This window comes from Streptomyces sp. NPDC031100 (assembly GCF_055570785.1).
Window position 1 is genome coordinate 1 of sequence record NZ_JBVIGN010000024.1, and the last position, 90,318, is coordinate 90,318.

General features: G+C 72.5%; 72 protein-coding genes and 6 pseudogenes. 40 read left to right on the forward strand and 38 right to left on the reverse strand.

Annotation, left to right across the window (positions count from 1 at the left end; genetic code table 11):
* Positions 1-225 precede the first annotated feature (225 nt).
* A complete protein-coding gene (locus tag ACZ5DS_RS41030) occupies positions 226-1,503 on the reverse strand; it encodes an ATP-binding protein (RefSeq protein WP_468249226.1) in 1,278 nt (425 codons plus the stop codon).
* 203 nt (positions 1,504-1,706) lie between these two features.
* Between ACZ5DS_RS41030 and ACZ5DS_RS41035 the strand changes: the two genes are divergently transcribed.
* The 6 genes from ACZ5DS_RS41035 (at position 1,707) to ACZ5DS_RS41060 (ending at position 5,593) form a co-directional block, all read left to right on the forward strand.
* Positions 1,707-2,066 carry a zinc ribbon domain-containing protein YjdM gene (locus ACZ5DS_RS41035; protein WP_468249229.1) on the forward strand — a complete coding sequence of 120 codons (360 nt, stop codon included), beginning with the start codon at positions 1,707-1,709 and terminating at the stop codon, positions 2,064-2,066.
* Between the two features lie 163 nt (positions 2,067-2,229).
* On the forward strand, positions 2,230-2,568 hold the full coding sequence (locus tag ACZ5DS_RS41040; protein ID WP_468249232.1) for an ArsR/SmtB family transcription factor: 339 nt from the start codon (positions 2,230-2,232) through the stop codon (positions 2,566-2,568).
* On the forward strand, positions 2,565-4,289 hold the full coding sequence (locus tag ACZ5DS_RS41045) for a SulP family inorganic anion transporter (RefSeq protein ID WP_468249234.1): 1,725 nt from the start codon (positions 2,565-2,567) through the stop codon (positions 4,287-4,289). The genes ACZ5DS_RS41040 and ACZ5DS_RS41045 overlap by 4 nt, the downstream gene beginning before the upstream one ends.
* Positions 4,286-4,729, forward strand: coding sequence for a pyridoxamine 5'-phosphate oxidase family protein (locus tag ACZ5DS_RS41050; RefSeq protein ID WP_468249237.1), 444 nt, complete (start codon positions 4,286-4,288; stop codon positions 4,727-4,729). The genes ACZ5DS_RS41045 and ACZ5DS_RS41050 overlap by 4 nt, the downstream gene beginning before the upstream one ends.
* The gene (locus ACZ5DS_RS41055) at positions 4,729-5,142 is read left to right on the forward strand and encodes an ATP-binding protein (protein WP_468249239.1); all 414 of its coding nucleotides are present in this window, start codon (positions 4,729-4,731) and stop codon (positions 5,140-5,142) included. Before ACZ5DS_RS41050 ends, ACZ5DS_RS41055 begins: the two co-directional genes overlap by 1 nt.
* A 37-nt stretch (positions 5,143-5,179) precedes the next feature.
* Positions 5,180-5,593, forward strand: a complete 414-nt coding sequence (locus ACZ5DS_RS41060) for an anti-sigma factor antagonist (protein WP_468249242.1) — start codon at positions 5,180-5,182, stop codon at positions 5,591-5,593.
* A gap of 139 nt (positions 5,594-5,732) precedes the next feature.
* Here the strand turns inward: ACZ5DS_RS41060 and ACZ5DS_RS41065 are convergent.
* Positions 5,733-6,188 (reverse strand): annotated as a pseudogene (locus ACZ5DS_RS41065) (AAA family ATPase); the annotation flags it as partial.
* A 284-nt stretch (positions 6,189-6,472) separates the two neighbouring features.
* On the opposite strand from ACZ5DS_RS41065, the gene ACZ5DS_RS41070 reads away from it, so the two are divergent.
* On the forward strand, positions 6,473-6,826 hold the full coding sequence (locus ACZ5DS_RS41070) for an ArsR/SmtB family transcription factor (protein ID WP_468249245.1): 354 nt from the start codon (positions 6,473-6,475) through the stop codon (positions 6,824-6,826).
* Positions 6,827-6,891: 65 nt separating this feature from the next.
* Here ACZ5DS_RS41070 and ACZ5DS_RS41075 read toward each other — a convergent pair whose 3' ends face one another.
* Positions 6,892-8,055, reverse strand: coding sequence for an agmatine deiminase family protein (locus ACZ5DS_RS41075; RefSeq protein ID WP_468249247.1), 1,164 nt, complete (start codon positions 8,053-8,055; stop codon positions 6,892-6,894).
* A gap of 217 nt (positions 8,056-8,272) precedes the next feature.
* Positions 8,273-8,884, reverse strand: a complete 612-nt coding sequence (locus ACZ5DS_RS41080; protein ID WP_468249250.1) for a TetR/AcrR family transcriptional regulator — start codon at positions 8,882-8,884, stop codon at positions 8,273-8,275.
* A gap of 171 nt (positions 8,885-9,055) precedes the next feature.
* Here ACZ5DS_RS41080 and ACZ5DS_RS41085 point away from each other — a divergent pair, with 171 nt between their 5' ends.
* The 11 genes and pseudogenes from ACZ5DS_RS41085 to ACZ5DS_RS41135 all read left to right on the forward strand — a co-directional run bounded on the left by ACZ5DS_RS41085 (position 9,056) and on the right by ACZ5DS_RS41135 (position 21,569).
* Entirely contained in the window at positions 9,056-10,615 is a 1,560-nt protein-coding gene (locus ACZ5DS_RS41085) for a serine/threonine-protein kinase (RefSeq protein ID WP_468249252.1), read from the forward strand.
* Positions 10,616-10,696: 81 nt separating this feature from the next.
* Complete coding sequence (locus ACZ5DS_RS41090) at positions 10,697-11,278, forward strand: TetR/AcrR family transcriptional regulator (RefSeq protein WP_468249255.1); 582 nt, start codon at positions 10,697-10,699, stop codon at positions 11,276-11,278.
* A 225-nt stretch (positions 11,279-11,503) separates the two neighbouring features.
* Positions 11,504-12,220 carry an urease subunit gamma gene (gene ureA / locus ACZ5DS_RS41095; RefSeq protein WP_468249257.1) on the forward strand — a complete coding sequence of 239 codons (717 nt, stop codon included), beginning with the start codon at positions 11,504-11,506 and terminating at the stop codon, positions 12,218-12,220.
* Entirely contained in the window at positions 12,217-13,968 is a 1,752-nt protein-coding gene (locus ACZ5DS_RS41100) for an urease subunit alpha (RefSeq protein WP_468249259.1), read from the forward strand. The genes ureA and ACZ5DS_RS41100 overlap by 4 nt, the downstream gene beginning before the upstream one ends.
* Positions 13,969-14,054: 86 nt before the next feature.
* Entirely contained in the window at positions 14,055-15,068 is a 1,014-nt protein-coding gene (locus ACZ5DS_RS41105; RefSeq protein ID WP_468249261.1) for an agmatine deiminase family protein, read from the forward strand.
* 69 nt (positions 15,069-15,137) lie between these two features.
* A complete protein-coding gene (locus ACZ5DS_RS41110) occupies positions 15,138-16,808 on the forward strand; it encodes an ABC transporter substrate-binding protein (protein WP_468249264.1) in 1,671 nt (556 codons plus the stop codon).
* On the forward strand, positions 16,805-17,773 hold the full coding sequence (locus tag ACZ5DS_RS41115; protein ID WP_468249266.1) for an ABC transporter permease: 969 nt from the start codon (positions 16,805-16,807) through the stop codon (positions 17,771-17,773). Before ACZ5DS_RS41110 ends, ACZ5DS_RS41115 begins: the two co-directional genes overlap by 4 nt.
* A complete protein-coding gene (locus ACZ5DS_RS41120; RefSeq protein WP_468249269.1) occupies positions 17,770-18,630 on the forward strand; it encodes an ABC transporter permease in 861 nt (286 codons plus the stop codon). The genes ACZ5DS_RS41115 and ACZ5DS_RS41120 overlap by 4 nt, the downstream gene beginning before the upstream one ends.
* Positions 18,627-19,622 carry an ABC transporter ATP-binding protein gene (locus ACZ5DS_RS41125; RefSeq protein WP_468249271.1) on the forward strand — a complete coding sequence of 332 codons (996 nt, stop codon included), beginning with the start codon at positions 18,627-18,629 and terminating at the stop codon, positions 19,620-19,622. Before ACZ5DS_RS41120 ends, ACZ5DS_RS41125 begins: the two co-directional genes overlap by 4 nt.
* The gene (locus tag ACZ5DS_RS41130; RefSeq protein WP_468249273.1) at positions 19,615-20,457 is read left to right on the forward strand and encodes an ABC transporter ATP-binding protein; all 843 of its coding nucleotides are present in this window, start codon (positions 19,615-19,617) and stop codon (positions 20,455-20,457) included. Before ACZ5DS_RS41125 ends, ACZ5DS_RS41130 begins: the two co-directional genes overlap by 8 nt.
* 153 nt (positions 20,458-20,610) lie before the next feature.
* A pseudogene (locus tag ACZ5DS_RS41135) lies at positions 20,611-21,569 on the forward strand (agmatine deiminase family protein).
* A gap of 241 nt (positions 21,570-21,810) precedes the next feature.
* On the opposite strand, the gene ACZ5DS_RS41140 reads toward ACZ5DS_RS41135, so the two are convergent.
* The 7 genes from ACZ5DS_RS41140 to xylB all read right to left on the reverse strand — a co-directional run bounded on the left by ACZ5DS_RS41140 (position 21,811) and on the right by xylB (position 30,299).
* A complete protein-coding gene (locus tag ACZ5DS_RS41140; protein WP_468249276.1) occupies positions 21,811-22,380 on the reverse strand; it encodes a GNAT family N-acetyltransferase in 570 nt (189 codons plus the stop codon).
* An 84-nt stretch (positions 22,381-22,464) separates the two neighbouring features.
* The gene (gene exaC / locus ACZ5DS_RS41145) at positions 22,465-23,988 is read right to left on the reverse strand and encodes an acetaldehyde dehydrogenase ExaC (RefSeq protein WP_468249278.1); all 1,524 of its coding nucleotides are present in this window, start codon (positions 23,986-23,988) and stop codon (positions 22,465-22,467) included.
* A gap of 56 nt (positions 23,989-24,044) precedes the next feature.
* Positions 24,045-25,352: a GAF domain-containing protein gene (locus tag ACZ5DS_RS41150; RefSeq protein WP_468249279.1), complete on the reverse strand. Its 1,308-nt coding sequence runs from the start codon at positions 25,350-25,352 to the stop codon at positions 24,045-24,047.
* A gap of 79 nt (positions 25,353-25,431) precedes the next feature.
* Positions 25,432-26,028: an N-acetylmuramoyl-L-alanine amidase gene (locus tag ACZ5DS_RS41155; RefSeq protein WP_468249382.1), complete on the reverse strand. Its 597-nt coding sequence runs from the start codon at positions 26,026-26,028 to the stop codon at positions 25,432-25,434.
* Positions 26,029-26,095: 67 nt separating this feature from the next.
* Positions 26,096-27,109: an acetamidase/formamidase family protein gene (locus ACZ5DS_RS41160; protein WP_468249281.1), complete on the reverse strand. Its 1,014-nt coding sequence runs from the start codon at positions 27,107-27,109 to the stop codon at positions 26,096-26,098.
* Between the two features lie 478 nt (positions 27,110-27,587).
* On the reverse strand, positions 27,588-28,796 hold the full coding sequence (locus tag ACZ5DS_RS41165) for an ROK family protein (RefSeq protein WP_468249284.1): 1,209 nt from the start codon (positions 28,794-28,796) through the stop codon (positions 27,588-27,590).
* A gap of 57 nt (positions 28,797-28,853) precedes the next feature.
* A complete protein-coding gene (gene xylB, locus ACZ5DS_RS41170) occupies positions 28,854-30,299 on the reverse strand; it encodes a xylulokinase (RefSeq protein ID WP_468249286.1) in 1,446 nt (481 codons plus the stop codon).
* Positions 30,300-30,480: 181 nt separating this feature from the next.
* Between xylB and xylA the strand changes: the two genes are divergently transcribed.
* The gene (xylA, locus tag ACZ5DS_RS41175; protein ID WP_468249289.1) at positions 30,481-31,647 is read left to right on the forward strand and encodes a xylose isomerase; all 1,167 of its coding nucleotides are present in this window, start codon (positions 30,481-30,483) and stop codon (positions 31,645-31,647) included.
* A 365-nt stretch (positions 31,648-32,012) separates the two neighbouring features.
* Positions 32,013-32,285 (forward strand): hypothetical protein, encoded by a 273-nt coding sequence (locus ACZ5DS_RS41180; protein ID WP_468249291.1) that lies wholly within the window; start codon positions 32,013-32,015, stop codon positions 32,283-32,285.
* 11 nt (positions 32,286-32,296) lie between these two features.
* Here the strand turns inward: ACZ5DS_RS41180 and ACZ5DS_RS41185 are convergent, their stop codons facing one another.
* The 3 genes from ACZ5DS_RS41185 to ACZ5DS_RS41195 form a co-directional block, all read right to left on the reverse strand.
* Entirely contained in the window at positions 32,297-33,637 is a 1,341-nt protein-coding gene (locus tag ACZ5DS_RS41185) for an esterase-like activity of phytase family protein (protein ID WP_468249293.1), read from the reverse strand.
* Between the two features lie 130 nt (positions 33,638-33,767).
* Positions 33,768-35,042, reverse strand: coding sequence for an SWIM zinc finger family protein (locus ACZ5DS_RS41190; RefSeq protein ID WP_468249296.1), 1,275 nt, complete (start codon positions 35,040-35,042; stop codon positions 33,768-33,770).
* Positions 35,039-37,891 carry a DEAD/DEAH box helicase gene (locus tag ACZ5DS_RS41195; RefSeq protein ID WP_468249297.1) on the reverse strand — a complete coding sequence of 951 codons (2,853 nt, stop codon included), beginning with the start codon at positions 37,889-37,891 and terminating at the stop codon, positions 35,039-35,041. The genes ACZ5DS_RS41190 and ACZ5DS_RS41195 overlap by 4 nt, the downstream gene beginning before the upstream one ends.
* Positions 37,892-38,101: 210 nt before the next feature.
* Between ACZ5DS_RS41195 and ACZ5DS_RS41200 the strand changes: the two genes are divergently transcribed.
* Complete coding sequence (locus ACZ5DS_RS41200; protein WP_468249300.1) at positions 38,102-38,284, forward strand: hypothetical protein; 183 nt, start codon at positions 38,102-38,104, stop codon at positions 38,282-38,284.
* Positions 38,285-38,380: 96 nt separating this feature from the next.
* Here ACZ5DS_RS41200 and ACZ5DS_RS41205 read toward each other — a convergent pair whose 3' ends face one another.
* Both ACZ5DS_RS41205 and ACZ5DS_RS41210 read right to left on the reverse strand, forming a co-directional pair.
* Positions 38,381-39,226 carry a hypothetical protein gene (locus ACZ5DS_RS41205; protein WP_468249302.1) on the reverse strand — a complete coding sequence of 282 codons (846 nt, stop codon included), beginning with the start codon at positions 39,224-39,226 and terminating at the stop codon, positions 38,381-38,383.
* A gap of 142 nt (positions 39,227-39,368) precedes the next feature.
* Positions 39,369-39,665, reverse strand: a complete 297-nt coding sequence (locus ACZ5DS_RS41210) for a hypothetical protein (protein WP_468249304.1) — start codon at positions 39,663-39,665, stop codon at positions 39,369-39,371.
* Positions 39,666-39,763: 98 nt separating this feature from the next.
* On the opposite strand from ACZ5DS_RS41210, the gene ACZ5DS_RS41215 reads away from it, so the two are divergent.
* Entirely contained in the window at positions 39,764-40,669 is a 906-nt protein-coding gene (locus ACZ5DS_RS41215) for an oxygenase MpaB family protein (protein WP_468249385.1), read from the forward strand.
* Here the strand turns inward: ACZ5DS_RS41215 and ACZ5DS_RS41220 are convergent.
* Positions 40,646-41,038: pseudogene (locus tag ACZ5DS_RS41220) on the reverse strand (PadR family transcriptional regulator); the annotation flags it as partial. The gene ACZ5DS_RS41215 and the pseudogene ACZ5DS_RS41220 sit on opposite strands and share 24 nt — an antisense overlap.
* 17 nt (positions 41,039-41,055) lie before the next feature.
* Between ACZ5DS_RS41220 and ACZ5DS_RS41225 the strand changes: the two are divergent.
* A pseudogene (locus ACZ5DS_RS41225) lies at positions 41,056-41,247 on the forward strand (alpha/beta fold hydrolase); the annotation flags it as partial.
* Positions 41,248-41,263: 16 nt separating this feature from the next.
* Here ACZ5DS_RS41225 and ACZ5DS_RS41230 read toward each other — a convergent pair.
* Complete coding sequence (locus ACZ5DS_RS41230) at positions 41,264-41,863, reverse strand: class I SAM-dependent methyltransferase (protein ID WP_468249307.1); 600 nt, start codon at positions 41,861-41,863, stop codon at positions 41,264-41,266.
* A 152-nt stretch (positions 41,864-42,015) separates the two neighbouring features.
* Here ACZ5DS_RS41230 and ACZ5DS_RS41235 point away from each other — a divergent pair, with 152 nt between their 5' ends.
* The 5 genes from ACZ5DS_RS41235 to ACZ5DS_RS41255 all read left to right on the forward strand — a co-directional run bounded on the left by ACZ5DS_RS41235 (position 42,016) and on the right by ACZ5DS_RS41255 (position 47,026).
* Positions 42,016-42,789 (forward strand): MHYT domain-containing protein, encoded by a 774-nt coding sequence (locus ACZ5DS_RS41235; RefSeq protein WP_468249309.1) that lies wholly within the window; start codon positions 42,016-42,018, stop codon positions 42,787-42,789.
* A 48-nt stretch (positions 42,790-42,837) separates the two neighbouring features.
* The gene (locus tag ACZ5DS_RS41240; RefSeq protein ID WP_468249312.1) at positions 42,838-45,360 is read left to right on the forward strand and encodes a sensor histidine kinase; all 2,523 of its coding nucleotides are present in this window, start codon (positions 42,838-42,840) and stop codon (positions 45,358-45,360) included.
* Positions 45,357-45,794: a roadblock/LC7 domain-containing protein gene (locus tag ACZ5DS_RS41245; RefSeq protein ID WP_468249314.1), complete on the forward strand. Its 438-nt coding sequence runs from the start codon at positions 45,357-45,359 to the stop codon at positions 45,792-45,794. The genes ACZ5DS_RS41240 and ACZ5DS_RS41245 overlap by 4 nt, the downstream gene beginning before the upstream one ends.
* A gap of 18 nt (positions 45,795-45,812) precedes the next feature.
* The gene (locus tag ACZ5DS_RS41250) at positions 45,813-46,226 is read left to right on the forward strand and encodes a DUF742 domain-containing protein (protein ID WP_468249317.1); all 414 of its coding nucleotides are present in this window, start codon (positions 45,813-45,815) and stop codon (positions 46,224-46,226) included.
* A 197-nt stretch (positions 46,227-46,423) separates the two neighbouring features.
* A complete protein-coding gene (locus tag ACZ5DS_RS41255) occupies positions 46,424-47,026 on the forward strand; it encodes a GTP-binding protein (RefSeq protein ID WP_468249319.1) in 603 nt (200 codons plus the stop codon).
* A gap of 3 nt (positions 47,027-47,029) precedes the next feature.
* On the opposite strand, the gene ACZ5DS_RS41260 is transcribed toward ACZ5DS_RS41255, so the two are convergent.
* A complete protein-coding gene (locus ACZ5DS_RS41260) occupies positions 47,030-47,458 on the reverse strand; it encodes a PPOX class F420-dependent oxidoreductase (RefSeq protein ID WP_468249322.1) in 429 nt (142 codons plus the stop codon).
* A 92-nt stretch (positions 47,459-47,550) separates the two neighbouring features.
* On the opposite strand from ACZ5DS_RS41260, the gene ACZ5DS_RS41265 reads away from it, so the two are divergent.
* Both ACZ5DS_RS41265 and ACZ5DS_RS41270 read left to right on the forward strand, forming a co-directional pair.
* Complete coding sequence (locus ACZ5DS_RS41265; RefSeq protein ID WP_468249324.1) at positions 47,551-47,964, forward strand: roadblock/LC7 domain-containing protein; 414 nt, start codon at positions 47,551-47,553, stop codon at positions 47,962-47,964.
* A gap of 126 nt (positions 47,965-48,090) precedes the next feature.
* Positions 48,091-49,188, forward strand: coding sequence for a DUF6397 family protein (locus ACZ5DS_RS41270; RefSeq protein ID WP_468249327.1), 1,098 nt, complete (start codon positions 48,091-48,093; stop codon positions 49,186-49,188).
* An 11-nt stretch (positions 49,189-49,199) separates the two neighbouring features.
* Here the strand turns inward: ACZ5DS_RS41270 and ACZ5DS_RS41275 are convergent, their stop codons facing one another.
* Both ACZ5DS_RS41275 and ACZ5DS_RS41280 read right to left on the reverse strand, forming a co-directional pair.
* On the reverse strand, positions 49,200-50,066 hold the full coding sequence (locus ACZ5DS_RS41275) for an acyl-CoA thioesterase (RefSeq protein ID WP_468249329.1): 867 nt from the start codon (positions 50,064-50,066) through the stop codon (positions 49,200-49,202).
* A gap of 19 nt (positions 50,067-50,085) precedes the next feature.
* Positions 50,086-52,599 carry a DEAD/DEAH box helicase gene (locus ACZ5DS_RS41280; protein ID WP_468249331.1) on the reverse strand — a complete coding sequence of 838 codons (2,514 nt, stop codon included), beginning with the start codon at positions 52,597-52,599 and terminating at the stop codon, positions 50,086-50,088.
* 145 nt (positions 52,600-52,744) lie between these two features.
* On the opposite strand from ACZ5DS_RS41280, the gene ACZ5DS_RS41285 reads away from it, so the two are divergent.
* A complete protein-coding gene (locus ACZ5DS_RS41285; protein WP_468249334.1) occupies positions 52,745-53,539 on the forward strand; it encodes a metal-dependent hydrolase in 795 nt (264 codons plus the stop codon).
* Positions 53,540-53,553: 14 nt separating this feature from the next.
* Here ACZ5DS_RS41285 and ACZ5DS_RS41290 read toward each other — a convergent pair whose 3' ends face one another.
* The 4 genes from ACZ5DS_RS41290 to ACZ5DS_RS41305 all read right to left on the reverse strand — a co-directional run bounded on the left by ACZ5DS_RS41290 (position 53,554) and on the right by ACZ5DS_RS41305 (position 58,665).
* A complete protein-coding gene (locus ACZ5DS_RS41290) occupies positions 53,554-53,817 on the reverse strand; it encodes a type B 50S ribosomal protein L31 (RefSeq protein ID WP_468249337.1) in 264 nt (87 codons plus the stop codon).
* A gap of 39 nt (positions 53,818-53,856) precedes the next feature.
* Complete coding sequence (locus ACZ5DS_RS41295; RefSeq protein WP_468249340.1) at positions 53,857-54,333, reverse strand: DUF5709 domain-containing protein; 477 nt, start codon at positions 54,331-54,333, stop codon at positions 53,857-53,859.
* Positions 54,334-55,024: 691 nt separating this feature from the next.
* Entirely contained in the window at positions 55,025-56,842 is a 1,818-nt protein-coding gene (locus ACZ5DS_RS41300) for an ABC transporter ATP-binding protein (RefSeq protein WP_468249342.1), read from the reverse strand.
* The gene (locus tag ACZ5DS_RS41305) at positions 56,839-58,665 is read right to left on the reverse strand and encodes an ABC transporter transmembrane domain-containing protein (RefSeq protein WP_468249345.1); all 1,827 of its coding nucleotides are present in this window, start codon (positions 58,663-58,665) and stop codon (positions 56,839-56,841) included. The genes ACZ5DS_RS41300 and ACZ5DS_RS41305 overlap by 4 nt, the downstream gene beginning before the upstream one ends.
* 266 nt (positions 58,666-58,931) lie before the next feature.
* On the opposite strand from ACZ5DS_RS41305, the gene ACZ5DS_RS41310 reads away from it, so the two are divergent.
* Both ACZ5DS_RS41310 and ACZ5DS_RS41315 read left to right on the forward strand, forming a co-directional pair.
* The gene (locus tag ACZ5DS_RS41310; protein WP_468249388.1) at positions 58,932-59,723 is read left to right on the forward strand and encodes a hypothetical protein; all 792 of its coding nucleotides are present in this window, start codon (positions 58,932-58,934) and stop codon (positions 59,721-59,723) included.
* Entirely contained in the window at positions 59,720-61,345 is a 1,626-nt protein-coding gene (locus tag ACZ5DS_RS41315) for a peptide-N4-asparagine amidase (protein WP_468249347.1), read from the forward strand. Before ACZ5DS_RS41310 ends, ACZ5DS_RS41315 begins: the two co-directional genes overlap by 4 nt.
* A 72-nt stretch (positions 61,346-61,417) precedes the next feature.
* On the opposite strand, the gene ACZ5DS_RS41320 is transcribed toward ACZ5DS_RS41315, so the two are convergent.
* Complete coding sequence (locus tag ACZ5DS_RS41320; RefSeq protein ID WP_468249350.1) at positions 61,418-61,867, reverse strand: MarR family winged helix-turn-helix transcriptional regulator; 450 nt, start codon at positions 61,865-61,867, stop codon at positions 61,418-61,420.
* Positions 61,868-61,982: 115 nt separating this feature from the next.
* Here ACZ5DS_RS41320 and ACZ5DS_RS41325 point away from each other — a divergent pair, with 115 nt between their 5' ends.
* Both ACZ5DS_RS41325 and mltG read left to right on the forward strand, forming a co-directional pair.
* On the forward strand, positions 61,983-63,785 hold the full coding sequence (locus tag ACZ5DS_RS41325; protein ID WP_468249352.1) for an ABC transporter ATP-binding protein: 1,803 nt from the start codon (positions 61,983-61,985) through the stop codon (positions 63,783-63,785).
* A 74-nt stretch (positions 63,786-63,859) separates the two neighbouring features.
* On the forward strand, positions 63,860-64,798 hold the full coding sequence (mltG, locus tag ACZ5DS_RS41330; protein WP_468249354.1) for an endolytic transglycosylase MltG: 939 nt from the start codon (positions 63,860-63,862) through the stop codon (positions 64,796-64,798).
* 15 nt (positions 64,799-64,813) lie between these two features.
* On the opposite strand, the gene ACZ5DS_RS41335 is transcribed toward mltG, so the two are convergent.
* The 5 genes and pseudogenes from ACZ5DS_RS41335 to ACZ5DS_RS41355 all read right to left on the reverse strand — a co-directional run bounded on the left by ACZ5DS_RS41335 (position 64,814) and on the right by ACZ5DS_RS41355 (position 67,653).
* On the reverse strand, positions 64,814-65,926 hold the full coding sequence (locus ACZ5DS_RS41335; RefSeq protein WP_468249356.1) for an NAD(P)-binding domain-containing protein: 1,113 nt from the start codon (positions 65,924-65,926) through the stop codon (positions 64,814-64,816).
* Between the two features lie 3 nt (positions 65,927-65,929).
* Complete coding sequence (locus tag ACZ5DS_RS41340; protein ID WP_468249358.1) at positions 65,930-66,589, reverse strand: ABC transporter substrate-binding protein; 660 nt, start codon at positions 66,587-66,589, stop codon at positions 65,930-65,932.
* Positions 66,590-66,663: 74 nt separating this feature from the next.
* A pseudogene (locus tag ACZ5DS_RS41345) lies at positions 66,664-67,205 on the reverse strand (ATP-binding cassette domain-containing protein); the annotation flags it as partial.
* Positions 67,178-67,540, reverse strand: a pseudogene (locus ACZ5DS_RS41350) (ABC transporter permease); the annotation flags it as partial. The pseudogenes ACZ5DS_RS41345 and ACZ5DS_RS41350, both read right to left, overlap by 28 nt.
* Before the next feature lie 29 nt (positions 67,541-67,569).
* Entirely contained in the window at positions 67,570-67,653 is an 84-nt protein-coding gene (locus ACZ5DS_RS41355; protein ID WP_313884353.1) for a putative leader peptide, read from the reverse strand.
* A 121-nt stretch (positions 67,654-67,774) separates the two neighbouring features.
* Here ACZ5DS_RS41355 and ACZ5DS_RS41360 point away from each other — a divergent pair, with 121 nt between their 5' ends.
* Complete coding sequence (locus ACZ5DS_RS41360) at positions 67,775-68,197, forward strand: secondary thiamine-phosphate synthase enzyme YjbQ (RefSeq protein ID WP_468249360.1); 423 nt, start codon at positions 67,775-67,777, stop codon at positions 68,195-68,197.
* Between the two features lie 88 nt (positions 68,198-68,285).
* Positions 68,286-70,703: an ATP-binding protein gene (locus ACZ5DS_RS41365; protein WP_468249363.1), complete on the forward strand. Its 2,418-nt coding sequence runs from the start codon at positions 68,286-68,288 to the stop codon at positions 70,701-70,703.
* On the opposite strand, the gene ACZ5DS_RS41370 is transcribed toward ACZ5DS_RS41365, so the two are convergent.
* The 7 genes from ACZ5DS_RS41370 to ACZ5DS_RS41400 form a co-directional block, all read right to left on the reverse strand.
* Positions 70,696-72,420, reverse strand: coding sequence for a hypothetical protein (locus ACZ5DS_RS41370; RefSeq protein WP_468249364.1), 1,725 nt, complete (start codon positions 72,418-72,420; stop codon positions 70,696-70,698). The genes ACZ5DS_RS41365 and ACZ5DS_RS41370 overlap by 8 nt on opposite strands.
* 203 nt (positions 72,421-72,623) lie before the next feature.
* A complete protein-coding gene (locus ACZ5DS_RS41375) occupies positions 72,624-73,442 on the reverse strand; it encodes a helix-turn-helix transcriptional regulator (RefSeq protein ID WP_468249367.1) in 819 nt (272 codons plus the stop codon).
* Positions 73,443-73,654: 212 nt separating this feature from the next.
* A complete protein-coding gene (locus ACZ5DS_RS41380; RefSeq protein WP_468249390.1) occupies positions 73,655-75,391 on the reverse strand; it encodes a hypothetical protein in 1,737 nt (578 codons plus the stop codon).
* Between the two features lie 56 nt (positions 75,392-75,447).
* The gene (locus ACZ5DS_RS41385; protein WP_468249369.1) at positions 75,448-78,993 is read right to left on the reverse strand and encodes a vWA domain-containing protein; all 3,546 of its coding nucleotides are present in this window, start codon (positions 78,991-78,993) and stop codon (positions 75,448-75,450) included.
* A 5-nt stretch (positions 78,994-78,998) separates the two neighbouring features.
* Complete coding sequence (locus tag ACZ5DS_RS41390; protein ID WP_468249372.1) at positions 78,999-80,168, reverse strand: ATP-binding protein; 1,170 nt, start codon at positions 80,166-80,168, stop codon at positions 78,999-79,001.
* A 49-nt stretch (positions 80,169-80,217) separates the two neighbouring features.
* Positions 80,218-85,191 carry a hypothetical protein gene (locus tag ACZ5DS_RS41395; protein WP_468249375.1) on the reverse strand — a complete coding sequence of 1,658 codons (4,974 nt, stop codon included), beginning with the start codon at positions 85,189-85,191 and terminating at the stop codon, positions 80,218-80,220.
* Positions 85,188-86,042, reverse strand: coding sequence for a DUF4132 domain-containing protein (locus ACZ5DS_RS41400; RefSeq protein ID WP_468249377.1), 855 nt, complete (start codon positions 86,040-86,042; stop codon positions 85,188-85,190). The genes ACZ5DS_RS41395 and ACZ5DS_RS41400 overlap by 4 nt, the downstream gene beginning before the upstream one ends.
* A gap of 570 nt (positions 86,043-86,612) precedes the next feature.
* On the opposite strand from ACZ5DS_RS41400, the gene ACZ5DS_RS41405 reads away from it, so the two are divergent.
* The 3 genes from ACZ5DS_RS41405 to ACZ5DS_RS41415 are packed head-to-tail and all read left to right on the forward strand — an operon-like array spanning position 86,613 to position 89,780.
* Positions 86,613-88,472, forward strand: a complete 1,860-nt coding sequence (locus ACZ5DS_RS41405) for a phage tail sheath subtilisin-like domain-containing protein (protein ID WP_468249378.1) — start codon at positions 86,613-86,615, stop codon at positions 88,470-88,472.
* A gap of 21 nt (positions 88,473-88,493) precedes the next feature.
* Complete coding sequence (locus ACZ5DS_RS41410) at positions 88,494-89,018, forward strand: phage tail protein (protein ID WP_004003113.1); 525 nt, start codon at positions 88,494-88,496, stop codon at positions 89,016-89,018.
* Positions 89,019-89,051: 33 nt separating this feature from the next.
* Positions 89,052-89,780 (forward strand): T4 family baseplate hub assembly chaperone, encoded by a 729-nt coding sequence (locus ACZ5DS_RS41415; protein WP_468249380.1) that lies wholly within the window; start codon positions 89,052-89,054, stop codon positions 89,778-89,780.
* Positions 89,781-90,318 lie beyond the last annotated feature (538 nt).

Genomic DNA, 90,318 nt, shown 5'->3' on the forward strand with positions numbered 1-90,318 from the left:
CCTCCGTGCGGTGCAGTCCTAGACAGCTCCACCACACCGGAGGTCTTCGCCATGATCAAGCCCCGCGAATGTCAACAACGCTCGTGATCAATACACCTAGGCACCACTGTCCCGCGCCACCCTCACGGAACGGCACCCGCCTCGAAAGACGCGGGTGCCGTAGGGACGGGCCGGGGTGAGGCTGATCGTCCACCGTCGTGCGCTCAACCGCATGCGGGACGGGTGTCAGAGCCGGCTGTACGTCTCGATGTCTTCGGTGAACTCCTCGATCGCCCGTGCGGTGAGCGTCGGCCGGGTGTCGGCGATGGCGTTCATGTAGTCCTCGGTGGTGGCCGGTCGGCCCTGGCGGTGGGTGACTTCGCGCTCGAATGCCGCCTGCGCGCCTTTGCGGGCGGCGAACTCGATGTCGGCCGGGGTGAACAGCTCGCTGGCTTCGACCAGTTGGTCGAGGTCCACGGAGTCGGCGGTGGCCCTCAGATAGCGGGTCCAGATCGCCGCGCGGGCAGTCTGGTCCGGCGGGCCGATGGGAATGACGTAGTCGAACCGGCCCGGTCGCAGGAACGCCGCGTCGAGAGAGCGAACCGAGTTGGTGGCACAGGCCAGGATCCGCGCGTCGTGCTCGCGGAAGACGGGGATGAGTTTGAGGAGCTCGTTGGTCACACCGTGCCCGGGGTCGACCGCCTTCCCGGATCGCGCGCCGGCGATCTCCTCGACCTCGTCGATGAAGAGCACCACCGAGTCCAGTTCCGCCAGATCCGCGAACACCGCCCGCAGCGCGACGGCCAGCCCCTCACTCGTGTCGGCCGCCAGCCGGGAGGGGAAGATCTCCACGAACGGCCAGCCGAGCCGGGAGGCCACCGCCTTGGCGAAACTGGTCTTTCCGGTGCCGGGCGGCCCGAACAGGATGACCGCCTTGGGCGGGGCCACGCCGTAGCGGTCTGCCAGCGCCGGCTCCGTCAACGGGAGCACGACACGGCGTTCGACGACCTGCTTCTCCCGCTCCATGCCGGCCATGGCGTCCCAGAGCCCCTCGGGCAGCATGCGCCCGCCCAGTGCCGCGAGGACGTCGGCGTTGGCGGTGCCGGGCGGTTCGAGTTTCTCGTAGTAGGTCAGGTCGTTGCGGAGCTGGTAGCCGGAGTTCTCCAAAGCCTTCGTCCCGGCGGCATGAGCGGGCAGCAGCGCGCTGATGTGGCGCACACCCGACGCCCGCAGGCGCCGTTCCAGCTCGGCGAGGAGCGCACTGCCGATCCCGCGCTCGCGCCACCGGGAGGCGAGTGCCACCAGCAGGATCCACCCCCGCTTGCCGTACGCCTGCGCCACGGCCATGCCCACCAGTTCGTCCCCGATCACGGCGACCACCGCCGTCTGGCCGGCCTTGGCCGCGGCCATCACCTCCGAGACCGGAAACACCCGGTCCTCGTCGGCCCGGCGGCTCTGGTCCCAGATCTGAACGGCCTGGTCAAGATCGTCGTCGTGATAATCGCGCAGATGCCAAGCGGGCATCGCCACCACCTCACCCGGCCCGGGCGTCCCATTGTCCCCGGCGGAGCACCGCGTGACGAACCGAGCCAGCCGCCGGAAGCCGCCACGTCAAGGCTGCTCAGCCGTGCCTGCTGCCGGCCTGGTGGTGCGGCACTCCGGTGTCGCTCGTCACTGCGCGAGGGACGAGGGGCAGCCGGTGCATCGAGGCCGGATACCCTGGCGGTGTGATCGAGAATCTTCCCCCCTGTCCGAAGTGCTCGTGCGAGTACACCTACGAGATGAATGCCCTGGTGGTCTGCCCGGAGTGCGGCCACGAATGGGTGCCCGCCGAGAGCGGCGCGCAAGCCGACGGCGCTTTTGCGGCGCGGGTCGTCCGGGACGCGGTCGGCAACGTGCTGCAGGACGGCGACACCGTGGTCGTCACCAAGGCGCTCAAGGTCAAGGGCAGCCCTTCGGGGATCAAGGCCGGCACCAAGGTACGCAACATCCGGCTGGTCGACGGGGTCGACGGCCACGACATCGACTGCAAGGTCGAGGGTTTCGGTGCGATGCAGCTCAAGTCCAGCGTGGTCAAGAAGGCCTGAGCCCGTCCTCCCCTCCTGAGGGGGACGACCGGGCGTATCCTGATGCGGAATTGCAAAATTTCGCAATTGCTTAGATGCTGTATTGGCTGTGCTCGCAGGTAGCCGCGGGCACAGCCATCGCGTCCGCCCCTGGGCGGGGCTCGTACGAGGAAGCCGAGGGGTCGTGTCCGTTCCGCTGTATCAGGCCAAGACCGAGTTCTTCCGGATGCTGGGGCATCCCGTACGGATACGTGTGCTGGAGCTGCTGCAGGACGGGCCGATGCCGGTACGGGAGCTGCTCGCCGCGATCGAGGTGGAACCCTCCAGCCTGTCGCAGCAGCTGGCGGTGCTGCGTCGCTCGGGGATCGTCACCTCCACCCGCGACGGCGCGACCGTGGTCTACGCGCTCGCGGGCGGGGACGTCGCCGACCTGATGAGGGCGGCCCGCCGGATCCTGACCGAGATGCTGGCCGGGCGGGGCGAGCTGCTGGCCGAGCTGCGGGAAGCCGAGGCCTCGCGTTGACCTCGCAGATCAGCCGGGTACGGGCCCGCATCGCACGGCTGCTGCCGGGACGTGCCGACCTCGACCAGATACGGCGTGACCCGCGCCGGGACCTGCTGGCGGGGCTGACGGTGGCGATCGTGGCGCTGCCGCTGGCGCTGGGTTTCGGAGTCTCCTCCGGGCTGGGCGCACAGGCCGGTCTGGCGACCGCGGTGGTCGCGGGCGCACTCGCCGCGGTCTTCGGTGGATCGAATCTGCAGGTGTCCGGGCCGACCGGCGCGATGACCGTCGTCCTGGTACCGATCGTCGGCCGGTACGGGCCGGGCGGGGTGCTGACCGTCGGGCTGATGGCCGGTCTGATACTGGTCGCGCTGGCCGTGCTCAGGGCCGGCACGTACATGCAGTACGTGCCCGCGTCGGTCGTGGAGGGCTTCACGCTCGGCATCGCCTGCGTGATCGGCCTGCAGCAGATCCCGAACGCGCTCGGCGTGCCCAAGCCGGACGGCGACCGGGTGCTCGTGGTGACCTGGCGAGCCCTCGCGGAGTTCGCCAAGGCCCCGAACTGGACCGCCGTCGGCCTGGCCGGCGCCGTAGCTGTGGTCATGCTGGTCGGCGCCCGCCTGCGGCCGACGATCCCCTTCTCCATCGTCGCGGTCATCGCCGCGACGATCGTGGCCCAGCTCGCCGACCTGGACGCGGCGAAACCGATCGGCGACCTTCCCTCCGGCCTGCCCGCACCCTCCCTGGCCTTCCTCGACCTCGGCTCGCTGGGCACACTGCTCGCCCCGGCGCTCGCGGTGGCCGCTCTCGCCGCCCTGGAGTCCCTGCTGTCCGCGTCGGTCGCCGACGGCATGACCGTCGGACAGCAGCACGATGCGGACCGGGAGCTGTTCGGTCAGGGCCTGGCCAACATCGCCGCCCCGCTGTTCGGCGGCGTGCCGGCGACCGGAGCGATCGCCCGAACGGCCGTCAACGTCCGCACCGGAGCGAACTCCCGACTGGCCGCCCTCACCCACGCGGCGATCCTCGCCGTAATCGTCTTCGCCGCGGCGCCGCTGGTCTCCAAGATCCCCCTCGCGGCCCTGGCCGGCGTGCTGCTGGCCACCGCGATCCGCATGGTCGAGGTCGGTTCACTGAAGGCCATGGCCCGGGCGACTCGCTCCGACGCCGTCATCCTCGTCCTCACCGCGGCCGCCACGCTGGCCCTGGACCTGGTCTACGCGGTGATCATCGGCCTGGTGGTGGCCGGTGCCCTCGCGCTGCGTGCCGTGGCCAAGCAGGCCCGCCTCGCCCAGGTGCCGCTCTCCCGGGGCGATCACAGCGCGGAGGAGCACGCGCTGCTGGCCGAGCACATCGTGGCGTACCGCATCGACGGCCCGCTGTTCTTCGCCGCAGCCCACCGCTTCCTGCTGGAGCTGACCGAGGTCGCCGACGTCCGGGTCGTGATCCTGCGCATGTCCCGGGTCTCGACCATGGACGCCACCGGCGCCCTGGTCCTCAAGGACGCCGTCGAAAAGCTGCAGCGGAGGGGCATCACCGTCCTCGCCTCCGGGATACGGCTCGGCCAGCGCCAGGTTCTGGACTCCGTCGGGGCGCTCGATCTGCTGCGGCACGAGGGCCGGGAGTTCGCGAGCACCCCCGAGGCGATCCAGGCCGCCCGCAGTCACCTCGAGCGCGCCGGCATCCTGCCCGTCCTCCCCGCCCCGAAGCCCCGAACCTCCAGCGAGGAGGCTCTGCGATGAGCACTCCCCCCGCCACCCTTCGTCCGGTCGAGGTCTCCGGGGCGGAGGCCCTGTGGCTGCTGGAGGGCAGCACCCTGGGGCGGCCGGTGTACGTGCAGCGGGACCTGTCCGTGATCCGACCCGCCCGGCACGTGTGGGAATACGGCCGCCGCGTGGTCCGAACGCCCGCTCCGGCCGCGGCGGTACCCGCGACGGCGGCCTGTCACGCGGACGAGATCCGTGCCGTGCCCGGCACCGGCTGGACGGTCACCGTCTGCGGCCCCGCCGAAGTGGTCACCGCCTCGGACGAGGCCGCCCTCCCGTACAGCCTCAAGGGCATGGGAGGTGCCTACGTCCGGCGCACTCTCCCCGGCCGGAGCCACTGCCCGCACGACACACTGCTGCGCCTGAACCCCAAGACCATCAGCGGTTTCCGCCTCGCCCGCGCAGAGGTGGTCTGATGTCCACGCAGCTCGAAGCCCTGCCTCACCGGCACGTGCTGACGCTGCCCGCCGAGCCGTCCGCCGTCCGCCTCGCCCGCCAGACGGCGCAGGAGGCTCTGGTCGAGTGGGGGATCGGGCTGCGCCACCCCGCGGTGGACCCGGCGCTGCTGATTCTCGCCGAGCTGGTCACCAACAGTGTCCGGCACGCCGCCGTCCTCTCCCCGACGGTGACCGTGATCTACGCGGCGGGCTCGGACTGCCTGGCGTTCGCCGTGCATGACCGCCATCCCTACCGACCCGCGCTGTACGGGACCGGCACCGGGGGCCTGAGCACCGTGATGGAACTCGTCCTCGGCCTGGGCGGCACCGCAGTGGTCCGAGCGGATGCCGACGGCCGCGGCAAGAGCATCTGGATCACCCTCCCCCTGTGACCCCGACGAGCCACCCACGCAAGGAAGTTCACCCCTGATGACGATCGACTGGCGCTACACCGTCGAGGAGAACCTCGGTGTCCTCTCCGTCGCCGGCTACCTGGGCCCGGATGCCGTCCGCCGGTTCACCGGCGCCGTGGGCTGGGCCGTGGCCCGCGGCACGGGACCCGTGATCATCGACCTGACCGAGCTGCGCTGCTGGTCGGCCGACGGGCAGCTGGCGATCGGCGAGGCCGCACGCCGCCTCGCCGCGGCGGGCCGGAGCCTGGAGCTGGCCGCCATCCCCGCCGACGGTTCCCTCGTCCCCACGGGTGACCGCCCGCCCGTGCCGGTGCACCCCGACCTGGCTGCCGCGCTTGCCGCACACGGCGCGGGATGCGGAGAGCGGGGCGAGGGCCGCCAGGAATGGCGGACCACCGGCTGGCAGGCCGAAGACCGGGCGGGCGAGTAAGAGCCCGACCGGACCGGCGGCCTCGCGTCACCGGGAGTCGCGCATCGCTCGGACGGTGCGGGCCGCGACCGTTCCCGCCCAGCAGTACGACGGCTGACCGCAGACCACCACCGCGATCAGCCCCCGCATGCCCGTATCGGCCCGAACCCGCGCCGATACGGGCCAACACCTGGTCAGCCAACTCCTGCGGGGTCAGCTCGCCGTCGAGGCACATCGTGTCGCCGGGCAGGGCGTCGGCCGCGGCCAGGCACGGTTCGATCCTGTCCTTGCACCAGCGCCTGACCCGCTCGTCCTGCTCGGGGTCGTCCGGGGTGAAGCTCCGGCCGTCGATTCGCCTCTCCAGGACCTCTCGGGGAACCTTGAGGAAGAAGTGGTGGACGGCGATGCCCGCGTCCTTCAACGCGCTGAAGATCTCGCCGACATACGCGGGGTCGACCAAGGTCATGGGGACCAGAACGGGGCGGCGGTACTCCTCGACCAGACCCACCGCCAGATCGGCGACCTGGCGTCGCCACAGCCGCAGATCCTGGAAGTCGCCGGTCGGCACCTCCACGATCTCCCGCAGCACATAGCCGACCATCTCCGGGTCGTAGACGGTGCAGGACAGCGCGGCTGAGCGGCACAGTCATTCATCACCCCACCCCACCCCACCTCTCCCGTGCCCGAAGCAGGCCTCAGCCGCGCTCGGTCTTCCGGGGTCTCCGGTGTGGCGCGGCTTGCTGTCACTGCTGATTCGGCGGCCCGGGTTCTCGGCCCGGATTCGGCGTGGCCGGTTCCGCAGGCGAGGATGGTCCGCATGTTCTTGACGAGTGGGTGGACGCGATGCGCCGAGGTCCGGCCGACGAGGCCGTGCTGTGGACTGTGCAGGGGGGTGGCGAGGTGAGTACGCCGCTGTACCAGCTGAAAGCCGAGTTCTTCAAGACACTCGGGCACCCGGCCCGCATCAGGGTGCTGGAGCTTCTGTCCCAGCGTGAGCACGCGGTCGCCGAGATGCTTCCTGAGGTCGGTATCGAGCCCGCGCACCTCTCCCAGCAGCTTGCCGTGCTGCGCCGGGCGAACCTGGTCGTGTCCCGCAAGGAGGGGTCGACCGTGTACTACTCGCTGACCAGCCCGCAGATCGCCGAGCTGCTCAGGGTGGCGCGGACGATTCTGTCCGGGGTGCTGGCCGGGCAGGCCGAGCTGCTGGCCGATCTGCAGGCCGCGCAGGGGGAGGCGAAGCCGCCGCCGTCGTAGCCGCAGCCGCGCTTACCCCGGACACCATCGGAACGTGAGGTCGCCGCGCGCGGCGGGCGAGGTCGTCAGGCGGCGGGCTTGCCGGGCTGGTCGTGGGTGGAGCAGTGGATTCCGCCGCCGCCGGAGGCGATGGTGTCGATCTGCAGCTGGACGATGTCCCGCTTGGGGAACTGCTCCTGAACGATGGCCTTCGCCCGGGCGTCCGCCTTCCGGTCGCCGAACTTGGGCAGGAAGACGGCGTCGTTGGCGATGTAGAAGTTGGCATAGGTGGACACGAAGTCGTCACCCTCGCCGGTGATCTTGTCGAGGTCGGGCTGCGGCAGGTCGATGATCTCGAAGCGCCGGCCCCGCGCGTCGGTCGCCTTGCCGAGCACCGAACGAGCCTGGTCGGCCGAGCGGGACCAGGAGTCCGGGGGAGTGCCGGGGAACGCCTGGTCGAGGAGGACCACGCCCGGTGCGGTGAACCGTACGAGGCTGTCCACGTGCGCGTCGGTGATGTCCTCGCCGCGGACGCCCGCCAGCCAGATCACCTTCTCCACACCGAGGGTCTCGATCAGTTCGTCCTCGATCTGGTCCCTGCTCTTTCCGCGGTTGCGGTTGCCGTTGACGATCGAGCTCTCGGTGATGAGGAGCGTGCCCTCGCCGTCGGTCTCGAAGGTGCCGCCCTCTGCGACGAGCGGCGCCTGCTCGCGGGGGATGCCGTACCTGCCGAGCAGCTTGCGGCCCACCTGGGCGTCGTTGGTGTGCTCCTGCTTGTTCCCCCAGCCGTTGAAGTTGAAGTCGGTGCCGACGACCTCACCGTCCTCCTCGACGAAGACGGGAACGGTGTCGCGGGCCCACAGATCGTCGACGGCGAGCGGGACGACCTCGACCTGCGAACCGCACGCCCGCTGGGCCGCCGCCTGCTGGTCCGGGCGAGCCATCATCACGACCGCCTCGTACTCTCCAATGGCCCGTGCGATGCGGGCGATGTCCTCCCGTACGTAGGGCAGGTCGCCCTCCCAGACGGAGGCGAGGGCAGGCCAGGCCATGAAGGTACGGGTGTGGCTCGCCCACTCGGCGCCGAAGCGGCGCTCGCCGCTCGTCGCCGCCTTGCCGGCGGAAGCGGTGGTCGTGCCGCCGCTTCCGGACTCCTCGGGACCGCAGGCGGTGGAGCCGAGGGCGAGGGCGCCGCCTATTCCGGTGAAGGCACGCAGGGCGGAGCGGCGGGTGGGGGGAAGGTGGGACACGGTGTGCTCCGATCGTGTACTGGCGAGACTATCCGGCCGCGGCGGGCGGATCGCGGTGACGCTCGGCGACGGAATCGCGGGCCTTGGCTGCACGCGTGTGGCGGTCGTGCGGACGGCTGAGCGGAGGCGTCAGCGGGGGCCCGTGGACGTCACTGTGACACTGACCGAATTTTCAGTCAAATCATCGGACCGTGGAGCGGCGCGGCGTCGCGCTCGTTCAGTCGACCGGGCACACGGCGTGCGGCTCCAGCAGGCGCGTCCCCTCGACCTCCGCCGCGATCGCGCCCCGCATCAGCTCGCAGGCGTGGTCGACCGGCAGCACTCCGATGAGCCACCGGATGCTCAGGCCCTCCAGGAGGACGATGAGCCGCTCGGCCGCGGCGACCAGGGCCTTGTCCGGGGTGGTGGGGTCGACCTGGCCCAGCAGATCCGCGATCTCCCCGACCCATTCGAGGCTCGCCCGTGCCAGCTCCTCCTGCAGCTCCGGTTCGAAGACGGCGCTGGCCCGCAGCTCGCCCCATGCCGTGCTGTTCTCGCGCACCTCCGGGGTGTCCTGGAGTTCGAGCAGCAGCCTGCGTTCGAGCTCGCGCAGCGGACTCCCGGGTCCCTGCGGGCCGGGTGGCCGGCCGCGGGTGTACCGCTCCGCCCGGTCGCCGATGAACCTCAGTGTGTGGCGCAGCAGGCCCGAGCGGTCTCCGAAGTGGTAGTAGACGAGCGCTTTGGAGACCCGTGCCTCGGTGGCCAGCTCCTCCAGTCGTAGCCCGCGCACCCCGCGGCGTGCGATCACCCGGGCAGCCGCTTCGAGGATCGCCTTCTTCCGGTCCTTCACCCTTGTCCCCCTTCGCCCGGTTCCCATCCGTCGAGTCGGGCCGGGTCGATTGACTGAAACTTTAGTCAGCATGCACGATCGGGCGTAGGGCGTGCCGCGCGCCCATCGGCAGAGTCGTCCCTCGCTCCGGCTGGTTCGGCCCGCCGATCCGTACCGCCGAAAGAGCCGCCCATGTCCACCACCCAGCCGCCCCGGGTTCAGCCGGTCCACCCGCCGCTGTCACCCGACGATCCCCGCGAGATCGGCGGCTACCGAGTCCACGCCCGGCTCGGCTCCGGCGGGATGGGTGTCGTCTACCTCGCCCGTACTCCGGGCGGCCGGCCCATCGCCCTGAAGGTGGTCCGCGAGGACTTCGCCGCCGACCCGGAGTTCCGCCGGCGGTTCGCCCAGGAGGTCGCGAGCGCGCGCCGCATCCACGGCCTGTTCACCGCGCAGGTGGTGGACGCCGGCGTCGACGCCGCAGTCCCCTGGCTCGCCACCGCCTACGTACCGGGTCCTTCGCTCCAGCAGGTCGTCGAGCGGTACGGCCCCCTGCCCGCACGCACCGTGCTCCTGCTCGTCGCCGGGATCGCGGAGGCCCTCCAGGCCATCCACGCGGCGGGTGTGGTCCACCGCGACCTCAAGCCCGCCAACGTCCTCGTCGCCGAGGACGGTCCCCGCGTCATCGACTTCGGCATCGCCCGGGCGGCCGACGCCACCGGGCTCACCGGCACCGGCCTGCGGATCGGCACCGCCGCGTACATGGCGCCGGAGCAGGCGCTCGGGCAGGCCGTGACGCCCGCCACCGACGTCTTCGCGCTCGGCGCCCTCGCCGCCTACGTGGCCGGAGGCATCCTGCCCTTCGGGGCGGGCCCCGAGTCCGCCACCCTCTACCGCGTCGTCCACGAGCCGGCCGACCTCTCCCGCGTACCGGAGGAGCTGCGCGAGCTCCTCGGGCACTGTCTGGCCAAGACGCCCGAGCGGCGACCCACCCCGGCCGAGCTGATCGCCACCGTGCGCGCGCACCCCGCCGTAGGTCCTTCGCCCGAGTTCGGCGACGGCTGGCTGCCCGGGGCGGTCGGGCAGGAGGTCATGCGTCGGACATCGGGCCCGTGCGCCCCCGAGCCCACGCTCCTCGACGGGCTGTCCCCGCACGACCGGCCCACGCAAGCGTCCGCCCCGGTGTCCACGGAGCGGGGCGCCTCGGGCGCCGGTGCGCACGGCGGTCCGCCCGTACGGCGGGACCGTCGCAGGAACCGGCGCGGTCGTACGGCTGTGACGGCAGGAGCCGCCGCCGCCCTCGCCGCGCTCATGGCGGCGGCCGGAGCCGTGTACTGGCTGGACGATCCCGGACGGGGCGGAGCGGAATCGGGTGTCGTGTACACGCCGCGCTACGAGGACGTCGAACTGACCGCCCCCGACGACGGCTACGAGTTCGACCTGGATGCCGGGAAGGTGACGCCCGCCGAGACGGCCACGTGGTATCTCGCTCGTGACAAGGGCGGGTTCGTGCTGCCCGAGGACGCCGACGCCTTCGTCGCCTCGGGATACGTGCTCAGTCCCGCCGACTGCGAGCGGGGGGTCGACACGGAGCCGGTGACGAGTCTGCCGTTCGACGAGCTGACCGACGAGCGGCCGTTCTGCGTGCGCAGTGCCGACGGTGAGCGGCTCGTCGTGGCGCGCGTGGTCGAGACGGCACCCGACGGCGGACCGGTCACGGTGGTGCTGAGCCAGTACCGGAGGAACGGGTGAGCCGAGCGGGTGCCGGGTGGCCCTCCGGCCGGGGACGCCGTGGCGATCGCCCCGCCCGGCGGTCCGGATAGGGTTCGTGACATGGCGTCTCGCAGTACTCAGATCCTGGAAGCGGCCGCCCGGGTCATCGCCCGGCGCGGGGTCCGCGGGCTCCGCGTGGAGGAACTGGCGGAGGAGGCCGGGGTTTCCACCGGCCTGATCTACTACCACTTCAAGGACCGCACCGGAATCCTGCGCCATACGCTGGAGTTCATCAACGACCGCGCGGAGCGGTACACCACGGCCCAGGCCCCGGACGCGGAACCGCTGAGCCCCCGCGAGGAGCTCGACCAGGTCCTGCTCCTGGAGCTCCAGGACACCCCCGAGGTGCGGGAGAACAGCACGGCGTGGGGTGAGCTGAGGGCGAGTGCCGTCTTCGACCCCGTCCTGCGCGAGGACCTCGCCCGGGCGACCCTGGTGTGGGTGCAGGAGGTGGCCGCGCTCCTGGGGCAGGTCCACCCGATGGCGCCGGCGGCCCGGCTCGCCTCGGCCGCCGAACGGCTCACCGCTCTGCTCGAGGGCCTGAGCATGCGCTGGCTGAGCGGTGGCCTCGCGATCGACCACGCGCGCACTCTCATGTCGGAGGCCATCGAGGTGGAGCTGGCCCGGCTCCGCCAGTCGTAGGCTCCCGAGGTCCGCCCTGGGGACATCCATCCGCCCTTGGGCGCGCCCGACCTATTGACTGAAATTTCAGTCAGTGCAACAGTGAGGTCATCGCAGGGCTTCGGCGGCCCGCTCGCACCCGATGCCGAGCCGCAGCCACGACAGCCCCGAATACCTCGCCCTCTCCCCGCCGTGCTCGCAGGGGAGGAAGGAAACACCCATGTACGTCATGTACGCGAGGCCGACATGCCGCTGACTCCCACCGAGCGGGACCGCCTGCTGCTCTTCACCGCCGCCGAACTCGCCCGGGCCCGCCACGCGCGCGGTCTGCGGCTCAACCTCCCCGAGGCGACCGCGCTCATCGCGGACACCGTCTGCGAGGCCGCCCGCGACGGCTCGCGCCTGGCCGAGGCGATCGAGCGGGGACGCACGGCCCTGGGCCCGGACGATGTGCTGCCCGGCGTCGTCGACGTCGTCACCGAGATCCAGGTCGAGGCCGTATTCGACGACGGCTCGCGGCTCGCCGTCGTCACCCAGCCGTTCGGGCCCCTGGACCGGAACGACGGCGCCCCCGGAGCCGTACTGCCCGGCCCGGACGACCCTGCCGTGCCCGAGCCGCACGTGACGCTCACCGTGCGCAACACGGCGACGGTCCCGGTGAGCGTGACCTCCCACTTCCACTTCTTCGAGGCCAACCCACGCCTCGCCTTCGACCGCGCCGCCGCCTACGGCATGCGGCTGGCAACCCCGGCCGGGTCGTCCACCCGGTTCGACGCGGGCCAGGCCGTCGACGTCGGTCTGGTCCCGCTCGGCGGTTCACGCGTCGCCATCGGCTTCGCGGGCCTGGTCGACGGACCTCTCGACGCCCCCGGTGCCAAGGCCCGGGCCCTGGCACGGGCCGCCGCCTGCGGCTACCTCGGTGCCGAGCCGGCCCAGGAGACTTCGCAAGAGGCACGGGCATGAGCAGGCCGAACCGGCACAGCGACCACTGCGCTCCCGGGCGCAGCCGCCACATCGACCCGCACGAGTACGCCGCGGTGCACGGCCTGCGGGCCGGTGACCGGATCAGACTCGGTGACTCCGGGCTCGTCGTCCGCGTGGAGTCCGACTCCCAGAAGCCCGGCGACGAGTTCCTCGCCGGCTTCGGCAAGACCGCCCGCGACGGACTGCACTTGAAGGCCGCCGCCGTCCGCGAGACCTGTGACGTCGTGATCACCAACGTGCTGGTGATCGACGCGGTGCTGGGCATCCGGAAGCTGTCGATCGGCATCCGCGAGGGCCGGATCCACGCCATCGGCCGGGCCGGCAATCCCGACACCCTCGACGGCGTCGACGTCGTGGTCGGCACGGGGACGACGATGATCCCGGGGGAGGGGCTGATCGCCACCGCCGGAGCCGTCGACACCCATGTCCACCTGCTGTCGCCCCGCATCATGGAGGCCTCGCTCGCGAGCGGCGTCACCACGATCATCGGCCAGGAGGCAGGCCCGAGTTGGGGTGTGGGTGTCAACTCGCCCTGGGTGCTGCGGCACGCCTTCAACGCCTTCGACGCCTGGCCGGTCAACATCGGCTTCCTCGCCCGGGGTTCGTCCTCGGACCCGGCCCCGTTGGTGGAGGCCCTCGCCGAGGGCGGCGCGTCCGGTTTCAAGGTCCACGAGGACATGGGCGCCCACACGCGGGCGTTGGACACGGCGCTGAGGGTGGCCGAGGAACACGACGTCCAAGTGGCCCTGCACAGCGACGGGTTGAACGAGTGCCTGTCGGTCGAGGACACCCTGCGCGTCCTGGACGGCCGCACCATCCACGCCTTCCACATCGAGGGGTGCGGCGGCGGTCACGTACCCAACGTCCTGAAGATGGCGGGCGTGCCGAACGTCATCGGCTCCTCCACCAACCCGACCCTGCCGTTCGGGCGGGACGCGGTCGCCGAGCACTACGGGATGATCGTCTCCGTCCACGCGCTGAAGACCGACCTGCCGGGCGACGCCGCCCTGGCGCGTGATCGGATCAGGGCCGAGACGATGGGCGCGGAGGACGTGCTGCACGACCTCGGTGCGATCGGCATCACCTCCTCCGACGCGCAGGGCATGGGACGTGCGGGGGAGACCGTCCGGCGTACGTGCGCCATGGCCGGGAAGATGAAGGCCGAGCTGGGCCCGCTGGAGGACGACGGTCCGGGAGACGACAACGCGCGCATGCTGCGCTACATGGCCAAGCTCACCATCAACCCGGCGATCTCCCACGGCCTCGCGCACGAGATCGGTTCGGTCGAGGTCGGGAAGATGGCCGACATCGTGCTGTGGCGCCCGCCGTACTTCGGAGCCAAGCCGCAGATGGTCATCAAGAACGGCTTCCCCGCCTATGGGGTGACGGGTGACCCCAACGCGGCCACCGACACCTGTGAACCCCTGGTCCTCGGCCCCCTGTTCGGCGCCCATGGTGCCACCCCGGCAGACCTCTCCGTGGCCTTCGTCAGTCGGGCCGCAGCCGAGTCCGGTTCCTTCGGCAGCCCGTACGACGCGATGGCCACCCGCCGTCGCCGGGTCGCCGTGCGCGGCACCCGCGGCATCGGCCCGGCCGACCTGCTCCTCAACTCGCGCATCGGGGACGTCCAGGTCGACGGCCACACCGGCCTCGTGACCCTCGACGGGGCGCCTCTGCGTTCCGAGCCGGCGCAGGAGGTCTCCCTGAGCCGCCTCTACTTTCTCTGAGCCCCTGCGCATTCTCACGCCCCAATACTTGACTGAAAATTCAGTCAAGGCAATGATCCTTTCCCATCGATCGAGAAGAGACCCCGATGACCGCTTTCCGTATGCCCGCCGAGTGGTCCGAGCACGAGGGCTGTCTGATGGCCTGGCCGACCCGCGTGGACCTGTGGGACGGCCTCCTCGACGCCGTGCAGCGGGAGTACGCCGACGTCGCTCGCGCCATCGCCCGCTTCGAGCCCGTCACCATGGTCGCCCCGCCCGGCTCCGGCGACGACGCCCGCGCCCACTGCGGCGATGACGTCACCGTCGTGGAGCTGCCCCTCGACGACTCCTGGTTCCGCGACTCCGCGCCGCTGTTCGTCCTCGACGGCGACGGGCGCCGGGCCGGCGTCGACTTCCGCTTCAACGCCTGGGGTCGCAAGCACCATCCGTACGACTCCGACGACCGCATCAGCGCCCTGCTCCTGGAACACCTCGGCGTCGACCGCATCGCCTGCGACATGATCCTGGAGGGCGGGGCGATCACCGTCGACGGCGAGGGCACCCTCATCACCACCGAGCAGTGCCTCCTCCACCCCAACCGCAACCCGGACCTGACCCGGGAGCAGATCGAGGCGGAGCTGAAGGCGCAGCTCGGCGTCGAGAAGGTGATCTGGCTCCCGTACGGCGGACTGCTCGACACCGAGACCGACGGCCACGTCGACGGCGTCTGCGCCTTCGCCGCCCCCGGCAAGGTCGTCGTGTCCCTGCCCGAGGACCCCGAGCACCCCGATTACGCCCGGATGCGCGCCAACCGCGCCGTCCTGGAGGTCTCGACCGACGCCCGGAGGCGTGCCCTGGAGATCGTCGACGTCCCCCAGACCGCTTTCGCCGAGGTCGCGGGCACCCGCGTCGAGGTCTCGTACCTGAACTACTACGTCGCCAACGGCGGAGTCGTCGTCCCGGTCGCCGGAGCCACCCAGGACATGGCCGCCCTCGAGGTGATCGCCGCCGCGTACCCCGACCGCAAGGTCGTCGGTGTGCCGGCTCCGGTGATCGCGTACGGCGGCGGCGGTGTCCACTGCATCACCCAGCAGATCCCGGTGGCCCGCCCCGGCGCGTGACCCAGCAGGAAGCCCGCAGCAGCCCCGCAGCAGCCCCTCCGCCCTGCCGTAGCGAAAGAGAGCGCGACGATGAGCACAGCACCACCCCCGCCCCGCGTCCCGAGATGCCACCCCGTCAGGACCGCCCTCACGGCCCTCGCCTCGGTCGCCGCTCTCACCGCAGTCACGGCCTGCGCCGGCCCGCCCCGCGCCGGCACCGGCGCCTCGTTCGCGCTCTCGGTCGGCACCCCCGAGCCCAGGGGAGACATCGACTCCTTCACCTGGGCCGTCTACGCGGAGCCGCCCACGCTCGACTACACCATGGCGCTCGACTACCCGCAGAACACCATCCTCGCCAACGTCTGCGAGAGCCTGATGCGTTGGACGCCGCGGCTCACCCTCGAACCCGGACTCGCCGAGAAGGCGACCAACCCCGACCCGACCACCTGGGTGTACGACCTGCAGCGGGGCGTGCGCTTCCACGACGGCCGGACGATGACCGCGGACGACGTCGTCTTCAGCCTCGGCCGGCAGCGGGACCCGAAGAACGCCGCCGCCTGGGCGCAGAACTTCCAGAACGTCGCCTCCATTCGGAAGACCGGCCCCCTTCAGATCACCGTCGAGCTGAAGAAGCCCGACTCGCAGTTCCCCCAGTACATGGCGACCGCCGCGGGCGTCGTCGCCTCCAAGGCCGGGGTCACCGCGGCGGGCGCCGACTACGGCACCTCGGGCGGCCTCGCCTGCACCGGCCCGTTCACGCTCGGCGCCTGGCAGAAGGGGCAGTCGCTGGAACTCGACCGGTTCGACGGCTACTGGGGCACCCGTGCCAAGGCGGGGAGGGTCGTCTTCCGCTTCCTCACCGACCCCTCCGCCCGTACCAACGCCCTGCTCACCGGAGAGGCGGACGGCGGCTACCTCATCCCCACCGAGAGCTACGGGCGCCTCAAGGACAGCGGCGTCGGCACCCTTTACTTCGGCGAGGGCCTCAGCACCGTCAACCTCGGCATCACGAACATGAACGGCCCGCTCGGTGACGTACGCGTGCGGCAGGCGCTCTCCCTCGCCCTGGACCGCTCCGGATTCGTGCAGGCCGGACTCGGCGGCGCTGGGACCGCCACCAGCTCCCTCACCACCCGCGCCGCGTGGGCGGGCGCCTCACCCGAGGTCCGCAAGGCGGCGCTCGACGGACTGCCGCCCACGACCCGGGACGTCGAGCGGGCGAGAGCGCTCGTCAAGCAGGCCGGCGCCACCGGAAAGACCCTCACCGTCGCCACCAGCTCCATCGGCCAGGACGTCTCCCTCCTCGCCACCGCCGTCCAGGCCGCCGGCAGCGAGATCGGACTCAGGATCACCCTCAAGTCCGTCGCCCCCGACGCCTTCACGGCGCTCTTCACCGACCCCGGCGCCCGCGAGGGCATCGACATGTTCCCGCTCACCTACTACGACTCGATCACCGACCCGCTCGACCTCCTGACCAACTTCAGGAGCGGTGCGTACCTCAACTTCGCCGGATACAGCGACAAGCGCTACGACGCACTGGTCGAACAAGCCACCGCCACCTACGACAAGGGCCGCCGCCTGCGCGTCGAGAGCGAACTCCAGCGGCAGGCCGCGCAGCGGATGCCCTGGATCCCGGTCGCGGAGTGGCCGACCGCCCTCTTCCTCAACAAGAGGATCACCGGCGCCCCTACCACCATCGCGTACGTGTACTACCCGTGGGCCGCCGAGGTCGGCACCGCGGACGCGGGGGCCACGTCGTGAACGCCGTCGACTTCCTGAGATTCGCCGTACGGCGGGTCGCCGAGATGGCGGCCACCCTCCTCGTCGCCTCGTTCGTCGTCTTCGGCGCCATGTACCTGGTGCCCGGCAGCCCCGCGAGCTTCCTGCTCTCCGGCCGCTCCGCCTCACCCGAGGCGCTTGCCGCCGTCAACGCCCGCTACCACCTCGACGATCCGTTCGCGGCACGGTACCTGCGCTGGCTCGGCGACATGATCCAGGGCGACTTCGGCCGGTCCCTCACCTACCGCACCGACGTCTCCCGCCTCCTGGCCGACCGGCTGCCCACCACACTGCTGCTGATCACCATGGCACTGGCCGTGGTCGTCACCGTCGGCCTGCTGCTCGGCCGGATCGCCGCCGTACGCGGCGGCAGGACCGACTCCGCCGTGCTCGTCGCCACCACCCTCGCCGTCGGCACGCCGTCCTTCGTCGCCGCCGTCCTGCTCCAGGGGTTGTTCGCCGTCAGGCTCGGCTGGTTCCCCAGCAGCGGCGCAGGCGTTGGCTTTCTCGACAGGGTGTGGCATCTGACCCTGCCCGCGATCGCCCTCGCGCTCTACCTCATCGGCCTGCTCGCCCGCGTCACCCGCTCCGCCATGCTCGAAGCCCTCGACAGCGACCACGTGACCGCGGCGCGCAGCCGGGGCGTCCCCGAACGCCTGGTCATCCGCCGCCACGTCCTGCGCAACTCGCTCGGAACCGTGCTCACCACCGGCGGCCTGATCGTCTCCACCCTGCTGGTCTGCACGATCCTCGTCGAGACCGCCTTCAGCATCGGAGGCATCGGACAACTCCTCGAACTCGCCACCACCACCAAGGACTTCCCGACCGTCCAGGCCGTCTCCCTGATCATCGTGGCGCTGTTCATGGCCGTGAACCTGGTCGTCGACCTCCTGCTGCCCCTGGTCGACCCCCGGATCACCCTCGGAACGAGAGGGGCCGCCGCATGACCGCCGTCCTCACCCGTCGCCCCGGCCTATCCAAGCTCCGGGCCGCCTCGGGCCGTTCACCACTCAATCTGGCCTGCCTGGGCTTCGTCGGGCTCGTCGTCCTCGCGGCGCTGCTCGCGCCGTGGCTGGCGCCGCACGACCCGGGCGCCGTCGACCTCGGCTCCTCGCTCGCCGGGACCTCCGCCGACCACCCGCTCGGCGCCGACACCGCCGGCCGCGACACCCTCTCGCGGCTGCTCCTCGGCGCCCGCACCTCCCTGCTCGGCCCGCTCGGCGTGATCGTCTTCTCCACCCTCGCGGGCGTCGCCGTCGGCACCACCGCGGCCTGGCGCGGCGGCTGGCTGGACTCCGTCCTGTCCCGCTCGACCGAACTCGTCTTCGCCTTCCCCGGGATGCTCCTCGCGATCCTCGTGATCTCCGTCTACGGAGAGGGCCTGCTCGCCCCCGTCGTCGCGCTGGGTCTCGCGTACCTGCCCTACGTCAGCAGGCTCACCCGCTCGCTCGTCCTCGCCGAACGGGCCCGCCCGTACGTGAGCGCCTACCAGGTCCAGGGCCACTCGGCGCTCCAGATCTGTCTGCGCCACATCCTGCCGGGCATCGCTCCCGTCGTCCTCGCCCAGTCGACCGTCAACTTCGGCTACGCGCTCATGGACCTGGCCGGCCTGTCCTTCCTCGGCCTCGGCGTGCCCCCGCTCACACCCGACTGGGGCCGCATGGTCTTCGACGGCCAGACCGCCATCCAGCACGGCTACCCGCTCTCCGCGATCCTGCCGTGCGTCCTCGTCGTCCTCACCGTCGTCGCGTTCAACGTGGTCGGAGAGCGCTGGGCCGACCGCGTCGCCAGGAGAGACCGATGATCCCCTCGCCTCCCACGCTCGACATCCGGGGCCTGCGCCTGCTCGTCCCCGGCACCGCTCGCCCCGTCCTCGACGGCGTCGACCTCACCGTCGGCCCGGGCGAGACGGTCGCCCTCGTCGGCGAGTCCGGCTCCGGGAAGTCCCTCACATCACGCGGCGCGCTGGGTCTGCTGCCGCCCGGCGCCACCGCCGAAGGCGCCGTGCTGGTCGAGGGCCACGACGTCCTGACCATGGACACCGACCGGCTGCGCGCCCTCCGCGCGGGCACCGTCGCCATGATCTTCCAGGACCCGCGGGCCACCCTCAACCCGCTCCGCCGCATCGGCGACTTCCTCACCGAGGGCGTCCGTTCCGCCAGGGCCATGGACGAGCCCGCCGGCACCGCCCGGGCCGTGGAACTCCTGCGGGCCGTCGGGCTCGACGAAACCGTCCTCCGGAAATACCCGAGCCAGGTGTCCGGCGGCATGCTGCAAAGGGTCGTGATCGCCGCGGCACTCATGGGCGATCCCACCCTCCTCCTCGCCGACGAACCGACCACCGCGCTCGACGTCACCACCCAGGCCGAGGTGATCGCGCTCCTCGCCCGGCTCCGCGAGCGCTTCCGTACGGCCCTGCTGTTCGTCACCCACGACCTCGACCTCGCGGCGGCGATCAGCGACCGCGTATACGTCATGTACGCCGGGCGGATCGCCGAGACCGGCCCCGCCGACGTCCTCTTCGCCCACCCCCGCCACCCGTACACCGCGGCCCTGCTCGCCTCCACGCCCCGCCTCACGAACGCGGGCGGCAGACTCTCCGCCATTCCCGGACAACCGCCCGACCCGCGCACACCCCTGACCGGCTGCGCCTTCGCCGCCCGCTGCCCCCTCGCGACCGGGATCTGCGGGGAAGCGGCCCCGGAAGCGCTGCCGGCCCCCGGCCGGCCCGACCATCTCGCCGCCTGCCACCACAGCGAACGGCTCGCGCGGGAAGGAGCGGTCGCCGATGCCTGAACCGCTGCCCGAACCCCTGCTGCAAGCCGTCGACCTGCGCCGTTCCTTCGACACCGTACCGGCCGTGGACGGCGTGTCGTTCACCCTGCCCGAGGGCGGCTCCCTCGGCATCGTCGGCGGCTCCGGCTCCGGCAAGACCACCACCGCCCGCATCGTCGTCGGCCTGGAGCGGGCCGACGCGGGAGAGGTACGGATACGGGGCCGGGTCCGGCCCGCCCGGGCACGCGGCCGGCGACAGCGCCTGGCCAGAGCCCGCGAGGTGCAGATGGTCTTCCAGGACCCCTACCTGTCCCTCGACCCCAGGACCAGCGTCGACCGGGTTCTGCGCGAGACGCTGCGCCTGCACTTCCCCGACCGCGACCCCGAGCCCCGCATCCGCGAACTGCTCGACCAGGTCGGCCTCGGCACCCGCGCCGCCGACGCCCTGCCCCGGCAGCTCTCCGGCGGCCAACGCCAGCGCGTCGCCATCGCCCGCGCCCTCGCCGTGGAACCGGCCGTCCTGGTCCTCGACGAAGCGGTCGCCGCGCTCGACGTGTCCGTACAGGCCCAGATCCTCAACCTGCTCGCCGACATCCGCGAGCAGACCGCGATCGGCTACCTCTTCATCACCCATGACCTCGGCGTGGTCCGGTGCGTCACCGACGAGGTCCTCGTCATGCACCACGGCCGCGTCGTCGAGGCCGGCGCCACCGCCGAGGTGCTCGCCGCGCCTGAGCACCCGTACACCCGGCTGCTCCTGGACTCCGTACCGCGCCCCGGCTGGAACCCGGACCGGATCGCGGAGGCCCGCCGGCAGCTGTCGTCCCCGCAGGCAACCCCCACACAGGAGGCATGAATGACCCGAGCACTGAACCGGCGAGGATTCCTCGCCGCCGCCGGAGCGACCGCCGCCGTCGCCGCCCTCGCCACGACGACCCAGGGCAGGGCGCGCGCCGCCGGGGGCACCTTCCGGGTCCCGGCCGAGGACGTCCGCCACACCCGCACCTGGATGGCCTGGCCGGACAGCACCTCCATCTGGGGCGGCAAGCTGGGCGGCGTCCAGGCGGACATCGCCCTGATCGCCCGTACGATCGCGAAGTACGAACCGGTCGTCATGTGCGCCAGCTCCGCAGCGCGGCCAAGGCCCGCTCGCTGTGCGGCTCCACGGTCACCGTCATCGAGTCCGTCCCCGTCGACGACTGCTGGATGCGTGACACCGGCCCCGTCTTCCGCACCGACGGCTACGGCGGCCTGGACGCAGTGGGCCTCAACTTCAACGGCTGGGGCAACAGGCAGACCCACGCCAACGACGCCCTCGTCGCGGAGCGGATCGCCTCCTACGTGGGCGTCCCGTTCACCTACGCCGACCTCGTCGGGGAAGGCGGCGCCATCGAGCAGGACGGCGCCGGAACCCTGATGGCCACCCGCAGCAGTCTGGTGAACCGCAACCGCAACCCCGGACTGTCCGAGCGCCGGCTGGAGACGGCGATGTGCGACGCCTACGGCGCCTCCAAGGTCATCTGGTTCGACGGCGTCTACGGCCAGGACATCACCGACGACCACGTCGACGCCACGTCCCGCTTCCTCGCCCCCGGCGAGGCCCTCGTCCAGATGCCCCTCTCCACCGACACCGACGCCTACGCCCGTGACGCCCGCCAGCAGTACGGCATCCTGTCCGCCTCGACGACCGCCACCGGCCGGGCCATGGACGTGATGCGCCTCCAGGGCGCGGACTACAACAAGATCCGCTCCACCAACCGGAACTTCCTCGCCTCCTACGCCAACTTCTACCTCTGCAACGGCGCCGTCATCAGCGCCCAGTTCGGCGACACCCGCGCGGACGAGGCGGCACGGGCGACGCTGGCCCGTCTCTACCCGGACCGCGTCATCGAGCAGCTGAACATCGACCGCCTCGGCACGGGCGGCGGCGGCATCCACTGCGTCACCCAGCAGCAGCCCGCCGTGTGAGCAACGGTGCCTGGAGAGGACAACGTCCTGGCCAGGCACCCGACTGACGCCCCGGCCCGACGGCCTGCAGGACACCGTCGATGCCGTGTCCTGCTTCGTCGTCACCACCGGCCGTTGGGAAACGCTGCCCAGCCTGCGTCGGCAGATCCTCGCGCCCATGCCGGTGCCCCGCCACGGCACCGCCGCTGCCGCCGTGGGCAACACGATCCTTCAGCTCGTCGTGCGCGGCCGGCGACAGCCGTCACGGGGGGCGCACCGCCGCGTGGTGCAGGCCGTGAGCATCTCTGCGGGGGATCCGGTACAGCACACACGGGCGAAGCGGCCCCTCGGGCACGCTCGGATCCTCGAAGTCGTCGGCCGGATCCCGGGTCATGCCGATCCGGCGCATCACTGCCTGGGAACGAAGGTTGCGGACGGTCGTCGACGCCACCACCTCTGGCAGCCCGAGTGCCTCGAAGCCGAAAGCCAGGCAGGCCAGGGCGGCCTCGGTGGCGTAACCATGACCCCACGCCGAACGCATCAACCGCCAACCGATGTCCACCCCCGCGAACGGCATGTCCTCGCCCACCTCGTCCAAGCCGGCACGGCCGATGAACTCACCGGTCTCCCGCGCTTCGAGCGCCCACCACCCAAATCCTCGCCCGTCGAACTCGGCCTGCATGAGTGCCACCGCGGCATCGCTTTGCTCCCGCGTCAGCGGTTCCCCCAGGTGTTCTCGGACTTCAGGATCGGCGTTCATAGCCGCCCATGGTTCGAGGTCGGACTCCCGCCACCGGCGGAGCAGAAGACGATCGGTTCGCAGCTCTGGCACGCCACCCAGCCAACCCGATCAAGATCAGGGTGTCGATCGGTTATGCCGAACCCTACGGTGCTCGTCCCACACCTTTGAAGATCTCTAGAAGAAGCCGAGCTTCTTCGGCGCGTACGACACCAGAAGATTCTTCGTCTGCTGGTAGTGGTCCAGCATCATCCGGTGCGTCTCGCGGCCGATCCCGGACTGCTTGTAGCCGCCGAACGCCGCGTGCGCCGGATAGGCGTGGTAGCAGTTCGTCCAGACGCGGCCCGCCTGGATCGCTCGGCCCGCGCGGTAGGCGGTGTTGATGTCCCGGGTCCACACGCCCGCACCGAGGCCGTACAGCGTGTCGTTCGCGATCTTGATGGCGTCGTCGAAGTCGTCGAAGGAAGCCACCGAGACGACCGGGCCGAAGATCTCCTCCTGGAAGATCCGCATGCGGTTGTCGCCCTCGAAGATGGTCGGCTGGACGTAGTAGCCGCCCTTCAACTCTCCGTCGTACTCCACGCGTTCGCCGCCGGTGAGGACCTTGGCGCCCTCCTGCCGGCCGATGTCCAGGTACGAGAGGATCTTCTCCAGCTGGTCGTTGGAGGCCTGGGCGCCGATCATCGTCTCGGTGTCGAGGGGGTGCCCGGGCTTGATCTGCCGGGTGCGGGCCACGGCCGCCTCGAGGAACTCGGCGTAGCTGCCGCGCTGGACGAGCGCCCGCGAGGGGCAGGTGCACACCTCGCCCTGGTTGAGCGCGAACATGGTGAAGCCTTCGAGCGCCTTGTCCCGGAAGTCGTCGTCGTGCGCCCAGACGTCGTCGAAGAAGATGTTCGGGGACTTGCCGCCCAGTTCCAGCGTGACCGGCTTGATGTTCTCCGAGGCGTACTGCATGATCAGCCGCCCGGTCGTGGTCTCCCCGGTGAACGCGACCTTCGCCACCCGCGGGCTGGACGCCAGCGGCTTGCCCGCCTCCACGCCGAAGCCGTTGACGATGTTGACCACACCCGGCGGCAGCAGGTCGGCGACCAGACTCATCCAGTAGTGGATGGACGCCGGAGTCTGCTCGGCGGGCTTGAGGACGACCGCGTTACCCGCGGCGAGCGCCGGCGCGAGCTTCCAGGCGGCCATCAGAATCGGGAAGTTCCACGGGATGATCTGCGCGACCACGCCGAGCGGCTCGTGGAAGTGGTACGCCACCGTGTCGTCGTCGATCTCGCCCAGCGAGCCCTCCTGCGCGCGGATGGCCCCCGCGAAGTAGCGGAAGTGGTCGATGGCGAGCGGGATGTCGGCCGCCAGGGTCTCGCGCACCGGCTTGCCGTTCTCCCAGCTCTCGGCCACCGCCAGGGGTTCGAGGTGGGCCTCCATCCGATCGGCGATCTTCAGCAGTATGGCGGAGCGCTCCGTCACCGACGTACGACCCCACCCGGGCGCGGCCTTGTGCGCCGCGTCCAGCGCCCGCTCGACGTCCTCCGCGGTACCGCGCGCGATCTCGGTGAACGGCTGTCCGTTCACCGGCGACGGATTCTCGAAGTACTGCCCGCGCAGCGGCGGCACGTACTCGCCGCCGATGAAGTGGTCGTAGCGCGCCTGGTAGGAGACGATCGCGCCCTCGGTGCCGGGCGCCGCGTAACGGGTCATGCTGGTCTGCCTCCCGGTGAAGCGCTGCCCGCCATTGGGCAGCTCCCGGCGGGAGGCTAGGCGGGCGGACGTTGCAAGGACGTTGCACCGCCGGTCGGCACGGGTGCCCGGCCTGTCGGTACGGCCAACTCGGCCTCCAGCGCCGCGAGCCGCGCCCGCACCGGTGCCGTGGGCCGCACCGCCGCGAGGGCCCGCCACACGTCGAGGTCGTCCTCGCCCCACGGCGCGTGCGCCCAGTCGACGAGCAGATCGGGGTCGCCGTGGGCGATCAGCGCCGTCCGCAGTGCGTCGGCGAGGCGACTCCGGAGCCGTACGACCGCCGGAGCCTGCGACCCCGGCAGCAGCGGGCCGCTGTACGCCTCCACCGCCGACGTGAGCGCACCCGCCCGCAGTCGCCGCTCCACGACGGTGGCGTCGGACTCGACCTGAGCCGTCAGCCGGTACGGCCGTGAGGCGAGCAGCCCCGGCCCCACCAGCCGTCTCAGCCGGGCCAGTTCGGCACGCAGGGTCACCGGGGTCACCGACTCGTCCGCGTACAGCGCGCACAGCAGCTCGTCGCCGGTGAGGCCCTCGGGATGGCGGGCGAGAAGGACGAGGATCTCGCTGTGTCTGCGGCTGAGCCTGATCCGGCCGCCGTCCAGCCGGAGTTCGGCCTCGTCGCGGCCCAGCGCGCTCAGCATGGCGGAGTCCTCGGCACGCCGGGGCGGGGCGAGCAGCGCGAGCTGGGACTCGGCTGCCCGCGCCACCGCCTGCACGAAGCCCAGACTGTGCGGATGCGCCAGCCCGTCCCCGCCGGTGATGTCGACGGCACCGAGGACCCGGCCGGTGTGCGGATCGTGCACCGGCGCGGCCGCACAGGTCCACGGCTGCACCCGCCGTATGAAGTGCTCCGCCGCGAACACCTGCACCGGCCGGTCCAGGGCTACCGCGGTACCCGGCGCATTGGTGCCGACCGCCGTCTCCGACCAGCGTGCCCCCGGCACGAAGTTCATCCCGTCCGCCAGGCGCCGGGTCGCCGGATGCCCCTCGACCCACAGCAGCCTGCCGTGCGCGTCGCACACCGCGAGCAGATGCTCGCCGTCGGCGGCGAACGTGCCCATCAGCTCCCGGAACAGCGGCATCACCCGGGCCAGCGGGTGCTCGGCCCGATAGGTGCCGAGGTCGCCGTCGGTCAGCTCCACGCGCGCGGTGCCGTCCGGCCCCACACCGGCTCGTGCGCTGCGCCGCCACGACTCGGCCACCACCGACCGCACCGGGCGCGGCACCGTGCCCGCCGTCGTGAACGTCTCGTGCGCCCGACGTATCACCCGGACGCGCTCGGCAGGGTCGGCCCCCGGCTCCAAGGCCACCCATGGATCGGTCAACTCGTCCTCCTCGGACGGTGAAACGGCTGGGACCATCGTCACGCGCCGTGTTCGCGCGGACAACCGGTGCGACGTCCGCCTAGGCGAAATTGACCATCCTGATGTAGCGGACCCAGTCCCAGTTCGGTCCCGGATCGGTGTGGTCGCTGCCCGGTACCTGGTAGTGACCGATGATGTGCTCCCTGTCCCTGGGGATGCCGTACTTGGCGCAGATCGCCGCCGTCAGCTGCGCGGACTGCTCGTAGAGGGCGTTGGTGAAATAGGCGGGCTGGTCCACCCAGCCCTCGTGCTCGATGCCGACGCTGCGGGTGTTGTAGTCCCAGTTGCCCGCGTGCCAGGCGATGTCGGCCTCGCGTACGCACTGCGCGACGTGCCCGTCGGCCGAGCGGACCACATAGTGCGCGGACACCTTCTTCTGCGGGTTCTGGAAGATGGCCAGCGTGCCCGGGTACGTCTCCTGCGTGACATGGATGATCACGCGGTCGATGTCGTAGGTGGCGGGGCGGAGGGAGGAGGTGTAGTTGGCGGTGCTCGCCGGCTGCCACTCGGCCGAGGGGTAGTCGACGGTTCCCTGCGCTCCCGCGCGGGGGTCGGGGAGCAGCGCGTAGGGGACGGCGGCGAGAGCCGCGCCTTTCAGGATCCGCCGCCTGCTGAGCCGCGGTCCGGGCGAGTTCATGTCCATCGTCGGCTGCCTTTCGTGAGCGGGTGTGGGGGCGTCACGTGCCTGGGCGACTGATGCGGCGTCAGGTGCGGAGCGCCTGGGCCGTCTCCCGCAGCCGCGCATGCATGCCGCGGTAGGTTTCCCGCGCGGGCAGCCACTCCTTGCGGAGCTTGGCCACGCACGTGTAGTTGGTGTCGCACACGTTTGCCAACGGCGATTCGACCGCCTGGGTTGCGAACTGATACGCGTCCAGCTCACTGAACCCGTAGTCGCGTACCAGCCACTGCACGAGGTCAAGCTGCGATATCCGGAACGCGTCCTCCAGCGGGCGCGCCGAGCCGGTCGAGATGAGATGCGTGTCCGATTCCAGCCTGGGCCAGGGGGTGGCGACGTCCTTGAGGAGGTCGACGATCACCACGGTGTTCATCGCGCACTCGACGGCCACCCCGCAGGTCTCGCCCTCGCCCTGCCGCGCGTGCCCGTCGCCGAGGCTGAGCAGGGCGCCTTCGACATTGACCCCCAGGTAGCAGGTGACGCCGGCCCGCATCTCGGGCGTGTCCATGTTCCCGCCGTGCGCGTCCGGGACCAGGGCCGAGCGCACCTCCAGGTTGGCGGGGGCCACGCCCACCGTGCCGTGCATCGGGTCCATGGGCAGTTCCAGCTCGATGTCACTGTCCTGCGCCCGGAAGAGGGCGGTGCGGCGGGTGCGGTCGAGCTGCCAGATCCAGACCCGCTCCGGGAGCGGCGGCTGCAGCGTCGCGGTGGTGTGGGTCGAGGTGAGCGCGCCGAAGAGGGGGACCGTGGTCGACGCGGCCCAGTCCCGGGCCGGTTCGACGGACACGAAGTGCACGGCCACGGTGTCGCCGGGTCCGGCACCCTCGATGTGGAAGGGGCCGGTCTGCGGATTGAGGAAGGGAAACTCACAGACCTCGGAGACGAGGTCCTTCTCGGACCGCACCCGGCCGGCGAAACAGTCCTCGGTGTAGAGGTCGAGAACCGTGCCGGGCTGGATGCGGGCCAGCGGGGGAGTACCTCCGAAGGTCCAGGCGTACTCGTCCGGTTCCGGACGCACGGTCAGGATGCGCGGGTCGGTCATGGTGGCGTCGGTCCTTTCGGCGAGGCGGTCATGAGGCGTGGCCGGGCGATTCGCTCTGTGATGACTCCGTCTCAGCACCCACAGCACCAGCAGCACCATCACGCCGACCACCATCCCGGCGCCGACCGCCGGCAACGCCCGCGCCAGGCCGGCCACGGCCCCGGTCGCCTCCCCGTGCATGTGTCCCCCCGATGCGTGTCAGCCGACCGTCACTCGACGCCTCGGCATCCCCTCGTGCTGCGAGCCCTCCGCCGCGAAGGCCAGGCGGCCGCGCTCGTGCGAATCACGGTACGGCGCGGGGGAGTTGGGCAGAAGGGCGCGCCGCGGTTCCGTGGACAACCCGCGAACTGTGGACAATTCGGCCACCCGATCGGGTGAGAACAGGTCGTCAGCAGGCCCCTGAAGCCCCCTGCGTCACCAGGAATGAGCAGGAGTCAGACCGCCCGGCCCACCGGGCGCCCTTACCTGCGTCGAGCCGTCAGGGACGTTCCGCGACCACGGCCGGATCGTCGAGGACGGCCCGCACGACCGAGTGGGCGGCGCCCAGGAGCGGGCCCTCGGGGCCCAGCCCGGACACCGACACGGGACAGGCCGGCCCCGCCGTACGGTCCGTCAGTTCGGCCTCCAGCGAAGGCAGCAGCCAGGGGGAGAGGCCGGCGAGCGCCCCGCCCAGAACGACCGCCTCGGGGTCGAGCAGATTGACGGCCCCGGTCAGGGCTATGCCGAGCGCTGTACCGGCGTCGCGCAGAGCCCGCCGTACCGCCTCGTCGCCCTCCTCGGCACGCGCCGCGAGCAGCCCGACCAGATCCTCGTGCGGCTCCAGCCCGGCCGCGCGCAGCACCGCCTCCTCACCGGCGTACTGCTCCAGGCACCCACGCCCGCCGCACGGGCAGGGGGGTCCGTCCGGGCGGACGGGCACATGGCCCAGCTCGCCGGCGAAGCCCCGCGTGCCGCGCAGCAGTCGCCCGTCCACGACGACCGCGGCGCCGATGCCGATCTCGGCCGACACGTGCAGGAAGTCGCGCGGGGTGCCGGAGCCGAGCCACAGCTCCGCCAGGGCACCGAAGTTAGCCTCGTTGTCCACGGTCAGCGGCAGTCCGCCGGGCAGCAACGAGCCGAGATCCGTGTCGTTCCACTCGAGGTTCGGGGCGCGTACGACCGTACGGCCGTCCCGCGCCACCAGGCCCGGGACGGCGACCGCGAGACCGGCGGGCCACAGCTCCTCGCGCTCCGCCTCGGCCACGACCCGGCGGATCAGCGCAGTCATCTCCTCGATCACCTGCCCCGGCGCGCGGCCCCGGTTCGCGCCGTGCCGCACCGCTCGGGCACGGACCGTGCCACGCAGGTCGACCGCACACACGGCGAGGTGATCGACGCCGACCTCGGCCCCGATGCCGGCCGGACCGCGCCCGCTCACCGCGAGCGCCGATCCCGGGCGGCCCACCCGGCCCGGGCGCTCCGGGCCCAGTTCCTCCAGCAGCTCCCGGCGGATCAGCTCGTCCACGAGGGTCGACACCGCCGCCCGCGTCAGTCCGATGCGCGAGGCGACCGCGGCTCGCGACAGCGGGCCCTGCGCGCTGACGGCATGCATCACCCGGGCGAGGTTGCGCCGGCGCATCCCCTGCTGGGTGTCCGGCAGGGAGCGTCCGGTACCAGCCGGTCGGCCCTCGTGCAGCGGTGCGGTCATGCCCTGGTCAATCCTCGGTGTCTGCGGCCGTGCTCAGCCCGGGGGCTGCGGTTGGGCTCAGCGGGATTCCGGCCCCCGCTCCAGCAGCGGGGCCGCGTCGGAGAGTACCCCGCTGATCCTGTTCAGCGCCGCCTCGTCCCGCTCCACGGCCTCCAGCACCGGACCCGCGGCCGTGTTCCAGCGGCGGGCCACCGCGGACGGGTCCTCGCCGGTCAGCAGCCCCGCAGCCTGCGCAGCGGCCCCGAGGGCGACCAGTTCCCGGGCCTCCGGGACCTGCACGGGCCGCCCCGACAGCCGCCGTACCGTCTGCTGCCACGCGGTGCCCCGCGCCCCGCCACCGATCAGCAGCAGAGGGGTGGTGCGGTCCGCGTCCTCGTCGAGGACCAGGTCGAGCGCCCCGAGCAGCGCGTGCACCGCGCCGTCGTAGGCCGCCTGGAGCAGCTGGCCGGCGGTCGTGTCGTGCCGCAGCCCGTGCAGCAGGCCGGAGGCGTTCGGCAGGTTCGGGGTGCGCTCGCCGTCCAGGTAGGGCAGCAGGATGACGGACGTGCCGGGCTCCACGGCCTCCCGGTCCAAGCCCAGCAGGGCCGCTACGCGGTCCACGGCGAGGGTGCAGTTCAGGGTGCAGGCCAGCGGCAGCCAGTCCCCGTGTGCGTCGGCGAAGCCCGCCACCGTGCCCGTCGGATCGGCGGGGCGGTGCCTGGAGACGGCGTACACGGTGCCCGATGTGCCCAGGCTCAGCACCGGGGTGCCCGGCCGCAGGCCGAGGCCCAGCGCGGCGGCCGCGTTGTCGCCGGTGCCCGGCGCCACCAGGGTGCCCTTGGAGAACGGCAGGTCGTGGTGCTCGCGCACGGTGCCGGCCACCTCACCGGGCCGCACCACCCGGGGCAGCAGCGCCGGGTCCAGCCCCACGTGCGCCAGCGTCTCCTCGTCGTACGCCTCCGTCCCGGACGCCCACCAGCCGGTACCCGAGGCGTCGCCGCGGTCCGTGGTTCCCTGCCCGGTCAGTCGCTCCGTGAGGTAGTCGTGGGGGAGTCGCACCGCCCTGGTGGCACGCACCGCCTCCGGCTCGTGCTCGGCCAGCCACGCCCACTTCGTCACCGTGAACGACGCCCCGGGCACGCTGCCGGTGCGCTCCGCCCAGCCTTTCGGACCGCCCAGCTCCTCGACCAGCCGGCGGGCCTGCGGTGCCGAGCGGACGTCGTTCCACAGCAGCGCAGGGCGTACCGGTTCGCCCCGCTCGTCCAGGGTGACCAAGCCGTGCTGCTGGCCGCCGACGGACACCGCGGCGGCCTCGTGCGCGGGCTCGCCGCACTGGCGCAGTGCCTCGCACAGGGCGTCCCACCACTGGCGCGGATCACTCTCCCGGCCCGCACCCGAGGACACGGTGTGCGGTGCCTGACCGCGTGCCACGACCTCCCCGGTCGCCGCGTCGACGACCAGCGCCTTCGTGGACTGGGTGGACGTGTCCACACCAACGACGAGCGGACCCTCGGCTGCTGACATCGGGTTCTCCTCTTCCGCGGCTCTGCGGGATGTGCTGTGAGCTGGCAAGACATGGGGCGACGGCACCTGGCGAAGGCACCTTGTCGGCAAAGACCCACCGTGTCTCTTCCCAGAGGTGCGACCGCATACTAATTTGTAAACGGCCATGACGAAATAGTCGTACCCAGCAAGGAGCCGCGGCATGAGCTACCAGCCCACCCCCGAGGACAGGTTCACCTTCGGCCTGTGGACCGTCGGCTGGCAGGGAAGGGACCCGTTCGGCGAGGCCACCCGCCCCGCCCTCGACCCGGTCGAGACGGTGCAGCGCCTGGCCGGGCTCGGCGCCTACGGGGTGACCTTCCACGACGACGACCTGATCCCCTTCGGGGCCACGGACACCGAGCGCGAGTCGCACATCAAACGCTTCCGCCAGGCCCTGGACGCGACCGGCATGACCGTCCCGATGGCCACCACGAACCTCTTCACGCACCCCGTCTTCAAGGACGGCGCCTTCACCGCCAACGACCGCGACGTGCGCCGCTACGCGCTGCGCAAGACCATCCGCAACATCGACCTGGCGGTCGAGCTGGGCGCGAAGACCTACGTCGCCTGGGGCGGCCGTGAGGGCGCCGAGTCCGGCGCCGCCAAGGACGTCCGCGCGGCCCTCGACCGGATGAAGGAGGCCTTCGACCTCCTGGGCGAGTACGTCACCTCACAGGGCTACGACATCCGCTTCGCCATCGAGCCCAAGCCGAACGAGCCGCGCGGCGACATCCTGCTGCCCACCGTCGGCCACGCGCTGGCCTTCATCGAGCGCCTGGAGCGCCCCGAGCTGTACGGCGTCAATCCCGAGGTGGGCCACGAGCAGATGGCCGGGCTGAACTTCCCGCACGGCATCGCGCAGGCCCTGTGGGCGGGCAAGCTCTTCCACATCGACCTCAACGGGCAGTCCGGCATCAAGTACGACCAGGACCTGCGGTTCGGCGCCGGTGATCTGCGGGCCGCCTTCTGGCTCGTCGACCTTCTGGAGAGCGCCGGTTACGAAGGACCCCGCCACTTCGACTTCAAGCCGCCGCGTACCGAGGACCTCGACGGCGTGTGGGCGTCGGCGGCCGGCTGCATGCGCAACTACCTGATCCTGAAGGAGCGTTCCGCCGCCTTCCGCGCCGACCCGGAGGTCCAGGAAGCGCTGCGCGCCTCGCGCCTCGACCAGCTGACCCAGCCGACCGCGGCGGACGGCCTGCAGGCCCTGCTCGCCGACCGCACGGCCTTCGAGGACTTCGAGGTGGAGGCGGCCGCAGCCCGCGGGATGGCCTTCGAACGGCTCGACCAGCTGGCGATGGACCACCTGCTGGGTGCGCGGGGCTGAGTGCGCACGCGCGCGTGGGTGGCCGACTCCCGAGCGGCCCGCACGCGCGCGGTTGCCGTTCTTCGGGGGCTTCGGCGAGGTGGCTGTCCTCCTGACCGGCCTCGCGCGCGAGAGACGCGGAATGGTGCGGTCCGCGGCATGAGCCGGTATCAGCTTCCGCGCGCGGGTGGCCCTGTGAGCGGTCGGTGGCGACTCTGGTCCGTATGCCCCTGCCGCCCGTACCTCCCGTGCCGCCCGAACCGCCGCACGCTACCCCGCCTCCGCCCGGTGGTTTCGGACCGCCGCCCGGCGGCTACGGCCCGCCCCCGTCGGACGAGCCGGACCGCTCATGGCCTCCGGAGCCCTCGCGACGGCGCCGCGGCCCGTTGTTCGCCGTTCTGGCTGTCCTGGTGGCCGCTGCGGCCGTCCTCGCCGTGGTGCTGATGGGCTCCGGAAGTCACAGTTCCGGGGACGACAAGGGGCCGGACGAGAGCGGCACGAGTGCGAGCCGCTCTCCCCGGCCCTCCTTCAGTCTCCCCACCGAGCTGCCCAGCCGGCTGCCGTCGCGGCTGCCGACCGAGCTGCCCTCGGGTTTCCCGACCGCCCTGCCGAGTGAGCTGGAGTCGCTGCTGCCCTCTCTCCGGGGCGAACTGCCCTGAGAGGGCCCCTCTCACAAGCCCTCGGGCAGCCGGACGTACGTCAGGGTCGTTTTGATCCCGCTGTCGACCAGACGGCCCTGAGCGTCGAACGCGCCCGCGCCGTCGGTCATCCCGAAGTCGTTGTCGTTGCTGAGAGCAAGCGTGTCGTGGTCCACGCGCGCGATGCCCTCGATCTTCCCGGGCACACCGCTCACCTTGCCCAGATCGACGACGAGCCGCTTGCTCAGCACCGGCACGCCCGCCGCGCCCGGGTCGTCCAACTGCTCCAGCGACGGAGAGGTCGTGTCGTCGTCCCAGGGGCCGCCGAGGATGTCGGCCTTGTGGCTGAGCCTGACCAGCTGCAGCCGGGCCGCCTTGTCGGTCCGCTCCTCCACCAGCAGCCCGTCACCGCCGACGGCCACCACCGAGGAGATCTTCAGCTCGGACGTGTCGTCCTCGCTGGGGTCGACGACGTTCACCGGGTCGAAACGGTAGGCGTACTCCGCGGTGACGACCTGCTTCCGCGGTGAGAAGCGCAGCAGCCGGGTCGTGCGCGAGGCTTCCCCGGCGGCCGTGTCGGGCAGCGAGAGCGGGCTCTGCAGGGCTATCACCAGGTCGCCACAGGGAAGCTGCGCCAGCCCCTCGAAGCCGCGGTTGGTCTTCCGGTGCAGCAGGACGGACGGCAGCGCCTCCACCACCGGGTAGTCGGCACCGGTGAGGTTCAGCCCCTTGGGCACGTAGCGAGTGAGCACCTTCCCGCGCGCGGAGACGTGGATGAGCGAGGGGCCGTACTCGTCCACGAGCCAGAAGGTCCCGTCCGCGGCCCGCACGATGCCCTCGGTGTCCAGACCGTTCGGGTTGTACGACAGCGGCGTCGAGGCGTCGTACGTGTACGGCGCCTCGTCGCGGCCCTTCTGGTCGGGCAGCCCGGTGACGGCCTTCCCCGAGGACGTGGTGATCGGGATCGCGTCGAGCACCTCGATCTCGTCCCCGGAGACCCGGATCTTCACGATCGCGGGGTCGAATCCCGGTACCGGGAAGGTCCGGCGCTTCTTGCCGTCGACCTTGATCTGGCCGTTGGGGCCGCGATCGGTCACGGTCCAGTACTCGCCCTTGTGCCCGGCCGGGTAGATGTCGCTGCCGATGCCCCCGAGATCCACTCCGCGGTCGTTGTCCACACTTCCGGGCAGCAGAGCGTTGCTGAACGCGCCGAGCGGGATCCCCCCGAGGGTCGCCGTACGGATGACCTGGGCGTCCCCGGACGGCGTCGCCGCGGCCGTTCCCGCGGCCACGAGGGCGGCTGCCAGGGCCAGGGGCAGGCCCGTGGCGACGGAACGGTGTGCACGGCGCCGGCCGGTGGAATGCGGGGACATCGGGCCTCCTGGGGGCAAGTTCGTTGACTGCGGCCACATTTGGGCCCCAGGAGGAACGCCGCACGACCCCGCGGTGAACAAGTGGCGTCCACGGCTCGTCGGATCGATACCGCCAACGGGTGACAGCCTGTCAAATGTCTCCCTCCGGCCGGCCCTCGGGGTCGAGCCGTGCCGCAGCCAGCGCCGTCGCCGGATCCCGGTCCGCATCGCCGGCCGGAACCCAGCGGCGGTCCTGCTCGCGGTACGGCCACCAACGGCCGTCCTGGCCGAGGCGCAGCTGAGTCCCCTCGCCCGGGACGGTCCAACGGTTGCCGGCCCGCCGGAACAACGGCTGCTCGTCCTCCTCCCAAGCCGCATCGAGAGCCGCACGCGCGCGTGCGAGGGCGGCGCCCTGCGGCTGCCACTCCTCGTCCAGCACCTCCAGGGCCGCCGCTCCTCCGGTACGCCAGGCGCGGACGGCCGTCGCCAATCCGTCACGGCCCCGGCCCGATCCTTCGGCGAGCCGGTCGGCGACAGCACCGGATGCCGGTCCGTCGGCGAGCCGAACGGCGTCCTGAGCAGCCGTCAACTCACCTTCGTCATCGGAGCCGAGGGCCCGGGCAAGCATCCGGTGGGCCTCGACGGCCGTCCGTCCGGCCAGGTACTCCAGCGCCGCAGGATCGATGCCGGGTACCGGAGCCGTCTCGGCGGCGAAGGGCGGCGGTTCGCCAGGAGTCTCCGGGAGGTCGGGCAGGGCGGGGAGCGGCGGCAGGATGCCGGCGGCTGCCCAGGCCTCGGCCGCATCCACGCCCTCGGCCTCGGCGGACCCGTCCGCGGATACGGCGCTCCGCAGATTCAGCTCCTGCAGGAACGCGCTCTCGGCCCGGCCGCGCATGAGCAGGAGGACGAAGGGATCCTCGTCCAACAGACGTGCCACCTGGTGGCACAGGGCAGCGGAGTGCCCGCAGTGGTCCCATGCGCCGCAGTCGCACTCGGGTTCCAGATCGCCCAGGCCCGGCAGGAGTTCGATGCCCCTGACCGCCGCGTCCTCGATCAGGTGAGAGGGCAGTTCCCCGTCCAGGAGCGCGGCCAGGTGCCCCGCCTGCTCCATCGCGAGGTCCAGAAATCGGGCCCACTGGTCGTCGGACAGCTCCGGTACCAGGACGTCGGCCCGCTGTGCTGCGCCCTTCGGTTCGCGGACGACGGCCGTGACCCGGCCCGGCCGCACGGTCACTGCGCCGACGCCGCCCCCGCGCGCGAGGCGGCGCCCCGCCTTCACGGCGGCGGAATCCAGCGCTGTGTCCTCCAGTGCTCCCAGCCAGGCGCGTCCCCACCAGGTCTGGGCGAACCCGCGCCCGCGCGCGGGCGGCAGCGCGGCGAACGTGCGCTCCGGACCACGGTCGTGCCCATGGGTGTAGCGGCTCATCGTGCCTCCCCGCGCAGTTCCACCAGCGCGGCCAGTTCCGCGTCGGTCAGTTCCGTCAGTGCTGCCTCGCCGGCGCCGAGCACGGCGTCCGCGAGCTCGCGCTTGCGGCCGAGCATCTCCGCGATGCGGTCCTCCACGGTTCCCTCGGCGATCAGCCGGTGCACCTGCACCGGCCGGGTCTGACCGATGCGGTACGCACGGTCGGTTGCCTGCGCTTCGACGGCCGGGTTCCACCACCGGTCGTAGTGCACGACATGCTCGGCCCGGGTGAGGTTCAGACCCGTGCCCGCGGCTTTCAGGGACAACAGGAACACCGGCACCTCGCCCGTCTGGAAGCGGTGCACCAGCTCCTCGCGCTCGGGGACCGGGGTGCCGCCGTGCAGCAGCTGCGAGGGCACCCCACGGGCCGTCAGATGCCGCTCGAGCAGGCGGGCCATCCGCACGTACTGCGTGAAGACCAGGACGCCCGAGCCTTCCGCGAGGATGGTGTCCAGTAGCTCGTCGAGCAGTTCCAGCTTCCCCGAGCGTCCCGTGAGACTCGGCTCGTCCTCCTTGAGGAACTGCGCCGGGTGATTGCAGATCTGCTTCAGCCCGGTCAGCAGCTTCATGATCAGGCCCCGGCGAGCCATGTCGTCGGTGTCCGCGATCCGACCCAGGGTCTCGCGGACCAATGCCTCGTACAGGCCTGCCTGTTCGGGTGTCAGCGCCACCGGGTGGTCGGTCTCGGTCTTCGGTGGCAGTTCCGGTGCGATCCCCGGGTCCGACTTCCGGCGCCGCAGCAGGAACGGCCGCACGAGCCGGGCGAGATGCTCCGCGGCGGCGGGATCCCGGCCGCCCTCCACCGGCTGGGCGTACCGCGCGCGGAAGGTGCCGAGGCGGCCGAGCAGGCCCGGTGTGGTCCAGTCGAGGATCGCCCACAGTTCCGTGAGGTTGTTCTCCACCGGGGTGCCCGTGAGTGCCACGCGCGCGCGTGCGCCGATGGACCGCAGCGCCCGAGCGGTCGCCGCATAGGGGTTCTTCACATGCTGCGCCTCGTCGGCGACGACCATCCCCCAGGGCACTTCGGCGAGCCGCTCGGCATCCAGGCGCATCGTTCCGTAGGTCGTGAGGACGAACTCCCCGTCCGCCAAGGAGCCGAGACCGCGCGCGGGCCCGTGGTACCGGCGCACCGGGACACCGGGCGCGAACCGCTCGATCTCGCGCTGCCAGTTGCCGAGCAGGGACGCCGGGCAGACCACGAGGGTGGGGCCGGCCGACGACGCGTCCGTCTGCCGGTGCAGATGCAGCGCGATCAGCGTGACCGTCTTGCCGAGGCCCATGTCGTCGGCCAGACAGCAGCCCAGCCCGAGCGCCGTCGTCCGGGCCAGCCAGCCGAGACCCCGCAGCTGGTAGTCGCGCAGGGTGGCGGCAAGGGCCGACGGCTGGGCGACCGGTTGCCCGGCCTCCGGATCCGCGAGCCGCTCCCGCAGCTGCTCCAGCCACCCCGTGGGCCGCACCTCCACGCGATGGCCGCCGACCTCGGCCGAGCCCGTCAGAGCGGCGGCCAGAGCCTCCACCGGGGCGATGGAGCGGTCCTCCCGGGCACGGGCGCGAACCGCTTCCCGCGGGTCGACCAGCACCCACCGGTCGCGCAGCCGCACGAGAGGACGCTTGGCCTCGGCGAGCCGGTCCAGTTCGTCGCGCGTGAGCTCCCGCCCGCCGAGCGCGAACCACCAGCGGAACGTGAGCAGGGCATCGGCCGAGAGGAACGACGGCTGCGCCGCAGCCTCCCCGTCCGGCGGACCGACCGCCGCGTGCGCCGTCAGCTCGCGCGACAGCTCCCTCGGCCAGTGCACGTCGACTCCCGCGGCGGCCAGCGCACGGGCGCCCTCGCCCAGAAGTTCGGCGATCTCGTCGTCGGCAAGGTCGACGGCGTCGGGAGCTGCGGCGGAGAGCAGAGGCGTCAGCGGGGGCCACGCCCGGGCCGCCCGGCGCAGTGCCAGCAGCGTGTCAGCCCGCGCGCGCGGGCCGAACGCATCGCACACAGGTCCCGAGCCCGCCCAGAGGCCGGCGGCGTCCGCGACATCCGCGGTCCCGCTCACGCCATGCACCTGGAGCACCGCACGGAACCGCACCGGGGCGTCGTCCTCGGCTGTGGCGTCGCGGAGACCGGGGGCCTCCACGCGCAACGACAGCCGCACGCCCGCGTCGTGGCCGGCGGCGATGTCGTCGGCCCATGCCCGCAGGTCGGGGAGATGCTGAGGCTGGGGCGCCGCGTAGGCAGCACCGCCCGTCACGAAGGGGGCTGCCGGGGAACGGGGGAGTGTGTCGGCGACCGCGTCCAGAAAGGCGCGCAGCAGCCGCTCCGGGTCGGGCAATCGGGGGCGTCCGCCGAGGGCGAGCGGTACGGCGTGGGCCTGCGGAGGCATGGCTGCGGCGAGGTCGCGGACCAGCTCCGTGTCACGCGCGGACAGCGGTCCCACGCGCCAGGCGTCGTGATCGCCCGGGGAGAGACCCGGCAGGAGCAGGCCGCGCGACAGGAAGTGCAGGGCCAGCAGACCGGCCGTGCCCCAGAAAACGGTGGCCGGGTGACACCCGGAGTGCGCGCGCACGCCCGTGAGCACGGGCAGGGCGGCGCGCACCGGCAGCAGCAGGGCGGGCAGCCTGACCCGCGCGACGGCCCGGTCCGGCGCGGGCAGCACGAGGTCCAGCTCCGAGATGGTGCCCTGGGCGACCGCAGGCAGAGCCTCGCCGTCCGGCCGCCAGAAGGCCACGTGACCGGCGCGGGCGGGGTCGGAGGGTACGAACGCCGCGCAGCAGCGGGCCAGTTCGGACAGGCCGGAATGGGGTGCCGTGGGAATCCTCTGCACAGGTCTGCCGCACTCCTCAAATTTGACTACTCGTTTCGGAGTGGCCGAGGGTACAGCACGCCGAGGGCTCACCCTGAAGGCATACGCTGTGACCTGGGCCACTAGGGGGCGCGTCTCAGGGATGTCTCAGGGTCGGGCTTCGGAACCGCAGGAAGCACGGGGCCGTTTTCAGAGCAGAGAGCGGCAGTGGCCGTGAAGGAGGCGACGCTCATGTCCAAGAACGCCAAGATCGCCGCAGGGGGCGTGGCGGTCGGTCTGATCCTGTGGATATGGCTGCCCTGGTGGGTGGCGTTCCTCATCGTGGTCGGGGTCCCGGTCGCTGCGTACCTGGCGCTGGACCCCTCCCAGCGGCGCAGGCTCCGCCGGGTCACCCGCAAGGAACTCGGCCGCTGAGAGACGGGTGAAGGGGCCAGGCGCGGCGCCGGGTGGCTGTACGGGCGCTCCGGGCCGTCGGGGACCGTGCTTCCGTAAGAGCACGGCCCCCGTCGGTCAACTGGGTCGCACGGCCAACTTATCGAGGGCCTCCAGGAGGCCGGGCAGTTCGGGGCCCCGGCCCACGGGCAGGACCTCACCGGGCTCCTCGTCGAGCAGCACGAACGCGATGTCGTCGGTGCGCGCCACCATCGACCACCCTGGCCCGTCGGCGCGCAGCGTCCGGGCGTCGCCCGGGGCGAACGAAGAGCGCACCCGGCCGAGCGGCGGCGGCGAGTCGATGTAGCCATGCGCCTCCGCCAGCACGCGCCGGACGCCCTGGTGGCCGCCCTTCGGCGCGCTGTCCTCGCCGTCCGTCGCCTCTGCCGTCTGCGTCGTCTCTGCCCTCTCGCCGGGCGCGGAGAAGTAGTCGTCGCCTATCTGGTCACGCCAGGCCGCCCACTGCAGCGCGATCTCGTCGGCGCCCAGGCGTCGCTGGGCCGGTCCCCAGGAAGTGGTGTCCGGCGGGGTCAGGACGGGCCCGTCCGAGACCTCAGGGGCCGGGTCGTGCGGTGCGGGCACACCGGGTGCGGCGACCGCGACCGCGAGCGGCCAGCCCGGCAGAGCGGCCACGACCGTGCGCTCGTCCGGAGACAGCTCGTACTCCATGCCGCAGTCCCAGGACGCGATCGCCACGGCGACCAGCGAGACGTCGTCGATGACCACCGTCCAGCGGGCACCGTCACCGTCCTGCCCGAGCACCAGGCCGTACCCGTCGGCGCGCGGCGCCAGGCCCAGCGCCGCGCAGGCCTCCGGGTAGTCGTCGCCCAGCACGCTCGGAAACTGCGCCGACGTCAGCAACACCGCCGTGAGCACATACAGCGCCTCGTCCGCGGCGACGGCCTCCTCGTCCGTCCCAGCCATCCCTGCCTCCCCAGTGGTTCGCCCATCGGCGCGCACCCTAGTGCGAGCGGAAGCCGCTTGTCACGACTCCGCACACCACGCGGAGCTGCAGGTTTCCACCTGGACAGGGGCGAAATGACCGCCGCCGGGGACGGCGTTCCCGTCAGGCCGCGGGCAGCCCGAGGAGGTCTCGGGCAACCGCCCGGGGCGACTCGTCGCGCTCCCGGGCGAGTGCGATGACGGCCCGGCACGCCAGCTCGTTCACACCGAACGAGAGCGCCTCCGGCGACACCCATGCCGCCGCCTCGTCGATCCGGTCCTGATCGTCCTCCGCGTGGGCCGCCACATAGGCGGCCGCCGCTTCGAACAAGTTGTGTGCACGCCGGTCCAGGGTGCCCGACGCCTCCTCGGGCGACGAGGTGCGGAATCTGGCGGCGTACTTGCGTATTGCGTCGAACACGTGCTCCACCTTCCCCCTGAACGGGGTCGTCAATGATCGCTCAGCTGCTGCTGTCCAACGTAGAGTTGGAACTTCGGCGGCAGAAGGGGGACGGCACGGTGAAGCGCTTCGAGCGGCTCGAGCAGATCCGCAGGATGGACCCGGTGGCGGACGCCCTGGAGATCTATCGGCTGAGCGTTGCGTTCGAATTCCCATGGGACTACGCCCGCGCTCTGGAGCTCGCCCTGTACCGCACCTACGCCGTTCCCGCCATCGGGCGGCTGCTCGCCGAGACGGCGGAGCTGACCGGGCGTACGCAGAAGCGGTACGACGACACCGCGCTGCTCCTCGACGCCATCGTGGAGCACGGCTTCGACGCCGACGAGGGGCGCACCGCCATCCGCCGTATCAACCAGATGCACCGCAGTTACGATGTCAGCGACGACGACCTGCGGTACGTGCTGTCCACCTTCGTGGTGGTGCCCAAGCGCTGGATCGATACCTACGGCTGGCGTCGCCTGTCCCGACACGAGATCGTCGCCACCACCGAGTACTACCGCACCCTCGGTCGGCACATGGGCATCCCGGGCATCCCCGAGACATACGAGGAGTTCGAAACGCTCCTCGATGCCTACGAGGAGGCGAACTTCGCCTGGGACGAGCAGGCGCGGCGTGTCTCCGACGCGACGCTCGACCTGATGGCGTCCTGGTACCCGAGCCCGCTGGCACCCCTGCTGCGCACGACTACGCTCGCCCTGCTCGACGAGTCGCTGCTGCGCGCCTTCCGCTACACGCCGCCGGGCGCCGCCACGACCGCGCTCGTGCGCCGCGCGGTCCGGACGCGCGGCCGTCTGGTCCGGCTCCTGCCGCCGCGCCGTGCACCGCACTTCGCGCGGCAGAACCGGGAGATCAAGGGCTATCCGAACGGCTATCGGCTCGCCGACCTGGGCACCCGCCCGGTCCCGGGCACGGGTGACTGTCCTGTCCGGCACCTGGACACCTCAGCGGCCGACACCCTCGAGTGAGGCGAGGGTGTCGCGCAGCCAAGCCAGTTCGGCCCGGCTCGTGGCACGCGCGATGGTGAGGATGCCACGCCGGAACGGGTCCTCCAGCTCCTCGGCGGCCAGCGGCCGGTCACCGTCGTAGAAGAAGCTCGCCGGTTCCTCCAGGAAGGCCAGCCGACGCCGTGGAACGGCCGCCTGAGCCGCGGGGTCGTCCAGGTGGCGCAGGAACGCGAGCAGCGTGAACCAGTGGTTCTCGTCGGTGATCTCGCGCTGGACTGGGTCGGCGAGACGGCGTCGCAGCTCTTGCTGGCCCTCCTCGGTGAGCGTCAGTACGTGCCGCGGCGCGGCCACCGCACCGGGTTCGGTCGCCCGCGCGCGCGTACCTGCACGGACTCGGCTCGGTCTCGGCCCGGTTGGTCCTCACGGAGGCCACCCTGGACGCTTTCCCGCCGCAGACGGCCGCCAGCAGCAGAATCGCTGCCTACGGGGAGGACGAATTCGTCGAAGGGGAGTACGCGCGCGTGCTGGAGGCCGTCGGCCCGCTGTGGGCGGCCACCATGCGGCTGGCCGATCCGCGTGCGCTGCACCGCAGCGCCGTATGATCCGTCCCGGCCGTCAGTTCTCGCGCATCGCCCGTACGAGGAAGCGGGCGTCCTCGTCGACGTACGACGTCATGCGCCATCCCGAACGGGCCAGGAGAGGCCCGAGATTGGCCTCTGCCCTCAGGTCGTCGGGGGTGATCTGCCGCCCCTGACGTGCCGCCAGGGCCGCCCGGCCGATGGGATGGAACAGTGCCAGTGTGCCGCCCGGTCGCACCACGCGGACCAACTCGCGCAGGTTCTCGGCGGGCCTCGGCAGGTGGGCGACCAGCCCCGCTGCGAACACGGCGTCCAGGGACCCCGATCGCAGCGGCAGCGCGGTGACGTCCGCGAGCACCAGCCGCCCGTCCCGATTCCGGCCGGCCCGTATGGCGGCCTGGAGCATCGCCGGGGTCAGATCGACCCCGGCCACCACTCCGGAGGGCCCCACGGCGGCACGCAGGGGCGTCAGGGCGCGGCCGGTGCCGCAGCCCGCGTCGAGCACGCGGTCCCCCGGGCGCAGGCCCAAGTCCGCGACGGCGGCCGCGTAGGCGGGATCGTCGTCGGGAAACCTGCTGTCCCAGTCCGCCGCCCGTGCGGTGAAGAACTCCTGCACATGTGTGTGGTCATCGCTCATGCTCCGCATGATTCCTCACCGACACGGGGGATATGACTGCGCGCACGTTCGAGCTGGACGCGATCGTTCCATCGCCTGTCTGTGTCATATTCCAACAGCTTTCGAAATGCGCCCCCTTTGTGCGCCCCTGCCCCGGCTAGCGTCCCGGGGCCATGGGACACCTGGACCACGCCGCCTTCGGCTGGCTGACCCCCGCGCTGTCGTACGTGATGGCCTGCATAGGCGCCGCACTGGGACTGCGCTGCACCGTGCGCGCGCTGGCCACCACCGGCCGGTCACGCCGCAATTGGCTCGTCACCGCCGCCTCCGCGATCGGGACGGGCATCTGGACGATGCACTTCGTGGCCATGCTCGGCTTCCGCGTCAGCGGCACCGACATCCGCTACAACGTGCCGTTGACCATCCTCAGCCTCATCGTCGCCATGGTCGTCGTCTGCGCCGGCGTCTTCGCCGTCGGCTACGGCCGGGACCGCAACCGGGCGCTCCTCCTCGGCGGGCTCACCACCGGGCTGGGCGTCGCCAGCATGCACTACCTGGGCATGGCGGCGGTACGCCTGCACGGCCACGTGCAGTACGACCCCGCCCTCGTCGGGCTCTCGGTCCTGATCGCCGTCGTGGCGGCGACCGCGGCCCTGTGGGCGGGGCTCAACATCAAGTCCCCGCTCGCGGTCACCCTCGCCTCCCTCGTCATGGGGGCGGCCGTCAGCAGCATGCACTACACCGGGATGTTCGCGGTGAGCGTGCGTGTCACCCCTTCCGGCCAAGCGCTGCCCGGGGCCACGGCGATGCAGTTCATCTTCCCCCTCGCCGTCGGCCTCGGGTCCTATCTCTTCCTCACCTCGGCCTTCGTCGCCCTCTCGCCCACGGCCGACGAGCGCGAGGCGTCCGCCTCGGCCCAGCGGCCCGTCCAGAGCGTCGCAAGCTAGCGGGAGCCCGGCCCCGGAGCCCCGACCCACGTCCCGAGCGAGGAGGCCATGCGCCCACCCCGTAGCAACTCCCGAGCCGGCATCCCGGCGCAGTCCCCGCCCCCGCCGCGCGGCCGCCGTGCACACGCCGGACCGCCGGCCGACGAGAATGCGGCCCGCCCCCTCGACGCACAGCCGGGCACCACGCCCCCGCGCGCGGGCCGTTGGCGCTCACGTCCCCGCACGGTGCGCGCCAAGGTGGTCTGCCTGCTGATGGTGCCCGTCATCTCGCTGCTCGCCCTGTGGGCGTACGCCACCGTCAGCACCGCCCAGGACGTCGCCCGGCTGCGCCAGTCCCAGCGGGTCGACGCCGAACTGCGCGCCCCGGTGGCCGCCGCTGTCACCGCACTGCAGACCGAGCGGGCCGCCGCCGTGCGCTACGCCGCCGACCCGGGGGCCGGACGCGGCGACGACCTCGAAGGCCTCGCCGCCCGTACCGACCGCGCGGTGGCCAGACTCCGGCTCGGCGCCGACCACACCGTCGCCGACAGCCAGGAACTGCCCGTCGGAGTCGCCGGACGCCTCGAGGAGTTCGTCACCGAAGCGGGACACCTGCGCGCGCTGCGCACCGCCGTACACGACCACAAAGCCGGCTGGAGCGAGGCGTACATCCAGTACACGAAGACGATCGCCACGGCCTTCACGGTCGACGGCGCCCTCACCGGCATCCAGCAGGCCGACGTCGGCTCCGACGCGCGCGTGCTGCTCGAGTTCTCCCGCGCCACCGAGGCGCTGGCCCAGGAGGACGCCGTCCTCGGCAGCGCGCGCCCGGCCGCAGGGATCCAAGGCGAACGGCAGCGGCTGTTCGGCGCCTCCGTGGCCACGCGCCGCACCCTCACCGAGGCGGCCGTCGCCGACCTGCCCGGCTCCCAGCGCGCCGCTTGGCGCGACCTGGCGGGCAGCAGCGCCTACACCGGGCTCACCGCCACCGAGGACAAGATCCTCGCCGCCGGCCCCGGCGCCAAGGCGGTCGACACCGCACCGGCGAGCGCCTGGAACACCGCCCACGCGCGCGTGCAGGACGGAATGCGGACCATCGCCTCGGACACCGGCCGTGCGGTTGCGGGCCGCGCCGACCCGGTCACGCGCGGCATGCTGACCCCCGCGGGCGCCGCGGTGCTCTTCGGCCTCGCCGCCGTCGCCGCCTCGCTCGTCATCTCCGTCCGCATCGGACGGGCCCTCGTGGTCGAGCTGGTGAGCCTGCGCAACGACGCCCTGGAGATCGCCCGCCGCAAACTCCCCGCAGCGATGCGGAAACTGCGCGCCGGCGAGGAGATCGACATCCAGGCCGAAGCGCCGGCCGGACCGTCCGCCGAGGACGAGACCGGCCAGGTCGCCGAAGCCCTGACCACCGTCCACCGCGCGGCCCTGCACGCAGCCGTGGAGCGCGCCGAACTCGCCAGCGGCATCTCCGGAGTCTTCGTGAACCTGGCCCGGCGCAGCCAGGTGCTGGTCCATCGTCAGCTCAGCCTGCTGGACAGCATGGAGCGGCGCTCCGACGACCCCGACGAGCTGAGCGACCTCTTCCGCCTCGACCACCTCACCACCCGCATGCGCCGCCACGCCGAGAGCCTGATCATTCTCTCCGGCGCCGCACCCGGCCGGGCCTGGCGCATGCCGGTGTCCCTCACGAACGTCGTACGCGCGGCCGTCTCCGAAGTCGAGGACTACGCGCGCGTGGAGGTACGGCAGTTCCCGGAGGCGCACGTCATCGGCACGGCGGTGGCCGACCTCACCCACCTGCTCGCCGAACTCGTCGAGAACGCGGCTCAGTTCTCGCCGCCTCACACGCGCGTGCGCGTCACCGGCGAGCCCGTCGGCAACGGCTACGCCCTCGAAGTCGAGGACCGCGGCCTCGGCATGGGCGCCGACACCCTCGCGGAGGCCAACCGGCGGATCGAGCAGTCCGAGGCCCTCGATCTGTTCGACAGCGACCGCCTCGGACTCTTCGTGGTCAGCAGACTCGCCTCCCGGCACGGCATCAAGGTGCACCTGCGCACCTCCCCCTACGGAGGCACCACCGCGGTCGTCCTGGTGCCCACCGCCCTGCTGCACACCGGTTCCGCGCAACGCCCCGCGCGCGCGGAGGTGGAAGCACGGCCGGAGCAGCCGCGCGCGTACGCGCGCGTGCCCGATGCACCCCCGCCTCCCAGCGCGGTCACCGCACAGACGGGCCGGCCCACCCTCGCCGTCACCACTCCGGCCGCGCCGCCCCCCGCACCCGAACCCCCGCCCCCCGGAGTCACCGCCTTGAGGCTGCACCGTCCGCCCGGTGACTCCGAACCCTCCGACGACCTCCCGCGCCGCGTGCGCCAGGCGAGCCTCGCCCCCCAACTCCGCCATCAACGCCCCGAAGAGCCGAGCCCGGCACCCGCCTCGCGCGGCGACGACCGGCGCACCCCCGAACTCGTACGGGACCGCATGGCGGCCTACCGCGACGGCTGGGCACGCGGCGGCGGCAGGAAGCCCGGCCGCGCGGCCGCCCCGGAACCCGCATCGGGCAGTGACACCACTGAAGGAGACCCGGCATGATCCAGGACCCGAACATGAGGGACGCCCAGCGATCCGGCGAACTCGACTGGCTGCTGGACGACCTGGTGATGCGCGTGGGCGAGGTACGACACGCCGTCGTGCTGTCCAACGACGGCCTCGCCGTCGGCGCCTCCACCGGCCTCGCCCGGGAGGACGCGGAGCACCTCGCCGCCGTGGCCTCCGGTTTCAACAGCCTCGCCAAGGGCGCGGGACGGCACTTCGGAGCCGGCGGCGTCCGGCAGACCATGGTGGAGATGGACGACGCCTTCCTCTTCGTGGCCGCCGCCGGCGAAGGTTCCTGCCTCGCCGTGCTCACCGCCGTCACCGCCGACATCGGCCTCGTCGCCTACGAGATGGCACGACTGGTCAAGCGCGTGGGCGAGCACCTCTACACGGCGCCCCGCGTCGCCGCCCAGCCCCCCGCCGCAGGATGAGCCGGAGGGGCCGCACCGATGACCGAGAACCCTCCCGGCGGCCCGCGCGAGCAGGGCAGCCAGTGGTACGACGGCGAAGCCGGGCCCCTGGTCCGCCCCTATGCGATGACCGGCGGACGCACGCAGCCCGGCCCCACCGGAGTGAGGTTCGACCTGATAGCCCTCGTCACCCTCGACCCCGCCGCACCGACGCTGGACGACGACACCCTCCTCGGCCCCGAACACCGGGGCCTGGTCGACCTGTGCCGCGTGGAGACGCAGTCCGTCGCCGAACTCGCAGCCGACGCAGACCTCCCGGTGGGCGTGGTCCGCGTGCTCCTCGGCGACCTGCTGGAACTGGGCTGTGTCACCATCAGCCGCCCGGTCCCCCCGGCTCACCTGCCGGACGAACGGATTCTGCGCGAGGTCATCGAAGGACTGCGGGCGCTGTAGATGAACATTCACAACCCGACGGACGCCTCGTCGCACCCCGTTCCGTGCGCGACCCGGAACCGACCGGGCGAGAAACGGTCACATCAGGCGTATTCCGATCCGATCCCCCGAAAGGACGCCGGAGTTGTCACGATGCTGACTTCCTGTCCCGAGCACCTCGACCCCGCCTGCAGCCGGCCTTCCCGAGAGAAGTGATCATGGTCTCCGAGCACTCCGACGCCGCCGGCGACATGTCCGCCCTGGCGCTGAAGATACTGGTCGCCGGCGGCTTCGGTGTCGGCAAGACGACCCTCGTCGGGGCCGTCAGCGAGATCCGCCCGCTGCGCACCGAGGAACTCCTCAGCGAGGCCGGTCAGTTGGTGGATGACACCGACGGCGTGGACCAGAAGGTCACCACGACCGTCGCCATGGACTTCGGGCGCATCACCATCCGCTCCGGTCTCTCCCTGTACCTCTTCGGCACACCCGGGCAGGACCGGTTCTGGTTCCTGTGGGACGAACTCTCGCAGGGCGCCCTCGGTGCCGTGGTCCTCGCCGACACCCGCCGGCTGGAGGACTGCTTCCCGGCGGTCGACTACTTCGAACACCGGCGCATTCCGTTCGTGGTGGCCGTCAACTGCTTCGCCGGAGCACGCAGCTACGGCGCCCACGACGTCTCCCGGGCCCTTGATCTGGACCAGGGGACACCCGTGGTGCTGTGCGACGCGCGTGACCGGGACTCCGGAAAGGAGGTACTGGTCCGCCTCGTCGAGTACGCCGGGCGGATGCACGCCGCCCGGCTGCTGGACTCGGTGGGCTGAGCCTCAGCCGGTGAGGTCCTTGAACGCCACCACCTTGTCCACGGTGACCCGGACCAGCAGCTCGCCCGGAACGCCGTTGCGAGCGCCGAACTCCTCCGCGCGCTCCTCTCCCATGTAACGAGCCGCGATCCGGGTGGCCCAATGGCGCAACTCGTCCAGCTCCTCCGACAGCTGGGCGCGCCCGCTCAGTACCGCGAAGTGGAAGGGTGGCCGGTCGTCGTCCACGCAGAGGGCGATCCGTCCGTCACGGGCGAGATTGCGCCCTTTCACGGTTTCCTTGCCGGTGTTGAAGACCAGTTCGTCCCCGTCCAGCAGGAACCAGACCGGTGCCACATGTGGGCTCCCATCGGCGCTGACGGTGGACAGCTTGCCGGTTCGGGTGCCGTACGAGACGAACGCCCGCCATTCCTCATCGGTCATCTTCTGTGCCATACGCCCATCCTGCTTGCCCGGATGCCGGTCGTGGGGAAGGCTGGCGGACAGATCCTCCAGCCAGGGGGAGGCGTCACACGGGGAGACGGAACATGGCGCAGAACCAGGGACTCGGCTGGCTCCTGGACGATCTGACCGAGCGGGTGGACCATGTGCGGCACGCGCTGGTCCTGTCCAACGACGGGCTGGTCGCGGGAGCGAGCACAGGCCTTCGCCGCGAGGACGCCGAGCATCTTGCCGCGGTCGCGTCCGGGCTGCACAGTCTGGCCAAGGGTTCGGGACGTCACTTCGGGGCGGGCGCAGTGCGCCAGACGATGATCGAGTACGACGACGCCGTCCTGTTCGTGACCGCCGCCGGCACCGGAAGCTGCCTGTGCGTGCTCAGCGGCGCGGAAGCCGACATCGGCCAGATCGCCTACGAGATGACCCTGCTCGTCAACCGCGTCGGCGAACACCTCGGCGTGGACGCCCGGCACCCCGAGCGAGCCCCCATATCCGACCTCTGACCTGCGCATTCACCTCGCCCCGCAGAGTTATCCACAGGCTCGCCACGGATGGCGCCCGACCGGCTACGGTGTGTGCACGGTGAACGCACAGGGCGTGAGCCACCCGCTCCACGGGGGAGTACGACCATGTCGGGAAGCAGCTTCGTCCCATCCCGCCCCATCACCTACGCGCCGAGCCGTGCAGCGCGTGAACTGGGGCTGAAACTAGGCGAGTTCGACCTCGCCGTCCATCTCGGCCGTATCCGCACGGTGCCCGACGAGGGCGGAGGCGGAAGCGGGGGCCGCCGGGTCGAGCCGGCCGAGATCGACCGGCTGCGCGCCCAGCCCGGCTTTCCCGAAACCCTCCGCGAGCGCGTGCACGTCGTGGGCACAGTGGAGGGCGCCGCGCTCATGGAGATCTCCGCGGGCAGGTTCACCCGGCTCGCCCGCCTGGGCCTGCTGGTTCCGGTGCGCTTCTACCTCAACCGCTATCGAGCCGTGGTCTGGCTCTATCTGGCCGAGGAGCTACGGCAGTTCGCGGACGAGGACCAGAACGCGCACCTTCTCAAGGGGCGTACGCCGGAGAGCCTGAGGGGTCAGCTCGCGGACGGGGTGGACCTGCGGGCCCGCAACTGGCGGGGACGGCAGCTCGGATTCCTGCTGGGGCAGGCCGAGGCCCCATGGGCGCGGGCCGGGGCTGTGGCCGCCTTCCTCCCGCCCGTCGAGATCGCGGACGTCGTCAAGGATCCTTATGAGCGTGCCCAGCTGAACCGCTTCCGGTCCGCTCTGCCCGACCACGGAGCGCCGGGATCGCCTTCCGCGCACCTTGCCGATCAGATCATGACGGCGCAGGACCCGGACGAGATCGATTGGTTGCGCAGCGACCTGGCCCACGCGGTGGAACAGGCGCGCGCCCTCGCGCCGGCTCCGCGCCCGGCCGCGCGCCACGCCGACCCCGCACGACGGGTGCCCGTACGCCACAACCGGCCTGTGACGCGCACCGCTGTACGGCACACGGGGCACGAGGACGGCACCCCCGCACTGCGCACCGCGCGCCCGGACCGCCCGGCCGCGCTGCACACGGCGCCCGAGGTGGTGCCGACCCTGCCGACCGCGGCGTACACCGTGCCCAAGACTGCGCCGGACACGCCCCGCGATCACGAGCCCGGGCAGCGGACACCGCGGCAGACCCGTGGACTGCGGACCTGGCTGCGTCGCAGAAACCCCCGGCCCGCGAGGGTCTGAACCCCGCTCTGCTACAGGGCTCGGAACAGACCTTCCTGGACGACGGAGACGAGCAGCCGCCCCTGCAGGTCGTAGATGCGCCCACGGGCCAGGCCGCGCCCGCCGGTGGCGATCGGGGACTCCTGGTCGTACAGGAACCACTCGTCCGCGCGGAACGGCCGGTGGAACCACATGGCGTGGTCCAGCGAGGCCAGGTCGAAGTTCCGCGGACCCCACAGGGGTTCGACCGGGATGCGGACCGCGTCCAGGAGGGTCATGTCACTGGCGTACGTCAGCGCGCACGTGTGGACGAGCGGGTCGTCACCCAGCGGCCCGACCGCGCGCATCCACACGGCGCTGCGCGGCTCGGCCCCTTGTATCTCCTCGGCGTTCCAGCGCAGTCGGTCGACGTAACGGATGTCGAAGGGCTGGCGGCGTGCCATCCGCTCCAACTGTTCCGGTAGCGCGCCCAGATGCTTGCGGATCTCCTCGGTCACCGTCGGCAGTGACTCCGGGTGCGGCACCTCACGGGCCGGCGGCAGTTGGTGCTCGAACGGTCCTTCCTCAGGCTGATGAAAGGAGGCGGTCAGATTGAAGATCGTCCGGCCCTGCTGCACGGCCGTGACCCGGCGCGTCGTGAACGAGCGCCCGTCGCGGACCCGCTCCACCTGGTACACGATCGGCACGCCCGGCCGGCCCGGGCGCAGGAAGTACGCGTGCAGCGAGTGCACGGGGCGGTCGCCGTCCGTGGTGCGCCCGGCGGCGACCAGTGCCTGGCCCGCCACCTGGCCGCCGAAGACCCGCTGCAGGGACTCCTGCGGGCTTCGGCCACGGAAGATGTCGACCTCGATCTGCTCCAGGTCGAGCAGGTCGACCAGTCTCTCGGCCGGGTTCGTCATGGGTGGGCTTCTCCTGTGCTCACAGCTGGCCGACATCGGTGACACGCACGACCGCCCGGCCCTCGGCGTCGGAGGCCGCCAGATCGATCTCCGCGCCGATGCCCCAGTCGTGGTCGCCGTTCGGGTCGTCGAAGATCTGGCGGACGCGCCAGAGACCGCTCTCCGGCTCCTCCTTGATGACCAGCAGCTTGGGGCCGCGGGCGTCGGGACCGGTGCCGAGGTCGTCGTACTCGTCCCAGTACTTGTCCATCGCCTCGCCCCACGCGTCGGCGTCCCAGCCGGACTCGGCGTCCATCTCGCCCAGCTCCTCGACCTGGTCGAGGGCCGCCAGCTCCACACGGCGGAACAGGGCGTTGCGGACCAGGACCCGGAAGGCACGCGCGTTGGCGGTGACCGGCTTGACCTCGTCTGCCTTCTCCTGGGCCTCCTCGGCGGTCATCTCCTCCGGGTTGGCCAGCTGCTCCCACTCGTCGAGCAGGCTGGAGTCCACCTGGCGCACCATCTCGCCGAGCCACTCGATCAGGTCCTGGAGGTCCTCGGACTTCAGGTCGTCCGGGATGGTGTGGTCGAGGGTCTTGTAGGCACTGGCGAGGTAGCGCAGCACGATGCCCTCGGTGCGGGCCAGCTCGTAGAAGGACACCAGCTCCGTGAAGGACAGTGCCCGTTCGTACATGTCCCGGATGACGGACTTTGGCGAGAGCGGGTGGTCGCCGACCCACGGGTGGCTCTTGCGGTAGGTGTTGTACGCGTGGAAGAGCAGCTCTTCCAGCGGCTTCGGGTAGGTGATGTCCTGGAGGCGCTCCATGCGCTCCTCGTACTCGACACCGTCGGCCTTCATCGCGGCCACGGCCTCGCCGCGCGCCTTGTTCTGCTGGGCGACGAGGATCTGCCGCGGGTCGTCCAGCGTGGACTCGACCACGGACACCATGTCGAGGGCGTAGGAGGGCGACTCGGGGTCGAGCAGTTCGAACGAGGCGAGCGCGAACGTGGACAGCGGCTGGTTGAGTGCGAAGTCCTGCTGGAGGTCGACCGTCAGGCGGACGATGCGGCCCTCGGCGTCCGGCTTGTCGAGTTTTTCGACGATGCCGCCGTCCAGCAGCGAGCGGTAGATCGCGATCGCGCGCCGGATGTGCCTGAGCTGCTGCCTGCGCGGCTCGTGGTTGTCCTCGAGGAGGTGGCGCATCGCCTCGAAGGCGTTGCCGGGACGGGCGATCACCGAGAGCAGCATCGTGTGCGTCACCCGGAACCGCGAGGTGAGCGGCTCGGGTTCGGACGCGATCAGCTTCTCGAAGGTGTTCTCCGTCCAGCCGACGAAGCCCTCCGGCGCCTTCTTGCGCACCACCTTGCGGCGCTTCTTCGGGTCGTCGCCCGCCTTCGCGAGGGCCTTCTCGTTCTCGATGACGTGCTCGGGTGCCTGAGCGACGACGAGTCCCGCCGTGTCGAAACCGGCCCGGCCGGCGCGGCCCGCGATCTGGTGGAACTCGCGGGCGCGCAGCGTGCGCACCCGGCTGCCGTCGTACTTGGTCAGCGCGGTGAACAGCACGGTCCGGATGGGCACGTTGACGCCCACGCCGAGGGTGTCCGTGCCGCAGATGACCTTCAGCAGGCCGGCCTGGGCGAGCTTCTCCACCAGGCGCCGGTACTTGGGCAGCATGCCGGCGTGGTGGACGCCGATGCCATGACGGACGTAACGGGAGAGGTTGCGGCCGAACTTGGTGGTGAAGCGGAAGTTGCCGATCAGCTCGGCGATCTGGTCCTTCTCCTCGCGCGAGCACATGTTGATGCTCATCAGCGCCTGCGCCCGCTCCACGGCCTGCGCCTGCGTGAAGTGCACGATGTACACGGGGGCCTGCTTGCTCTCCAACAGGTCGGTGAGCGTCTCGGTGAGCGGGGTGAGCTGGTACTCGTAGGACAGGGGCACCGGGCGGGTGGCCGAGCGGACCACCGCGGTGGGGCGGCCGGTGCGACGGGTGAGGTCCTTCTCGAAGAACGACACATCGCCCAAAGTGGCCGACATCAGGATGAACTGCGCCTGCGGGAGCTCCAGCAGCGGGATCTGCCAGGCCCAGCCGCGGTCACCCTCCGCGTAGAAGTGGAACTCGTCCATGACGACCTGGCCGACGTCCGCGTCCTTGCCGTCGCGCAACGCGATCGACGCCAGCACCTCGGCGGTGCAGCAGATCACGGGCGCGTCGGCGTTCACGGAGGCGTCGCCGGTGAGCATGCCGACGTTCTCGGTGCCGAAGAGCTTGCACAGCTCGAAGAACTTCTCCGACACCAGCGCCTTGATCGGGGCCGTGTAGAAGGTGACCTCGTCCCGGGCCAGCGCGGCGAAGTGCGCGCCCGCGGCGATCATGCTCTTGCCGGATCCGGTGGGCGTCGAGACGATCACGTTCGCCCCGGAGACCACCTCGATCAGCGCCTCCTCCTGGTGGGGGTACAGGGTGAGACCGCGCTCCTGCGCCCACGACTCGAAGGCTTCGTACAGGGCGTCGGGGTCGGCGGTCGGCGGCAGCTGATCGATGAGGGTCACGCACCCATCTTGCCTGGCCTTCTCCCCGAGAGGGGAATCGGCTGCGGGTACGAAGATCACGGCCGCTACGCTGTGTCGCCGACGGAGCGTCAGTGCACCAGGTCAACTGGACAGCGGCACACGAGGAATGGGGCGGGAAGCGGCCATGATGGGACCAGCACACTCACTGTCGGGGGCCGCGGCCTGGCTCGGCGTCGGAGCGGCGGCCGCCGCGGCCGGACATCCGATGCCCTGGCCGGTCCTGCTCGTCGGCGCGCTGATCTGCGCAGGCGCCGCGCTCGCCCCGGACCTCGACCACAAGGCGGCCACCATCTCACGGGCCTTCGGGCCGATCTCCCGGTGGATCTGCGAGATCGTGGACAAGCTGTCGTACGCCGTCTACAAGGCGACCAGGAAGAAGGGCGACGCGCGTCGCTCGGGCGGGCACCGCACGCTCACGCACACCTGGCTGTGGGCGGTCCTCATCGGGGCGGGCAGCTCCGCGCTCGCGATCGCCGGGGGCCGGTGGGCGGTGCTGGCGATCCTCTTCGTGCACATGGTGCTGGCGATCGAAGGTCTGCTGTGGCGAGCGGCCCGCGGCTCCAGCAGCGATGTCCTGGTCTGGCTGCTCGCGGCGACGAGCGCCTGGATCCTCGCGGAAGTCCTGGACAAGCCGGGCAACGGCTCCGACTGGCTGTTCACCGCGCCGGGGCAGGAGTACCTGTGGCTGGGGCTGCCGATCGTGCTGGGCGCGCTGGTGCACGACATCGGGGACGCGCTGACGGTGTCCGGCTGCCCGATCCTGTGGCCCATCCCGGTGGGCCGCAAGCGCTGGTACCCGCTGGGACCGCCGAAGGCGATGCGGTTCCGGGCGGGCAGCTGGGTCGAGCTGAAGGTGCTGATGCCCGTGTTCATGCTGCTCGGGGGGGTGGGCTGCGCGGCGGCCCTCAACGTGATCTGACCCACCCGGCCCCGTCAGCCCGCCTCGCCTGGCTCCGTCCCGCCGTACCGGCGCTCGAACCGGGCGATGCGGCCTTCGGTGTCCACCGTGCGGGCCCTGACCGTGTAGAAGGGGTGGCTCTCGGAGGAGATCTCCACGTCGATCACCGGGTAGGTCTCGCCGTCGTCCCACTCGATGGTCTGCTCGCTGCTCGCGGTGGACCGGGTGAGGAAGGCGTAACCGGCGGTGCGGTCGCGGAAGACGACCTCCCGGTACTCGGGGTGCTTTTCGTGCTGCATGGCGGCTCCTCGCGCGGGGCGGTCGGGCAGGGGGCCTGGTCAGCCGGAGAGCGAGTCCTCGTCGACGATGTGCATTGCGGCCTCCTCGGCGGAGGCGGCGGCTCCGTCGATGCCGACATCGGTGGCGATGAGGGCGCTCTCCTCGTCCTCGTGCGCTCCTTCGTCGGGCGCGACCAGGCGGCCGGAGCGCAGGGCGCCGACCTCGTTGTCGAGCAGTTCACCGTCCGCGGCGCAGTCCCCGATACCGTCGCCGTCGGTTGCGACGGTGTCGGGCAGCTCCTCGGCGAGCCGCTGGTCCAGCGTTTCCCCGGTCAGGCGTTCGTTCGCCGTCACGCCGGTGTGCTCCACCGCCCACGGCCGCTCGGGAGGGGACCAGCCGCGGTCCAGCGGGTCCTCGACGCCGTCGAAGTCCAGTGTGTCCTCGACGTCGAGCACGCCCGAGTCCTCCCGGACCTCCGAGGCATCGGAGGCATCGGGCTGGTAGACGTCGTCCCCCCATCCGTCGGCGCTGTCCACGGGTACCTCCAGGTGGTGAGGACGGCCTCGTGCCCCCACGCGGGGCAGCGCGCCGTCGGCACGCTCGGCGCGGGTTTCACGTTCCCGGAACCGACGGGTTCCCGGCCGTTCCCCGAGCCGCTGCCGCTATCCAGCCTTCCACCCCTGTTCGGCACTGCGCAACGGCACGGGCCATTGCCTGGGGCTCCACACCTCTGCCAGGCCGCTCCGGCGTATCCCGATCAAGCCCCGCCGCCGTACACCTGCCCGGGCTCGTGCGCGTCCCCGGCAGGCTGCGTCGGTGCGCCCCGGGCGGCCCGCTGCCGCGGCCGCAGCCTCCGCACGGGCAGGCAACAGCGGCGCCGGGCGGCCGACACCGCTCCTGCCCACGTCACCGCGCGTGCGGCACGGCTGGCTCCGGCCGGGGTCACCGCGCGTGCGGCACAGCTGGCCCGGGCCCGGACGCATACGGCACCGCTCGCCCCCACCCCCGACGGCTCACCCGTGCCGCGGACCGACCTGCGCCGCGCATGCTCCGTCCGTTGCGGCAGCTCACCCGTGCCGCGGACCGACCTGCGCCGCGCATGCTCCGTCCGTTGCGGCAGCTCACCGTGCCGCGGACCGACCTGCGCCGTGCATGCCCCGTCCGTTGCGGCAGCTCACCGTGCCGCGGACCGACCTGCGCCGTGCATGCCCCGTCCGTTGCGGCAGCTCACCCGTGCCACGAACGCCACAGAGCTGCGTACGCACCGTCCGCGGCGACCAGCTCCTCGTGGCTGCCCAGTTCGCTGATGCGGCCGTTCTCGACGACGGCGATCACGTCGGCGTCGTGGGCGGTGTGCAGGCGGTGGGCGATGGCGACCACGGTGCGGCCGTCGAGGACACGGGCCAGGGAGCGTTCCAGGTGGCGGGCCGCGCGCGGGTCGAGCAGCGAGGTCGCCTCGTCCAGGACCAGGGTGTGCGGGTCGGCCAGCACCAGTCGGGCCAGCGCGATCTGCTGGGCCTGCGCAGGGGTGAGCGCCAGACCGCCCGAGCCGACCTCGGTGTCCAGGCCGTCGTCCAGTGCCCGTGCCCAGCCGTCCGCGTCGACCGCGCCCAGCGCCGCCCACAGCTCGGCGTCGTGGCTGCCGATGGGGGTCCCGCCGCTCGAGCGAAGTCGCGAGTGGGGGAGGGCCAGCAGGAGGTTGTCACGCAGGGAACCGACGAACACGTGGTGTTCCTGGTTGACGAGGGCGACGTGCGAGCGGACGCGTTCGGCCGGCATCCGGGAGAGTTCCGCGCCGCCGAGGGTGATGCGGCCGTCCCGGGGCGCGTAGATGCCGGCGAGCAGCCTGCCCAGCGTGGACTTGCCCGCGCCGGAGGGGCCCACCAGGGCCAGCCGGGTGCCCGGGGCGACCTTCAGGGAGACCTTGCGCAGCACGTCGACGCCCTCGCGGTAGCCGAAGTGCACCCGGTCGGCGTGCACGTCTCGTCCGCCGGGGGCCAGCGCGGCGTCCCCGGCGTCGGGCTCGATGTCCCGGACGCCGACCAGGCGGGCCAGCGACACCTGGGCGACCTGCACCTCGTCGTACCAGCGCAGGATCAGGTTCACCGGGTCGACGAGCATCTGCGCGATGAGCGCACCCGTGGTCAGCTGGCCCACCCCGATCCAGCCCTGCAGCACGAACGTACCGCCGACCATGAGGACCGAGCCGAGCACGAGGATGTGGACGGCGTTGATGACCGGGAAGAGCACGGACCGCAGCCAGAGGGTGTAGCGCTCCCAGACGGTCCACTCCTTGATCCGCCGCTCCGACAGGGAGATGCGCCGATCGCCCAGGCGGTGCGCCTCGACGGTGTGGCCCGCGTCCACGGTCTCGGCGAGGGCGGCGGCGACGGCGGCGTACCCGGCGGCCTCGGAGCGGTAGCCGGAGGGTGCCCGTTTGAAGTACCAGCGGCACCCCGCCACCAGCACAGGTACCGCGAGCAGCACGGCGGCCGCCAGCGGCGGGGCCGTCACGACGAGCCCGCCGAGCAGCAGCATGGCCCAGACGACTCCGATCGCCAGCTGCGGCACGGCCTCCCGCATGGCGTTGGCGAGGCGGTCGATGTCGGTGGTGATGCGGGAGAGCAGGTCTCCCGTGCCCGCCCGCTCCAGTACGCCCGGCGGCAGCCCCACCGAGCGGACGAGGAAGTCCTCGCGGAGGTCGGCCAGCATCCGCTCGCCGAGCATCGCACCTCGCAGCCGCACCTGCCGGACGAACACGGCCTGGACGAGGAGAGCGAGCACGAACAGCCCGACGGTCAGGCCCAGATGAAGTTCCCGTGCCCCGTCCGACACCCGCTCGACGAGGCCGCCGAGCAGGTAAGGGCCCGCCATGGAGGCCACCACGGCCACCGTGTTGACGGCGATGAGCAGCAGGAAGGCCCGGCGGTGCCGGCGGAACAGCTCGGCCACGTAGGCGCGCACGGTCGAGGCCGCGCCGACGGGCAGGGTGGTGGCGGTCGTCGGGGCCGCCGGGTCGTACGCCGGTGGCGCAACGCCGATCATGCGCTCTCCTCGATCTCTTCCAGTCTTTCGAAGGCAGCCAGAAGGGCACCCTTCCCGGCCAGGTCGCCGTCCGCGTCGGCGGCGGCCAGTTCCTCGTCGGTCTCCCGTGTCACCACGGCCCGGTACCGGGGTTCGGTGCCGATCAGTTCGCGGTGCACGCCGACCGCCACGACCTCGCCCTCGTGGACGAGGGCGACCTGGTCCGCGCGGTCCAGCAGCAGCGGGGAGGAGGTGAACACCACCGTCGTCCGGCCCGAGCGCAGCCGGTGCAGGCCGTCCGCGATCCGGGCCTCGGTGTGCGAGTCGACCGCGGAGGTCGGCTCGTCCAGCACCAGCACCTCGGGGTCGGTGATCAGGGACCGGGCCAGTGCGAGCCGCTGGCGCTGGCCGCCCGACAGGGAGCGGCCGCGCTCGGTGATACGGGCGTCCATCGGGTCGGCGGCGTCCAGCGACCCCTGCACCAGCGCGTCCAGGACGTCCTTGCACTGCGCGGCCGCCAGCGCGTCCTCGGTGCGTACCGCACCTGAGGAGGGCACGTCGAGCAGCTCGCGCAGCGAGCCGGACAGCAGCACCGGGTCCTTGTCCTGGACCAGGACGGCGGTGCGGGCGCTGTCGAGCGGGAGGTCGTCGAGCGGCACTCCGCCGAGCAGCACCGCGGCGCCCGGCTCGGCGGGGTGGCCGCCCAGCCGTTCCGCGAGCCGGCCGGCGGCGTCCGGGTCGCCGCACACCACCGCGGTGAGCCGGCCCGCAGGAGCCAGCAGACCGGTGGCCGGGTCGTACAGGTCGCCGCCGGGCACCTCGGCCGCGCGGGAGCCGCCGACGTCCGTGGGCCGCTCCAGCGACAGCACGCGCGCGGCCCGCCGGGCCGAGGGCCGCGAGAAGGAGTACGCCATGGCGATCTCCTCGAAGTGCCGCAGCGGGTAGTTGAGGATCATGACCGCGCTGTAGACGGTGACCAGTTCGCCGACCGTGATCCGGCCCTGGCGGGCCAGGTGGATGCCGTGCCAGACGACCGCGATCAGCAGCAGTCCGGGCAGCAGCACCTGGAGTGCGGAGATCAGCGACCACATCCGGGCGCTGCGCACGGCCGCGTGCCGTACCTCCTGCGAGGCGCGGCGGTAGCGGGCGAGGAACAGCTCCTCGCCGCCGATCCCGCGCAGCACGCGCAGCCCGGCGACCGTGTCGGAGGCCAGCTCGGTGGCGCGGCCCGCCTTCTCGCGCTGGATGTCGGCGCGACGCGTGGCCCGGGGCAGCAGCGGCAGCACGGCGAGCGCGACGACCGGCAGACCCACGGCGACGACCACACCGAGGGCGGGCTGGTAGACGACGAGGCCCACACAGACCACGACGACGGTCAGCGCGGCGGCCGAGAAACGGGAGACAGCCTCGACGAACCAGCCGATCTTCTCCACGTCGCCGGTGGAGACGGCCACCACCTCGCCGGCCGCGACCCGCCGGGTCAGCGCGGAGCCCAGCTGGGCCGCCTTGCGCGCCAGCAACTGCTGGACACGGGCGGCGGCGGTGATCCAGTTGGTGACGGCCGTCCGGTGCAGGAAGGTGTCACCGAGGGCGATGCTCGTACCGCACACCGCCATCAGACCACCCGTCAGCGCGAGCCGGGTGCCGGAACGGTCGATGACCGCCTGGACGGCGAGACCGACGCAGAAGGGCAGGGCGCAGACGGAGACGAAGTGCAGCAGGCCCCAGGCGAGCGCCTTGAGCTGGCCGCCCATCTGGTTGCGCCAGAGCCACCACAGGAAGCGAGGACCCGAGCGTGCGTCAGGTACGCCGGGGTCGGGATACGGAAGGTCTTGGATCTGCATGGCGTCCCAGTGGCTCTTGTCAGGGGTGGCGGGGGCGGTAACGAGCCGTGAAAGGGTCGCGTCGCAGAGTGGTGAATTTCAAACGGTTTTTCCCGACTACCTGCGCGGCCCGCCGAGTTCCGGCCACTTGCCGTGGCAGGCAAGGCAGGTCTCGGGCAGGCCCGCGGTCCCGCTCGACGGGTGTCCGGGAGGCGGCACATTCGGCCGGTACGCGCTGCCACCATGGTCGCGTGCAACTCAACAGCGCGCGGCGCGTGACGGTCGCGATGGCGGCCTGCGGAACCCTCCTGGCGACCCTCTCCGCGTGCGGCGGCGCTTCCGTCCCCGGCGCGGCCCGCGCCGAAGGCGCACAGGGTCCCTGGGACCAGAGCACGCACAGCCCCACGGACTCGGCCGCCCCTCCGGGCGACACGACCCGGATCCCGGGCCTCGGCGACCGCCTGTACCGGCGGATTCCCGCCGACTCGCGCCAGGTCGTCGTCGTGTACGGCGAGGGCAGGTACTCGGCCGACTCCACGGTCGTGCTGTACACCCGGCACGGCGGCCGCTGGCGCCCGGCGGGCGGCTGGCCCGCCCACAACGGCCGTAACGGCTGGACGGCCCACCACCGGATGGGGGACAAGCGCAGCCCGGTGGGCGTGTTCACGCTCTCCGACGCGGGCGGCGTGCTCCCCGATCCGGGCACCAGGCTGCCGTACGACCACGACCCGGGGGCCTATGCGCCCCCGGCCGAGTGGGACGCGGCGCACCAGCACGACTTCGACTACGTCATCGCCATCGACTACAACCGGCTCCGGGGCACCCCGCCGCACGACGTCACCCGTCCCGACGGCGAGGACAGAGGCGGTGGCATCTGGCTGCACCTCGACCACGGCAGCGGCACCTCGGCCTGCGTCGGCGTCTCCAAGGAGGTCATGACGTACCTGCTGCACACGCTCGACCCCGCCCTCCACCCGGTGGTGGTCATGGGCGACCGGAAGGACCTGCGCGCGACTGGCCGAACCGCCCGAGGCCTCATTGCGGGGCGGCCCCAACTCCCCGTAGAACACCGCCCATGAGAAGACGGATGGTCATGTCCATGCTCGCCGGAGCAACCCTCCTGGTGAGCACGCTCTTCGGCACCGGGGCCGCTGCCGCTCAAGCCGCACCCCCGGCTGTCACCGACGTTCCGGCCGAGTTCGGCGCCGACTGGCACGACCCGGTGACGGCCGCCCCGCCCGTCGACCGGCCGCACGGCACGTCCTGCCAGGTCACCCTGGCCGAGGCCCAGTTCCGCGACTTCACCCCCTACCGGGGCGCGTACACGCCGCCCCGCGGCTGCGGTGACCGCTGGAGCAAGGTCGTCCTGCGCCTGGACGGCAAGGTGAAGGGTCGTCAGTACGACCGCCTCGGCTATCTGCACGTCGGCGGCGTGGAGATCCTGCGGACCTCGACGCCCGAGCCGTCGCCGGACGGCATCGAGTGGCATGTGGAGAAGGACGTCACCCGGTACAGCGACACCTTCCGCGGCCCGCAGGACGTCGAGATGCTCATCGGGAACGTCGTGGACGACACCTACACCGGCGTCATCGACGTCAAGGTGACGCTCACCTTCTACGCGGGCAGGCCCGAGGCACCGGCCCCCGACCGCGTCCTCACCCTTGCCGACACGCCCGACGGCACGACGCTCACCACTCCGCGCAACAGCGAACGCATCGTCGCGGAGGTGTACGCCACCGGATCCGGCGGCGGCTGCGAGGAGTTCTGGTACCTGACCGTGGCGGACCCGGCGTCGTACTCCTGCAAGGCCGACCACGGTCCCTACCGCGAGGTGCAGATCAAGGTCGACGGCCGACTCGCCGGAATCGCGGCGCCGTTCCCGAACGTGTGGACCGGCGGCTGGTCCAACCCCTTCCTCTGGTACGTCATCCCCGGCCCGCGCGCCTTCGACGTCAGGCCCATCGAGTACGACCTCACACCTTTCGCCGGGCTCCTGAACGACGGGCGCCCGCACCGTGTCGAGGTCTCCGTCGTGGGCGTGCCCGCAGGGCAGTCCGGCTGGAGCGCCCCCGTGAACGTCCTGGTCTGGCAGGACGCCCACCGCGCCCACGTCACCGGCGCGCTCACCGTGGACCAGGCGACCGGCCTCGCCAACTCCTCGACCTACACGCCCGGTCCGGAGAACCGCGTCGACACCGAGGCGGGCCACCGGCTCGCCGTCTCCGGATACGTGAACACCTCGCACGGCCGTGTGACCACCACCGTCACCCGCACGCTCGCGAACACCTCCGCGCACCGCTGGACCGACGGCGAGAACACGGACGGGCTGGACGCGACCTGGACGGACGAGGAGACGGTCGGTGTCCAGGGGCAGGGGCCCGCACGGACGACGCACACGCACCGGACGTACACGATGAACGGCGCCACCACCCTCGGCGCGGACAACCGGCTGCGCACCGTGCTGACCCTCGGCGACCGGGCGACGCTCGTGGAGCGACAGGGCGGCCGGCGCACCGCGTGGTCGCGGTTCGACGACACCTACAGCGGCGACGCCACGTACACGATCAACGTCCCGCGCGACCAGCGGCACGCGGTCGGCACATCGAGCGAGCGCTATCGCAGCTACGGCTCGGACGGCTGCTACGACCGTTCGCTGACGACCGCTCAAGGGGTGCTGACGGAGGACCGCAGCCGCTGCTGAGGCCTCGGGCGCGCTGTCCTCGACCGCACGCGGCCCCCGCTCCGAACTTCGCGGAGCGGGGGCCGCGGCCGTTCAGCAGCGCTGGGCCGCGTCTCCGTCGATCAGTGTGTCCAGCAGCACGCCGAGCACCTGGCGCTCCTTCTCCGTCAGCGGAGCGAGGATCTCCTCGGCGGCCGAGCGGCGCGCTCCGCGCAGCTCGCGCAGGGTCGTCCGGCCCTCGTCCGTCAGCTCGATCCGGGTCACCCGCCGGTTCGCCGGATCCGGCATCCGCCGCACCTTGCCGCTCGCCTCCAGCCCGTCGACCAGCGTCGTCACCGCGCGCGGCACCACCTCCAGACGCTCGGCAAGATCGGCCATGCGCGGAGGCGAGCCGTAGTGCGCGAGGGTGCGCAGCAGGCGGGACTGGGCCGGGGTGACGCCCAGCTCGCGCCGCTCCAGGTGGCGCTTCTGGATGCGGTGCACCCGGCGGGTGAGCCGCAGCAACTGCTCGGCGAGCAGGCCGTCGGGATCGGGCGTGGTCATGCGGGAACAATATCAGGATGCCGTTCATTGTGAGTATAGGTAACAATGACCTATGATCCGTCAGTCAACGTCGGCCGCTCTTCGGGCCGGCGTCCGTTCACCTCCGTAGGAGCCCATGCATCCCGACCGTGAACTCTCCTGGAGCCCGCCTGCCGACGCCGAGGAACAGCCCCGGCAGGTGCGCCGCATCCTGAAGCTCTTCCGTCCCTACCGCGGGCGGCTCGCGATCGTCGGCCTCCTGGTCGGCGCCTCCTCGCTGGTCTCGGTGGCCACACCGTTCCTCCTCAAAGAGACCCTCGACGTCGCGATTCCTGACGGCCGCACCGGTCTGCTGAGCCTGCTCGCGCTCGGCATGATCCTCAGCGCCGTCCTCTCCAGCGTCTTCGGCGTGCTCCAGACGCTGATCTCGACCACCGTGGGCCAGCGCGTCATGCACGACCTGCGTACCGCCGTCTACGGCCGCCTGCAGCGCATGTCGCTCGCCTTCTTCACCCGCACCCGCACCGGCGAGGTGCAGTCCCGCATCGCCAACGACATCGGCGGTATGCAGGCCACCGTCACCTCCACCGCCACCTCCCTCGTCTCCAACGCCACCAGTGTGGTCGCCACGATCGTTGCGATGGTCGCCCTCGACTGGCGGCTGACGGTCGTCTCGCTGCTCCTGTTGCCGGCCTTCGTGTGGATCAGCCGCCGAGTCGGCAACGAACGCAAGAAGATCACCACCCAGCGGCAGAAGCAGATGGCCGCGATGGCCGCCACGGTCACCGAGTCGCTGTCCGTCAGCGGCATCCTGCTCGGCCGCACGATGGGCCGCTCCGACTCGCTCACCACGTCCTTCGCCGAAGAGTCCGAGCGCCTGGTCGGCCTCGAGGTGAAGTCGAACATGGCGGGCCGCTGGCGCATGGCCGTGATCACGATCGTCATGGCAGCGATGCCCGCCGTCATCTACTGGACCGCGGGCCTCGCCCTCCAGCTCGGCGGCCCGCAGGTCTCGCTCGGCACCATCGTCGCCTTCGTCTCGCTCCAGCAGGGCCTGTTCCGCCCGGCCGTGAGCCTGCTGGCGACCGGCGTCCAGATCCAGACCTCCCTCGCGCTCTTCCAGCGCATATTCGAATATCTGGACCTGCCGATCGACATCACCGAGCGCGCGGAGCCGGTCCACCTCGACGAGGTCAAGGGCGAGGTCCGCTTCGAGGAAGTCGAGTTCCGCTACGACGGCAAGGGCGGCCCCGTCCTCGACGGCATCGACGTCACCGTCCCGGCCGGCGGCAGCCTGGCGGTGGTCGGCCCGACCGGCGCCGGCAAGTCCACACTCGGCTATCTGGTGCCCCGGTTGTACGACGTCACCGGCGGCCGCGTCACCATCGACGGTGTCGATGTGCGTGACCTCGACTTCGACACCCTCGCCCGTGCGGTCGGCGTGGTGTCGCAGGAGACGTACCTCTTCCACGCCTCGGTCGCCGACAACCTCCGCTTCGCCAAGCCGGGCGCCACCGACGAGGAGCTGCACGCGGCGGCCCGGGCCGCCCAGATCCACGACCACATAGCCGCGCTGCCCGACGGCTACGACACCGTTGTCGGAGAACGCGGGCACCGCTTCTCCGGCGGCGAGAAGCAGCGCCTGGCGATAGCCCGCACCATCCTGCGCGACCCGCCGGTCCTCATCCTCGACGAGGCGACCAGCGCCCTGGACAACCGCACCGAAGCCGCCGTGCAGGACGCCATCGACGCCCTGTCGGCCGACCGGACGACACTCACCATCGCCCACCGCCTGTCCACCGTCCGTGGTGCCGACCAGATCGTGGTCCTGGACTCCGGCCGGATCGCCGAACGGGGCACGCACGAGGAGCTGCTGGAGCTGGACGGTCGGTACGCGGCCCTGGTGCGCCGGGACGCGCAGCTGGAACCGACGGGCTGACGCGCACCTGCGAGCGCAGTCGACAAGCTGACGATATGTCGGATTTGCAGTGATCTGCGTATTACTGTGCCTGCATGCAGATGAACACTCCGTCACGGAGCACGATGCGACTGACGCGCCGGGGCAGGCTCGCCCTCGTCGTGACCGGCGTCGTCCTGGTCGGCGCCGCCGTGGCGGTGCCGCTGCTGAGTCTGGACCGCGGTCACCGGGAGATGAAGCCCTCCATGCTGCTCATCCCGGAGGGCTGGCGCGCGAGCCAGGTCTACGACGCGATCGACAAGGCACTCGCGCTACCCCCGGGCAGCACCCGGAAATCCCTCTCCAAGGCTCACCTGAAGCTGCCCGCCGAGGCCGCGGGCAACCCGGAGGGCTACCTGTTCCCGGCGACCTATCCGTACAAGCAGGGGGCGACCCCCGAGTCGCTGCTGCGGTTCATGGTCGACACCGCCAACGACAGGTTCGACGGGGCACCGGTCGCGGCCGGGGCGCAGCACAACGCGATGAACGTCTACCAGGCCGTCACCATCGCCAGCATCGTCCAGGCCGAGGCCGCCACCAAGGCCGACATGGGGAAGGTGGCCCGGGTCATCCTCAACCGGCTCCAGCGGGGCATGCCGCTGCAGATGGACTCCACGATCAACTACGCCCTGAACCGCAACACCGTGCGCACCAGCGTGGACGACACCCGCTTGGAGAGCCCGTACAACTCCTACCAGCGCATGGGGCTGCCGCCCACCCCGATCGACAACCCCGGCGAGGACGCGATGCGCGCCGCGATCAACCCGCCGCCCGGCGACTGGCTGTACTTCGTGACGATCAAGCCGGGCGACACCCGCTTCACCGCCGACTACGCAGAGCACGAGCGCAACGTGGCCGAGTTCAACGCCGCCCACCAGACGCAGACACAGCCGCAGCAGGCGGAGACACAGCCTCAGCAGACGGAGACACAGCCTCAGCAGGCCAGCGGCAGCCCCAGCCCGCAGCAGCTCCCGGCCACGCGACCCCCTCGCTGAGCCGCCCGCGGGGCATCACGCGGCGACCGGCTCGGCCGACGTGACCGGCTCGCGAGGCTCGACCGGCCCCTCGGCCAGCAGCCGCCGGATGTCCCGTACGGCCGTGCGTCCGGCCCGGTTGGCGCCGATGGTGCTGGCCGAGGGGCCGTAGCCGACGAGGTGGATGCGCGGATCGGCGACCGCGCGGGTCCCCTCGATCCGGATCCCGCCTCCCGGCTCGCGCAGCCGCAGCGGCGTGAGGTGATCGAGCGCGGCGCGGAAGCCGGTGGCCCAGAGAATGGCATCGGCGTCCACATGGCGCCCGTCGTTCCACTCCACGCCGTCCGGGGTGATCCGATCGAACATGGGCTGCCGGTCCAGGACCCCGTCGGCCAGACCCTGCCGGATGGCGTCGTTGAGCGGAAGACCGGTGACGGAGACCACACTTCTCGGCGGCAGGCCCTGCCGTACCCGCTCCTCCACCAGCGCCACCGCCGCCCGGCCCGCCTCCTCGCCGAACGGGCCCTCCCGGAAGACCGGGGGCCGCCGGGTGACCCAGGTGGTGGCCGCCGCGTACGGGGCGATCTCCAGCAGGTGCTGGGTGCCCGATGCGCCGCCGCCGACGACCACGACCCGCAGCCCGGCGAACTCCTCGGGCCCGGCGTACCGCGCGGTGTGTACCTGTCGGCCACGGAAGGTCTCCTGGCCGGGATAGCGCGGCCAGAACGGCCGGTCCCAGGTGCCGGTCGCGTTGATGAGCGCCCGCGTGGACCAGGTACCGTCCGAGGTCTCTACGAGCAGCCGCCCGGCGTCCCCCTCGCGCACGGCCCGTACGTCGACGGGGCGTCGTACCCGCAGGTCGAAGGTGTGCTCGTACCGGTCGAAGTACTCGCGGATGACGTCTGCGGAGGGCCGCGCCGGATCGGCGTCCGTCAGCTCCATGCCGGGCAGGGAGTGCATCCCGTGCACCTTGCCGTACGTCAGCGAGGGCCAGCGGAACTGCCAGGCCCCGCCGGGCCCGGGGGAGTGGTCCAGCACCACGAAGTCGCGGTCCGGTTCGAAGCCGGTGCGCCGCAGGTGATAGGCGCTGGACAGACCGGCCTGTCCAGCGCCTATGACGACTACCTCGACCTCGCGTATCTCGTTCACGCTTCACCCAACCGCGAGGCGGCCATGGATCTTCCCCGAGGTCCGGCGCCCGCGGGCGACCGGCTCGGGGATGTCCAGCGGCTGGTAGACGGCGACCGGGACGCCGGTGGCGTTGGTGCGCCGCACCGAGGCCGGCGCCACCGCATAAGGCAGGCCGGTGTCCTTCGCCCACACCTTGGCCCACTCCTTCTGGTGGTCGTGGGCCCAGGCCTGTGCGCGCCGCAGCCGGGCCAGGTAGTCCTTGACGGCGGCGGCCTTCTTCGGGTCCTTGAGCGCGGCGGGCGCGGCCACCTGGAAGGTGAGCCCGTTGGTGATGCCGTCGCCGGTGGTGAGCACCCGGCCCTGCTCGGCCTGCAGGATCTGGGAGGTGTACGGGTCCCAGACCGCCCACGCGTCCACCTTGCCGGAGGTGAACGCGGCGAGCGCGTCGGCCGGCTGCAGGTACGTGCCCTTGACGTCGCTCGGGCCGAGCCCGGCCGCCCTGAGCGAGGCGACCAGCTGGTAGTGCGCGGACGAGCCCTGTGCGACGGCGATGTCACCGACATTCAGGGAGCCTTTGCCGTCGATGCCAGTGCCCGTGTCGGCGGACGAGTTCCCGCCGCAGGCGGTGAGCAGGAGGGCGAGGGGGAGGAGCAGTGCGGCGGGGACGAGGCGTCGTCGCATGGCGGTTCCGTTCCTGTGCAGGGGAGTCGGTGGGGGAGTCCGGGTTCAGGCGGAGGCGGCCGTGTGTCGACGCCGAGCCGCTGCGCCTTGATCCGGGTCAGCGCGTCGAGGGCGCCTGGGGGCACCTCCCACGCCCGTTCAGGGCAGTGGGGGAGGCTCGTCGAGTAGCAGCAGATCCGGCTCGCGCACCAGCGCGCGGGCGAGGGACGCGCGCTGTGCCTCGCCGCCGCAGAGGGTCTTCGGCCAGGCGCCCACGCGGTGGCCGAGACCGACCTCGTCCAACGCCCGCTCGGCGACGCGCGTTCAGGCCTGCCGGGGAAGGCCGAGCAGCACGTTGCGCCACACCTTCTTCCAGGGCATCAACCGGGGCGCCCGGAGGGCGACCGCCCGGCGGCGGGAGACGAGGGCGGTGCCCTCGATGTCCCGGTCGAGGCCGGCGAGAATACGCAGCAGTGTGGACTTGCCGCAGCCGCTGCGGCCCCAGGAGGGGCACGAACTCGCCTCGAGCGATGTCCAGTCGGAGGCCGTCGATGACGACGCGGCCGTCGAAGGAGCGGGTCAGCCCCTCGACATGGACCGCCTGTCCGGTCACCGGCCGGTGAAGGTCGGTCGCCATTGCAGCAGCAGCTTTCGAGGGAGCGGACGATGAAGTCGGCGAGCAGACCGAGGAAGGCGTAGACGATCAGGCAGACCACGATCGCGTCGGCGCGCAGGAAGTCCCCTGCCTGCACCATCAGGAAGCCGATGCCGGCGTCGGCATTGACCTGTTCGGCGAAGACCAGAGCGAGCCAGGCGATGCCGAGCGAGTAGCGCAGCCCGGTGAGCGCGCCGGGCAGGGCGGCCGGGAGCACCACATGGCGCAGGAGACCCCAGCGGGGTCAGCCCCAACGACTCCCCTGCCTCGACGAGTTGGGAGTCGACGCTGCGGATTCCGGCGTACACGTTGAGAAAGGGACGACGCGGGAAAGGGAAAAAGGGCGTCAGCGGCCGCGGCGACAGGCGGCGGAGGCCACCCGCAGCAGGTCGATGTGACCGCGCGTGGTGAGCAGGGCTGAACGCAACATGCGGCCGAATGTAGCCAGCCGGGCGATCCACGGTCAACGGCGTCTCGCCAGTGGACCTCGCGTACCGGGAAACGGTCGCGCCGCGACGTGTGAAACCCGGCGTATGGGCCAGGATGGGGGCATGTCAGATGCCTTCACCACTCGGATGCTGCACATCGCCACCGGTTCCCGGGAGCGGGTCGTCGACCTGACCGCCGACTGCGAGGAGTTCCTGCGCGAGGCGGCGGCCGGCCGCGACGGCCTGCTGAACATCTTTGTGCCCCACGCAACGGCCGGCATCGCCGTCATCGAGACGGGCGCCGGCAGCGACGACGACCTCCTGGCTACCCTGCACACCCTGCTTCCCGCCGACGACCGCTGGCAGCACCGGCACGGCAGCCCCGGCCACGGCCGCGACCACGTCCTCCCCGCGATCGTCCCGCCGCACGCGACCCTTCCGGTCGTCGGCGGCCGGCTGGAGCTGGGTACCTGGCAGTCCGTGTGCCTCGTGGACACCAACCGGGACAACCCCGAGCGCAAGGTGCGGCTGAGCTTCCTGGGGTGACGGCGGGTCCGACTGGGAATCCGCCGGAGATCCTTCTACCGTGGGCTCAGCCTGTCCCGAGGCTGGTGGACGACGTGAAGGGGGCTTGGTGGACGCCGAGTTGGGGACGCTCGCCGCGCAGGCGACCACAGCCGTGATCGGGCTCGTCGTCGCGGACTCCTGGGTACGGACGAAGGACTTGGCCCGGCGGGTGACCCGTTGGCTCTCCCGGCGGGGTGCCGACGAGGAACTGGAGGCCTCCCGCGAGGAGTTGGACGCAGCGCGGGCGCGGGGCGAGGGGGAACAGGCCACGGCCCGGGTCGCCGCCGCATGGGAACGGCGCCTGCTCGACATCCTGCGCAGCGACCCCGAAGCGGCCGGGGAGCTGCGGCGGCTGCTGTCCGACCTCATGCCGGGAACGTCGTACGACATCACCTTCGATGCGCGACCGACCGCCCCCGACGCACCGCCCGACCACATCCCGGCCCTGACCGGTACCTTCAGCAACCGCGTCGCCGAACTCGACCGGATGGACGCCCTGTGCGGCGAGCCCGGCCGGGTCAACCTCACCGTGCTGGCCGGGCTGCCCGGCGTCGGCAAGACCGCCTTCGCCTGCCGCTGGGCGGACAAGGAGCGGGACCGCTTCCCGGACGGCCTGTTCTACGTCGACTACGCCGCCCTGCGGGACGAGTCCGCCGTCGGCGCCGCCATGGGAGCCGACGTCTCCCAGGCCCTCGCCGCCATCCTCAAGGCACTCCTGCGGAGCGACGAGCACGTCCCGGCCACGCTCGCCGAGCTGACCCGGAGTTACGTCTCCTGCTCACGCGACCGGCGCATCCTCGTCCTCATCGACAACGTCACCCTGCCCGCCCAGGTACGGCCCCTGATCCCCAGCGGGCCCGGCAGCACGGTCGTCGTCACCAGCCACAGCAGGCTCGGCGAGCTGGTGGCGGTGGACGGAGCCGAACTCCTCGCGCTGAAGCCGCTCGACAAGGAAGGCGGCTTGACCCTGCTGGCCGACCACTGCGGACCGCAGGCCGTGGCGGCCGACCCGGCGGCGGCCGAACGCCTCGTCGACCTGTGCGGTGGCCTGCCCGTCGCGCTGCGCATCGTGGCGACCCGACTGCGCACCGACGACTCCCTCACCCCGGCGGACCTCGTCGGCGAACTGGAGGACGAGGCCGACCGCTTGGCCGGCATGTCCCTGCCCGGCAGCACCTACTCGGTGTCCGCCGTCCTCGGACCCTCCTACCGGCTGCTGCCGCCGGGACCGGCGCGGCTTTTCCGCCTGCTCGGCTGGGTCCCGGCCGGCCTCTTCGACGCCGGCGTCGCCGCCGCGGCGGCGGGCGTCGACACCCGGACGGCCCGACGACTGCTGCGCGAACTGGCCGCCGCCAGCCTGCTGGAGACCGAGCGCGACGGCCGCTACCGCATGCACGACCTCGTCCGCCTGTACGCCCGCGAGCGTGCGGTCGAGGAGGAGCGGTCCGCCGAGGAGACCGCCCTGCTCGACCGGGTGGCGACCCACTACCTGGTCCTCGTCGCCTTCGCCGACCGTGCCCTGCGCAAGGACCGGCTGCGGATCGCCGACCTGTCCGCGCTCCTGGCAGGGGCGACCGATCCCTTCTCCGCGGCCGACGGCCCCTCCGCGCTGGGCTGGCTCGACGCCGAGTGCGCCGCGATCCTGGCCGTCCTGCGGGCCGCCGTACGCCACGGTCTGCACGCGGTCGCCTGGCCGCTGGCCGAGGCGTTCACGGCCCTCTTCCTCCACCACCGCTATCTGGGTGCCTGGAAGGAGTCCCTGGAACTGGGCGCCGAGGCCGCCTCCGCATTCGCGGCGGCCCCGGACAGCTCTGCCGACACCGCGGCCGAGGCCGTAGCCGGCGAGGCGCGTCTGCGCAGCCTGCTCTCCCGCCCGCTGATGGACTTGGGCGAGCACGACCGCGCCCGCACCGAGCTGGAGCGCGCCGTCACCCTGGCCGAGTCGACCGAGCGTCTGCTGCTACGCGCGTCCGTCCAGGAGTTCCTGGGGCGTCACCTGGACCGCTTCGACCCGCCCCGCGCGGTGCAGACGTACCGGTACTGCCTCGACCTCAACCGGCGTGCCGAGGACCGGCGTGGCGAAGCCCTGGCCGCCTTCTTCCTGGGCTGTGCGCTGGACGCCCGCGGGGAGCACACGGCAGCCCTGGCCGCACTCACCGAGGCCCGCGAGGACCTGCTGGACCTCCCCGAACCCGACCACCGCATGGCGGCCCGCGCCCAGTCGGCCATCGGCGTGGCCCGGGACCACCTCGGTCACACCGAGGAAGCCGTCGACGCGTTGCGCACGGCCGCCGACACCCTGCGCGAACAGCACGCGACCCACTACGAAGCCGAAGCCCTGCTCGCTCTCCTCGACATCTCCGAGCGGACCGGGCGCCACCAGGAGTCGGTGCGCGGCTGGCTGACCCGGGTGCTCGAGATCTACGAGGCGAGTGGCAACCCGCGCGCGGAAGCAGTGCGCCGACGGCTACGGGACCTCAGCTGACGACGGGAGGCGCGGGCCGCAGCCGCAGCGCCACGTCCTCGTCCCGCACCTCACCGATCCGCAGGGTCAGCAACTCGTCGGCCGGCGAACGCCCCTGTCGCAGCCATGCATAGACGACGGCCGCGGCGAGCCCGGGTGCGATCGGCGGACCGGTCACGGCCACCTCCACCACGCGGCCGTCCCGCAGCCCCACCAGATGGCCGCCGCCCCGCACCGCGCAGGCGGCCAGCAGGCTGCCGGGCAGCTCCGCCGCGACGGAACGGATCCACCGCAAGGCTTCGGCCACGCTCTCGGCCCGGCAGGTCCGCTCGACGACCGAGGCGCTCTCCAGCAGCCGGCGGTCCCGTTCACCGTCCGAACAGGCGAGGTGAGTGGTGTTCTCTCCGTCGTTCTCCGCGTCCGGATTCCCGTGCACGTGCGCGTATGCCGCCGCAGGGAACCGCCGTACCGTGACGACCGGCCCGAGCCCCTCCTCGCTCACCTCGGTGACGACCAGGGACGACGTGACGGGGCGGGCGGCCGGCTCCGGGGCGGGCAGCAGCAGGTCCGGCGGGGGCGCGGAATCGGGCTCCGGGAGCTTCAGCAGCTCGTAGACGGCCGCACGGAGCCGTGCGAGGGCGCTCCCCGGATCGGCGAACGCCCGCCGCCGCACCGCGGCGTACCGCTCGGGGGTGTGCTCTCGTACGACACTCTCGATCTGAGCCCTCGGATCGGCGCCCGGATCGAGTCGCGGGGCGGCCGCGGCGAGGTCGTGGACGGCGGTTCCCGGCACGGCGTCGGTGCCGAACGCCCCGAGCAGCACCGGATGTCCGAGGGCGGCGCCGTACAGCGTCACCGAGCCGTGGTCGCCGATGACGACGTCCGCCGCGACGAGGGCGGGGCGCCAGGCGTGGATGGGCGGCAGCAGGATCAGCCCGGCATCCAGCGCGGAGGCCTGGAGGGCGTTGATCTGCCAGGCGCCGTGGGCCGACCGGACATTGGGGTGGAGGACGGCGGCGACCCGGTAGGCGTCGTGCGGCAGTGCGCCGAGGAGGCGGACGGGCAGGTCGGGATGCCGGCCCAGGAGGGAGGTGGTGCCCCAGGTGGAGCTGAGCACGACGAGCTGCTGGCCCTCGGCGACACCCAGGGCCTCCCGGTAGGCGTGCCTGCGCTGCCGGGCGGAGAGGAGTTCGTCGAAACAGGGATCGCCGAGCAGGAGGGTGCGGCCCGCGGTCTTCGGGTGCGCTTCGAGGAGCTGCCGCTCCTGCTCGGGGTGCGAGACGGCGAGCCAGGCCCGGCCGGACTCCAGGAGCGCGTCCGGAACGAGGCCGGAGAGCCGGTCGTGCGGGCCGCGGGCGTCCGGGACCCGCTTCTGGAAGCCCACGCCGTGGGGCAGCACCAGGACCGGGCAGTCGCCCTCCGGTATGTCCACGTTCTCGCTGGCCGTGAGGATGAGGTCGGCCTGGACGTGGACCAGCTGGTCCCAGGGCATGACCCGGCAGCCGGAGGCGTGCAACAGGTCGAGCACCCCTGCGGCGAAGGCGGAGCCGGGGTCGTACGCGAAGACGACGCTCACGCGCGGGTCGTCGCGCAGCAGGGCGGGCAGCGATTCGAGGACGCGCACCGTGGAGGTGACGGTACGGGCGGCGACGACCAGGGTCCGCTCGGCCGGGAAGGTCCGCCAGCGATGGGCGTCGGGGCCTACCGGAACCCGCAGGAAGGGGCTACCGGACAGCACGTCCGCACCCCTGCCCCCGGCACCCGATCAGCGGCTCGCGGCTCGCGGCTCGCGGCTCGCGGCTCGCGGCTCGCGGCTCGCGGCTCGCGGCTCGCGGCTCGCGGCTCGCGGCTCGCGGCTCGCGGAGCGTTGCCCTATCAGATGACAAGTTGGCTGACAACCCTTCAGGTCTGCTCGCTTCTGGACCGCTCCACGGTAACCAATCACGGAGGGCCGGCACAGGGCCCCCGGGTGCCGGGGGAGGGGACCAGACCGAGCCGCTGGGCGCGCACCACCGTGCCGACCCGGTCGCGGGTGCCCAGCTTGCGGTAGATGTTCTCCACGTGCTTGTGCACGGTACGGGCCGAGATGCCGAGGCGGCGCCCGATGGCGTCCGCGGTCAGGGCGTCGGCGAGCAGGAGCAGGACGGTCGTCTCGCGGGGCGTCAGCGTGCAGTCCGCCGCCCGCTCGTCCGGCGCTCCGGCCGGGGCCAGAGCCCGCCGCCACTCCTCCAGCAGCTGCCGCTGCCGCTCCACGCCGGCCAGCAGCGGCTGCGCGCGCTCGGCCATCGAGAGCTGGTCGTCGGCGAAGTCCGCACCGGAGCGGTAGACGAGGCACCCGGTGATCGGCGAGCCGCTGCCGGGCAGCGGTACGCCGAGCACGTGGTCGGCGTCGAGGACGTCACCGAGCAGCCGGGCCGTCGGGCTGCCCGGCCAGTCCCGGCCCACCGCCCGGTGCGCGGTGACCGGGGTCCGGTCGGACCGGCTCGCATAGTGGTGCGCGAAAGGGTAGCCCGCGCGGAGCAGGCCCAGGCCCGACTCCCCGAGCCCGGCCAGCTCGACGGCGGCAGCGTCGGGCGAACCGCCGACCGTGCCCTCGCTCTCGCTCCAGTCGTCCAGCTTGTGGACGACCGCCTCGCCGCCGCACAGGTCCATCAGGGCGCTGCCGAGCAGCGGCCACAGGAGCCCGGGCTCTCGCTCGTGCAGCGCTGCCACGGCGACCGCCACCAGGCGTTCGTAGGCCCTGTCCAGCCCGTGTGCCACGTGTTCCTCTCCGCGTGTCGCCCGCGCGCCGCCTCGCCGCCCCTGCGCCGTCTACGTACTTCTACGCATACCCCTGCCGTCCCCGGCTGCCCCACACTTCAACCCGGCGGCACCGACCTGGTCGGACGCACGCCGGGCGGGCCGCCGACGCGGGGGAACGGCGGCCCGCCCGGCGTGGTCGCCCCCCTCAGCCTCCTCACCTGCCTCCTGCCTCAGGCACCCCAGGCTGCGGCGCACAGGACGCGGTCGACCTCGTCGGTGTAGCGGGCCGCGGCCAGCCAGGCCCTGGCGAACCGGTCGGTGTCAGCCGGGAGCAGACGGCCGAAGACGTCACGGGACCGCTCCGCCGCGGCCGCGTGGAGTTCGTCCAGGAGGTCGCCCGCCGTCGAAAGGCCGTGGCGGCTCAGCCGCCGGACGTCGGCGGCCCCGTGCGAGGGGAAGGACAGCACGAGCCGGCCGCCCGAGGCCGCCTGGTGCACACGGCGGCGCAGCAGGTGCACCGGCGCCTCATCGGATACGGGTGCGGCAGCCGGGGCGGCGGGCGCGGCGGGCAGGTCGGCGTGCTGCAGCCGGTCCAGGCCTACATCGACGCGGGTGCCGGGGAGGGTGGGGTGCTCGACCGCCAGCAGCAGCGCCCGCGGGTGCGAGGCCGGGACGAGCCGGACCACGGCCCGCAGCCGGCTGCCCCGGGCGGCGGCCAGCAGGCGGAGGTTGTCGCGGTGGGGGAGCGCCGGATGGTCGTGCGCGGCGGTCAGCCGCAGCGGGACGCCCCCGCAGTCGCCGAGCAGACAGTCGCCCGCCGCCTCCCGGACCGCGCCCGTCAAGGTCACTTCGAGGAAGAGCAGGTCGTGGCCCCCGCTCAGGGCACGGGACACCTGCTCGGCGACCGGCACCGCCCAGAGGCGGTCCAGCGGCTCCGCGCGCCAGTCGGCACCGGACGCGCGGACCGCCCGTACCCCCGCGCCCGCCCCCAGCCGACCCGTCGGCGACACCGTCGCCCCCGACACCGCGAGCCCCGCCCGGGACAGCTCCCGGTGCGTCAGGGCGGTGTCACCGACGCGTACGGCCCGATCCGCCGCGCCCACCGCCCGCCCGGCGCCGCCCGGCGCCACGTCCGACACCTGGTACAGGCGGCCCTCGGCGTCGGCGGTCCAGGTGACGGCACCCGCGTACCCGCTCGCGGTGAGCACCGGTTCGGAGAAGACGCCGTACAGCCGCAGCGAGCCGTCCGGGCGGTACGGCTGCCGTACGGTGCCGCGCAGCTCGGTCAGTTCCGGGCCCTCGGCGTGCGGGATGCGGTGGGCCGTCGACAGGGCGTCGCGGAGGGCGGTGACGAGGTCGGCGAGACGGTACGCCGGGTCGGCGGAGCGGGCGGCGCGCAGCGCGTTCACCACGGAGACGGCCGTGGCGGCGGCCCGGGGGAGTCCCGCGAGCCGCGCCGTGTGCGCGGCGCGCAGCAGCTCCGCCTGGAGCACCGCCCCGGCTCCGTCCGTACCGGCTTCGAGTACGGCGGTCGCGGCGGTGTGCACGGTGTGGGCGGCGGCGCACTGCTCGGGGGTGGCCCGCTCGGGGGCCGTGGTGTCCGTCGGTTCCTCCGAACTGGTCCCCGCCTCGTGGGAGTCGGCGGCAGCGGCCGGTTCCGCCGCCGGTTCCGCCGTCGGTTCCGCGATCGGAGCCGCCGAGGCCGCCGCGGCCCGGTGCAGACAGTCCGGGGCCAGCAGACAGCCGCAGCGGATGGCATCCACGCTGGTCACCGCGCCGCCGGGGGCGTGGAGTTCGAGCTGGGTGCCGTCGTCGACGGCGATGCGCACGGTGTCGCCGTCGCGCACGGCCGGGCGGTCCGCCAGTTTGGCGATGCCCGCGTCGAGCCGCTTGCGCAGCCGGGGCGAGAGCGCCGCGACGAGTTCGGCGGTCACGGACGGGGCGACCGGAGGCAGATCCGCGCTCACACCCCCCGCGCTCACACCCCCCAGGCCCACACCACCCGGGCTCACAGGCTCCTGGCTCATGTGATCTTCTCCCCTACCCAGCGGGCGAGTTCGAGCGGACTGAGGGCGGCCACCGGCATCCCCGCCGCGACCAACTGACGTGCGACCCCGGTCGAGTACCGGGGACGGCCGGAATCGTCCAGGCTCGCGCATCCGAGGACGTGGCAGCCGGCGCCGACCAGGGCGCGGACCTCGGCGAGCAGCCCGCCGAGGGGGTAGCCCTCCTCGAAGTCGCTGACGACCACCACGAGCGTCCGCGAGGGCACGGTGACCAGCTCGCGCGCGTGCCGCAGCCCGGCCGCGATGTGGGTACCGCCGCCCACGCTGACCTCCAGCAGCAGCGACAGCGGGTCCTCGACGTGGTCGGTCAGGTCGATGACCTCGGTGGAGAAGGCCAGGAAGTGCGTGGACAGGGTCGGCACCCCGGCCAGTACGGAGGCCGTGATCGCGGCCCAGATCGTGGACGCCTCCATGGACCCCGACACGTCGGTGACCAGGACCAGCCGCCAGTCGGCGGCCTTTCGGGCCCGGGTACGGAAGACGGGACGCTCGGGGATGACCTGGACCGTGCCCTCCGGAGTGCGGCGCGCGGTCGCCAGGTTGGCCCGCAGAGTGCGGGGCAGGTCGAGTCCGCCGCCCGGACGCCGGCTCGGGCGTGGCAGCGCGGTGCCGTGCAGCGCGGGACGCAGCCGGGTGGCCAGCTCCCGGGTCAGTGCGTCGACCAGGCGCCGCACGAGCGGACGCAGCGCGGCCAGCCGGGCCTCCGGCAGCCCGCCCGCGTGCCGGAGCACCGAGCGGAGCAGGTCGACCGAGGGTCGTACGGTGTCCGGGTCGAGCTCCTGGAACACGTCCTGTCGGCCCGCCGCCGCGGCCGCCGCCAGCACCTCCTCCCGGATACCCGGGCCGAACAATGCCGCCAGTTCCTCGGACCACTCCCGCACCCCGGGGTACGGCGCCTCCCGGCCGCCGGGCCCGGCACCGGTCAGGTCGCCCCGGCTGCCCTCCCCGCGTCCGCTGCCGTACAGCTCGTCGAGCGCGGTCGCCAACGTGCGGGCAGAGGCGGGCAGTTGGTCGCGGCGGCGGCCCAGCACCAGACGCCAGCGGTCGGCCGGAGCGAGCCGGTGGTCCGCGCCGGAGGCGGGGCCGTCCGGTCTCCCGGCTGCGGCGGACGCGGCCTTCGGATTCCGGGGCGGCGGAAGGAGCCCCCAGGCGCCGAGTGCCTCACGGGCCGCGAGGTCGGCGCGGGTCCAGGTGGCCAGCGCGCCAGGGTCGACCGCGCCGGTGTCGGCCAGGTGGCTCTCGTCCAGGCGCTCCTCGACGGTGGACAGGAGCCGGTCGCGGGCGGCAGGGCTCAGCGTGTCGAAACCGCCCCGCAGGGCGGGCAGCCGGTCCAGGAAGTCCCGGTCGGACAGCTCCGACACCCGGCCCAGCAACGGCTCCAGCGCGGGGGCCGCCGACTCCAGCAGCGGGCCCGCCGCGGTCAGCAGCCCCGTGAGCCGCGCGGCCAGCGCGGACCGGGTCTCCGGGTCGCAGGCCCCGTCCACCCACGACGCTACCCGGTCACCGAAGCGGAGCGGATCCTCGTGCCCGAGCAGCACACGTACGGCTCCGGCGGCGCCGCGCATCAGCGGGGAGCCGTCGGCGGCCAGCCGGGCGAGCGCGTCGGTGAGCCGGATGCCGCCCAACAGGTCGGCCCGGTGGGCGAGTTCCAGCAGGGCATGGGCGTGGGCGGGGTCCTCGGAACCGGTGAGGCCGTCGACCTGGCGTACGGCGGCGGCGGTGAGCAGCTCGGCCACGGCCGCCGCCCGTACCGTACGGTCCTCGTCGGCCGGGAGTCCCGCGATGTGCCCGGCCCGCAGCCGGTCCAACAGGGCCAGACCGGCAAGGAGTTCGGGCAGCGCGCCGGAGTTCGGCAGCACGTCGGCCGTCTCCGCCAGCCGCTCGTCCGCCAGGCCGGGCAGACCGCACTCCGCCGCCTGCTCCAGGCCGCTGAGGGCCTGTGCCGCGGTGGGCCCGCCCTCGTCCCGCTCCGTGCGGTGCCGTTCCCGCAGCACTCCTTCGGCGGCCTGGGCCGGGGTGACGCCGCGGACGCCTGCCGCCGTAAGCATCGCCGCCGTCGCCGGCGTCCAGCGCACCTCCCAGCGGGACGTCAGCCCCTCGGCGCCGCCCGCACCGCTGACCTCCTTCGGCTCCGCGTACGGCACCGCGCACACCGTCAGGCGGCGCAGCAGCAGTTCGCGGCGGCGGTCCAGGTCGGACCGGAGCGGGTCGAGGCGCAGGTCGCGGGCGGTGCCGGGGCCGGAGTCGGCCGGGCCGGGCAGGCCCAGCGCGGCCAGCTCGGCCTCGACCGCGGGAGCCAGCCCGCTGCGCGGCGCGTCCGGCGCCGGGCGACCGGCACGCGTGCCGACGAGCACCTGCTCCATCGCCCGGGCGACGGCCCGCCCCCGCCCGTACGGCTCGCCCTGCGCGAGGACCGTCTGCACGGCCTCCACCAACTCGCCCCGGCCCGCCGCGGGCAGCCCCCGCAGCCGGGCCAGATCACCGGCGAGCCGCACGATCTCGCGCGCGTCGGCGGGCCCGGAGGGGTGGCCCAGCGCCCGCAACTCCGCACAGACCCGGACGGCCGCCCCGGTCAACGCCTCCTCCAGCGCGGCCGGTTCACCGGCGGCCTCGAGCACCAGGTGCTGCCACTCGGGGTCACGGATACCGGCTGGGTAGCCGGAGCGCTCGTCGAGGAGGGCGTAGGCGTAGGGGATGAGGGAGGTGGTCCAGGACGGCGTGGCCCTGCCGTCCGCGGGGGAGAGCGTTCCCTCGGCCGGTTCGAGCAGCGCCGGGGCGTGGAAGGCGCCCACCACCACGGCGGCACGCTCGCCGTTCGCGGTGGCCGCCGCGAGGCAGGACCGCATCCACCGTTCCCGCCGCAGATCCAGCTCCGGCACCCCGCCCGAGTGCGCCGCATCCTCGCGCAGCGCCCAGCCCGTGAGCAGCGCGGCCCGCCGCAGGGCCTCCGGCGGCGAACCGGGGGCGGTGGCCTCGACCAGCCGGTCCCAGAGGTCCTCGCCGGGGCGGCCGGTGAGGCGGGAGCGGACCGCGGTGGCCAGCCCGGCTACGGTGGAACCGTCCGCTGTCGCGACCGCGCCGCCGCCCGCCTCCGGTGCCATGACGCCTTCCGGGTCCGCAGTGGCCGCCGTATCCCCGCTCCATGCCCGGTCCGCGAGCGGCAGATCGCACGCGACGACCGGCACACCGTGCCGGGCCGCCCACCGCACCGCCACCAGTTCGGGTGAGAAGTCGGCGAAGGGATAGAACGCCGGGCCGCAGACCCCGTCGCCGGGTGCGGCGGCGAGGGCGACCGGTGCGCGGGTCTCCTCGTGGGCGAGCCACGGCAGCCAGTCCTGCAGTTCGGCGGGGAGTTCGACGAGCAGGACGTCCGGCTTCGCCGCGTCCAGCAGTGCCGGTACGGCCGCGGCCAGGGACGGCGCGTGGTGTCGTACGCCGATGAGGCAGGGCGCCGCCGGGTCGGTGAGGGCCAGGACGGCCGCCTCGGGAGAGGGGTGGGGCACGGCCGTCAGCCCTCCAGGACCGTGCGCAGGTCCCACAGGGTCCGCCAGGTGGCGGAGCCCTGCTCGGCGCGGCGCCGGACGGGGCCGTCCCAGTAGCCGCGCAGCCGGGCCGCGTCGGCCGGGTCGTCCTTGCGCACGACACCGAGAAGGTGGCCCGGAAGCAGGCCGAGGACGTCACGGTCGCCGGGGAAGTACGCCGCGGCCAGGCCCAGCGCACCGGCGACGGACACGGCCTCGGCGGTGCTCATCACCGTGGACGGCCGCTCCACCTCCCAGCCCTCTGCCGAGCGCCCCTCCCGCAGATCCCGGAACGCGGTGACCAGCGCCTCCAGCACCGCGTCGTCGACCTGGAAGGGCGCCCCGGCCCGCTCCACCGAGGCCGAGGCCTGGCGGCGCACCAGTGCCGTCTCTGCGTCGAGGTCCGGGATGGGGCCCACGGTCTCGAAGTTGAAGCGGCGCTTGAGGGCGGCGGACATCTCCGAGACGCCCTTGTCCCGCAGGTTGGCCGTGGCGATGAGATTGAACCCGGGCGCAGCGTGCGCCAACGCGTCCTCGCTGCCCGCGAGTTCGGGTACGGCGATGCGCCGCTCCGACAGCAACGACACCAGGGCGTCCTGCACTTCGGGCAGGCAGCGGGTGACCTCCTCGACCCGGGCGATCGCACCCCGGGACATGGCGGTCAGCACCGGCGACGGCACCAGCGCCTGCCGGCTGGGCCCCTGAGCGAGCAACAGGGCGTAGTTCCAGCCGTACTTGAGCTGGTCCTCGGTGGTGCCCGCCGTGCCCTGCACCACCAGACCGCTGGTCCCGCAGACGGCGGCCGACAGCAGCTCGGACAGCATGGACTTGGCGGTGCCGGGCTCGCCGACGAGCAGCAGGCCCCGCTCACCGGCGAGCGTGACGACGCACCGCTCCACCAGCGCCCGGTCGCCGACGAACTTGCCCTCCACCACCAGGCGCCGAGGCACTGCGTCCGGCACCTCGGCGTCGTCGGGCAGCCGCAGCGCCTGCCCGCCGCTGCCCATGACGAACGTGACGACGGCCCGGGGCGTGAGCCGCCACGCGGGCGGGCGCGGCCCGCTGTCGTACGCAGCGAGGAAGGCCAGTTCGGTGGCGTACCGGTCCTCGGGCGGGACGATCTGACGGGTCGCGTCGGGAACGAGGACGGTGGTCATCGGCAGGTGCCCTTCAGGGTGGTGCGGGTGATGGTCGGTGCGCAGGGGATCATCGGCGGCGCCCCCTGCGGGTGGCCCGTGTGGTCAGCTCCTCGTAGGCCGGTGCGTCGCCCGAGCGGACCCGGTCCCAGGCGCGGGCGAACAGCTCCGGCACCGGCAGCAGGGGCAGGGCGCGCCGGTGGTGAAGGACCGGGTACAGGCCCTCCTTCCAGATCTCCACCGGCAGCGCCGGCGACTTCAGGTCGCGCCAGCCGCAGGGCAGGAACAGGCTCCGCCCCGCGCGCGGCCGCTTGGCCTCCACGACCAGGTCGGTCGCGGCCAGCTCGGCACGGGCCTTCTTCATGCGGGCGGGCTTCCAGCCGGTCCAGCGCGCGCAGTTGCGGTCCGTCGGATCGGGCAGCGCCAGCAGCAGGAGGTAGAGCGCGGCCGCGTCCTCGCCCAGGCCGTGCGCCGCGGCGGCCTCGGCGACGAGCGCGGGCGCGGTGACGGTCGGGTCCTGGGCGTGTCCCGAGGGGCCATCGACACCGGCCTCGACCGCCCGGCCCAGCTCGTCGCCCAGGAGCGTACGCAGCATGCGCAGGCCGTGGCCGCGCGCGCCGCCGACCAGGCCTTCGAGCAGCCCGAACACGGGGTCGTCGGGGCCGGTGAGCGCGGCCGGGCGGATCAGGACCGTCTCCATGTCCTGGTACCAGGGGCGCAGGACGATCGCCTCGCCGACCCGGGTGAGGCCGTGCGCGTCGGCGCCTCCGGTCGCCGGGAGGGCGTAGGCCTTGCGCAGTTCGACGGCGGTCGAGCCGCCCTTCTCCGTCCACTCGACGTCCAGGTCGAGCAGCAGCTCCGGATCGCTCACCCGGCGGCGCAGGGCGGCGAGCCCCTCGGGCAGGGACGCCCGCAGCGGATGGCCGTACGGCAGGACGTAGGCCAGTGCGGCCAGGGAGTTCACGGCGGACGACAGATCGTGCCGGCCGGGGACGGCCGCGGGGTCCGCCCAGGCCAGGTCGCCGTCCTTGCCGGGCCGCAGGACGGTGGTGCGCGCCAGCCACGGGGTGCGGGTGGGGTTCAGCACCTCCTCGGCACAGCCCACGCCCGCCATGTCGGCGCTGAGGTCCTCCGGCAGGCGGACGAGCGAACTGAGCCGTTCGGCCCACACCCGGCCGGCGGCCTCCGTGTCGGGACCGGTGGCCCACAGTTCGGCGGGGTCCGCGGGCAGCAGGGCGCCGAGGAGGACCTTCCGATCCTCGGGGTCCAGGGCGTTGACCCGGGCGACTGCGAACTCGCTCTGCCGGGGCTTCAGCCCGATGACGGCCAGCCCCTCGGCGCCGGGTTCCTGCAGCAGGCCGGCGAGCAGCGCGCCGGCCTGCAGCGGACCCAGTCCGCCGTGGGTCGCCGCCGCCAGCGCCTCGGGCCCCTCGGCCCGCCAGGGAGCGGCGCCCTTGTCTCGGATCAGCCGGGTGACAGCGGCGAGCCGTTCGGCGGGGATCGTCGACGGGTACCTGGTCTCCCTGTCCAGCGTGAAGTGGGCGACAGCGCCGAACGCGCCGGACGGGTCGTGGTCCAGGGCCAGCCAGTTGACGCGGTCGCGCTGGCTGTCGATGCTCTGGCAGCCGAGCACGACCACGGTGCGGCCTCCGCGGCGCAGCACCTGACCCGCCCGCTCCTGCTTGTCGTGCGGCTCGCTCAGGACGATCTCGCGGAGCGTCGCCCCCGGTTCCGCGAGCGGTCCTTCACCCAGCGCCTCGAACAGCAGGAGCAGAGAATCCCGTTGGGCGTCGGTCAGGGCGGGCGAGGTGGCCCGGTAGGCGAGGGGACCCAGCACGCCCAGTACGGACGGCCACACCATGCCGATCCCGGGGATGGTGTGCTTGTCGCTGTGCCAGCCGTCGCGGAGCGCGGCGAGGTGGTCGGGGTCGGGCAGCGGCTTGCCTTCGGCCGGCTTCCCGCACAGGGCGTGGTTCACGGCCCGGATCTGACGCAGCGTGCTCCACGGCTGCCCCCACCACCCGTGCAGGCCGGCGAGGCCGGCCGTGGCCGTCTGGAGGGTGCGGTTGTCGCCGTGCTCGGGGGCGTAGTCGGCGAACATCTCCTCCGCCCCTCTGGCCCGCTGCGGCCGCTCGGCAGGCGGCGCCCCGAAGGCCGTGGCCGACTCGGTGATGCGCAGCGCCACCCGGACCAGCGCGGCGACACCGATGAGCAGCCTGCCGTCGGTGCAGCCGGGCAGGGCGAGCGCGACGGCGCCGAGGGCGACGTGGTCAGCGGACGGTACGGCGGCCTTGGCGGCTTCGTCCGAGCCGGCGTCGGCCAGCGCCTGCCGCCGTCCCTCCAACGCCAGCGCCGTGACCCGCAGCACCTCGGCCGCCTGCTCGTCGGTCAACGCGCGCAGCACGGCCGAACCCTGCTCGTCGCGCGGGCGCAGCGCGTGCCAGAAGGCGAGCGGCGGCACCAGTCGCGTACCGGCGGCGAACTCGTTGCCGCTTTCACCGGTCGTCACACCACCCAGCTCGCCGCCCGGGGAGGTGTCATCGGGCGCGAACAGGCCGACCTTGCGGTGCATCTGTGCGGCGACCGGCTCGGCACCCCCGGGCAGCCGCAGCGCGCCCAGCGGCACCGCGCCCGCCCGGCCGTTGTACGCAGCCACCGAGACCGTGCGCCCGTCCGGCGTCCCGGCGACGCTGCGGGTCTCGTCCCCCTTGCCCTCCAGGCGCACCCAGCGGCCCAGCACCGTGCCGTCGGTGCCGAACGGGCTGTTCTCGAGACCCGGTTGCAGCGGGAGCACCTCGCAGGAGCGGGGCAGCAGGGAGGCGTCCTCGTGGATGCCGGACCGCAGCAGCGCGGGAAGGGAGGCGCGGCCGTGCGTGCCGGTGGCCGGGTCGTACTCCAGCCACACCGTCTCGACGCCCTGCCTGCCCTGGCGCCACAGCGTGGTGCCGTCGCCGATCACGGAACGGCTCGGCGGCAGGACCGTGTCCCCGGCGTGCAGCGTGCGGCCGCCGGTGGCGCGGCCGCCCCCGGGCAGCGGGATCGAAGGGGCGCCGACCTCGTTCCCGGTCCAGTACGAGGGCAGCTGCTCGCCGCCGAGTTCGAACACCTCGGCGGGGCGGGCCGACCAGTAGCCGTGCTGCTTGGCGCCCTGCCGCCACATCACGAGCAGTTCGCCGTCCACGTAGCGGAACCGGGGGCGCTGCCAGCGGTCCAGCTCCTGGGGCAGGCGCAGGTCGTGTTCGAGGAGCACCTGGTCGGGGCCGACCACGATCGCCTTGTGCCGGCGCGCCAGGATCAGCGCGGGCCAGGCCTCGTGGACCGTCAGCGTGTTGTCCTCACCCTTCCTGGTCTCGACGTCGAGCAGGGCCAGCGCCTCGTCCAGGGCGGGCCAGCCCAGCTCGTCCAGGATTCCGGCGCGCAGCGTGCGGCCGAGCAGTGGAGCCACCGCGTGTCCGGCGACCCGTGCGACGGCGTCCGCGTTGACCGCGGAGGCGATCGACCGGAAGGGGCGCAGCCGGTCGAGCGCGGCACGGGCGGCGGGCAGGCCCACCGCGCGCGTGTAGTCCCCAGCGGCCTCGTCCAGCCACTCGCTCAGCACGACCGAGAGCACCGGGTGGGCGGCGACGGTCTTCAGCAGCTCGCGATGGTGCGAGTCGTTGCCGACCGTGTCGACTGCCTGGTGCAGCAGGCGCCGGACGTGCGGGTCGGCCGCGACGGCCACCAGGTCCCGGCGGCCGGTCCGGGTGTCCTTCAGCCAGTCGGTGAGCGGCAGGTACACGTTCACTTCGGCGCCGGGAACCGTGAGCGGGATACCCTCGGCCGTGCACAGGTCCAGCAGGTCGAGGTCGGCGCCGGCGTGCCAGCGGCCGGTGAACAGGTCCACGGCCCGGCCGGAGGCGCGCAGCAGCGGAGCCATGCGCTCGACGAGCGCCAGCGTGGCCGGTGAGCGGCGCGACCAGGACCCGCCGTGCTTGCGGAAGGCAGCCCAGCGGCTCAGCCAGTCGGCGGGATCGACGCCGTACTCCTCGGCCGCGTCCGCGTCGGTCAGCAGCCGCTCGGTCCCGGACTCCGCGAGCAGCGTCAGCCAGAACTCGTCGTCCTCGACCTCCCGGCCGAGCCCGGCCGGCATGATCTCCAGCAGGCGCGCCCGGACGGCGGGTTGACGCTCGGCGAGGCCGGGGAGGACCGCGCGGTAGGAGTTCCAGAAGGACGCGGGTGCCCGGACGGCGGCGGGGGAGGCGATCAGGTCGGCGACCAGGGCGCACTCCTCCGTGGCCCGGTCCAGACCCGCCCCTTTGATCAGCCCGCGCGCGTCCTGCGGCAGCGACGCGTAAGGCGGCATGCCGGCCGCGCAGCGCTCGACCGTCAGCTGCCGGAACTGCGCCCACGCGGCGGCCGGGTCGAGGCGCCGGGCGAGGTCCTTCACATGCTCCTTGAGGGCCTTGACGGTGAGTGCCCCGGCGAAGGCGAACTCCAGGAACACCGCCCGCTGCCGCTCCTCGTCCACGGTGAGCGCGTGCACCCGCTCGGCCTCGCGGGCCTTGCCGAAGAAGGCGGCCGCGTACGTGGTGTTCTCGTGCTCCAGGAAGACCCGCGCGGCCTGCTCGTAGAACGTCGGCAGGAAGTGTGGCACGGCCCGGCCGAGCCGCTCGCCGAGCGCCTCGAAGCCGTCCTTGGCCGTGCCCGGCCGGGACTTGGCCTGCCGGGCGAGCCGCTCGACATCCTTGACCAGGGCGAGCGCATGGTGCCCGTTCGCCGGGTCGTTCACCAGCGCCCACGCCGGGAAGCCCAGGGTCTCCTTGCGTACCTGCCCGACCTCGGGCGCCTCCGGCTCGCGGGCGAGGCCCAGGAACTCCAGCGCCAGGTCCTCGGCCTCGCCGAGGGTGCCCGGCACCAGGCGGACCACCTGCCGGTCGTCCAGGGCGGGGTGGGTGTAGGTGCGGACGGTGAGGCTGTCGGCGTCCTCGCGCGCGGTGCTGCCCGGGGGCAGTACGGCACCGGAGTCCAGAAGCGTGGCCGCGGTGGTCTCGTCGTACGTGTTCATGCCGCCTGCTCCTCGTCCTGGATGTCCCGCCCGGCGTACAGCGCGGCCGCCATGCGCATGCCCTCCGACCAGGCGACCGGCCCCACCTGACCGAGCTTCAACAGGCGCCCTGCGGGATCGGCCCACACCAGCGAGCCGGTCTCGGTCTCCTCCCAGCCGTCGTAGTCGCCGACCCAGACGCGGGCCTCGACGCCGCGGCCGTCCTCCAGGACGGGGCACACCGCGTGTCCGCCGCGCACCCGGTAGCCGAGCTGGGTCGCCCTGCCGTGCAGGAAGCGCAGTTCCTTGTACGAGCCGCCCGCGTACTCCTCCACCTGGGTCGCCTCGGCGTCCAGGCCGGCCGGGCGGTGCCAGACCTCGCGGAAGAGCTGCTGGGCGCGCTGTTCGACACCCAGCTCGACGGCGAACTCCCGCAGCTCCTCCAGGTCGTCCAGGAGGACCGGGTGCGGGATGCGGACGAGGTCCGGGGCGATACGCACGGTGTCGCCGTCCAGGTCGACGAGGCCGAGGCCGCGCTCCGGGTCGGCGTCCCGCAGGAAGCCGGCTACCTGCCCGTCGTCGCCGGTGACGACGAGGTCGCGCAGGGCGGCCTGCCAGGCGGGGTCCGGCCACACCCGGGTGAGGACGGCGAGCGGCACCGGCAGCGAGCGGACCATCCACCGCTCCGCATCGGCCAGGCACTGCCGCTCGTGGCGCTCCAGCCACTCGGCGAGCTGCCTGAGACCCATGACCGCCGGATCGTCGCCGAGCTTCGCGGGTACGGACTTCAGCCGCCGTCCGGCCGCGTTGCGGCACACCACCTTCCCGCCGTCGAGGGCGACCTCGTAGTCGCCGGCCGCAACCCACCCCATCCATGCCTCCCCGCATGCGCAGTGATCAAGTGCCGGGAACTCTAAGGGAGGCCACTGACAACGCCCTCGGCACCCGGAGGGAACGGCACCCTCACGAAACCGGCCACCGAGGATTGTGTACGGGTGAAGGAGGCCCCGAGGAGCCCACACCCGTGCGCGGAGCGCAGGGCGCGGTGTCCGCCGTGTGCCGGCCTTCCCGAACGCGGGTGCGGATGCTGCCCGCACGCCCGCCGTGCTGAAGCTGTGCACCACCTGTCGGGGGCGCGCGGGAACGATGTGCGAGTACCGCGAGTTGACCTTCACGAAACCTTTTCTTTGCATGGCCGGAAGACACCTTGTTGCCTCAACTCCCGTCGCAACAAGGTGGGTTGAGCACTTGAGCATCAGGGGTTGCAAGCGAGCGCTTGTCCGTGCGATCGACGCGCGGGGCTGACGGGGGAATTGAAGCGGTGCGTGGCAGCTTTCGCCCGTTTGGGTGGTGTCTCGGCGTACCAGTCCGGAAAATCTCCCTCTGTCGTCTCTTGGTGCCTTCGTCCGGTGCCCGAGACAGGGATAGGAGGGGGAAAGCCGATGAGCGCGGTGAGCGCCGCCAAGCCGACGTATCCCGGCGTCTACGTCGAAGAGCTTCCCAGCAGCACCCGCACCATCTCGACCCTGACCACGTCGGTGACCGCTTTCGTGGGTCACACCCGGCGGGGTCCGCTCAACGAGCCGGTACGCGTCACCAGCTTCGCGGAGTTCGAGCGCCGCTTCGGCGGCCTGAGCGCGCGCAGCGCCGTCGGCTACGCCGTCCACCAGTTCTTCGGCAACGGCGGCACCGTCGCCGTCGTCGTCCGTGTCACCAAGGCCGGCAGCGGCAAGGCCGCCTGCGTCACCCTCAAGTCCACCGAGGGGCACAGCGACAGCGATGTCCTGGAAGTGCACGCCAAGGAGCCCGGCGTGTGGGGCAACGGCCTGCGTGTGGCCGTCGACCAGGACACGCCCTGCCCTGACGAGACCTTCAATCTGCGGGTCTACGACGCCCGGGGCGAGGCCCGCGAGAGCTTCACCGGCCTGTCCATGGACCCCTCCAGCGGCCGCTACGCCCAGACCGTCATCAACGCGGGCTCCCGGCTGATCCGTGTCGAGGTGGTCGGCGAGGGCCGCCCGGACCCGTCCGGCACCGTCTCCAAGCCGTTCGGCCACCAGCTGCCCGACCTCGCCGTCGACCTCACCGTCAAGATCGGCGAGGTGGAGCGCGAGTTCACGCTCTACGACCCCGACTGCGACGGCGAAGCCCCGTCCTGTGTGGCCGAGCTGGCCCTGCTGCTGGAACGCAAGCTGCGCGCCCTGCCCGACGCCCCGGGCAGGCACGCCTTCGCGGGCGCCGAGGTGACCGCCTTCGGCCGCCGCGTCCAGGTGGTCGCGGGCTCCACCGACCCCGAGGACGTCGTCCGCTTCCTCGGCGAGTGCGCCAACGACCTCGGCCTGGAGGCCTCCGTCAACCCGCCCGTCTTCCCGCTGGCCGGCGGCGAGGACGGCGAGGCGCCCGGACCGCGCGACCTCATCGGCTCCGAGGCCGGCAAGACCGGCATCCAGGCGCTGCGCCAGGTCGACGACGTCAACCTCCTCGTCCTGCCCGAGCTGGCGGCGTACGAGAAGACCGAGGACGCGATCACCGTCGTCTCGGCGGCCCAGCGCCTGTGCCAGGAGCGGCGGATCTTCCTGCTCGTCGACGCACCCGGCACCTGGGTCAGCGTGGACACGGCACGCGCCGGCATCGCCGCCTTCGACGCCGTACGGGGCAACCACGCGGGCCTGTACTTCCCGCACCTGCAGCTCACCGACCCGCTCACCGGGCGGCTGCGCTCCTTCCCGCCCTCCGGCGCGATCGCAGGCGTCATCGCCCGCACCGACTCCGAGCGCGGCGTGTGGAAGGCGCCGGCCGGCACCGAGGCGCGGCTCGCGGGCGTCCACTCGCTCACCGTGAACCTCACCGACCGCGAGACCGGTCTGCTCAACCCGCTCGGCATCAACTGCCTGCGCAGCTTCCCGCTGACCGGCCCGACCGTGTGGGGCGCCCGCACCCTGGAGGGCGCCGACGCGCTCGACAGCGAGTGGAAGTACGTGCCCGTACGACGGCTCGCCCTGCACGTCGAGGAGAGCCTCCAGCGCGGCCTGCAGTGGGTGGTGTTCGAGCCCAACGACGAGAACCTGTGGCAGCAGATCCGGCTGGCAGCCTCCTCGTACCTGCACACGCTTTTCCGGCAGGGCGCCTTCAAGGGCGGCACCCCGCGCGAGGCCTACTTCGTCAAGTGCGACAGCGACACCACGACCGACGAGGACATCGCGAACGGGATCGTGAACGTCCTGGTCGGCATCGCACCGGTCCGCCCGGCGGAGTTCGTGATCGTCAAAATCCAGCAGACGTCCGGGCAGTTCGAGCTCTAAGAATCCCGAGGACATTTTTCGATGGCAGAGTTCACCGTCAACGCCCATCGTTTCGACCCCTACAAGAACTTCAAGTTCCTGGTCCTGTGGGACGGTCGTACGGTCGCCGGCATCAGCAAGATCAGCCCGCTGAAGCGCACCACCGAGGTCGTCAAGCACCGTCACGGCGGCGACCCCTCCTCCCCGCGCAAGTCGCCGGGCCGCTCCGAGTTCGAGGGCATCACCCTGGAGCGCGGAGTCACCCACGACCCCGAGTTCGACCGCTGGGCCAACAAGGTCTGGCAGGTCGGCGCGGGCCTCGGCTCCGAGGTCTCTCTTGCCGACTTCCGCAAGGACATCGTCATCCAGGTCCTCAACGAGGCCGGCCAGGTCGCCGTCTCGCACAAGCTCTACCGGACCTGGCCCAGCGAGTACCAGGTCCTCGGCGAACTGGACGCCAACGCCAACGCGGTCGCCATCCAGTCGCTGAAGCTCGAGTGCGAGGGCTGGGAGCGGGACTACGAGGTGCCCGAGCCCGAGGAGCCCTCCTTCCTCAACCCGGCCTGATCTGACGTGAGGTGAGGAAGCCGGGGGGAACACATGGCGATCACCGGGGCGGCCGGGCTGCTGGCCACCTGGGAGGCGGGGCTCGCCGAGGCACCCGCCGGGCGCGCCCTGCTGCTGCACCGCACGGCGCGCCCGGACCTCGACACCGCGGAGCTGCCCGCGGTGCCGTTGGGCGAGCGCGAGTCCGATCTGTTCGCCCTGCGCCGCGCCCTGTTCGGGGAGCGGATGCAGATACGGCTGGAGTGCCGGGCCTGCGGCGCGGACATGGAGTTCGAGCTGGACGCCGGGGAGTTCGCCCGGTCCCTCGGCGCACCCGAGGAAACGGTCGTACGGCTCACGGAGGGCGGCTGGGACATCGCCTTCCGGCTGCCCGCCTTCGCCGACCTGACGACCGCGGCCCGCACCACCGACCCGCGCGCCGCGCTGCTCGCCCGCTGTCTGGTCTCGGCGGAGCACAACGGCACGCCCACCACCGCCGACGCCCTTCCGGCACCGGTGCAGCGGCGGATCGCCGAGGCCGTCGAGGCCGCCGACCCGGGCGCCGACGTGACGCTCAACGTCGGCTGCCCCGAGTGCGGTACGGCCACCCGCGCCGACCTCGACATCGCCTCCTACCTGTGGACCGAACTGGACGCCTGGGCCAGGGACCTGCTCCTCGACGTCCATCTGCTCGCCACCGCCTACGGCTGGAGCGAGCCGGAGATCCTGGCGCTCAGCCCGCTGCGGCGCCGCTACTACCTGGAGCTGTGTGCGGATGTCTGACTCCTCCTCCCGGGCGCCCGAGGCGGAGCCCGACTTCCTCGACCGGCTGATAGCCCGGCACGCCGAGGCGAGACCGGACACCGTCCGGGTACGGCCGCGGCTGCCCGGACCGTTCGAACGCGTCGAGGCGGTCCGGGCCCGCACCCCGGACCCGGACGCCGCCGACTCCGTGCTGTGGCCCGCCGCCACGCCCCCGGCCGTACCGGACCGGGACGCGCCCCGGCCGGGCGCCGCCGAGGTCCGGCGGCACACGGAACGCGAGCGGATCGTCGTACGCACGGAACGGGCGCCCGCCGAACCGGCAGGGCGTCCCGCACCGGCCGCCCTGCCCGAGGCACCGCTGCTGCGCCCCGCCGCGCCCCTCGCGCCGCGACTGCTCCCGGTGCCCCAGACCGGTCCGCGCACGTCCGGGCGGGGAGGCCCGGAACCGGGCGCGCACCGGACCGGGGGGGGGGGGGGGGGGGGGGGGGGGGGGGGGGGGGGGGGGGGGGGGGGGGGGGGGGGGGGGGGGGGGGGGGGGGGGGGGGGGGGGGGGGGG

Coding starts and splice junctions, on each gene's coding strand:
- ACZ5DS_RS41030 (WP_468249226.1), bottom strand. CDS start 1,503: ATGCCCGCTTGGCATCTGCGCGATTATCACGACGACGATCTTGACCAG.
- ACZ5DS_RS41125 (WP_468249271.1), top strand. CDS start 18,627: ATGATCCCCTCGCCTCCCACGCTCGACATCCGGGGCCTGCGCCTGCTC.
- ACZ5DS_RS41230 (WP_468249307.1), bottom strand. CDS start 41,863: ATGAGCGATGACCACACACATGTGCAGGAGTTCTTCACCGCACGGGCG.
- ACZ5DS_RS41185 (WP_468249293.1), bottom strand. CDS start 33,637: ATGTCCCCGCATTCCACCGGCCGGCGCCGTGCACACCGTTCCGTCGCC.
- ACZ5DS_RS41260 (WP_468249322.1), bottom strand. CDS start 47,458: ATGGCACAGAAGATGACCGATGAGGAATGGCGGGCGTTCGTCTCGTAC.
- ACZ5DS_RS41310 (WP_468249388.1), top strand. CDS start 58,932: ATGGCGGCCTGCGGAACCCTCCTGGCGACCCTCTCCGCGTGCGGCGGC.
- ACZ5DS_RS41200 (WP_468249300.1), top strand. CDS start 38,102: ATGTCCAAGAACGCCAAGATCGCCGCAGGGGGCGTGGCGGTCGGTCTG.
- ACZ5DS_RS41270 (WP_468249327.1), top strand. CDS start 48,091: ATGTCGGGAAGCAGCTTCGTCCCATCCCGCCCCATCACCTACGCGCCG.
- ACZ5DS_RS41410 (WP_004003113.1), top strand. CDS start 88,494: ATGGCAGAGTTCACCGTCAACGCCCATCGTTTCGACCCCTACAAGAAC.
- ACZ5DS_RS41325 (WP_468249352.1), top strand. CDS start 61,983: ATGCATCCCGACCGTGAACTCTCCTGGAGCCCGCCTGCCGACGCCGAG.
- xylB (WP_468249286.1), bottom strand. CDS start 30,299: ATGTCAGCAGCCGAGGGTCCGCTCGTCGTTGGTGTGGACACGTCCACC.
- ACZ5DS_RS41205 (WP_468249302.1), bottom strand. CDS start 39,226: ATGGCTGGGACGGACGAGGAGGCCGTCGCCGCGGACGAGGCGCTGTAT.
- ACZ5DS_RS41305 (WP_468249345.1), bottom strand. CDS start 58,665: ATGCAGATCCAAGACCTTCCGTATCCCGACCCCGGCGTACCTGACGCA.
- ACZ5DS_RS41050 (WP_468249237.1), top strand. CDS start 4,286: ATGAGCACTCCCCCCGCCACCCTTCGTCCGGTCGAGGTCTCCGGGGCG.
- exaC (WP_468249278.1), bottom strand. CDS start 23,988: ATGACCCGTTACGCGGCGCCCGGCACCGAGGGCGCGATCGTCTCCTAC.
- ACZ5DS_RS41285 (WP_468249334.1), top strand. CDS start 52,745: ATGATGGGACCAGCACACTCACTGTCGGGGGCCGCGGCCTGGCTCGGC.
- ACZ5DS_RS41400 (WP_468249377.1), bottom strand. CDS start 86,042: ATGGGGTGGGTTGCGGCCGGCGACTACGAGGTCGCCCTCGACGGCGGG.
- ACZ5DS_RS41100 (WP_468249259.1), top strand. CDS start 12,217: ATGAGCAGGCCGAACCGGCACAGCGACCACTGCGCTCCCGGGCGCAGC.
- ACZ5DS_RS41245 (WP_468249314.1), top strand. CDS start 45,357: ATGATCCAGGACCCGAACATGAGGGACGCCCAGCGATCCGGCGAACTC.
- ACZ5DS_RS41275 (WP_468249329.1), bottom strand. CDS start 50,066: ATGACGAACCCGGCCGAGAGACTGGTCGACCTGCTCGACCTGGAGCAG.
- ACZ5DS_RS41415 (WP_468249380.1), top strand. CDS start 89,052: ATGGCGATCACCGGGGCGGCCGGGCTGCTGGCCACCTGGGAGGCGGGG.
- ACZ5DS_RS41130 (WP_468249273.1), top strand. CDS start 19,615: ATGCCTGAACCGCTGCCCGAACCCCTGCTGCAAGCCGTCGACCTGCGC.
- ACZ5DS_RS41060 (WP_468249242.1), top strand. CDS start 5,180: ATGACGATCGACTGGCGCTACACCGTCGAGGAGAACCTCGGTGTCCTC.
- ACZ5DS_RS41300 (WP_468249342.1), bottom strand. CDS start 56,842: ATGATCGGCGTTGCGCCACCGGCGTACGACCCGGCGGCCCCGACGACC.
- ACZ5DS_RS41265 (WP_468249324.1), top strand. CDS start 47,551: ATGGCGCAGAACCAGGGACTCGGCTGGCTCCTGGACGATCTGACCGAG.
- ACZ5DS_RS41110 (WP_468249264.1), top strand. CDS start 15,138: ATGAGCACAGCACCACCCCCGCCCCGCGTCCCGAGATGCCACCCCGTC.
- ACZ5DS_RS41105 (WP_468249261.1), top strand. CDS start 14,055: ATGACCGCTTTCCGTATGCCCGCCGAGTGGTCCGAGCACGAGGGCTGT.
- xylA (WP_468249289.1), top strand. CDS start 30,481: ATGAGCTACCAGCCCACCCCCGAGGACAGGTTCACCTTCGGCCTGTGG.
- ACZ5DS_RS41290 (WP_468249337.1), bottom strand. CDS start 53,817: ATGCAGCACGAAAAGCACCCCGAGTACCGGGAGGTCGTCTTCCGCGAC.
- ACZ5DS_RS41090 (WP_468249255.1), top strand. CDS start 10,697: ATGGCGTCTCGCAGTACTCAGATCCTGGAAGCGGCCGCCCGGGTCATC.
- ureA (WP_468249257.1), top strand. CDS start 11,504: ATGCCGCTGACTCCCACCGAGCGGGACCGCCTGCTGCTCTTCACCGCC.
- ACZ5DS_RS41355 (WP_313884353.1), bottom strand. CDS start 67,653: ATGTTGCGTTCAGCCCTGCTCACCACGCGCGGTCACATCGACCTGCTG.
- ACZ5DS_RS41120 (WP_468249269.1), top strand. CDS start 17,770: ATGACCGCCGTCCTCACCCGTCGCCCCGGCCTATCCAAGCTCCGGGCC.
- ACZ5DS_RS41315 (WP_468249347.1), top strand. CDS start 59,720: ATGAGAAGACGGATGGTCATGTCCATGCTCGCCGGAGCAACCCTCCTG.
- ACZ5DS_RS41155 (WP_468249382.1), bottom strand. CDS start 26,028: ATGAACTCGCCCGGACCGCGGCTCAGCAGGCGGCGGATCCTGAAAGGC.
- ACZ5DS_RS41360 (WP_468249360.1), top strand. CDS start 67,775: ATGTCAGATGCCTTCACCACTCGGATGCTGCACATCGCCACCGGTTCC.
- ACZ5DS_RS41240 (WP_468249312.1), top strand. CDS start 42,838: ATGCGCCCACCCCGTAGCAACTCCCGAGCCGGCATCCCGGCGCAGTCC.
- ACZ5DS_RS41085 (WP_468249252.1), top strand. CDS start 9,056: ATGTCCACCACCCAGCCGCCCCGGGTTCAGCCGGTCCACCCGCCGCTG.
- ACZ5DS_RS41165 (WP_468249284.1), bottom strand. CDS start 28,796: ATGACCGCACCGCTGCACGAGGGCCGACCGGCTGGTACCGGACGCTCC.
- ACZ5DS_RS41340 (WP_468249358.1), bottom strand. CDS start 66,589: ATGCGACGACGCCTCGTCCCCGCCGCACTGCTCCTCCCCCTCGCCCTC.
- ACZ5DS_RS41190 (WP_468249296.1), bottom strand. CDS start 35,042: ATGAGCCGCTACACCCATGGGCACGACCGTGGTCCGGAGCGCACGTTC.
- ACZ5DS_RS41390 (WP_468249372.1), bottom strand. CDS start 80,168: ATGACCACCGTCCTCGTTCCCGACGCGACCCGTCAGATCGTCCCGCCC.
- ACZ5DS_RS41235 (WP_468249309.1), top strand. CDS start 42,016: ATGGGACACCTGGACCACGCCGCCTTCGGCTGGCTGACCCCCGCGCTG.
- ACZ5DS_RS41320 (WP_468249350.1), bottom strand. CDS start 61,867: ATGACCACGCCCGATCCCGACGGCCTGCTCGCCGAGCAGTTGCTGCGG.
- ACZ5DS_RS41160 (WP_468249281.1), bottom strand. CDS start 27,109: ATGACCGACCCGCGCATCCTGACCGTGCGTCCGGAACCGGACGAGTAC.
- ACZ5DS_RS41395 (WP_468249375.1), bottom strand. CDS start 85,191: ATGAACACGTACGACGAGACCACCGCGGCCACGCTTCTGGACTCCGGT.
- ACZ5DS_RS41255 (WP_468249319.1), top strand. CDS start 46,424: ATGGTCTCCGAGCACTCCGACGCCGCCGGCGACATGTCCGCCCTGGCG.
- ACZ5DS_RS41055 (WP_468249239.1), top strand. CDS start 4,729: ATGTCCACGCAGCTCGAAGCCCTGCCTCACCGGCACGTGCTGACGCTG.
- mltG (WP_468249354.1), top strand. CDS start 63,860: ATGCAGATGAACACTCCGTCACGGAGCACGATGCGACTGACGCGCCGG.
- ACZ5DS_RS41405 (WP_468249378.1), top strand. CDS start 86,613: ATGAGCGCGGTGAGCGCCGCCAAGCCGACGTATCCCGGCGTCTACGTC.
- ACZ5DS_RS41250 (WP_468249317.1), top strand. CDS start 45,813: ATGACCGAGAACCCTCCCGGCGGCCCGCGCGAGCAGGGCAGCCAGTGG.